The sequence below is a fragment of the Bacillus sp. JZ105 genome, assembly GCF_053903125.1.
Window position 1 is genome coordinate 57,672 of the sequence record NZ_CP096387.1, and the last position, 115,343, is coordinate 173,014.

The window sequence follows — 115,343 nt, forward strand, 5'->3', positions numbered from 1 at the left end:
GTTCAAACCAAACATGCACCAGCAGCCATTGGACCTTACTCTCAAGGAATAATTGTCAATAACATGTTTTACAGCTCAGGGCAAATTCCATTAACCCCAGCTGGAGATTTTGTCAATGGAGATATTAAAGAACAAACACATCAAGTATTCCGTAATCTTGAGGCTGTACTTGAAGCAGCAGGTGCTTCCTTTGAAACAGTCGTGAAAGCAACTGTTTTCATTAAAGATATGGAACAATTCGCTGAAGTGAATGAAGTGTACGGTGAGTATTTCCATACACATAAGCCAGCTCGTTCATGCGTGGAAGTGGCAAGACTTCCAAAGGATGCGCTTGTAGAAATAGAAGTAGTTGCATTAGTTAAATAAACAGGCACTCTCAATGAAAGCCGTTTGGTTTCATCATATGCAGGGAAAGACATCATCATGATGTCTTTTTTTATGCTGAGAATGTAAGCGCCGTCACGAATATGACAAATAATGTATAAATATCCCGATATTTCAAAAAAAGTTTAAAAAAAGAGCAGGAGAATCACCACGATCGTTGAATACCTAAGTAATGCTTTTATATTGGGAAAAGGTGGTGAACTACTGTGGAAGTTACTGACGTAAGATTACGCCGCGTGAATACCGATGGTCGCATGAGGGCGATTGCATCCATCACGCTGGACCACGAATTTGTTGTTCATGATATTCGTGTGATTGATGGAAACAATGGGTTGTTTGTAGCAATGCCTAGCAAACGCACGCCTGATGGAGAGTTTCGCGATATTGCACATCCAATTAATTCAAGCACTCGGGGTAAAATCCAAGATGCTGTATTAAATGAATATCATCGCTTAGGCGAAGAGGAAGAAACAATTGAATATGAAGAAGCTGGAGCTTCTTAATCATATGTGAACCTAAAAAGACAGCTTTAAGAGAAAATGAATGTTTTCTTTTAAATGTTGTCTTTTTTGCGTTCTTTCTCTTGTTTCTTAAGTCTTTCATTTGTTAGAAAATTATTGTACTTCCTTATGTATCCTTGAAATCAGTCTTTATTTAGGATATATTTTTCTATGGATAATAGGGATATTGGAGGCCAATCAATGGATAAGCGGTTCGCAGTGATTTTAGCAGCGGGAAAAGGAACGAGAATGAAGTCAAAGCTATATAAAGTACTTCATCCAGTTTGCGGAAAGCCAATGGTCGAGCATGTGGCAGATGAAGCGTTAAAGCTTTCTTTAGCCAAGCTGGTGACGATTGTCGGTCATGGTGCAGAGGACGTGAAAGAGCAGCTTGGAGACAGAAGTGAGTATGCACTTCAAGAAGAACAGCTGGGAACAGCCCATGCCGTCAAACAAGCAAAGTCGTTCCTCGCGCAGGAAAAGGGAACAACCATTGTCATTTGTGGTGATACGCCATTATTGACAGCGGAAACAATGGAAGCCATGTTAAGCGAGCATCAAAAACATCAAGCGAAAGTCACTATTTTAACAGCACATGCGGATGATCCGACAGGCTATGGCCGTATTATTCGTGATGAAACAGGTGCTGTCGTGAAAATTGTGGAGCATAAAGATGCGAACGATGCAGAGCGTCAAGTGAATGAAATTAATACAGGGACTTATTGCTTTTCAAATGAAGATCTCTTCCGTGTGATTGAGCAAGTGTCGAATGAAAATGCACAAGGTGAATACTACTTGCCAGACGTTATTGAAATTCTAAAAAATGAAGGGCAGACAGTTGCAGCTTATCAAACACCGCATTTTGAAGAAACACTTGGAGTTAACGATCGTATCGCTCTATCACAAGCAGAGCAATTCATGAAGCGACGTATTAATCATCAGCATATGAAGAATGGTGTGACCTTGATTGATCCTGAGAACACGTATATTTCGCCAGATGCTGTCATCGGCGAGGATACAGTTATTTATCCTGGGACGGTCATCAAAGGGAATGTAAAAATCGGTGCAGACGCCACTATTGGGCCAAACACTGAAATTGTTGACAGCATCATCGGAGATCGAACAGTCATTAAGCAATCTGTCGTCTGCGATAGTGAGGTTGGAGTTGATGTGACAATTGGACCGTTTGCTCATATTCGCCCGTTGTCGAAAATTGGCGACGAAGTAAAAATTGGAAATTTTGTCGAAATCAAGAAAACAGTTTTCGGAGACCGCAGCAAAGCATCTCATCTAAGCTACATTGGAGACGCAGAGGTCGGAACTGATGTAAACCTTGGCTGTGGTTCTATTACAGTCAACTATGATGGGAAAAACAAATTCTTAACGAAGATTGAAGACGGCGCATTTATTGGCTGTAATTCAAATCTCGTTGCACCAGTCACTGTCGGAAAAGGGGCATATGTTGCAGCCGGTTCAACGGTTACAGAAGATGTACCGCAAGATGCATTGTCTATTGCTAGAGCAAGACAAGTCAATAAAGAAGATTATGTGAAAAATATTCATAAAAAATAATCCAAATACCCGGAGGTTTACCATACCATGTCTAATCGTTATGCTGATGCGAATTTAAAGATATTCTCTTTGAATTCAAACCCTGAACTTGCCAAAGAAATTGCCGATCGTATCGGAGTTGATGTAGGAAAAAGCTCTGTTAAACGTTTTAGTGACGGTGAAGTCCAAATCAATATTGAAGAAAGTATCCGCGGCTGTGATTGTTATGTCATTCAATCAACAAGTGCGCCAGTCAATGAGCATATTATGGAATTGCTCATTATGGTGGATGCGCTAAAACGCGCTTCTGCGAAAACTGTCAATATTGTGATCCCTTATTATGGATATGCACGTCAAGATCGTAAGGCAAAACCTCGTGAGCCAATCACTGCGAAGCTTTTTGCAAACTTGCTTGAAACAGCAGGTGCTACACGTGTGATTGCGCTTGATCTTCATGCGCCGCAAATCCAAGGTTTCTTTGATATTCCAATCGATAACCTAATGGCTGTGCCAATCTTAACAAACTATTTCGAACAGAAGAACTTGAATGATATCGTTGTTGTGTCTCCTGACCACGGTGGTGTGACACGTGCGCGTAAAATGGCAGACCGCCTGAAAGCGCCAATCGCAATTATCGACAAACGCCGTCCAAAGCCAAACGTTGCTGAAGTCATGAACATTATTGGTAACATTGAAGGCAAAACGGCGATTCTAATTGATGATATCATTGATACAGCTGGTACTATTACACTTGCAGCAAATGCGCTAGTCGAAAATGGAGCAGCTGAAGTCTATGCTTGCTGTACGCACCCAGTATTGTCTGGACCAGCAGTAGAACGTATCACAAACTCTAAAATTAAAGAATTAGTTGTGACAAACAGTATTCAATTAACTGATGACAAGAAAGTTGGAAAATTCATTCCGCTTTCAGTTGGGCCTTTGCTTGCAGAAGCCATCATCCGTGTACATGAAGAAGAATCTGTGAGCTATCTTTTCAGCTAATTTTCTGATTAAAAAAGGCCCTAGGCATCAAGCTTGGGGTCTTTTTGCTATCATCATTCACGGCAAATAGGTTTAAAATGATTCGGTTATGGGTAATTATGAGAGTAGTGACAAAAAAGAAATAGGATGGTGCTGAATATGGCAACTTTAAAAGCAAATAAAAGAACTGATTTCAAACGTTCCACACTGCAAAAAATCCGTCATTCAGGACACGTTCCTGGTGTCATATACGGAAAAAATACAGACAGCCTGGCTGTTTCATTAGACAGTATCGATTTATTAAAAACCTTACGTGATGAAGGGAAGAATACAATCATCACCTTAGACGTAGGTGGTGAAACGAAATCTGTGATGGTGACAGAATTACAAACAGATCCGCTGAAAAACGAACTTGTCCATGCTGACTTCCAAGTTGTTGACTTACAGCGTGAAATTGACGCGGATGTACCAATACAGCTGATTGGCGAGTCTAAAGGGGTAAAAGATGGCGGTGTGCTTCAGCAGCCACTATTTGAACTATCTGTTACAGCGAAACCAAAAGATATCCCGCAGAATATTGAAGCTGATATCACAAACTTAGAAGTCAATGATGTCTTAACAGTTGCTGATCTGCCTGTTCAGTCATCTTATCAAATCAATAACGATCCAGAAGAAGTCGTTGCCTCCATTCTGCCGCCTCAGCAATCAGAGGTTCCTGAGCCAGATAGCGAAGAAGAGCCGCAAGAGCCTGAGGCTATTAAAGAAAAGGATGACGATGGAGAATAACTGGTCATTTAAAGACGTAACCCTCCCGCGGTTGCGTCTTTTGTGCTAGAATGAAAAGAATTCATACGTTTTTACATGAGGCAATCTGATTGGCTCATTTTTTAGGCGTGTGCTGTGTGACAAAGGAGGTTATTGGTTTCATGATTGCATTCGTTGGATTAGGCAATCCAGGAAAAGAATATGAAAAAACAAGACATAATGTCGGGTTTATGACAATAGATGAATTATCGAAAAAATGGGACATTCCTTTAAATCAATCAAAATTCCATGGACAATTTGGAACTGGGTTTGTTTCGGGGCAAAAGGTTCTACTTGTAAAGCCGCTTACATATATGAACTTATCAGGAGAATGTGTGCGTCCGCTGATGGACTATTACGATATTCCCCTTGAACATTTGAAAGTGATTTATGATGATCTTGATTTGCCAACTGGCCGGATTCGCTTACGTACAAAAGGAAGTGCAGGCGGGCATAATGGAATCAAATCATTGATTCAGCATTTAGGTTCACCTGAATTTGACCGATTCCGTATCGGCATTGGACGTCCTCAAAACGGCATGAAGGTCGTTGATTACGTACTAGGGCGTTTCTCAGAAGAAGAACAGCCTGACATCGCCTCAGCCATTCAATCGTCTGTCGAGGCTTGTGAAGCGGCTTTAAATAAGCCGTTTTTAGAAGTGATGAATGATTTTAACAAGAAGGTATAAGAATGATAAGCGAAGCACATACTGATCATAAAATCTCAGCATGGGAGGATCACGTATGGCTTTGCATTATTACTGCCGCCACTGTGGTGTAAAGGTTGGCAGTCTAGATGAATCCGCTGTCCAAAGTGAAGCACTTGGATTTCATCACTTAACAAATGAGGAAAGAAACGATATGATTTCTTATAGGGAAAATGGTGATTTACATGTACAAACCATTTGTGAGGATTGCCAAGAGGCGCTCGAAAGAAATCCTGATTACCATCAGTATCATACTTTTATTCAATAAAAAAGCTTTGGTGTAGATATTAGACCAAAGCGTTTTTCTGTTTTAAACATACAGGGAGGAGGAGCCAAATGAAAAACATACAATCATTTATCAAACAAAGTGATGATTTTCAGTCCATTTTTAATGGGCTAAAGGAAGGGTTAAAAGAACAGCTGCTTGCCGGACTATCAGGCTCCGTCAGATCTTTATTTACAGCCGCGATATCAGACGAACTGAAGCGGCCAATGTTTATTGTGACTCACAATTTATATCAGGCACAGAAGGTAACCGATGATCTAGCAAGTGTGATGCCGGATCGCTCGGTTCTTCTTTATCCTGTCAATGAACTTATCGCTTCAGAAATTGCAGTGGCAAGCCCTGAGCTGAGAGCACAGCGTTTAGATGTCCTGAACCGGCTTGCGAATGGAGAAAATCCCATTATCGTCACTCCCGCTGCTGCGGTGCGCAGGATGCTTCCGCCAGTTGAGCTCTGGAAGGAGAGTCAGATCCATTTAAAGATCGGTGAAGAAATTGATTTGGAGGCGTTTTCAAAACAACTCGTACAAATTGGTTATGACCGGACGTCGATGGTTGCTGCGCCCGGAGATTTTAGTGTGCGCGGAGGAATTATCGACATCTATGCGTTAACGGAAGATCATCCAATCCGTATTGAACTGTTTGATACAGAAGTAGACTCGATTCGGACGTTTCATTCGGATACACAGCGTTCATTAGAAACCCTCCAAGAAATCAAAATAGGTCCTGCAAAAGAGTTAATTGTGAGAGGTCCTGAACGAGTGAGAGCCATTGAACAGCTTGATCAAGGACTGGCAAAGAGCTTAAAGAAATTCAACTCAGATCAGCAAAAAGAGCTGCTTCATCAAAATATTTCTGCTGATCGCGAGAAGCTGCTAGAAGGCATCGTGACACAGGAAATGACGAAGTACCTGTCCTATTTCTATGAAAAGCCTGCTAGTTTGCTAGATTACACATCGCAGGATACGATTATTATTTTAGATGAAATCAGCAGAATTCAGGAGATGGAAGAACAGCTTGAACAGGAAGAAGCCGATTGGACAATTAGTCTGCTTGAAGAAGGCAATATTCTTCATGATTTATCTCTATCTTTCCCGTTCCAAGAACTGATCAATCAGCAATCGAGATCCATTCTGTACTACTCTTTGTTCCTGAGACATGTCCAGCAGACAAATCCGCAAAATATCGTCAATGTATCTAGTAAGCAAATGCAGAATTTCCACGGACAGATGAATGTGCTGGCGAGTGAAATTGAACGCTATAAAAAACAGCAATATACGGTTGTCTTCTTAGGTGCTGATGAAGAGCGGACAGAAAAGTTGTCGTCTGTTCTGCATGATTATGACATTGAAGCTGCTCTTGCTAAACCGGATGCTGAGCTTGTGAGCGGACAGGTGTATATTTTACAAGGTGAGCTGCAAACAGGCTTTGAACTGCCGTTATCAAAAATTGCTGTGATCACAGAAGGTGAACTCTTCAAGAAACGTGTGAAAAAGCAGGCGCGTAAGCAAAAGCTGACCAATGCAGAGCGAATCAAGAGCTATTCAGAGCTTCAAGTCGGCGATTATGTGGTGCACATTAACCACGGGATCGGTAAATATTTAGGAATTGAAACGCTGGAAATCGGCGGCATTCATAAAGATTATTTAAATATTCATTATCAAGGAAGCGACAAGCTTTATGTACCGGTTGAACAAATTGATCAGGTGCAGAAATATGTAGGATCAGAAGGTAAAGAACCAAAGCTGTACAAACTTGGCGGCAGCGATTGGAAACGCGTGAAGAAAAAAGTTGAAACATCTGTACAGGACATTGCAGATGATCTGATTAAATTGTACGCAGAACGCGAGGCAAGCAAAGGATATGCCTTCTCGCCTGATCATGAGATGCAGCGTCAGTTTGAATCTGCGTTCCCTTACCAGGAAACAGATGATCAAATCCGCTCGATTCATGAAATTAAACAAGATATGGAGCGGGAACGTCCAATGGACCGTCTGCTTTGTGGAGATGTGGGTTACGGAAAAACGGAGGTGGCTATTCGTGCGGCCTTCAAAGCGATTGCTGACGGGAAGCAGGTAGCCTTGCTTGTTCCGACAACCATCTTAGCACAGCAGCATTTTGACACAATCATGGACCGATTCCAAGACTACCCTGTCAAAATTGCGCAGCTGAGCCGTTTCCGTACAAGAAAAGAAACAACTGAAACGTTAAAAGGGCTGAAAAACGGAACGATTGATATGGTTATCGGCACACACCGTCTTCTTTCAAAAGACATCGTCTACAAGGATTTAGGACTGTTGATCATTGATGAGGAACAGCGTTTTGGTGTGACGCACAAAGAGAAAATTAAGCAGATGAAAGCCAATATCGACGTACTGACATTAACGGCTACGCCAATTCCGCGTACGCTTCATATGTCCATGCTTGGCGTACGGGATTTATCAGTGATTGAAACACCGCCTGAAAACCGTTTCCCTGTTCAAACCTATGTGGTTGAGTACAATGGCGCTCTAGTCAGAGAAGCGATAGAGCGAGAATTAGCACGCGGCGGTCAAGTGTACTTCCTTTATAACCGTGTTGAGGATATTGAACGAAAAGCAGACGAAATCTCCTTGCTAGTCCCAGACGCAAAAGTCAGTTATGCGCACGGGAAAATGAGTGAGAACGAGCTGGAATCAGTGATGATCAATTTCCTTGAAGGTGAATCAGATGTATTGGTCAGTACCACCATCATTGAAACGGGAGTCGATATTCCAAATGTGAACACGCTCATCGTCCACGATGCCGATAAAATGGGTCTTTCTCAGCTGTACCAGCTAAGAGGACGAGTCGGGCGTTCGAACCGTGTCGCTTATGCTTATTTCACGTATCGAAAAGATAAAGTTCTTTCTGAAGTTGCGGAGAAAAGACTGCAAGCCATTAAAGAATTCACAGAGCTCGGATCTGGGTTTAAAATTGCGATGCGTGATTTAACAATTCGAGGAGCAGGGAACTTACTTGGTGCTCAGCAGCATGGCTTCATTGATTCGGTTGGATTCGACCTCTATTCTCAAATGCTGAAAGAAGCCATTGAGGAAAGAAGAGGCGATACAACGGCTCAAGATAAGTTCGAGCCAGAAATTGATCTGCAAATTGATGCTTACATCCCAGACACTTATATTTCGGATGGCAAGCAAAAGATTGAAATGTATAAACAGTTCAGAGCAATTGGATCGATTGAAGAGCGTAAGGAGCTTCAGGATGAAATGATCGACCGATTTGGTGAATATCCGCAAGAAGTGGCTGACTTGTTTACGATTGCGACAATGAAGGTGTACGCTGTCCAGGAACGTGTCGAGCTGATCAAGATGGAGAAAGGCATTGTCAGAATGACTCTTGATGAGAAAGCAAGCAGTGAAATCGATGGTCAAAAATTATTTGAACTCGGCAGTAAATATGGACGTGAAATCGGGTTAGGAATGGAAGGCAGCAAGCTGATTATTTCTGTCCAAACGAAAGGCAAGAAGACCGAGGAATGGCTTGAGGTTGTTCTTAACATGCTTCGAGGCCTTCAAGATGTGAAAAAAGAAACCATTCCATCTTCATAAAATTTTGTTTGTCTCTCGTGTATATTACGTTTGATGTGACGGATACTAAACTCAGGGTCAAGTGGTGAATGTTGCATAAAGTGGACGCTTTTGTTCCATTCACCCAACACATCATCAAACGAAAGAGAGGCAGCAGTGAATGAAAGCAACTGGAATTGTACGCCGCATCGATGATCTAGGTAGAGTGGTTATTCCGAAGGAGATTCGCAGAACATTGCGCATCCGGGAAGGAGATCCGCTTGAGATTTTCGTCGACCGCGATGGAGAAGTGATTTTGAAGAAGTATTCGCCGATTAGTGAGCTAGGAGACTTTGCGAAGGAATATGCTGATGCATTATTCGACAGTCTGGGTCATTCCATCCTGATCTGTGATCGAGATACGTATATTGCTGTATCCGGCAGTTCGAAAAAAGAGTACTTGAACAAATCCATCAGTGATTTACTTGAACGAACAATGGATCAGCGTAATTCTGTGTTAGAAGAAAATAAAAAAGAAATTCAACTTGTCGATGGTATTGATGATGACGTATCTGCTTATACCATTGCACCTATTGTTGCGAACGGAGATCCAATTGGCGCCGTCGTCTTATTTTCTAAAGAGCGTTCAATGGGAGAAGTGGAGCATAAAGCGGCAGAAACGGCAGCTGGCTTCTTAGCCCGTCAAATGGAACATTAGGTCTAATAACTCTATATCATCTTGATAAAATGAAAGAACGCCGATGAAATCATTTGATTTTGTCGGTTTTTTATATGGGATGAAACAAAACGAGACATGTGCCGTCTACTCCTTAGAAAGAAACGTCTTTTCATTCACGTATGTTATAATGAGTGCGTTTAACTGTAGATTTATTTTAAAGGAGTCATCCATGAAAAATGCTGTGAATCAGCCGCATTGGCTTTTCCAGGGTGCGGTGATTTTGACCATCGCAGGCTTGTTATCAAAGATATTAAGTGCCGTTTACCGTGTCCCGTTTCAAAACATCGTAGGGGACACAGGGTTTTATATTTATCAGCAGGTATATCCTTTCCTTGGCATTGCCATCATGCTTGGTACAACAGGTTTTCCTGTCATGGTGTCCAAGCTTTTGAGTGAGCATGGGGAAGAGAATCGACGGATCATTACAAGGGTATCCTTGGTCTATATCACTTTACTGAGCCTGGTCTTATTTCTTTGTCTTTACATAGGAGCAGGCACAATTGCGAGTCTTATGGCAGACAGTCAATTAATTCTGCTCATTCAGATGAGTGCTTTTGTTTTTCTATTTCTGCCGCTCACCGTGATGCTGAGGGGAGTTTTTCAGAGTGACGGTCTGATGCTTCCAACAGCTGTTTCTCAATTGGTTGAGCAGCTCATCAGGGTAGGTGTCCTGCTTGTTTTATCCTTCTATTTCGTGAGGCACGGCTATTCGCTTTATGAAACAGGGGCGGGTGCGGTGTTCTCTTCTATCGCAGGAAGTGCAGCCTCGCTCATTTTGCTTCTTTTCCTTTGGCTGACCTATCGAAAGCAGTCTGCTGCAAGTATGTCAGGCAAACAGGCGACACTTCGAAAAAAAGATGTTATGAAGAGTTTGGTGCTGTATACATTGACGATTTGTGTCAGCGGTTTGCTCATTTTATGGATGCAAATGATTGATGCTTTTCATCTGTATGCGCTGCTGCGCAGCGAGGGTCTCAGTGAAGCGGCGGCAAAGGCGGCGAAAGGTGTATATGACCGAGGCCAGCCTTTCTTACAGCTCGGAACGGTGTTTGCCATCAGCATCGGAACCTCTCTTGTGCCATTTTTATCTGCAGCCATGAGGAATGGAGAGCATGAAACGATACGGCAAAAAGTTCGATCATCGGTTAAGACCACTTCGGTATTAGGGATAGGGTCAGCGGTTGGACTGATTTGTATTTTATCACCAGTCAATACAATGCTTTTTCGTAATGACTTAGGCACCGATGCCTTGCAAATATTTTGTATATCGATCGCCTTTACGTCGATTGCCATTACGCAGGCGGCTTTACTGCAAGGGCTCGGGCATACTGTGTATCCTGCTGTTGTGGTGGTCCTCAGCGTGCTGGTGAAATGGATTCTAACGATTGCGCTTGTACCGTTATTTGGCATCCACGGTGCCGCGTGGTCAACTGTATGTGGTTTTCTCACAGCAGCCGTGCTCAATGCCGTTTATTTGAAGCATAAAGGATGGATTTCATTGAGAGAGCTGTTCCCGGTGAAAATTCTTTTATCAGCCGCCTTCATGGCTGTGATCTTAATAGGATATCAGGCTCTGTTTTCATGGGTCATCCCCTTTGAAAAACGCCCGTTTTCCGTTTTAGAGAGCCTGACATCAGTTTTTATTGGTGGTTTCGCCTTTTTATATAGTATTCTTAAGCTGGAAGTATTTACGGACGAGGAATGGAGACTCATTCCATTAGGAGAAAAGATTTTATATTTTAAACAGATGAGAGGGAATCAAAATGGCAGGTAAGATTACCGTCGTCGGTCTCGGGGCAGGCGACATGGATCAGCTGACGCTCGGTGTATATAAGCAGCTGAAGCAGGCGAAAGAAGTATTTATGAGAACGCAGGATCATCCGCTTACCGCAGAGTTAATGCAGGAGGTCCCATCTCTCACCTTTTTTGATGAGATTTATGAAAAGCATGATCAGTTTGATCAGGTGTATCAGGAAATTACCGAAATATTATTTGCAGAGGCAGCGGAAAAAGACATTGTGTACGCAGTACCTGGTCATCCATTTGTGGCAGAAAAGACCGTACAGATGCTCGTCGCCGGGCAGAAAGAGCGCGGGGTTGAGGTGTCTGTCGCTGGTGGACAAAGCTTTCTAGATGCGACATTCAACTCCTTGCAGATTGACCCCATCGAGGGATTACAATTCGTTGATGCAGGGGATATGAGAGCGGATGATCTGAAACTAACCCAGCACGTCCTGATTTGTCAGGTATATGATCAGATGACAGCTTCGAATGTGAAACTCACGCTGATGGAAAAGCTCCCCGACGATTATGAAGTTTATATTGTGACTGCAGCTGGAAGCAGTCAGGAACAAATTACTGCCGTTCCTTTATTTGAACTTGATCGAGATGTGTCGATAAATAACTTAACGAGTGTTTATGTTCCTCCAATTCAAGATGAACAGCTGCTTTATCAACAATTTGACACCTTCCGTGACGTCATACGTACATTAAGAGGTCCGGGCGGCTGTCCATGGGATCAAAAACAAACCAATGAATCACTCAAACCATATTTAATTGAAGAATGCTATGAACTGCTTGAAGCGATAGATGAAGATGACCCAGATCATATGGTGGAAGAGCTTGGCGATGTGCTGCTGCAGGTGCTGCTTCACGCTCAAATTGGCGAAGATGACGGTTATTTCTCAATCGATGACGTCATTCAGCATGTCACAGAAAAAATGATTCGACGCCACCCCCATGTGTTTGGTGACACGAATGTTTCTGAGGCAGCAGATGTGGTGGCCAACTGGGAAAAAATCAAACAGCAGGAGAAGCCAGAGCGGACCGGTTCTATTTTGCAATCGATTCCGGCGACACTTCCGGCACTAACAAAGGCATATAAGCTCCAAAAGAAAGCTGCCAAAGTAGGCTTTGATTGGACAGATGTTCAAGATATTTGGAACAAATACGAAGAAGAAAAGCAGGAATTTCTCGTTGAAGTGGCAGAGAAGACGGACGAAGGTGCAACGAAGCAAATGAAAGATGAATTTGGAGATCTTTTGTTTGTTCTCGTCAATATTGGCAGGTTCTATCACCTAGAGCCTGAAACGGCACTCGCTTCTGCCAACACAAAATTCATACGGCGCTTTCAGCATATCGAACAAAAAGCAAAGGACATGGGCCGTTCATTAGATGACTTAACGCTAGAGGAAATGGACGATCTATGGAACGATGCGAAACGCATAGAAAGAGGTGAACACACATGAGACTAGATAAATTTTTAAAAGTGTCCCGTTTAATTAAAAGAAGAACATTGGCAAAAGAAGTAGCTGATCAAGGCAGGATTTCTATTAACGGGACACAGGCGAAAGCAAGCTCTGACGTGAAAGAAGGAGATGAGCTGAAAATCCGCTTTGGTCAAAAACTGGTGACTGTTCAAGTCAACGAGTTAAAGGACACGACGAAAAAAGAAGAAGCAGCTGGCATGTATACTGTGCTTAAAGAAGAAAAAACAGCAGAATAGGGCTTGTTCTAAATGACCCTCTTATCACATACAATGCAGTAACATGCAAGTATGAGATATGGGGGATGTATAGATGAATCAATATTATAATCAACCTCAAGGCACGAAGCTGTCATCAGACGCGGAGCACAATGTCACAATGCGAAACAGAAAGCATTTAGATATTACTGGTGTCAAACAAGTGGAAAGCTTTGATAGTGAGGAATTTCTGCTGGAGACGGTCATGGGGATACTCGCCATCCGCGGAGAAAATCTGCAAATGAAAAACCTAGACGTCGAAAAGGGCGTTGTGTCGATCAAAGGGCGTGTCTTTGATTTAATCTATGTTGATGAGCAGCACGGGGAGAAAGCTAAAGGATTTTTTAGCAAGCTGTTTAAATGACGCTGACAGTCCAGTTTTATACGATGCTTTCCATGGCGGCGATGGGCATCTGGCTGGGCGCATCGCTTGATACGTACAAGCTGTTTGTGAACCGGGAAAAAACAGCAAAATGGCTTTTGGCTATCCACGATCTCCTTTTTTGGATGGTACAGGGTCTCTTATTCTTTTACGTCCTGCTGCTGACAAATGAGGGAGAATTCAGGCTTTATATTTTTCTAGCCGTTGCTCTAGGTTTCTCGATGTATCAGGCATTGATGAAACATCTGTATCTCAAGATTCTCAAGTTTATCATGATGTGTGTATATCAGACCGTTCTCTTCCTAAAAAGGCTGGTTATGTCGGTTGTCTTCCAGCCAATACGCTGGATGATCACATTGGTCATAAGTGCTTTTCTGTTCTTGCTCCACTCGCTCTTACGTCTAGTTCGTTTTACGTTTCGGCTCGTGTGGAAGGTGCTGTCGATTGTTTGTTATCCGCTCATCTGGTTACTCAATGTGACCATTATTCATCGGATTCCCGAAAAATGGCGAACATCAATGAGATTGTTTTTCGCAAAAGGAGCAGGAATTTTACAAGGGGCCAAGAAATTATCTGGTACCATCAAAACGAAATGGAAACAATTCTGGACAAAGTAAGAGAGGAGGCCTTCAATCTTGAACAAGAGAAAACGAAATATCGCACAAATTCAAAATGATTACCAAAAACAAATGGAACAGCAAGCACAGCGCTTAAAACGCAAACGTCGCGGACTCCTTAGAAGGCTTACCGTGTTTGGTGTAATCGTGCTCATGTTTGCTGTCTTGGTGATAAGTGCCCTCTGGTCGCAATCGTCTTCACTAAAGGAAAAAGAAGAGAAGAAGGTTGCGCTCGAAAAAGAGTTGAAGCAATTAAAAACAAAGCAGGAAGATATTTCTGATGAAATTAAGAAGCTGAAAAGCAAGGAATACGTACTCGAACTGGCACGACGGGACTATTATATGTCCAAAAAAGGCGAAAAAATCTTTGATGTGGGCAATAAGAGCGATTAGCCTTGTTGACACTTAAAATTCAGTTTATGTATAATTGAACAAATGAGATTTTTTTATAAGTCTAAGGAGGAGCACTTTTTTTATGTCGATTGAAGTTGGCAGCAAGTTACAAGGGAAAGTTACGGGCATTACAAATTTTGGAGCTTTTGTGGAGTTGCCAGGCGGTTCAACTGGTCTCGTTCATATCAGTGAGGTAGCCGATAACTATGTAAAAGATATTAATGAGCATTTAAAAGTCGGTGAACAAGTTGAAGTGAAAGTGATTAACGTTGAAAAAGACGGTAAAATCGGCTTGTCCATTAAAAAAGCAAAAGATCGTCCTCAACAGCAATCAAGACCAAGCAGAAATGATTTCCGTCCGAAGGAATCGTTTGAACAAAAAATGAACAAATTCTTAAAAGATAGCGAAGATCGCTTAACATCTTTAAAACGTAACACGGAATCAAAACGTGGGGGGCGCGGAGCAAGAAGAGGTTAACTTGTTGCTGCTTTCTATATATTTTTACACCAAAGCATCTGCTGTTTAGCAGGTGCTTTTTTTCATGATCCATTCGGCATTTTTTGAGATTTCGCCATTTAATTTAAAACTTTCTATTGACGGACAAGCGAATCCTTTGTATTATAGTTCTTGTGCTTCTTAGCGCATTTTCATTATGGCGGTGTAGCTCAGCTGGCTAGAGCGTACGGTTCATACCCGTGAGGTCGGGGGTTCGATCCCCTCCGCCGCTATCCTTTAACTAGAACATAAAGCAAGGCCCGTTGGTCAAGCGGTTAAGACACCGCCCTTTCACGGCGGTAACACGGGTTCGAATCCCGTACGGGTCATCTTCGAAACAGCTTTCTATAGTAAAGCTGTTTTTTTGTGCCTTCGTAAAATTCTGATGAAAGACATCGACTTTCATGAAAGTATGCCTCTTTGACGAATAAAGCGTCGAACGTTTTATGGAAACGACAACTTCTTTTGACAAAATTTCTTTTTCACCTTCGCTATAATGACAAGCAACGAATATCAGGTGGGGGATGAGAAGATGGAAAAACTAGAAAGAAGAACTGATTTAACAGGAGCGGGGTTTGAAAGAATCAGTGCGGGGTTAAAAAAGATGAAAAACCTGTTTCTTCATCACACGCATTCTCTTTTTTTCTATAAAGGGTTTATTTATGTTGTTCTAGGCTTTTTATTAGGACGAGCCTTTATATTATCTGAAATAATGCCGTTTGCTCTGCCTTTCTTTGGCTCCATGCTGCTTATTAAAAGAGATAAGGCGATGCTTGCTTGTCTAGCATTACTCGCTGGGGCTATGACGATATCACCTCAAAATGCATTGTTTGTGTTTTCTTCACTGCTCATGTTTCTCCTTATGTCAAAGGTGGTTTCTTTCATCATCAAAGACCCAGTGAAAACATTACCGGTTGTCATTGTTCTCTCAATGCTGATCACCCGGGGAGCGTTTGTTTACTTAGAGCAAGGTGCTGTGCAAAGTTATGATTACGTCATGGCGGGTGTCGAAGCAGGACTTGCCTTCATTTTGACTCTGATTTTCCTTCAAAGCCTGCCGATTTTTACAGTCAGGAAAATTAAACACTCTTTAAAGGTAGAAGAAATTATTTGTTTTATGATTTTAATTGCCTCAGTTTTAACTGGTCTTGCTGGGATCACATTTCAAGGAATGCAGGCAGAGCATATTTTGTCACGTTATGTAGTGCTGACATTTGCCTTTATTGGCGGAGCCAGTATTGGTTGTACGGTCGGTGTTGTGACAGGATTAATTCTCGGTCTCGCTAACATCGGAAACCTTTATCAGATGAGTCTTCTTGCCTTTTCAGGCTTATTAGGCGGATTGCTGAAAGAAGGGAAGAAAGCAGGGGCAGCCATCGGCTTAATTGTGGGTTCCTTACTCATTTCACTGTACGGGGAAGGGTCGGCAGGTCTCATGACCACACTGTATGAATCACTTATAGCGGTTGCGCTCTTTTTACTCACGCCGCAATCAGTTACTTCCAAGGTAGCGAAATACATTCCTGGTACGGTAGAGCATGTACAAGAGCAGCAGCAATATGCTCGGAAGGTACGAGACGTGACAGCAAAAAAGGTAGATCAATTCTCTCATGTATTTCATGCGCTGTCTGAGAGTTTTGCGACATTTTACGAATCCATTCCTGAAGAGAAGAAGCAGGAAGAGGATGTAGATCTTTTTTTAAGTACGATCACAGAACGATCCTGTCAAACGTGCTATAAGAAAAATAAATGCTGGGTGCAGAACTTTGATACAACCTATGAACTAATGAAACAAGTTATGCATGAATCTGATGAAAAAACGTATGAGCATAACCGAAAATTGAAAAAGAAATTTAGTCAGCACTGCTCAAAATCAAAACACGTTGAGGAATTGATCGAAGAGGAGATCGCTTACTATAAAGCCAACCAGACACTGAAGAAAAAAGTCCAAGACAGCAGGCGTCTTGTGGCTGAACAGCTGATGGGGGTCTCACAAGTGATGGAGGATTTTTCCCGGGAAATAAAACGAGAAAAAGAGCAGCATTTTATTCAGGAAGAGCAGATGATAGAAGCGCTTCAGCACTTTGGTATTGAAATTCAGCAAGTAGAAATCTATAGCTTGGAGCAGGGAAATGTTGATATTGAAATGAGAATCCCATATTGCCAAGGGCATGGGGAATGTGAAAAAATCATTGCTCCAATGCTTTCGGATATTTTAGAAGAACAGATTTTAGTCAAAGCAGAGCAGTGTGCAGAGCATCCAACAGGCTATTGCCACGTTGTATTTGGCTCTGCTAAATCATACCGAGTGGCTACAGGTGTGGCACATGCAGCAAAAGGCGGAGGACTGGTATCTGGAGACAGCTACAGCATGATGGAGCTTGGTGCAGGCAAGTATGCTGCAGCTATTAGTGATGGAATGGGTAACGGAGCACGGGCTCATTTTGAAAGCAATGAAACGATTAAGCTGTTAGAAAAAATATTGGCGTCAGGTATCAATGAAAAAGTGGCGATTAAAACCATTAATAGTATTTTATCTTTACGAACGACAGACGAGATCTATTCAACATTGGATTTATCGATTATTGATTTACAGGATGCGAGCTGTAAGTTCCTCAAGATTGGTTCAACACCCAGCTTTATTAAACGGGGTGATCAGGTGATGAAGGTACAAGCAAGCAACTTGCCGATTGGCATTATTGATGAATTCGAAGTCGAGGTTGTGAGCGAACAGATGAAAGCAGGAGACCTATTGATTATGATGAGTGACGGCATTTTTGAAGGGCCAAAGCATATTGAAAATCATGATCTGTGGGTGAAACGGAAAATGAAAAGCTTTAAAACAGAAGATCCCCAAGAAATTGCTGATTTATTAATGGAAGAGGTCATTCGAACAAGAGCAGGCCAAATTGACGACGATATGACAGTTGTTGTCATCAGGCTCGACCACAACACACCAAAATGGGCTTCCATTCCGACCGGTACATTCTATCTTGAGAAACAAGAGATTTCTTAAAATATCGTATAATATGAATTTCTTCTGGCGATGATGGGGATATAAGCATTCAGTTACAATCCCAGGAGGAATGAAGATGCGAAAAGGTCACGTCAACCAAATCTTATTGATTACAGATGGCTGCTCAAATCACGGGGAAGATCCGCTTGCGATTGCCTCATTGGCAAAGGAACAAGGGATTACAGTCAATGTCATTGGCATAATGGAAGAAAACAGACACGATCATGAAGCGATGAAGGAAGTAGAGGGGATTGCTCTCGCAGGCGGAGGCATCCATCAAGTTGTCTACGTCCAGCAGTTATCTCAAACAGTACAAATGGTCACGAAAAAAGCGATGACACAAACCCTGCAGGGTGTTGTGAATAAAGAATTGCAGCAAATACTCGGCAAAGACACTGAAATTGAAGAGCTTCCACCTGATAAGCGCGGGGAAGTAATGGAGGTTGTCGATGAGTTAGGAGAAACGGTTCATCTTCAAGTACTCGTGCTTGTTGATACAAGTGCAAGTATGAAACCGAAGCTGCCAACCGTCAAAGAGGCACTTATCGACCTTTCCATCAGTTTAAATTCAAGAATTGGAGAAAATCAGTTTGGGATGTGTGTATTTCCCGGGAAAAACTCAGATGCTGAAATTGTGTTGAATTGGACGCCTCGATTCGATTCATTATCATCTATTTTCCCAAAACTGACCACTGGAGGAATCACCCCAACAGGACCAGCGCTGCGGGAAGCACTTCAGCATTTCAAATCAGTTCGTTCACGCAAAGGGCTGCTTGAAGCAAAGGAAGAGCATGATGATGAATTCGGCTTCTAACATCCCGTTAGGCACGGTGATTCAAGGGAAATGGCACCACCATCATTACCGTATTGTAAAAGAGCTTGGAAAAGGGGCGAACGGTGTTGTCTATCTGGCCGAATCGCCATATGGGCAAGCGGCCCTTAAAGTGAGTGATGACAGTATGCTCATTGCATCTGAAGTCAATGTATTAAAATCCTTTTCAAAGGCTCCTGTGAAAACCATGGGGCCTTCTTTTTATGATATGGATGATGCGATTTATCCCGGTATGCCTCAAAAATGTTCCTTTTATGTGATGGAATATGTCAGAGGTCCATTATTGCTTGAATTTGTGAAACAAAAGGGTGATGAGTGGATTGTTGTTTTGATGATTCAGCTTTTATCCAGCCTGGCTCATTTACATCAGGAAGGCTGGATTTTTGGTGACTTAAAGCCGGATAATCTCATTGTTTCTGGACCCCCTGCTACGATCCGGTGCATTGATGTGGGAGGAACGACGAAAGCGGGCAGGGCAATTAAGGAGTATACCGAGTTTTTTGATCGAGGCTATTGGGGGTTCGGCACACGAAAAGCTGAACCATCGTATGATTTATTTGCCCTGACCATGGTAATGGTCAATTGTGCGTATAAGAAAGAATTCAAAAAAGGAGCAGAACCAGAAAAGCAGCTTTATCGAGCCATTGAAGGACATCCTTTATTAAAGCGATATGAAAGGGTGTTAAAGGCTGCTCTACAAGGTAAATATCAATCAGCAGCAGACATGAAAAGTGCGATGCTGAAAGAAGGACAACTGATTGCATCAAGAAAATCGCGCCAAAAGCAGCAGCAGCCAAAACCCGCTGTTAAACAAAATCAACAAGTGACTTCACGATCGCGGGCTGCAGCAGCAAAAAGAACGTCAGCACGTAAAAAATCAGGCGGGCTTTTTGAAACCATTCTTATCGTGTGCAGTGTACTCGCTCTTTACTGTGCATATGTGGTTTTGTTCCTGTTGTAGAGCTGTAAAAAAGCAGGCTTCTTCTTTGCTTGGAGCTACTGAAAGTGATAGGATATGTATATCTTTAAATTACCTGCTCTTTGTGAGGAGGAAGTTGTGAATAGAATTGAATCTTTTTTGAGAAAACATGATGTTTACCTTGAAAATACGACAGTCATTGTCGGGGTTTCCGGCGGGCCGGATTCCATGCTCTTACTGCATGAACTTAACAAGCGTCGCAAAGGTTCTTATCAGCTGATTGCAGCCCATGTAGATCACATGTTCAGAGGAGAAGCGTCCTTTGCTGATTTGGCATTTGTTGAGGCTTACTGTAAGGAGCACGAGATCCCTTTTGAATCGTCCCGCATACAGGTTATCCAATATGCAAAAGAAAACCGCTTAAACAAACAGGCAGCTGCAAGGGAGTGCAGATATGCTTTCTTTCGTCAATTGATGGAGCAATACAACGCTCAATTTATAGCGCTTGCACATCATGGAGACGACCAAGTAGAAACAATGTTGATGAGACTTGCGAGAGGGACTGTTGGTATAGGACTCGCGGGTATCCAAGCAAAACGTCCTTTTCAAAATGGGTGGCTGATTCGTCCGCTCATTGGATACTCTAAAGACGACGTGCTAAAAGCTTGTGAAAAAGAACATGTCCCCTATGTCATTGACCAAAGCAATCATACAGATGACTACTTGAGAAACCGGGTAAGAAGACACATTCTTCCCGTGTTAAAAGAAGAAGCACCTCATGTACATGAAAGCTTTCAGTTTGTAAGTGACATGCTGACTGAAGATGAGCAATACTTGCAGGCTTTAACAAAGGAACAAATGAACCAAGTGATAAAAAGTCAATCACCTAAGCAAATTGAGATCAAAACGAAGCCTTTGCTTGACCTGCCTTTGCCTTTACAAAGAAGAGGCATTCAACTAATATTAAACTATCTTTATGAAAACACTCAATCAGCGTTTTCAAACCAGCATATTCTAGGGACTTTAGACTGGTTATCTCATACCGATCAACCGTCTGGATCATTAGATTTGCCAAAAGGTTTACAAGCTGTCAAGTCTTATGATCACTGTATGTTTACCTTTGAACGATCGCATGTATTAGACCAGTCTTATGCTCTTCACTTAAAGGTTGAGCTCGGAGAAGAGCTTTTTCTCCCAAATGGACAGTCTATCGCCGTATCAAATCATGTTCCGAAGGATGCACGGAACGGAAATCATTTTTTCTTGCTTCAAAAAGATCATGTTCGTCTCCCTTTGATCATTCGCTCACGAAAAAATGGTGACCGAATCAAACTTAAAGGGATGAATGGATCAAAAAAGGTGAAGGATATATTTATTGATAAAAAAGTGCCTCTTGCAGAAAGAGACAGCTGGCCGATCGTCACTGACTCGGATCATCAAATCATCTGGATCCCAGGTTTGAAAAAATCCGTTTTTGAAGAAATTGATATGACAAACAGCGATCTCATTGTATTACAATATAGACAGCACGAAAATTTGTAGGGGGCAAGCAAAAGCATGAAACAAGATATTGAAAAGATTTTGATCTCAGAAGAAGAGATCCAGCAAAAAGTGAAGGAACTGGGTGCAACATTAACCAGTGATTATGATGGTAAATTTCCCCTGGCTATTGGTGTTTTGAAAGGGGCTCTTCCATTCATGGCAGACCTGATCAAACACATTGATACATATTTAGAACTTGATTTTATGGATGTATCTAGCTACGGAAAGTCTACCGTATCTTCTGGAGAAGTAAAGATCATTAAGGATCTAGATACTTCTGTTGAAGGAAGAGATATTTTGATTATGGAAGATATCATCGACAGTGGGTTAACTTTGAGCTATCTGGTAGAGCTTTTCCGATACCGTAAAGCAAATTCCATTAAAATTGTAACATTGCTTGATAAACCAAGCGGCCGCAAAGCAGACATCAAAGCAGATTATGTTGGATTTGAAGTACCAGATGCATTTGTTGTCGGCTATGGATTGGATTTCGCTGAACGTTACCGAAACCTCCCGTATATTGGAGTGTTAAAACCATCTGTTTACGAAGGCTGATCAGCATACGTATACATGAGGTTATTGGTTGTGTTGGAATGATTTTCTATGATACTATTGAACATAGTTGTGCTTACTGTGGGAGGAGGTAAGGAATGAATCGGGTTTTTCGTAATACGATTTTTTATATACTTATTTTATTACTTGTGATAGGGGTCGTCAGTTGGTTAGGATCCCCAAATCAAAAGCCTGAGAACATGTCTTACAGCAAATTTTCGCAAAATCTAAGTGCGGGAAAAGTGGAGAGTATCTCCATTCAGCCTGTAAGAGGGGTTTATGAAATTCGTGGTCAATTAGATGGCGCGGAGAAAAATCAATACTTCATTACCCATGTTCCAGATGGTCAAGGTGTTGACCAAATTTACAGTGCACTGAAGAATACAGATGTTAAAGTAGAACCAGCACCTGAAACAAATGGATGGCTGCAAGTTCTGACAACCATCATTCCGTTTATCATCATCTTTATCCTGTTCTTCTTCTTATTGAACCAAGCTCAGGGCGGCGGAAGCCGAGTCATGAACTTTGGTAAGAGTAAGGCGAAGCTTTACACAGAAGAGAAGAAACGTGTGAAATTTAAAGATGTTGCCGGTGCAGATGAAGAAAAGCAAGAGCTTGTAGAAGTGGTTGAATTCCTGAAGGACCCACGTAAATTTGCGGAGCTTGGCGCAAGAATCCCTAAAGGGGTTTTACTAGTAGGACCTCCAGGTACAGGTAAAACATTGCTTGCGAGAGCATCTGCAGGAGAAGCAGGCGTTCCTTTCTTCAGTATCAGTGGTTCTGACTTCGTCGAGATGTTCGTCGGTGTCGGTGCATCACGTGTACGTGATTTATTCGAAAATGCGAAAAAGAATGCACCTTGCTTAATCTTTATTGATGAGATTGATGCAGTGGGTCGTCAGCGTGGAGCCGGTCTTGGCGGTGGTCATGACGAGCGTGAACAAACGCTTAACCAGCTTCTTGTTGAAATGGATGGTTTTAGTGCCAACGAAGGTATTATTATCATTGCTGCGACGAACCGTGCAGATATTCTAGACCCTGCATTGCTGCGTCCGGGACGTTTTGACCGTCAAATTACGGTTGACCGCCCAGATGTTATTGGCCGTGAAGAAGTACTGAAAGTTCATGCGAAAAACAAACCGCTTGACGAGTCAGTCAACTTAAAAGCCATTGCAAGCAGAACACCAGGGTTCTCTGGAGCAGATCTTGAGAACTTACTAAACGAAGCAGCACTTGTTGCTGCCCGTCAAAACAAAAAGAAAATCGATATGCGTGATATCGACGAAGCGACTGACCGTGTTATCGCTGGGCCGGCGAAGAAAAGCCGCGTCATTTCGAAGAAAGAACGTAATATTGTGGCTTACCATGAAGCAGGTCATACCGTCATTGGTCTTATCCTAGACGAAGCGGACATGGTGCATAAAGTAACGATCGTTCCTCGTGGTCAGGCAGGCGGATATGCAGTCATGCTTCCAAGAGAAGACCGTTATTTCCAAACGAAGCCAGAGCTTCTTGATAAAATTGTCGGCTTGCTCGGCGGTCGTGTTGCAGAGGAAATTACGTTTGGTGAAGTAAGTACAGGCGCTCACAACGACTTCCAGCGTGCAACAGGCATTGCAAGAAGAATGGTCACAGAGTTCGGTATGTCTGATAAACTTGGTCCGCTTCAATTCGGTCAATCACAAGGAGGTCAAGTATTCCTTGGCCGTGATTTCAACAATGAGCCGAATTATAGTGAAGCGATCGCTTACGAAATTGACCAAGAAGTTCAGCGTTTCATTAAGGAGAGCTACGAACGTGCGAAACAAATTCTCACTGAGAATAAAGATAAGCTAGAAATTATCGCACAAGCCCTTCTAGAAGTTGAAACATTAGATGCTGAGCAAATTAAATCTCTTTACGAAACTGGAAAGCTTCCAGAGCGTGTATACGCAGATGACGAAGAGAAAAACGATGATGTGAAAGTAAACATTAAGAAAAAAGAAGATGAGGAGATCTAATCTCCTTCTGTGAAAGCTGCCGGGATCACCGGCAGCTTTTTTTATTTCGATTCATGAATGGATCGGTTTCGAATTGTTTACAAATGGAACTCAATTCGTGTATGGTATGATAGAAAGTCGAAAAATGCTCTTTTTGAGAAACTATTCAAAGTGGTGATGAAGTTGTTACTCGTGATAGATGTAGGAAACACAAATACCGTTTTAGGTGTTTATCATAATGGCGATCTAAACTACCATTGGCGAATTGAAACAAGCCGTCATAAAACAGAAGATGAATTTGGTATGTCCATCAGGTCTTTATTCGATTATGTGGGGCTGATGTTTGACCAAATAGAAGGAATTATCATCTCCTCTGTTGTCCCGCCAATGATGTTCGCACTTGAAAGAATGTGCGAAAAGTATTTTCACCTAACACCCCAAATTGTAGGGCCTGGAATGAAGACTGGATTAAACATCATGTGTGACAATCCAAAGGAAGTCGGGGCAGATCGAATTGTCAATGCAGTAGCAGCCATTCACCTATATGGGGCGCCTCTAATTGTGGTAGACTTTGGAACAGCAACAACCTACTGTTATATCAATGAACAAAAACAATACATGGGTGGAGCGATTGCACCGGGTATTACCATCTCAACTGAGGCTTTATATACAAGAGCGGCGAAGCTGCCGAGAATTGAAATTGTCCGTCCAGATCACATTGTTGGAAAAAACACCATCAGTGCGATGCAATCCGGGATTCTTTATGGATATGTTGGCCAAGTCGAGGGAATAGTGAAACGGATGAAGCAGCAAGCCAAACAAACACCGAAAGTCATTGCAACAGGCGGTTTGTCTACATTGATTGGAAATGAATCAGACTGTATTGATATTGTCGATCCGTTCCTTACATTAAAAGGACTGCAGCTCATTTATGAACGTAATCGTGTCGGTGTATTATAGGAGGTTTAAATCAAATGGATTATTTAGTTAAAGCGTTAGCATATGACGGAAAAGTCCGCGCATATGCTGCAAACACAACAGATACAATCAACGAAGCACAAAGAAGACATCATACGTGGCCGACTGCATCAGCAGCCATCGGCAGAACGATGACAGCAACAGTCATGATGGGAGCTATGCTGAAAGGTGAGAATAAGCTAACTGTCAAAATAGAAGGCGGTGGACCAATCGGCGCCATTATTGCTGATGGAAATGCGAAAGGCCAAGTGCGGGGATATGTCTCAAACCCACAAGTTCACTTTGACTTAAATGAACATGGCAAACTGGATGTTAGACGTGCAGTCGGAACATCTGGAACGTTAAGTGTGGTCAAAGATATCGGGCTGAAGGACCACTTTACAGGACAAACAGAAATTGTCTCAGGTGAAATTGGAGATGACTTCACTTATTATCTTGTTTCTTCTGAGCAAGTGCCTTCCTCTGTAGGTGTAGGCGTCCTTGTCAATCCAGATAATTCGATCCTTGCAGCAGGCGGTTTCATCATTCAATTGCTGCCTGGTACAGAAGATGCTGTCATTGAAAGACTAGAAAAGCGTCTGTCAACCATTGAACCAATCTCTAAACTCATTGAAAAAGGGATGACACCAGAACAAATCTTAGAAGAAGTACTCGGTGAAAAGCCTCAAATCTTAGAAACTGTACCCGTCGCATTTTCTTGTAACTGCTCAAAAGAACGGTTTGCAAATGGCATTATCAGCCTAGGAAAAACCGAAATTGACGATATGATTGAACAAGACGGACAAGCAGAAGCTCAATGCCATTTTTGTAACGAAACGTATGTATTTACAAAAGAAGAGCTAGAAGAGCTGCGTGAAGAATTAACCCGCTAAGCTCTAAGCAGCGGGTTTTCTTTTTAGAATGGAAAGGAGACGAAAGATGAGACTAAAAGCAAGAGTGGTATGGACTTTTATCCTCGTGTTGCTCATGATTAATACCGTTGTCATTGCATATGTATTAACAAAGTCACAAATGTCACAGGCTTCTTCTAACGGGAAGAGCGGTGAAGAAATTGCGTCGATTGGAAAAGAGAAGGTGACGCGTCAAGAATGGTTAAAGAAAATGGAAGACCGCTACGGAAAGGCGACACTTGAACAAATGATCAATCAAAAGGTGGTTAATCAGCTTGCCAAGCAAAACAAGCTGGAAGTGTCTTCAAAAGAGATCAATCGTGAATTGCTCATGCTCAAAGCGGTGTCTAATAATTTCTATGAAGATGGACATACAAGTGAGAAGGAATGGAAAGAACAGATTCGTTATCAAATTTTATTAGAGCAGCTTTTAACAAGAGATGCCGTCGTTTCTGAAAAAGAAGCGAAATCGTTTTATGAAAAAAACAAGGACTTATATCAATATGATGATTCATACCGCATTCGCCATATCGTCGTGAAGACAAAGAGCGAGGCTGAAAATGTATTAAAAGATTTAAAAGGCGGGTCTAGCTTCGAGGCCGTGGCAGCTGAACGTTCAATCGACCGTTACACCTCACCATACGGCGGAGATCTTGGATTTGTGACAGAAGAGCAGGAAAGTATCCCAGCCCTATACATACAAGAAGCTCAAAAGCTTCAGCCAGATGAATGGACGAAAGAGCCGATTCAGACCAAAAACGGGTATGCCATTATTCAGTTAAAAGAAAAATTAAATGGCCGCTCTTTCTCCTATGACGAAGTCAAAGACCAGATTAAAAGGCAGATCGCCATGGAAGATCTAGGTGAAAAGGCGAATGTCAAAACCCTGTGGAAAGAAGCAAAAGTCACATGGTTTTACGATGGAGAGCAGGACTAAAAGCATTGACAAAATTTTTTGAAATTGATAATTTAATATTAATACAATAAAATTACTCGGAGATAGAGGTGTTAGTGATGGCTCGTATTGCAAATTCAGTTTTTGAACTAATAGGAAATACACCAGTCGTTAAATTAAACCGTTTAGTAGATGAAGACAGTGCGGATGTCTACTTGAAACTTGAATATATGAACCCGGGCAGCAGTGTCAAAGATCGTATTGCTTTAGCGATGATCGAAGATGCTGAAGCAAAAGGTACATTAAAAGCCGGCGATACGCTTATTGAACCAACAAGCGGAAATACAGGAATCGGCCTTGCAATGGTAGCGGCTGCTAAAGGAATCAATGCGATTTTGGTTATGCCGGACACAATGAGTCAGGAGCGCCGCAATCTTTTACGCGCTTATGGTGCGGAACTTGTCTTAACACCAGGTGCAGAAGGAATGAAAGGTGCCATCAAAAAAGCGGAAGAATTAGCAGAAGAGCATGGTTACTTCATGCCTCAGCAATTTAGCAACGAAGCCAATGCAGAGATTCACCGTCGTACAACTGGGAAAGAAATCCTTGAACAGTTTGACGGCGAGCTTGATGCATTTATTGCAGGTGTTGGTACGGGCGGTACGATTACAGGTGCTGGTGAAGTCCTAAAAGAAGCCATCCCATCCATCCAGCTTTATGCAGTAGAGCCGACAGATTCCCCTGTATTGTCAGGCGGAAAGCCGGGTCCGCATAAAATCCAAGGAATTGGAGCAGGTTTTGTTCCTTCAATCTTGAACACGGAAATATATGACGGCATCATCCAAGTGAAAAACGAAGATGCATTTGAGCTTGCAAGAAAAGCAGCGAAAGAAGAAGGAATCCTTGGCGGTATTTCTTCAGGAGCAGCTATTTACGCAGCACTTCAAACAGCGAAGAAGCTTGGTAAAGGGAAAAAGGTTCTCGCAATTATCCCAAGTAATGGTGAGCGTTACCTCAGTACACCTCTTTATCAATTCGATTAAACCAATCACCCCAGCATTTGCTGGGGTTTTTTCATGAATTCTCAAGATGGAAAGCAAATACTATTTTCTAAATAAATTGGATTGCATTACAATAAGATTAATGAAAATGAAAAAGGATGATAACATGACACAACGCAGGCCGATGGGCATCAAAATTCCTTTTACGAAAGATGCTTTTTTGAAAAGATACGAGCAATTAACTGCTCGTGAAACACATCATGTGCTTCTTGAAAGTGCACGCGGCGGTTCATATAGCATCGCTGGTATTCGCCCGATCGCTAAAGCGAAGGGGAAAGATGGGATAACGACTATCCATTATCAAGATGAGGTGCTGTTCAAAGAAGGCGATCCATTTAGAGCGTTTACGGATTGGTTTCAAACCCTTCAAACCGAAACAAACGACGAATACCCCGACTTTCAAGGCGGAGCAATTGGGTTTTTAAGCTACGATTATGCTAGATACATCGAACATTTTAAGATGCTGTCAATTGATGATCTTCAAACACCAGACCTTTATTTCCTCGTATTTAACGATGTTGCAGTTTTTGATCATAAAGAGCACGCGCTGTGGCTGATTACGCACATAGAGGAAACGGAATCAGGGAGTGAAGCAAACCAAAGGCTTGAAGAATGGAAGCAAAAATGGACAAGCTCTTCAGAAGAATCAGCACAATCACCTGTCAGTGAACCTTCCACAGAATTTGTACCAGCAGTACCATTCACTGAAGAAACCTTTGGGGAAGCAGTGGAGAAAATTAAGCAATATATCGCAAACGGTGATGTGTTCCAAGTGAACTTATCCATCAGACAAGATGAACAGCTTCACACTCATCCGTATGATTTATACAAAACGTTACGTCAAGTCAATCCATCTCCTTACATGTCTTACCTGCATACGCCTGACTTCCAAATTGTTTGTGGATCTCCAGAGCTGCTTATTAAGAAAAAAGGAACTCATCTAGAAACAAGACCAATTGCCGGAACAAGATCACGAGGCAAAGACGACGCTGAGGATCAAGCGCTGGCAAAAGAGCTCATTGAAAATGAAAAAGAACGCGCAGAGCATGTGATGCTTGTTGACCTTGAGCGGAATGATCTTGGACGCGTATCCACTTATGGATCCGTAAAAGTGAATGAATTTATGGCGATTGAGAAATATTCACACGTAATGCATATTGTATCCAATGTACAAGGAGAGCTGCGTGATGAATGTGACGCGGTAGATGTCATGAGAGCTGTATTCCCAGGTGGAACGATTACAGGTGCTCCAAAAGTGAGGACGATGGAAATCATAGAAGAACTTGAGCCAACAAGACGTGGGCTTTATACTGGATCTATAGGCTGGTTTGGATTCAATCAAGATATGCACTTTAATATCGTCATTCGTACTGCGTATTGTACAGAAGGAAAAGCCTTTATGCAGTCAGGTGCGGGGATCGTCATTGATTCTGTCCCAAAACACGAATATAAAGAATCGATTAAAAAAGCCTATGCAGTGAAAAAAGCATTACAGCTGAGCAAAGAAGAGACTATTTTGAGTTAGAGGTGAGCAGAGTATGATTTTAATGATTGATAATTATGATTCATTTACGTACAACCTGGTCCAGTATTTAGGTGAGCTTGGAGAAGAATTGATCGTGAAACGGAATGATCAAGTAACCATTCAAGAAATTGAAGAGCTCAAGCCGGATTTCCTCATGATTTCTCCAGGGCCATGCAGTCCTGATGAAGCGGGAATTAGTATGGAAGCCATCAAGCACTTTGCAGGAAGTATTCCGATCTTCGGTGTGTGTCTAGGTCACCAATCCATCGCACAAGTCTTTGGCGGGGATGTCGTTCGAGCAGAGCGCTTAATGCACGGTAAAACGTCAGAGATTAAACATGATGGAAAAGGTGTCTTCACAGGACTTCAAAATCCGCTCGTCGCAACGAGATATCATTCATTAATTGTCAAAAACGAGACGCTGCCAGAGTGTTTTGACGCAACAGCCAGCACAAAAGAAGGCGAGCTCATGGCGATTCGCCACAAAAAACTGCCGATTGAAAGTGTGCAATTCCATCCTGAATCGATTATGACGTCCTTCGGAAAAGAAATGCTGAAAAATTTCATTGAAACCTATCGTAAAAAGGGGCATGAAGTAAACGCATGATCATTTATCTGAACGGTCAGTATATAGAGGAGAAAGACGCGACTCTTTCTCCTTTTGATCATGGTTTTCTATATGGCATCGGTGTATTCGAAACATTTACCAGCCTGGCAGGACAAGTCTTCCTGTTGGATTGGCATCTTGAAAGGCTCAATCAATCATTACGTGACCTTTGCATCGAATCCACAATAGAGAAACCATTTGTACTCGACATCATTCATACTTTACTGAATAAAAACCAAATAGCCGGCGGCCATGCGAGAATTCGCTTGAATGTTTCTGCGGGCAGAGGCAATGGGTTTTCTGCAGATCCTTATGAAGAGCCTGTCGTTTTTGTCATGATCTCTCCATTCCGTCCAGAATCTATTTTGGATGAGAAAAAGGGAGTCATTCTTCAGACAAGAAGAAATACACCAGAAGGGCCAAGGCGTCTCAAGTCTCATCACTATATGAACAACCTGCTCGCGAAAAGAGAAGTGGGGAACGACCCGGCGTTAGAAGGCATCTTTTTAACGAAAGAAGATGATGTGGCAGAAGGCATTACTTCGAATGTATTTTGGCGAAAAGATGATGTGGTCTATACACCGTCACTTGATACAGGCATTTTAAATGGGGTCACTCGTCGATACTGTATGGAAACGCTCCACGCGATGGGGGTCTCGCAAAAGGAAGGACGATACCCAGTCTCACATTTGCTCTCAGCTGATGAGGCATGGATGACCAATTCTGTTCAGGGAGTTGTACCTTTCGGGGGTATAGGAGACATCCACTTACCCAAAAACAGCCGGACCATCTCCACAAAGTTAAGAATGCAATACACAAAAGAACGCCAAGACCATAAAGAGTAGGTGGACACAATGACACAACAATTGATAAAACAGCCTAAAATCATACAGGCCAAGCACCACACCCTTAGTTATGAAGAAAAGACATTGGTCATGGGCATTTTAAATGTCACACCTGACTCTTTTTCAGATGGAGGAAAGTTTAATCAAGTGGATAAAGCGCTGGCTCATGCAGCGCAGCTGATAGAAGACGGGGCGCATATTATTGATATTGGCGGAGAATCGACTCGCCCGGGAGCGGCACTTGTCTCGGAAGAAGAGGAGCTTTCAAGGGTCATTCCTGTCATTGAGAAGATCACAAAAGAATTAGATGTACCTATCTCTATTGATACGTATAAAGCCCGTGTCGCAGATGAAGCGGTGAAAGCTGGAGCCTCCATCATTAATGATGTATGGGGAGCGAAGGCAGATCCCCAAATGGCACATGTGGCAGCGCAGCACAATGTCCCAATCATTTTAATGCACAATCGGCCAGAACGAAACTACACACATCTGATTTCTGATATGATCGCCGATTTGAAAGAAAGTGTCCAAATTGCCCAGCAAGCGGGTGTCCGTGATGACATGATCATATTAGATCCAGGGGTAGGATTTGCGAAAAATAAAGAGGATAACCTGAAGGTCATGAATGAACTTGAACATTTTTGTCACCTTGGGTATCCACTGCTGCTGGCTACCTCTCGAAAACGATTCATTGGTGCTGTCTTAGACCTGCCGCCTGAAGAACGTACTGAAGGAACAGGTGCGACGGTCTGCCTTGGGATTCAAAAGGGCAGTGCGATGGTCCGTGTACATGATGTAAAAGAAATAGCAAGAATGGCAAAAATGATGGATGCTATGTTGAATAAGGGAGGCGCTTATCATCGATAAAGTATATGTAAATGGAATGGAATTTTACGGGTACCATGGTGTATTTGCAGAAGAAAATAAATTAGGGCAGCGATTCCGCGTGGACTTAACAGCTTCACTTGATTTAAGTAAAGCCGGACAAACGGATGACCTCAATGAGACCATCAATTATGCAGAGCTTTACCAAATTTGCAAAAGCATTGTAGAAGGCGAACCGGTCAATCTCGTTGAAACATTGACAGAAAGAATTGCAAACCAAGTGTTAAAGGACTTTCCGACCGTTCAGGAATGTACAGTGAAGGTGATCAAACCAGATCCGCCAATTCCGGGACACTATCAGTCCGTAGCAATTGAAATGACGAGATCGCGCACATGAACAATACAGCATACATCGCATTAGGCTCAAACATAGGTAAAAAAGAAACCTATTTAAAAGAAGCCATCAAAAAACTGCATGAACATCCAGAGGTTCAAGTGGAATTAATCTCATCGATATATGAAACAGCACCTGTAGGCTATGAAAACCAAGATGACTTTTTAAACATGGCCGTGAAAATTACCACTTCACTTCGTCCAGAGGAACTACTGTCTCTTACTCAGAAAATCGAGAATGAGTTAGGCAGAACAAGAGAAGTGAGATGGGGACCGCGAACGGCTGACCTTGACATTTTACTTTATAATCGTGAAAATATTGAAACAGAACAACTTGTAGTGCCGCATCCTAGAATGTACGAACGTTTATTCGTTCTTGTCCCGATGAGTGAGATTTGCCCAGAAATCGGCGAAGTACAAATTAATGCCGTAACAGACCAAGAAGGTGTAAGCATATGGAAAAAGACATGTGGGGTAGAAGAATTCGTGCATACCGAAAGCTAAAAGGGTATACTCAGGAAGGGTTTGCGAAAAGACTGGGCATCTCTGTCTCTGTCTTAGGAGAAATTGAGCGAGGCAATCGATTACCAACAAACCAATTGGTTGGTCAAATAGCAGATGCTTTAAATATAACGGTGGAAGAACTTTCGCCAATTCCTGAAGAAGAAAGGAGGGGGAAAAATGTTTAAAATCGGAGATATCGAGATTAAAAACAAAGTAGTGCTCGCACCAATGGCTGGTGTGTGCAACTCTGCCTTCAGACTGACAGTGAAAGAGTTTGGAGCGGGCTTAGTCTGCGCTGAAATGGTCAGTGACAAAGCGATCCTGATCAACAACGCGAGAACAATGGGTATGCTATACATTGATGAACGGGAAAAGCCTTTGAGCCTTCAGATATTTGGAGGGGAAAAAGACACACTCGTCGAAGCGGCAAAGTTCGTAGACCAGAATACCACAGCGGATATTATTGATATCAACATGGGCTGTCCCGTACCAAAGATTACGAAATGTGATGCAGGAGCAAAATGGCTGCTTGATCCAAACAAAATTTATGAAATGGTCTCTGCTGTCGTAGAAGCTGTAGACAAACCAGTCACAGTGAAAATGAGAATGGGCTGGGATGAAGACCATATCTTTGCTATCGACAATGCCCGTGCTGTTGAACGAGCTGGTGGACAAGCGGTTGCGCTTCACGGACGGACACGCGTGCAAATGTACGAAGGAACAGCGAATTGGGATATTATTAAAGAGGTTAAACAATCTGTATCAATTCCTGTCATCGGCAATGGCGATGTCAAAACCCCTCAAGATGCAAAACGTATGCTTGATGAAACAGGTGTGGACGCTGTCATGATCGGAAGAGCCGCACTAGGAAACCCGTGGATGATTTATCGAACGGTTCATTATTTAGAAACGGGTGAACTGAAAGAAGAGCCAAACGTGCGTGAGAAAATGTCAGTGTGCAAGCTTCACTTAGACAGACTCATTGATCTAAAAGGCGAGCATGTGGCTGTTAGAGAAATGAGAAAGCACGCGGCATGGTACTTAAAAGGTGTCCGAGGCAATGCGGACGTGAGAAATCAAATCAATCAAAGTGAAACGAGAGCGGAGCTTGTACAAGTTCTTGATGACTTTACGATCGAAGCCGAGGCAAAAGAGCTTCAAAGTATAAAAGTAGGATAAGACTATCTTTCTTTTTGCAGCTCACTGCTAGTGCATGTACTGGCAGTTTTTCTGCTTTTCTCTGCAAAATACATTATTGGAGTGATATAAATGAGTAATGAAGGGCTTAATAACGAAGAATTAAATGACCAATTCCAGGTCAGACGTGACAAAATGAATAAAATGAGAGAAGAGGGTATCGATCCATTCGGCGAACGATATGACCGTTCTCATCAATCTGCGCAAATTATCGCTGAATATGACGAGTTTTCTAAAGAAGACTTAGAAGGAAAAGCGGCTCAAGTAACAATCGCTGGACGTATGATGACAAAGCGCGGAAAAGGTAAAGCTGGCTTTGCGCATATTCAAGACTTAGAAGGACAAATTCAAATCTACGTTCGTAAAGATAGTGTAGGGGAAGAAGCCTACGAATTATTTAAAAGCTCAGACCTAGGCGATATCATCGGTGTAACAGGAACTGTTTTTAAAACAAATGTAGGAGAACTTTCTATTAAAGCGACTAGCTTTGAGGTTCTGACAAAAGCACTTCGCCCGCTTCCTGATAAATATCATGGATTAAAAGATGTTGAACAACGCTATCGTCAGCGCTACCTTGACCTCATTGTAAATCCAGAAAGTAAGCAGACATTCATTATGCGAAGCAAAATCATTCAATCCATGAGAAGATACTTAGATTCAAAAGGATACTTAGAAGTTGAAACACCAACAATGCACAGCATTCCTGGTGGTGCATCAGCGCGTCCTTTCATTACTCATCACAATGCACTTGATATGCCGCTTTATATGCGTATTGCGATCGAACTGCACTTAAAACGCCTAATTGTCGGTGGTCTAGAGAAAGTATACGAGATTGGCCGCGTATTCCGTAATGAAGGTGTATCGACTCGTCATAACCCAGAATTCACTATGATCGAACTGTATGAAGCATACGCAGACTACAAAGACATCATGAATCTGACTGAAAACTTGATTGCCCATATTGCCCAAGAGGTGCTGGGAACAACAACCATTCAATATGGAGAAGATGAAATTGATCTCAAACCTGAATGGAAGAGACTGCATATGGTTGAAGCGGTCAAAGAAGCAACAGGTGTAGACTTCTGGCAGGAGATGTCTATAGAAGAAGCAAAACAGCATGCTGCTGATCATGGTGTTGAAATCACGAAAAATATGACAGTAGGTCATATTATCAATGAGTTCTTCGAGCAAAAAGTAGAAGAAACATTGGTTCAGCCTACATTCATTTACGGACATCCAGTGGAGATTTCTCCATTAGCTAAGAAAAATCCTGAAGATCCTCGCTTCACAGATCGCTTTGAGCTGTTTATCGTGCGCCGTGAGCATGCAAATGCATTCACAGAGCTAAACGATCCAATTGATCAAAGAGAACGCTTTGAAGCTCAATTAAAAGAACGTGAAGAAGGAAATGACGAAGCACATCTAATGGATGACGATTTTGTTGAAGCATTAGAATACGGCATGCCTCCAACAGGTGGTTTAGGAATCGGGATCGACCGATTAATCATGCTTTTAACAAATTCTCCATCAATCAGAGATGTACTGCTTTTCCCGCAAATGAGAAACCGCTAATACATCAATCAAAGCGCCATTTTATCTATGGCGCTTTTTATTTTTCATAAAATGAAACTTTTTTTAAAAAAACTATTGCAAGGAAAGATTCCAGGTGGTATATTATTATTCGTTGCCGTAAAACAGCAACGAGGTTAAAAAAAGAAATTGAAAAAAATTCTTGACTTTAACCAATGCGAAATGGTAAGATATTAAAGTCGCTTACGAGCGATAACGAACATGATCTTTGAAAACTAAACAAGACAAAACGTACCTGTTAATTCGAGTTTTTATAAAAAAATCCTATGATACTTCATAGGTAGTCAGTCAAACTGGCGAGGCAGGAAATGATCACATGCTAAGTTCGCTACATCCTGTAGCAACGCATGTGTGATATGCATCCTGCATACCTCGGAGAGTTTGATCCTGGCTCAGGACGAACGCTGGCGGCGTGCCTAATACATGCAAGTCGAGCGGACAGAAGGGAGCTTGCTCCCGGATGTTAGCGGCGGACGGGTGAGTAACACGTGGGTAACCTGCCTGTAAGACTGGGATAACTCCGGGAAACCGGAGCTAATACCGGATAGTTCCTTGAACCGCATGGTTCAAGGATGAAAGACGGTTTCGGCTGTCACTTACAGATGGACCCGCGGCGCATTAGCTAGTTGGTGGGGTAATGGCTCACCAAGGCGACGATGCGTAGCCGACCTGAGAGGGTGATCGGCCACACTGGGACTGAGACACGGCCCAGACTCCTACGGGAGGCAGCAGTAGGGAATCTTCCGCAATGGACGAAAGTCTGACGGAGCAACGCCGCGTGAGTGATGAAGGTTTTCGGATCGTAAAGCTCTGTTGTTAGGGAAGAACAAGTGCGAGAGTAACTGCTCGCACCTTGACGGTACCTAACCAGAAAGCCACGGCTAACTACGTGCCAGCAGCCGCGGTAATACGTAGGTGGCAAGCGTTGTCCGGAATTATTGGGCGTAAAGGGCTCGCAGGCGGTTTCTTAAGTCTGATGTGAAAGCCCCCGGCTCAACCGGGGAGGGTCATTGGAAACTGGGAAACTTGAGTGCAGAAGAGGAGAGTGGAATTCCACGTGTAGCGGTGAAATGCGTAGAGATGTGGAGGAACACCAGTGGCGAAGGCGACTCTCTGGTCTGTAACTGACGCTGAGGAGCGAAAGCGTGGGGAGCGAACAGGATTAGATACCCTGGTAGTCCACGCCGTAAACGATGAGTGCTAAGTGTTAGGGGGTTTCCGCCCCTTAGTGCTGCAGCTAACGCATTAAGCACTCCGCCTGGGGAGTACGGTCGCAAGACTGAAACTCAAAGGAATTGACGGGGGCCCGCACAAGCGGTGGAGCATGTGGTTTAATTCGAAGCAACGCGAAGAACCTTACCAGGTCTTGACATCCTCTGACAACCCTAGAGATAGGGCTTTCCCTTCGGGGACAGAGTGACAGGTGGTGCATGGTTGTCGTCAGCTCGTGTCGTGAGATGTTGGGTTAAGTCCCGCAACGAGCGCAACCCTTGATCTTAGTTGCCAGCATTCAGTTGGGCACTCTAAGGTGACTGCCGGTGACAAACCGGAGGAAGGTGGGGATGACGTCAAATCATCATGCCCCTTATGACCTGGGCTACACACGTGCTACAATGGACAGAACAAAGGGCTGCAAGACCGCAAGGTTTAGCCAATCCCATAAATCTGTTCTCAGTTCGGATCGCAGTCTGCAACTCGACTGCGTGAAGCTGGAATCGCTAGTAATCGCGGATCAGCATGCCGCGGTGAATACGTTCCCGGGCCTTGTACACACCGCCCGTCACACCACGAGAGTTTGCAACACCCGAAGTCGGTGAGGTAACCTTTATGGAGCCAGCCGCCGAAGGTGGGGCAGATGATTGGGGTGAAGTCGTAACAAGGTAGCCGTATCGGAAGGTGCGGCTGGATCACCTCCTTTCTAAGGATATATGGAGCAGCGTACGTTTTCGTCTTGTTTAGTTTTGAAGGATCATTCCTTCAAAACATGTCTCTAGCGAGACAGGATTGTTCTTTGAAAACTAGATAACAATAAGTAATACATTCACATTGAATGTAATGCAAAGTTCATCACACATAGTGATTCTTTCTAAAGTAAGAAATGGTTAAGTTAGAAAGGGCGCACGGTGGATGCCTTGGCACTAGGAGCCGATGAAGGACGGGACGAACACCGATATGCTTCGGGGAGCTGTAAGCAAGCTTTGATCCGGAGATTTCCGAATGGGGAAACCCACTGCTCGTAATGGAGTAGTATCCATACTTGAATACATAGAGTATGAGAAGGCATACCCGGGGAACTGAAACATCTAAGTACCCGGAGGAAGAGAAAGCAAATGCGATTCCCTGAGTAGCGGCGAGCGAAACGGGAACAGCCCAAACCAAGAGGCTTGCCTCTTGGGGTTGTAGGACACTCTATACGGAGTTACAAAGGAATGATATAAGCGAAGAGGTCTGGAAAGGCCCGCCAAAGAAGGTAACAGCCCTGTAACTGAAATGTTATTCTCTCCAGAGTGGATCCTGAGTACGGCGGAACACGTGAAATTCCGTCGGAATCCGGGAGGACCATCTCCCAAGGCTAAATACTCCCTAGTGACCGATAGTGAACCAGTACCGTGAGGGAAAGGTGAAAAGCACCCCGGAAGGGGAGTGAAATAGATCCTGAAACCGTGTGCCTACAAGTAGTCAGAGCCCGTTAACGGGTGATGGCGTGCCTTTTGTAGAATGAACCGGCGAGTTACGATCCCGTGCAAGGTTAAGCAGAAGATGCGGAGCCGCAGCGAAAGCGAGTCTGAATAGGGCGCATGAGTACGTGGTCGTAGACCCGAAACCAGGTGATCTACCCATGTCCAGGGTGAAGTTCAGGTAACACTGAATGGAGGCCCGAACCCACGCACGTTGAAAAGTGCGGGGATGAGGTGTGGGTAGGGGTGAAATGCCAATCGAACCTGGAGATAGCTGGTTCTCTCCGAAATAGCTTTAGGGCTAGCCTCAAGGTAAGAGTCTCGGAGGTAGAGCACTGATTGGACTAGGGGCCCCTACCGGGTTACCGAATTCAGTCAAACTCCGAATGCCGATGACTTATCCTTGGGAGTCAGACTGCGAGTGATAAGATCCGTAGTCGAAAGGGAAACAGCCCAGACCGCCAGCTAAGGTCCCAAAGTATACGTTAAGTGGAAAAGGATGTGGAGTTGCTTAGACAACCAGGATGTTGGCTTAGAAGCAGCCACCATTTAAAGAGTGCGTAATAGCTCACTGGTCGAGTGACTCTGCGCCGAAAATGTACCGGGGCTAAACGTATCACCGAAGCTGCGGACTGTTCTTACGAACAGTGGTAGGAGAGCGTTCTAAGGGCTGTGAAGCCAGACCGGAAGGACTGGTGGAGCGCTTAGAAGTGAGAATGCCGGTATGAGTAGCGAAAGACGGGTGAGAATCCCGTCCACCGAATGCCTAAGGTTTCCTGAGGAAGGCTCGTCCGCTCAGGGTTAGTCGGGACCTAAGCCGAGGCCGAAAGGCGTAGGCGATGGACAACAGGTTGATATTCCTGTACCACCTCCTCACCATTTGAGCAATGGGGGGACGCAGGAGGATAGGGTAAGCGCGGTATTGGATATCCGCGTCCAAGCAGTTAGGCTGGGAAATAGGCAAATCCGTTTCCCGTAAAGGCTGAGCTGTGATGGCGAGCGAAATTTAGTAGCGAAGTTCCTGATTCCACACTGCCAAGAAAAGCCTCTAGCGAGGTGAGAGGTGCCCGTACCGCAAACCGACACAGGTAGGCGAGGAGAGAATCCTAAGGTGATCGAGAGAACTCTCGTTAAGGAACTCGGCAAAATGACCCCGTAACTTCGGGAGAAGGGGTGCTTCTTAGGGTGTTAAAGCCCCGAGAAGCCGCAGTGAATAGGCCCAGGCGACTGTTTAGCAAAAACACAGGTCTCTGCGAAGCCGTAAGGCGAAGTATAGGGGCTGACGCCTGCCCGGTGCTGGAAGGTTAAGAGGAGCGCTTAGCGTAAGCGAAGGTGCGAATTGAAGCCCCAGTAAACGGCGGCCGTAACTATAACGGTCCTAAGGTAGCGAAATTCCTTGTCGGGTAAGTTCCGACCCGCACGAAAGGCGCAACGATCTGGGCACTGTCTCAACGAGAGACTCGGTGAAATTATAGTACCTGTGAAGATGCAGGTTACCCGCGACAGGACGGAAAGACCCCGTGGAGCTTTACTGCAGCCTGATATTGAATGTTGGTACAGCTTGTACAGGATAGGTAGGAGCCTTGGAAACCGGAGCGCTAGCTTCGGTGGAGGCATCGGTGGGATACTACCCTGGCTGTATTGACCTTCTAACCCGCTGCCCTTATCGGGCAGGGAGACAGTGTCAGGTGGGCAGTTTGACTGGGGCGGTCGCCTCCTAAAATGTAACGGAGGCGCCCAAAGGTTCCCTCAGAATGGTTGGAAATCATTCGCAGAGTGTAAAGGCACAAGGGAGCTTGACTGCGAGACCTACAAGTCGAGCAGGGACGAAAGTCGGGCTTAGTGATCCGGTGGTTCCGCATGGAAGGGCCATCGCTCAACGGATAAAAGCTACCCCGGGGATAACAGGCTTATCTCCCCCAAGAGTCCACATCGACGGGGAGGTTTGGCACCTCGATGTCGGCTCATCGCATCCTGGGGCTGTAGTCGGTCCCAAGGGTTGGGCTGTTCGCCCATTAAAGCGGTACGCGAGCTGGGTTCAGAACGTCGTGAGACAGTTCGGTCCCTATCCGTCGCGGGCGCAGGAAATTTGAGAGGAGCTGTCCTTAGTACGAGAGGACCGGGATGGACGCACCGCTGGTGTACCAGTTGTTCTGCCAAGGGCATCGCTGGGTAGCTATGTGCGGACGGGATAAGTGCTGAAAGCATCTAAGCATGAAGCCCCCCTCAAGATGAGATTTCCCATTCCGCAAGGAAGTAAGATCCCTGAAAGATGATCAGGTTGATAGGTCTGAGGTGGAAGCGTGGTGACACGTGGAGCTGACAGATACTAATAGATCGAGGACTTAACCTATATTCTATTGTGAAGCATGAACATTGTTATCTAGTTTTGAGAGAACATTCTCTCCATCAGGTTTGGTGGCGATAGCGAAGAGGTCACACCCGTTCCCATACCGAACACGGAAGTTAAGCTCTTCAGCGCCGATGGTAGTTGGGGGTTTCCCCCCCTGTGAGAGTAGGACGCCGCCAAGCTTCTATAAGGATCAGTTCCAGTCGGAACTGGTCTTTTTTGTGTTTTTGCATGACTTGCTTCTATATAATAGGTTCTTAAAGTAAAAATACGTTGTTACCTCGTTGATTGCTAAATAAATCAAACTTTACGCTCCTTCAATTTTCGGTCATCAAATGAACCAGCAGCTCAAATGATCAAGGGTCAACACTAAAAGCATAGAAAATCTCACCTTAGGCTAAATAAATATAAAAAGGCGATGTACAGAGCCGCTAAATAGAAAGACCTCATCCCGAAAGGGGATGGTCAGCCATTGTTGTATTCCCAATTTAAAAGGATAGAAGAAATGAAAGAAACAATACTCATTTTATTTCTCCTGTTAAAATTTTATATCGAGGGATAAAGCTGTTGAATATTTGAAGAAGCAGAAAAATGATGTGAAACGTTTTGTTGAAAAATAGTAAAGACCAGCAACATTTTCGCACTTTTTTATGCAAAAAAGATTTCTCACAAAAATAAAATAATAACAGAATTTCTTTTTTGAATGTTTTTATCCAGAGATATATGAAATAAATTTAAGGGTGTGGAAGCTTCGAAATAGCTGTTTTCAAATTATTAGTACTCTTTTTAACAAAAAAACATAAAAAAATGAAAAAAAGGCTTTTAAAATGATGAGACAAGTGGTAAACTTCTTTAGGTGCCTTAACGAAAAGATGAAAAAACAGCTTTAAAATAAATTCAAAAATTATTTTAAAAAAGTCTTTACAAACAATATCTTATCGTTATATAATACTATTTGTCAGATCGAGAGACACTTCGAAACGACACAATATGGAGGATTAGCTCAGCTGGGAGAGCATCTGCCTTACAAGCAGAGGGTCGGCGGTTCGAGCCCGTCATCCTCCACCATATTTATTCTTACATAATGTTAGGATAGATAAAGCCGGTGTAGCTCAACTGGTAGAGCAACTGACTTGTAATCAGTAGGTTGGGGGTTCAAGTCCTCTTGCCGGCACCACTTTCATATGGTAAGATAGACAAGTCGCTTTTAAAGCGAGCCATTAGCTCAGTTGGTAGAGCATCTGACTTTTAATCAGAGGGTCGAAGGTTCGAGTCCTTCATGGCTCACCATGTTTCATGCGGGTGTGGCGGAATTGGCAGACGCGCTAGACTTAGGATCTAGTGTCTTTATGACGTGGGGGTTCAAGTCCCTTCACCCGCATTGCCAAATAAAATAAAAAAATCCTGTAATGCGGAAGTAGTTCAGTGGTAGAACACCACCTTGCCAAGGTGGGGGTCGCGGGTTCGAATCCCGTCTTCCGCTTATACCATCCACGCCGGGGTGGTGGAATTGGCAGACACACAGGACTTAAAATCCTGCGGTAGGTGACTACCGTGCCGGTTCAAGTCCGGCCCTCGGCATTATCAAATAAGCGCCCGTAGCTCAATTGGATAGAGCGTTTGACTACGGATCAAAAGGTTAGGGGTTCGACTCCTCTCGGGCGCGCCATTAAGATCGGGAAGTAGCTCAGCTTGGTAGAGCACTTGGTTTGGGACCAAGGGGTCGCAGGTTCGAATCCTGTCTTCCCGACCATCTTTTATGGGGCCTTAGCTCAGCTGGGAGAGCGCCTGCCTTGCACGCAGGAGGTCAGCGGTTCGATCCCGCTAGGCTCCACCAATATGATCTTTGAAAACTAAACAAGACAAAACGTACCTGTTAATTCGAGTTTTTATAAAAAATCCTATGATACTTCATAGGTAGTCAGTCAAACTGGCGAGGCAGGAAATGATCACATGCTAAGTTCGCTACATCGTGTAGCAACGCATGTGTGATATGCATCCTGCATACCTCGGAGAGTTTGATCCTGGCTCAGGACGAACGCTGGCGGCGTGCCTAATACATGCAAGTCGAGCGGACAGAAGGGAGCTTGCTCCCGGATGTTAGCGGCGGACGGGTGAGTAACACGTGGGTAACCTGCCTGTAAGACTGGGATAACTCCGGGAAACCGGAGCTAATACCGGATAGTTCCTTGAACCGCATGGTTCAAGGATGAAAGACGGTTTCGGCTGTCACTTACAGATGGACCCGCGGCGCATTAGCTAGTTGGTGGGGTAATGGCTCACCAAGGCGACGATGCGTAGCCGACCTGAGAGGGTGATCGGCCACACTGGGACTGAGACACGGCCCAGACTCCTACGGGAGGCAGCAGTAGGGAATCTTCCGCAATGGACGAAAGTCTGACGGAGCAACGCCGCGTGAGTGATGAAGGTTTTCGGATCGTAAAGCTCTGTTGTTAGGGAAGAACAAGTGCGAGAGTAACTGCTCGCACCTTGACGGTACCTAACCAGAAAGCCACGGCTAACTACGTGCCAGCAGCCGCGGTAATACGTAGGTGGCAAGCGTTGTCCAGAATTATTGGGCGTAAAGGGCTCGCAGGCGGTTTCTTAAGTCTGATGTGAAAGCCCCCGGCTCAACCGGGGAGGGTCATTGGAAACTGGGAAACTTGAGTGCAGAAGAGGAGAGTGGAATTCCACGTGTAGCGGTGAAATGCGTAGAGATGTGGAGGAACACCAGTGGCGAAGGCGACTCTCTGGTCTGTAACTGACGCTGAGGAGCGAAAGCGTGGGGAGCGAACAGGATTAGATACCCTGGTAGTCCACGCCGTAAACGATGAGTGCTAAGTGTTAGGGGGTTTCCGCCCCTTAGTGCTGCAGCTAACGCATTAAGCACTCCGCCTGGGGAGTACGGTCGCAAGACTGAAACTCAAAGGAATTGACGGGGGCCCGCACAAGCGGTGGAGCATGTGGTTTAATTCGAAGCAACGCGAAGAACCTTACCAGGTCTTGACATCCTCTGACAACCCTAGAGATAGGGCTTTCCCTTCGGGGACAGAGTGACAGGTGGTGCATGGTTGTCGTCAGCTCGTGTCGTGAGATGTTGGGTTAAGTCCCGCAACGAGCGCAACCCTTGATCTTAGTTGCCAGCATTCAGTTGGGCACTCTAAGGTGACTGCCGGTGACAAACCGGAGGAAGGTGGGGATGACGTCAAATCATCATGCCCCTTATGACCTGGGCTACACACGTGCTACAATGGACAGAACAAAGGGCTGCAAGACCGCAAGGTTTAGCCAATCCCATAAATCTGTTCTCAGTTCGGATCGCAGTCTGCAACTCGACTGCGTGAAGCTGGAATCGCTAGTAATCGCGGATCAGCATGCCGCGGTGAATACGTTCCCGGGCCTTGTACACACCGCCCGTCACACCACGAGAGTTTGCAACACCCGAAGTCGGTGAGGTAACCTTTATGGAGCCAGCCGCCGAAGGTGGGGCAGATGATTGGGGTGAAGTCGTAACAAGGTAGCCGTATCGGAAGGTGCGGCTGGATCACCTCCTTTCTAAGGATATATGGAGCAGCGTACGTTTTCGTCTTGTTTAGTTTTGAAGGATCATTCCTTCAAAACATGTCTCTAGCGAGACAGGATTGTTCTTTGAAAACTAGATAACAATAAGTAATACATTCACATTGAATGCAATGCAAAGTTCATCACACATAGTGATTCTTTCTAAAGTAAGAAATGGTTAAGTTAGAAAGGGCGCACGGTGGATGCCTTGGCACTAGGAGCCGATGAAGGACGGGACGAACACCGATATGCTTCGGGGAGCTGTAAGCAAGCTTTGATCCGGAGATTTCCGAATGGGGAAACCCACTACTCGTAATGGAGTAGTATCCATACTTGAATACATAGAGTATGAGAAGGCATACCCGGGGAACTGAAACATCTAAGTACCCGGAGGAAGAGAAAGCAAATGCGATTCCCTGAGTAGCGGCGAGCGAAACGGGAACAGCCCAAACCAAGAGGCTTGCCTCTTGGGGTTGTAGGACACTCTATACGGAGTTACAAAGGAATGATATAAGCGAAGAGGTCTGGAAAGGCCCGCCAAAGAAGGTAACAGCCCTGTAACTGAAATGTTATTCTCTCCAGAGTGGATCCTGAGTACGGCGGAACACGTGAAATTCCGTCGGAATCCGGGAGGACCATCTCCCAAGGCTAAATACTCCCTAGTGACCGATAGTGAACCAGTACCGTGAGGGAAAGGTGAAAAGCACCCCGGAAGGGGAGTGAAATAGATCCTGAAACCGTGTGCCTACAAGTAGTCAGAGCCCGTTAACGGGTGATGGCGTGCCTTTTGTAGAATGAACCGGCGAGTTACGATCCCGTGCAAGGTTAAGCAGAAGATGCGGAGCCGCAGCGAAAGCGAGTCTGAATAGGGCGCATGAGTACGTGGTCGTAGACCCGAAACCAGGTGATCTACCCATGTCCAGGGTGAAGTTCAGGTAACACTGAATGGAGGCCCGAACCCACGCACGTTGAAAAGTGCGGGGATGAGGTGTGGGTAGGGGTGAAATGCCAATCGAACCTGGAGATAGCTGGTTCTCTCCGAAATAGCTTTAGGGCTAGCCTCAAGGTAAGAGTCTCGGAGGTAGAGCACTGATTGGACTAGGGGCCCCTACCGGGTTACCGAATTCAGTCAAACTCCGAATGCCGATGACTTATCCTTGGGAGTCAGACTGCGAGTGATAAGATCCGTAGTCGAAAGGGAAACAGCCCAGACCGCCAGCTAAGGTCCCAAAGTATACGTTAAGTGGAAAAGGATGTGGAGTTGCTTAGACAACCAGGATGTTGGCTTAGAAGCAGCCACCATTTAAAGAGTGCGTAATAGCTCACTGGTCGAGTGACTCTGCGCCGAAAATGTACCGGGGCTAAACGTATCACCGAAGCTGCGGACTGTTCTTACGAACAGTGGTAGGAGAGCGTTCTAAGGGCTGTGAAGCCAGACCGGAAGGACTGGTGGAGCGCTTAGAAGTGAGAATGCCGGTATGAGTAGCGAAAGACGGGTGAGAATCCCGTCCACCGAATGCCTAAGGTTTCCTGAGGAAGGCTCGTCCGCTCAGGGTTAGTCGGGACCTAAGCCGAGGCCGAAAGGCGTAGGCGATGGACAACAGGTTGATATTCCTGTACCACCTCCTCACCATTTGAGCAATGGGGGGACGCAGGAGGATAGGGTAAGCGCGGTATTGGATATCCGCGTCCAAGCAGTTAGGCTGGGAAATAGGCAAATCCGTTTCCCGTAAAGGCTGAGCTGTGATGGCGAGTGAAATTTAGTAGCGAAGTTCCTGATTCCACACTGCCAAGAAAAGCCTCTAGCGAGGTGAGAGGTGCCCGTACCGCAAACCGACACAGGTAGGCGAGGAGAGAATCCTAAGGTGATCGAGAGAACTCTCGTTAAGGAACTCGGCAAAATGACCCCGTAACTTCGGGAGAAGGGGTGCTTCTTAGGGTGTTAAAGCCCCGAGAAGCCGCAGTGAATAGGCCCAGGCGACTGTTTAGCAAAAACACAGGTCTCTGCGAAGCCGTAAGGCGAAGTATAGGGGCTGACGCCTGCCCGGTGCTGGAAGGTTAAGAGGAGCGCTTAGCGTAAGCGAAGGTGCGAATTGAAGCCCCAGTAAACGGCGGCCGTAACTATAACGGTCCTAAGGTAGCGAAATTCCTTGTCGGGTAAGTTCCGACCCGCACGAAAGGCGCAACGATCTGGGCACTGTCTCAACGAGAGACTCGGTGAAATTATAGTACCTGTGAAGATGCAGGTTACCCGCGACAGGACGGAAAGACCCCGTGGAGCTTTACTGCAGCCTGATATTGAATGTTGGTACAGCTTGTACAGGATAGGTAGGAGCCTTGGAAACCGGAGCGCTAGCTTCGGTGGAGGCATCGGTGGGATACTACCCTGGCTGTATTGACCTTCTAACCCGCTGCCCTTATCGGGCAGGGAGACAGTGTCAGGTGGGCAGTTTGACTGGGGCGGTCGCCTCCTAAAATGTAACGGAGGCGCCCAAAGGTTCCCTCAGAATGGTTGGAAATCATTCGCAGAGTGTAAAGGCACAAGGGAGCTTGACTGCGAGACCTACAAGTCGAGCAGGGACGAAAGTCGGGCTTAGTGATCCGGTGGTTCCGCATGGAAGGGCCATCGCTCAACGGATAAAAGCTACCCCGGGGATAACAGGCTTATCTCCCCCAAGAGTCCACATCGACGGGGAGGTTTGGCACCTCGATGTCGGCTCATCGCATCCTGGGGCTGTAGTCGGTCCCAAGGGTTGGGCTGTTCGCCCATTAAAGCGGTACGCGAGCTGGGTTCAGAACGTCGTGAGACAGTTCGGTCCCTATCCGTCGCGGGCGCAGGAAATTTGAGAGGAGCTGTCCTTAGTACGAGAGGACCGGGATGGACGCACCGCTGGTGTACCAGTTGTTCTGCCAAGGGCATCGCTGGGTAGCTATGTGCGGACGGGATAAGTGCTGAAAGCATCTAAGCATGAAGCCCCCCTCAAGATGAGATTTCCCATTCCGCAAGGAAGTAAGATCCCTGAAAGATGATCAGGTTGATAGGTCTGAGGTGGAAGCGTGGTGACACGTGGAGCTGACAGATACTAATAGATCGAGGACTTAACCTATATTCTATTGTGAAGCATGAACATTGTTATCTAGTTTTGAGAGAACATTCTCTCCATCAGGTTTGGTGGCGATAGCGAAGAGGTCACACCCGTTCCCATACCGAACACGGAAGTTAAGCTCTTCAGCGCCGATGGTAGTTGGGGGTTTCCCCCTGTGAGAGTAGGACGCCGCCAAGCTTCTATAAGGATCAGTTCCAGTCGGAACTGGTCTTTTTTGTGTTTTTGAGAGGTTTGATACCATATAAATGTGGAAATAATATTGTTAGTTGAGCGATTATCTTGAAAAATCGATCGAAAAAATTTATAGTAAGATTAAAGTCAAATATAGTCAAAGTCAATGGAGGAGGAGGCGGAGTGGCACAAAATATTTCTGATATCATCGAGCAGTATTTGAAGGAAGTTTTGGATCAGAACGGTCGAGAAATATTAGAAATTAAGCGCAATGAAATTGCAGATAAATTTCAATGCGTACCTTCACAAATTAACTATGTTATCAATACACGTTTTACGAGCGAGAGAGGCTATATCGTTGAAAGTAAGCGTGGCGGCGGTGGCTATATCCGCATCATTAAAGTCAAAATGAATGATGAAGTCGACTTATTGAACAACATTATTTCCCAAATATATCATCGTTTATCACAGGCTGCATCTGATCATATCATCATGCGTCTTGTTGAAAATAACATTTTATCTGAAAGAGAAGCTAAGATGATGATTAGTGTCATGGACCGTTCTGTATTGCATATTGATTTACCTGAACGTGATGAACTGCGTGCTCGGATGATGAAAGCGATGTTAAATGCTTTGAAATTAAAGTAAAGCGGGTGAAAAGATTGATTTGTCAAGAATGTAATGAGAGACCAGCCACTTTTCACTTTACGAAAGTTATAAATGGAGAAAAACAAGAAATGCACATATGTGAACAATGTGCAAAAGAAAACAGTGATTCATATGCTATGAGTGGAAACCAAGGTTTCTCGATTCACAACTTATTATCAGGCTTATTGAATATTGATCCTAGCTTCACCACAAGTGCTAACAAGGGCTCGTCTATTTTTCAAGAAGCGAAAGAAGTGGATCAATGTCCTAAGTGTGGCTTAACCTTTCAGCAGTTCAGAAAAACAGGCCGATTTGGCTGTGCAGAATGCTATCGTACATTTGATCAGTATCTGAACCCTGTTTTACGGAAAGTCCATAGTGGAAATACAGTCCATAATGGAAAAGTCCCAAAACGAATTGCCGGCAGCCTGCATGTTCGCCGGAAACTTGAGTTAATGCAGCAAGAGCTGAAGCAGCTGATTGAACAGGAAGAGTTCGAAAAGGCAGCGGAAGTTCGAGATCAAATTCGTGCATTAGAGCATGAGCAATCTCAGCAGAGGGAGGGAGATTAACGACATGTCGCTCCAGCATTTTATTCAAGACGCTCTTAGTCAGTGGATGAAACAAAAAGGACCAGAAAGTGACATTGTTCTAAGCAGTCGTATCCGGCTAGCTCGCAATCTAGAGCATGTTCGTTTCCCAACTCAGTTTTCTCAAACTGAAGCTGAAGCTGTTCTCCAGCAATTCGAGCAAAAGTTTGCTAGCCAGGAAGTGAAGGACATTGGAAACTTTGTTCTGATTCGAATGAATGAAACGCAGCCTTTAGCAAAGAGGGTACTTGTTGAAAAGCATTTGATTAGTCCCAATTTAGCTGAATCAAGATATGGCGGCTGTTTGCTTTCTGAAAATGAAGAAATCAGTGTGATGCTGAATGAAGAAGACCATATTCGAATCCAATGCTTATTCCCAGGTTTTCAGTTAGCCAATGCACTAAAAGCGGCTAATCAGGTAGATGACTGGATTGAAGAGCAAGTGGATTATGCGTTTTCTGAAAAGCGAGGCTACTTAACAAGCTGTCCGACCAATGTAGGTACAGGTATTAGGGCTTCGGTCATGATGCATTTACCAGCATTAGCGCTCACAAGACAAATGAATCGCATTATTCCGGCCATTAATCAATTAGGTCTTGTGGTCAGAGGAATTTATGGTGAGGGCAGCGAAGCAATAGGGAACATCTTTCAAATATCAAATCAAATGACACTTGGTCAATCAGAAGAGGACATTGTAGATGACTTGAATAGTGTGACCGCTCAGCTCATTGAACAAGAGCGATCTGCACGAAAAGCGTTATATCAAACATCTAAAATTGAACTTGAGGACAGAGTGTACCGATCCTTAGGGATTTTGGCCAATTGTCGTATGATTGAATCAAAGGAAACAGCAAAGTGTTTGTCAGATGTGCGGCTTGGAATTGATTTAGGTATCATTAAGGGGCTTTCAAGTAATATACTGAATGAACTCATGATTTTGACCCAGCCCGGCTTCCTTCAACAATATTCAGGAGGAGCCTTGGAGCCAAATGAACGAGATATAAAACGAGCAGCGATTATTAGAGAAAGGCTGCGCTTAGAAATGCATAGGAATGGACAGGAGGATGAAACGATATGATGTTTGGAAGATTCACTGAAAGAGCTCAAAAGGTATTAGCACTTGCACAAGAAGAAGCCATTCGCCTAGGCCATAAGAACATAGGTACTGAGCACATTTTACTTGGCCTTGTACGTGAAGGTGAGGGCATCGCTGCCAAAGCGTTAGAAGCACTGGGCCTTGTTTCAGATAAAATCCAAAAAGAAGTCGAAAGCTTGATTGGAAGAGGGCAAGAGGTGTCTCAAGCTATTCCTCATTATACGCCTAGAGCGAAGAAGGTCACTGAGCTTTCAATGGATGAAGCAAGAAAGCTAGGTCATTCCTATGTAGGGACAGAACATATTCTATTAGGTCTTATTCGTGAGGGAGAGGGTGTCGCTGCCCGTGTCTTAAATAACCTCGGAGTGAGCTTAAATAAAGCACGTCAGCAAGTACTGCAGCTGCTTGGAAGCAATGAAACCGGTGCATCTGCGGCAGGCTCTAATAGCAATGCAAATACACCAACACTAGATAGCTTGGCAAGAGATTTGACAGCTATTGCAAAAGAGGACAGCTTGGACCCTGTCATTGGCCGAAGCAAAGAAATTCAACGTGTCATTGAGGTCCTAAGTAGAAGAACAAAAAATAACCCTGTGCTGATTGGTGAGCCTGGTGTTGGTAAAACAGCCATCGCAGAAGGTCTTGCACAGCAAATTATTCATAACGAAGTGCCTGAAATCCTGCGCGATAAACGAGTGATGACACTGGATATGGGAACTGTTGTAGCTGGAACGAAATATCGTGGTGAATTCGAGGATCGTTTGAAAAAAGTGATGGACGAAATTCGTCAGGCAGGAAATATCATTCTCTTTATCGACGAGCTTCATACACTCATTGGTGCTGGTGGAGCAGAGGGCGCGATTGATGCGTCTAATATCTTGAAGCCATCCTTAGCACGTGGTGAGCTTCAATGTATTGGGGCGACAACGTTAGATGAGTACCGTAAATACATTGAAAAGGACGCTGCGCTTGAACGACGTTTCCAGCCAATTCAAGTAGATCAGCCGTCTGTTGATGAAAGTATTCAAATCTTAAGAGGGCTTAGAGACCGGTATGAAGCACATCACCGTGTGTCTATTACAGATGAAGCGATTGAGGCGGCGGTGAAGCTGTCTGACCGTTATATTTCTGACCGATTCCTTCCAGATAAGGCGATTGATTTAATTGATGAGGCAGGTTCGAAAGTCCGTTTACGTTCGTTCACGACACCGCCTAATCTAAAAGAGTTAGAGCAAAAGCTGGATGAAGTACGCAAGGAAAAGGATGCGGCAGTTCAAAGTCAAGAATTTGAAAAAGCAGCTTCTCTTCGCGATACAGAACAGCGTTTGCGTGAAAAAGTAGAAGTGACAAAGAAATCATGGAAAGAAAAGCAGGGACAAGAGAATTCAGAGGTATCTGTAGATGATATCGCAATGGTCGTTTCCAGCTGGACGGGAGTGCCTGTTTCGAAAATTGCTCAAACGGAGACAGATAAGCTTCTGAACATGGAACAATTGCTCCACTCTCGCGTGATCGGACAGGATGAAGCGGTTGTCGCTGTAGCAAAAGCGGTGAGACGTGCGCGTGCCGGCCTGAAAGATCCGAAGCGTCCAATTGGCTCCTTTATCTTCTTGGGGCCAACAGGGGTTGGTAAAACGGAGCTTGCAAGAGCACTCGCTGAGTCTATTTTCGGTGATGAAGAAGCAATGATCCGTATTGATATGTCTGAATACATGGAGAAACACTCTACATCCAGACTTGTTGGTTCACCTCCAGGCTATGTCGGTTATGATGAAGGTGGACAGCTGACTGAAAAAGTGAGAAGAAAACCTTATTCTGTCGTTCTTTTAGACGAGATTGAAAAGGCGCATCCAGATGTATTTAATATCTTACTGCAAGTGTTAGAAGATGGTCATCTGACTGATTCTAAAGGGCGTACCGTTGACTTTAGAAATACGATTTTGATCATGACATCAAACGTTGGAGCAAGTGAGCTGAAGCGCAATAAATATGTTGGCTTTAACGTGCAGGATGAAAGTCAAAATTACAAGGATATGAAAGGCAAAGTGATGGGCGAGTTGAAACGTGCGTTTAGACCTGAGTTTATCAACCGTATTGATGAAATCATTGTCTTTCACTCGCTTGAGAAGAAACATCTCAAAGAGATCGTGTCTCTCATGTCTGACCAATTGACAAAACGATTAAAAGAACAAGACCTATCAATTGAATTGACGGAAGCAGCAAAAGCGAAAATTGCCGACGAAGGAGTAGATCTTGAGTACGGTGCGCGTCCGTTAAGAAGAGCGATTCAAAAGCATGTAGAAGATCGACTTTCTGAGGAGCTTCTGAAGGGCAATATTGAAAAAGGTCAACATATCGTATTAGATGTGGAAGATGGAGAAATTGTCGTAAAAGCGACGGCTGCTACGAACTAATATAGTAAGAAAAAAGTGTGAGGCATACCAGTAAGGTGTATGCCTCCCTTTACTTATTTTTTGACCAGTATAAGGAGTTGTATTCTTCAATCTATGGCTAAGACAAAATCAAAATTTATATGCCAATCGTGCGGTTATGAGTCAGCCAAATGGATGGGGAAATGTCCAGGCTGCGGCACGTGGAACAGTATGACAGAAGAGGTCGTTCGCAAAGAACCGGCAAACCGTCGAAGTGCTTTTAATCATTCTGTTCAAACCATTCAAAAACCTTCACCTATATCTGCAATTGAAACATCCGAAGAACCCCGAATTAAAACAAATTTAGAAGAATTTAACCGAGTATTAGGAAGTGGAATTGTCAAAGGTTCTCTTGTTCTCATTGGAGGAGATCCTGGGATTGGGAAGTCCACCTTATTATTACAAGTATCAGCACAGCTCTCCGACAAAAATCAGAATGTGTTATACATATCTGGTGAGGAGTCCATTAAACAAACGAAGCTAAGAGCGGACCGCCTTGGCATTGAAAGCGCCTCTTTACATGTTTTGGCTGAAACCGATATGGAGTATATAACGTCTGCTATACAGGAGATGAAACCTGCGTTTGTTGTGGTGGATTCAATTCAAACTGTTTATCAAAGCGATATTACGTCAGCTCCCGGTTCTGTATCTCAAGTAAGAGAATGTACAGCACAGCTGATGAAAATTGCCAAGACAAATGGTATTCCTATTTTTATCGTTGGTCACGTCACCAAAGAAGGCTCGATCGCAGGTCCACGCCTTTTAGAGCATATGGTGGATACAGTTCTTTATTTTGAAGGCGAGCGTCATCATACGTTTCGTATTTTACGGGCGGTCAAAAACCGATTTGGTTCAACGAATGAATTGGGAATTTTTGAAATGAGAGAAGAAGGGCTTACGGAAGTATTAAACCCATCAGAAATCTTTTTAGAAGAGCGGTCGGCAGGTGTATCTGGTTCGTGTGTTGTTGCCTCAATGGAAGGAACAAGACCTGTACTTGTTGAGATACAGGCGTTAATTTCCCCGACAAGCTTTGGGAATCCGAGAAGAATGGCCACTGGCCTTGATCATAATCGAGTATCGCTGCTCATGGCAGTTTTAGAAAAACGCGTGGGGCTGCTGCTGCAAAACCAAGATGCGTATTTAAAGGTCGCGGGCGGTGTGAAGCTTGACGAACCTGCGATTGACTTAGCTATTGCCGTCAGTATTGCATCAAGCTTTAAAGATGCAGCGCCGCATCAAGCGGATTGCTTTATAGGAGAGGTCGGTCTGACGGGAGAAGTCAGAAGAGTATCAAGAATTGAACAGCGAGTGCAGGAAGCTGCAAAACTAGGATTTAAGCGAATGTTTATTCCTCAGGCGAATATAGACGGATGGAAAAAGCCGAGAGGGATTGAGTTAGTTGGTGTAGAAAATGTAGCGGAGGCACTTCGAATTTCACTAGGGGGATCATAGAAATGGAAAAAGAGAAAAAAGGAGCGAGAGAACTCGATCTCTTAGATATTGTACAGTTTGTGGCACCAGGAACACCTCTGCGGGCAGGGATTGAAAACGTCCTGAGAGCCAATACTGGCGGGCTCATTGTAGTTGGTTATAATGACAAAGTAAAGAGTGTGGTAGATGGAGGATTTCACATTAATTCAGCCTTCTCCCCAGCACATTTATATGAATTGGCGAAGATGGATGGGGCCATTATTCTTAGCGATTCTGGTCAAAAAATCTTGTATGCGAATACACAGCTGATGCCAGATGCAACCATTCATTCATCGGAAACAGGCATGAGGCACCGGACGGCTGAACGTGTAGCAAAGCAGACAGGCTGCTTAATCATTGCCATTTCTGAACGGAGGAACGTCATTACCTTATACCAAGGGAATCGTCGTTATACGCTGAAAGATATTGGCTTTATTTTAACAAAGGCCAATCAAGCCATTCAAACACTTGAGAAATATAAAACGATTTTAGATCACGCCATTTCTGCGTTAAGCGCCCTAGAATTCGAAGAGCTTGTGACCTTTGGGGATGTATTATCCGTGCTGCACCGCTATGAAATGGTACTCAGAATCAAAAATGAAATCAATATGTATATCAAAGAGCTTGGAACAGAGGGACACTTGATCCGTCTGCAGGTCAATGAATTGATTACAGATATGGAGCAGGAAGCGGCTTTATTTATTAAAGATTACGTGAAAGAAAAGATTAAAGATCCGTATGTGCTGCTTAAACAACTTCAAGATATGTCGAGCTTTGAGCTTTTAGATGATTCCATTCTGTACAAGTTACTTGGATATCCAGCTTCTACAAATATTGACGAATATGTGTACACAAGAGGATACAGATTGCTCCATAAAATCCCTAGACTGCCAATGCCAATCGTCGAAAATGTGGTTGAAGCATTCGGTGTGCTAGATCGAATTATGGAAGCAGATGTACAAGAATTGGATGAAGTAGAAGGAATTGGTGAAGTAAGAGCGAAAAAGATAAAAAAAGGATTAAAAAGGTTACAAGAAAAACATTATATCGACCGTCAGCTTTAAGAAGAGAAATTTTCCTCTATTACGGTTAAAAATGGATGAATATGGGTATATTAATGATGGTTTTGTTTTCTGTTGCTCTTGATAGGAAACTTAAACATATATCAATGTCAGATGAAGGTGGATTGACAGATGAAAAATAAAGGAGGTGAAGGTATGTTAAAAAGAATCGTTCAGGCGTTTTTTATCATTTTGGGTGCAGTTGTGGGGATTTTTATCATTCCAGAGTTATTTCTGCTTTTAAATGTAAAGGACATACCTTTCATAACAAATGCTTACTCTTCAGCACTAATAGGAGCCATTTTGTTCTTCATCATTGGTAAATGGTGCACAGGTTATGTGGTAAATTGGGTGAAATGGATCGAGGATTCTCTATTGAAGGCGCCTCTTCCTGATCTTATATCTGGAAGTTTCGGATTAGTATTTGGACTTATTCTAGCATATCTTATTGTAAACGTGATCCCGCTAAACAATATCCCATATCATATTTTTGGTACCATTATTCCGATTTTCCTGGCTTTCTTTTTAGGATACCTTGGATTTCAGGTAGGCTTTAAGAAGAAAGATGAAATGATAGGGCTGTTCTCCCGATCTGCAAAGGTCACAAAGAAAAAAGGAGCAGCTGATGATGAACCTGAAATAGAAGATAAAAAGCTGAAAATTTTAGACACAAGTGTTATCATTGATGGAAGAATCGCAGATATTTGCCAAACTGGATTCTTAGAAGGTGTCATGGTCATTCCTCAATTTGTACTCGAGGAATTACAGCATATTGCAGACTCTTCAGATGTATTAAAGAGAAATAGAGGCCGAAGAGGTCTTGATATTTTAAATCGTATTCAAAAAGAATTGGATATCAAAGTTGAAATTTACGAAGGTGACTTCGAAGACATTCAAGAGGTTGATAGCAAGCTTGTGAAGCTGGCGAAATTAACTTCAGGTGTTGTTGTGACCAATGATTTTAATTTAAATAAAGTATGCGAACTTCAAAAAGTAGCAGTGTTAAACATCAATGATCTAGCCAATGCCGTTAAACCGGTTGTACTGCCTGGGGAAGAAATGAAGGTACAGGTCATCAAAGATGGGAAAGAGCATAACCAAGGTGTTGCTTACTTAGATGACGGTACGATGATTGTGGTCGAAGAAGGACGCAATTACATTGGAAAAGACATCGACGTGCTCGTCACAAGTGTGCTGCAGACTGCTGCTGGAAGAATGATTTTTGCGAAGCCAAAACTTCTGGAGAAGGCGCTCTAAAGGGAGAACGAACATGTATTATGAAGTAGTTATTCCGGCTGCGGGGCAGGGGAAACGAATGAAGGCCGGCCGCAATAAGCTTTTTATTGAGCTGAAAAGAATGCCGGTCATCATTCATACACTAAAGGTGTTTGACGCTCATGCGCAATGCAAACGGATGATCCTGGCGATCAATGAAGAGGAGCGTCAAGACTTTGAAAGGCTACTCAAGGTACACGCTTTTCAAACGCCTGTTTCGCTTGTCACTGGCGGCGAAGAACGTCAGCAAAGTGTATACGAAGGATTAAAGGCTGTGAAAGATGCGGACATCGTGCTTGTTCATGATGGGGCAAGGCCTTTTATTAAGCATACACAGATTGACTTGCTCGTTAAAGCGGCGATTGAAAAAGGCTCCGCAGTTGTAGCGGTACCAGTGAAAGACACAATCAAACGCGTTCAAGAAGGCAAAGTGGAACAAACCATTGAACGTCAGAGCTTGTGGGCAGTCCAGACCCCACAAGCTTTTCGTCATTCTATTTTAAAAGAGGCGCATGAATATGCGGAGCGGACAGGCTTCCTTGGAACAGACGACGCCAGTCTTGTTGAACAATTACAAGGTGAGAATGTGTATATTGTCCAAGGAGACTATACCAATATTAAGCTGACAACACCGGATGATTTATTGGTTGCCAAGGCAATTATGGATGCGGAAAGAGGGTACTAGATCATGTTGAGAATAGGACAAGGCTTTGATGTACATCAATTAACAGAGGGGAGACCCCTGATTATCGGCGGGGTCACCATCCCTTATGAAAAGGGACTGTTAGGGCATTCAGACGCTGACGTACTGCTTCACACAGTGGCAGATGCATGCCTGGGTGCGATTGCTGAAGGAGATATCGGCAGACATTTCCCAGACACAGATCCTGAGTTTAAGGATGCAGATTCTTTTAAATTATTGCAGCATGTGTGGGCAATTGTGAAAGAAAAGGGCTACACACTTGTGAATATTGACTGCACCATCATGGCGCAAAAGCCCAAAATGGCACCTTACATTCAACCAATGTGTGAGAAAATTGCAGAAGCGCTTGAGGCAGATGTCACACAGGTGAATGTCAAAGCAACAACAACAGAGAAACTCGGATTTACAGGAAGAGGAGAAGGAATTTCCTCTCAGGCAACAGTGCTTCTTCAGAAAAAGTAAAATCCATTTTGATGAGAATGGGTTTTGATGATAAAATACGTTTATAAAAAATTGGTGTCAGACAACATGATGCAGATGAAAGGAAGTTAAACTCATGGGAAATGAAGTGCGTGTTCGTTATGCACCGAGTCCAACTGGTCATTTACATATTGGGAATGCTAGAACGGCTCTTTTCAACTATTTGTTCGCACGCAGCCAAGGCGGCAAATTTATTATTCGAATCGAGGATACGGATCAAAAGCGTAATGTAGAAGGCGGGGAGGAAAGCCAGCTTCGCCACCTGCAATGGCTCGGTATTGATTGGGATGAGAGCATTGATAAAGATGGCGGTTACGGTCCTTACAGACAATCAGAGCGTAATGACATTTACAAGAAATATTATGACGAACTGTTAGAGAAGGACTTGGCATATAAGTGCTATTGTACGGCTGAAGAGCTAGAGGCAGAGCGTGAAGCACAAATCGCCCGCAGTGAAATGCCACGGTATTCTGGTAAATGCAGTCATTTATCAAAAGAAGAAGAGGACAAACTGATTGCTGAAGGAAGAGAGCCAAGCATCCGCTTCCGAGTACCAAAAGGAGAAATCATCAAATTTGACGACATGGTCAAAGGTGAAATTTCATTTGAAACAGACGGTATCGGTGACTTTGTTATTGTAAAGAAAGATGGTACGCCAACTTATAACTTTGCCGTAGCAGTGGATGATCATTTGATGGAAATGACTCACGTTCTTCGCGGAGAAGATCATATTTCAAATACCCCAAAACAAATCATGATTTTTCATGCATTTGGCTGGGATGTTCCGCTATTCGGACATATGACGTTGATTGTGAACGAGAACCGTAAGAAATTAAGTAAACGTGATGAATCAATTATTCAATTCATCGAGCAATATAAGAACTTAGGCTATTTACCTGAAGCCCTGTTTAACTTCATTGCATTACTTGGATGGTCTCCAGTAGGCGAAGAAGAACTGTTTACAAAAGAGCAATTCATCGACATTTTCGATGTAAACCGACTTTCTAAGTCACCAGCTCTATTCGATATGCATAAACTAAAATGGGTGAACAACCAATACGTGAAAGCACTTGATCTTGATCAGGTTGTGGCACTAACACTTCCGCATCTTCAAAAAGCAGGCAAGGTAAGTGAGCAGCTGACTGAAGAAGAAAACACGTGGGTACGCAAGCTTATTTCTCTGTATCACGAACAATTAAGCTATGGAGCAGAAATTGTTGAGTTAACAGAGTTGTTCTTTAAGGAGCAAATTGAGTATAATCAAGAGGCAAAGGAAGTTCTAGCAGAGGAGCAAGTACCAGAAGTGATGGCATCTTTTGCACGTCAGCTTGAACAGCTTGAGTCTTTCACACCTGATGAAATCAAGGCTGCCATTAAAGCGGTACAAAAAGAAACAGGGCATAAAGGCAAGAAACTATTCATGCCGATTCGTGTGGCTGTCACAGGACAAACGCATGGCCCAGAACTTCCGCAAAGTATTGAATTACTAGGTAAAGAAACGGTATTAAACCGCATTAAACAAATATAAGGAAATCGTTGCGAGGGAGAAGTACAATGTACTCGTCCATCACAGAAAGAGTCTCCACCGGCTGAAAGAGACTTATGGGCAGACATTGGAAATGCACCCTCAAGACCCTTGAGGAACACGTACGTTAGTATGCAAGGGCGGTACCCTCCGTTATGGGATTAAGTTGAGAAGGCTGAAAGATAAGTAGCTTTCTAAACAGAGTGGAACCGCGTTTTCAAAACGTCTCTGTCATTTGGCAGAGGCGTTTTTTATTTGTCCAAAAAAAGAGAGCAAGTCCTAAGAGAGATTCATGGGGAAGAACGGGGGGAGCATGTGTTTTTCAAAATGCTGAAAGAAGATATTGATACTGTGTTTGATCAAGATCCTGCTGCTAGAAGCTATATTGAAGTAGTGCTAACCTATTCAGGGCTTCATGCGATTTGGGCTCACCGTATTGCGCACGCATTTTATAAGCGGAAGCTGTATTTTATTGCGCGGATCATTTCTCAGGTCAGCCGTTTTTTCACAGGGGTGGAAATTCATCCGGCGGCAACCATTGGCAGGCGGTTCTTCATTGATCACGGCATGGGCGTCGTGATCGGGGAAACATGTGAAATTGGAGACAACGTCACTGTTTTCCAAGGCGTGACATTAGGGGGAACAGGGAAAGAAAAGGGAAAGCGGCATCCGACCATTTTAGATGATGCCCTTATTGCGACAGGTGCCAAGGTGCTTGGTTCTATCACGGTTGGAAAAGGGTCCAAGATTGGTGCAGGGTCGGTCGTGTTAAAAGACGTCCCAGATCATTCCACCGTTGTAGGTATACCTGGGCGAGTGGTCGTTCAAAATGGAAAGAAAATCAATCGTGATCTCAACCATCAAGATTTGCCAGATCCAGTTTCCGATCGTTTTAAAGAATTGGAACGAGAAATGGAAAAGCTAAAAGGTGAGCTGGCTTCATTGAGCAGAAAGGAAGAACAATCATGACAATCAATATTTATAATACATTGACACGTAAGAAGGAAGAATTTGTCCCGCTTGAGCCAGGAAAGGTCAAGATGTATGTGTGCGGACCAACCGTTTATAACTACATTCATATCGGGAATGCTAGACCTGCTATTGTTTATGACACTGTACGTAAGTATTTAGAATACAGCGGTTACGATGTGAACTTTGTATCAAACTTTACAGATGTGGATGATAAACTCATCAAGGCAGCCAATGAACTCGGAGAAGATGTGCCGACAATTGCTGATCGTTTTATCCAAGCCTACTTCGAAGACGTCAGTGCGCTGGGCTGCAAAAAAGCAGACCTTCACCCGCGAGTGACGGAAAACATGGATGATATCATTGCGTTTATTGCGACATTGATTGAAAAAGGCTACGCCTATGAAGCAGATGGTGACGTGTATTACAGCACACGCTCATTTGAAGGTTATGGAAAGCTTTCTCACCAATCAATTGATGAACTGAAGACGGGTGCTCGTATTCGTGTAGGTGAAAAGAAACGAGATGCGTTGGACTTTGCTCTTTGGAAGGCTGCAAAGGATCAGGAAATCTCTTGGGATAGCCCGTGGGGCAAAGGACGCCCAGGCTGGCACATCGAATGCTCGGCAATGGTCAAAAAATATTTAGGTGATACGATCGACATTCATGCTGGCGGACAGGATTTAACATTCCCTCACCATGAGAATGAAATTGCCCAATCTGAGGCTTTGACAGGAAAGCCTTTTGCGAAGTATTGGATGCATAACGGGTATATTAATATCGATAATGAAAAAATGTCAAAATCACTTGGCAACTTTGTGCTGGTGCATGACATTGTGAAAGAACAAGATCCTGATGTGCTCCGCTTCTTTATGTTGTCGGTTCACTATCGCCACCCAATTAACTACTCAATGGATTTATTAGAAAGTACAAAGAGTGCGTTTAACCGGCTCAAGACATCGTATGCGAATTTACATCACCGTCTTGAGAGCAGTACGAATATCACGGAAGACAATGCGGAATGGCTGGAAAAAATTGAAGAGCAGCGTGCGACATTTGTTTCTGAAATGAATGATGACTTCAATACGGCAAATGCGATCTCTGTTTTATTCGAATTAGCGAAACAGGCGAATTATTATATGGAAAATGATCATACTTCGGAGGAAGTGATCAAGGCATTTATCGGCTTGTTCCAAGAAATTACGTCTGTTCTCGGCTTCTCATTAGAAGAAAAGCACACGCTAGACGAAGAGGTAGAAGCGTTAATTGAAAAACGCAATGAAGCTAGAAGAAATCGTGACTTTGCCCTATCTGATCAAATTCGTGATCAATTAAAGAACATGAATATTGTGTTGGAGGACACTCCTCAAGGTACTCGCTGGAAAAGAGGAGAATAGGCAATGTTGAATTTTGAAAAGCTGAAAGACGGTAAACAGCTGAACGGACTTGCGCTGGCTTATATGGGTGATGCCATTTTTGAAGTATATGTGAGGCATCACCTCCTCCAAACGGGGGCGACAAAACCAAATGAGCTGCACAAACGAGCAAGCAAAATTGTATCAGCTAAATCACAGGCTGCTATTTTATTTACGCTTCAGCAGCAAGGCTTTTTCACTGAAGCAGAAGAAGCGGTGCTGAAAAGAGGAAGAAACGCAAAATCAGGCACAGTGCCTAAAAACACAGACGTTCAAACGTATCGTTATAGTACAGCGTTTGAAGCGCTTATGGGTTATTTATTTATCGAAAAGCAGGACGAACGCTTAGAAGAGCTGATTGGTCAGGCGATTGAAATCGGAACGTCAGGGAGGAAGACAAATGAGTCAGCAACATGATTATGTCATTGGGAAAAATGCAGTGATTGAGACACTGAAGTCAGATCGGGAGTTATACAAGCTCTGGATGGCGGAAAACACTGTAAAAGGACAAGCCCAGCAGGTCATTGAACTCGCTAAAAAGCAAAATATCACCATTCAGTATGTTCCGAGGAAAAAGCTTGATCAAATGGTTACAGGCCAGCACCAGGGAATCGTTGCACAAGTAGCAGCATATGAATATGCAGAATTGGACGATCTGTATCAAATCGCTGAAAAGCGGAATGAACAGCCTTTCTTTCTGATTTTAGATGAAATTGAAGACCCGCATAATTTAGGATCTATTATGCGTACGGCAGATGCTGTAGGTGCACATGGGATTGTCATTCCGAAAAGGAGAGCGGTCGGTCTAACAACAACAGTTGCTAAGGCATCCACTGGGGCAATTGAGCATATTCCTGTTGCAAAAGTGACCAATCTTTCAAGAGCCCTTGATGAAATGAAAGAAAGAGGAATCTGGGTTGCGGGAACAGATGCGTCTGCTAAACAGGATTACAGACAATTTGATGGCACAATGCCGCTGGCTCTTGTGATTGGCAGTGAAGGAAAAGGAATTGGCCGATTGATTAAGGAAAAGTGTGATTTTCTGATTAAACTGCCTATGGCCGGGAAGGTTACTTCGTTAAACGCATCAGTTGCGGCTGGTTTATTGATGTATGAAGTGTATCGAAAACGTTATCCGTTAGGAGAATAGAGATGGATATCCTCTTAGTCGATGGATACAACATGATAGGTGCATGGCCTCAGCTGCAGCACTTAAAGGAAAACAGCTTTGAAGAAGCCAGAGACGCGCTGATTCAACATTTAGCAGAATATCAAGCATACACAGGGTATCGAGTCATTGTCGTATTCGATGCCCATATGGTCAAAGGAATTGAAAAAAAGCGGACTAACCACCGAGTAGAGGTCATCTTTACGAGAGAGAATGAAACGGCGGATGAGCGGATTGAAAAGCTGGCGCAGGATTTGAATAATATTCGGACGCAAATTCATGTGGCAACCTCAGATTTTACGGAACAATGGGCTATTTTTGGACAAGGAGCGCTTCGAAAGTCGGCTCGTGAGCTTTTAAGAGAGATTGAAGTGATAGAACGAAAGATTGAAACGAGGGTCAAAAAGATTACTTCTGATAAACCGGCATCTAAGATTGAATTGTCAGAAGATGTATTGAAAACGTTTGAAAAATGGCGGCGCGGGAATCTGGAATAGCTTGACGATATTTCAACCATTAATGTATAATATTTCTATCTAGGTGCGGTCGGGGGGATCGAAGTGAATCTAAACAACAGCAAGGGTAAATCCATCAGAGAGCAATTTTGCCAGTTGGAAGATGAACAAGTCATTGAAAGGGTTCATGTCGGAGATAGTGATGCGCTAGATTATTTAATAACGAAATACCGCAATTTTGTACGTGCGAAAGCAAGATCTTATTTTTTGATAGGAGCGGATCGAGAGGACATTGTCCAAGAGGGAATGATCGGACTTTATAAGTCTATCCGCGATTTCAGAGAGGACAAGCTTACTTCATTTAAGGCTTTTGCAGAATTATGTATTACCCGCCAAATTATCACCGCAATTAAAACAGCTACTCGCCAAAAACATATCCCGTTAAATTCCTATGTATCATTAGACAAGCCGATCTACGATGAAGAATCGGACAGAACATTATTGGATGTCATTTCCGGTGCTAAAGCGCTTAACCCAGAAGACTTAATCATTAGCAAAGAAGAATTTGATGATATCGAAATGAAGATGGGTGAACTGCTAAGCGAGCTGGAAAGAAAGGTACTTGTGCTTTATCTTGATGGCAGATCCTATCAAGAGATTTCGGAAGATTTAAACCGTCATGTGAAATCAATTGATAACGCACTCCAAAGAGTAAAGAGAAAATTAGAGAAATATTTAGAGCTTCGCGAGATTAGTCTCTAATCAAACCTATATTGACAGCTTTTTCGACACTGTGATAAGGTACTAATGAAATGATGTCGAGAAAATAGGTGTAAATATGAGGAAAAAGATTACTCTAGCCTGTAAAGACTGCGGAAGCCGCAATTATACGACAATGAAAAGTGTTGCTTCAGCAGCTGAAAGATTAGAAGTTAAGAAATATTGCAAGACTTGTAATTCACATAAAACACATTTAGAAACGAAGTAAGATTTGCGTTCTTTAATCTGTGGAGGTCTTTTACATGCGTATTATCAGTTTCTTAAAAAGTGTCGGAAAAGAAATGAAAAAGGTCAGCTGGCCAAAGAAGAACGAAATGGTCCGCTACACAATCACTGTTATTTTAACAGTCGTATTCTTTGCCATCTTTTTCTCTTTTCTTGATATAGGAATCTCACAATTAATCGAATTAATTCATTAATACTTGAATAATGGTCTGCTGAACGTGCTATAATAGATCATAATATGACTTGCCAAAAAACCCGTTTTACGGGTTTTTTCAATTGCTTGAAAATATTTACCGTTACTCGAGATTCGTCAAATAGACATTATGAAATGTGGGGAGGGAAGGACTAAATAGTCCTGAACGAAAATGGAAAAGAATTGGTATGTTGTGCATACGTACTCTGGCTATGAAAACAAAGTAAAAGCGAACTTGGAAAAGCGTGTTGAATCAATGGGCATGCAGGATAAAATCTTTCGCGTCGTCGTACCGGAAGAAGAAGAAACGGATATTAAAAATGGTAAGAAAAAAGTCGTCAAAAAGAAAGTATTCCCTGGCTATGTCCTAGTGGAAATCGTGATGACGGACGACTCTTGGTATGTTGTTCGTAATACACCAGGTGTCACTGGATTCGTTGGATCAGCTGGATCAGGCTCAAAGCCGACTGCACTGCTGCCAGGCGAAGCCGAAACCATTCTGAAGAGAATGGGTCTTGAAGAACGCAAAACAGAAATCGACTTTGAACTGAAAGAAACAGTTAAGGTCATCGATGGACCATTTGCTAACTTCACTGGATCGATTGAAGAAATTGATTACGATAAAAGCAAAGTCAAAGTATTCGTTAATATGTTTGGTAGAGAAACACCTGTTGAACTTGAGTTCACACAGATCGATAAATTGTAATTTAAAAGAGCTTGAAATGAGTGTATAGAAGTGGTAATATAGCAAAGGTACGTCTTGAGTTCACTCAAGATCGCTAGCTAGTTATTTCGTCATTCATATAAAGAATGAAGTTGTTGAGTGGGAGGGGGATTCCCCTATTACCACATCACGGACTTTAAGGAGGTGTGTCTCGTGGCTAAAAAAGTAGTTAAAGTTGTTAAATTGCAAATTCCTGCTGGAAAAGCTAACCCAGCTCCACCAGTTGGACCTGCACTAGGTCAAGCCGGTGTTAATATCATGGGATTCTGTAAGGAGTTTAACGCTCGTACAGCTGACCAAGCTGGTCTTATCATTCCTGTTGAAATTTCGGTTTTTGAAGACCGTTCATTTACATTTATTACTAAAACTCCACCTGCTGCAGTTTTACTTAAAAAAGCAGCTGGTATTGAGTCTGGTTCTGGTGAACCTAACCGTAATAAAGTGGCAACTGTTAAGCGTGATAAAGTACGCGAAATCGCGGAAACAAAAATGCCTGACTTAAACGCTGCAAGCGTTGAATCAGCTATGCGCATGGTTGAAGGTACTGCACGCAGTATGGGGATTGTCATCGAAGATTAATTTTTTGTCTTGTTGGGTTGCGAGTTTGGTTTTGACAAGTTCGCAACCCTTATTCGTGGGAGGTTATTCCGCTAAAACCACATAAGGAGGATTTTTATAATGGCTAAAAAAGGTAAAAAGTATGTAGAAGCTGCTAAGCTGATCGATCGTACTAAAGCGTACGATGTAGCTGAAGCTGTTTCTCTTACAAAAAAAGCAAATACAGCTAAATTTGATGCGACTGTAGAAGTTGCTTTTCGTTTGGGCGTAGACCCTCGTAAAAACGATCAACAAATCCGCGGTGCAGTTGTACTTCCTAATGGAACTGGTAAAACTCAACGCGTTCTTGTGTTCGCTAAAGGCGAAAAAGCAAAAGAAGCAGAAGCTGCTGGAGCAGACTACGTTGGAGATTCTGATTACATCACTAAAATCCAACAAGGCTGGTTCGAATTCGATGTAATCGTTGCGACACCTGACATGATGGGTGAAGTTGGTAAGATCGGTCGTGTACTTGGACCAAAAGGTCTTATGCCAAACCCTAAAACAGGAACTGTAACGTTCGAAGTTGAAAAAGCAATCAATGAAATCAAAGCTGGTAAAGTAGAATACCGCGTTGATAAAGCTGGTAACATCCACGCGCCAATCGGAAAGGTTTCTTTCGAGGACGAAAAGCTTGTTGAGAACTTTGCAACAATCTATGACACAATCCTTAAAGCAAAACCTGCAGCGGCTAAAGGTGTATACGTGAAAAACGTTTCTGTTACATCTACTATGGGCCCTGGCGTGAAAGTGGATCCATCTTCTTTCTCTGCAAAATAATTCTTGACTTATGACAACCATTTTGATAATATCAAAATGTTGTAAAATAGAATAATGTCCATTTATACCGTAGACAGCAGGGGCCTTATGGCTTAATTAACCCGCCGAGGTGTATATGTCACAGTCTTACGTTAACGTATGCTTGTATATACAGCCTCCATGTCTTAATGGAGGCTTTTTATATGGAGAACCGTTCGTTAGGAACGTGATGGCCTGATCGGTATAAGTGTTACACAAAGAATGTACAGGAGGTGTAACCATGAGCAATGCAATCGATACTAAAAAAGTTGTCGTTGATGAAATTACTTCTAAATTTAAAGATAGTATGTCTACTGTCATTGTAGATTACCGCGGTCTTTCAGTTTCTGAAGTGACTGAACTTCGTAAACAGCTTCGTGAAGCTGGCGTAGAATTCAAAGTTTACAAAAACACTTTGACTCGCCGTGCAGTTGAACAAGTTGAACTAACGGGTTTAAACGATTTCTTAACAGGTCCAAACGCTATCGCATTCAGTAACGAAGATGTTATCGCACCTGCGAAAATCATCAACGAATTTGCGAAAAGCCACGAAGCTTTAGAAATCAAAGCTGGTGTCATCGAAGGAAACGTAGCGACTGTAGAAGAAGTGAAGGCTCTTGCGGAACTTCCGTCTCGCGAAGGCTTACTTTCTATGTTGCTTAGCGTTCTTCAAGCTCCAGTTCGTAACCTTGCTCTTGCTACTAAAGCAGTTGCAGAACAAAAAGAAGAACAAGGCGCTTAATGCCTGCTTTACGTTTACGTAAAAAAACTTAAAATGGAGGAATTACAAATGGCTTTAAATATCGAAGAAATCATTGCTTCAGTTAAAGAAGCAACTGTACTTGAGTTAAACGACTTAGTAAAAGCAATCGAAGAAGAATTTGGCGTAACTGCTGCTGCTCCTGTAGCTGTAGCTGGTGGTGCTGCTGGTGGCGCTGCTGAAGAGAAAACTGATTTTGATCTAGTACTTGCTGGTGCTGGAGACCAAAAAATCAAAGTTATCAAAGTAGTTCGTGAAATCACTGGTCTTGGCTTGAAAGAAGCTAAAGAACTTGTTGACAACACTCCAAAACCACTTAAAGAAGGTATTGCTAAAGAAGAAGCTGAAGAACTTAAAGCTAAGCTTGAAGAAGTTGGCGCTTCTGTAGAAGTTAAGTAATCTTCGCCTAATCTTTTGGGAAAGCTCGCTTTTACTGGCGGGCTTTTTCTTTTCTAATCTCCTGAAACGATTGAATCCAGAGGAGGTCCATTCACCATGAGTGACCACTATTATACGGAAAAGCCATCAGTGAAAAGCAATAAACAGACATGGGACTTCACCTTGAGAAACCGTACCTTTACTTTTACAAGTGACAGTGGAGTGTTTTCTAAGAAAGAAGTCGACTTTGGTTCAAGGCTTTTAATTGAAGCTTTCGAAGAACCTGACTTGGATGGCGATGTCTTAGATGTCGGTTGCGGTTATGGACCGATCGGCTTATCGTTAGCAAACGAAATGACTAGCCGTACCATTCATATGATTGATGTGAACGAAAGAGCAGTCGAACTTTCAAAGGAAAACGCTAAACATAATCGCATTGATAATGTTCGCATCTATCAAAGTGATTTGTTCTCGAATGTTCATTCCTCAGCTGCTTTTGCCTCTATACTGACCAATCCCCCAATACGGGCAGGGAAGAAAGTTGTACATGCGATCTTTGAAAAAAGTGCTGATCATTTATTGCCGGAAGGTGAGTTGTGGGTGGTTATTCAGAAAAAGCAAGGTGGGCCATCTGCGATTGAAAAATTAGAGCAGCTCTTTGGAGAAGTCGAGGTTGTGCTGAAAAAAAAGGGCTACTATATCATCAAAGCTAAAAAAGTTTGACGCAGTTTCCTAGCTGTGTTAACATTATAAAATGCCAATGTGTATATTTTGCTTGATAGGCTTAAAAAAAACTATTTTGTATAAATTATGCATACTTGGGAAAACTAATAAAATCGGTATTTGTTTTTGGATGTGGTTTTCTTATTTTAGAAACCCTTTTTTCTTTTGTCTTGTAAAAGTATTTCTTTACTGACATTTGAAAGACAGAAATACTTTTTACACATATAATACGCATGATTTGAGGGGTGAATCAGTTGACAGGTCAACTAGTTCAGTATGGACGACACCGCCAGCGCAGAAGCTACGCACGCATAAGCGAAGTGTTAGAATTACCAAATCTCATTGAAATTCAAACCTCTTCTTATCAGTGGTTTCTTGATGAGGGTCTTAGAGAGATGTTTCAAGATATATCCCCAATTGAGGATTTTACTGGTAACCTTTCTCTTGAATTCATTGATTACAGCCTAGGGGATCCTAAGTATCCTGTAGCAGAATCAAAAGAACGTGATGTAACTTACTCTGCTCCACTAAGAGTAAAAGTTCGTTTAATTAACAAAGAAACTGGAGAAGTAAAAGACCAAGATGTGTTCATGGGTGATTTCCCAATCATGACAGACACAGGTACTTTTATCATTAATGGTGCGGAACGTGTAATCGTTTCTCAGTTAGTGCGTTCTCCAAGTGTATATTTCAGTGGTAAAGTAGACAAAAACGGTAAAAAAGGTTTTACTGCGACTGTCATTCCAAACCGTGGCGCATGGTTAGAATACGAAACTGATGCGAAGGATGTAGTCTATGTACGCATCGATCGCACACGTAAGTTGCCGGTTACGGTTCTTTTGCGTGCTCTCGGCTTCAGCTCTGATCAAGAGATTCTTGACCTCATTGGCGAGAATGAATACTTACGCAACACGTTGGAAAAAGACAATACAGAGAATGCGGATAAAGCACTTCTCGAAATCTACGAGCGCCTCCGCCCTGGAGAGCCGCCAACTGTTGAAAATGCGAAAAGCTTGCTAGACTCTCGCTTCTTCGATCCGAAGAGATACGACCTAGCAAATGTTGGACGCTACAAGATTAATAAGAAGCTTCATATTAAAAATAGACTGTTCAATCAAAAATTGGCTGAAACGTTAGTTGATCCTGAAACAGGTGAAATTCTAGCAGAAAAAGGTCAAATTTTAGACAGAAGAGTTCTTGATAAAGTTCTTCCGTACTTAGAAAACGGCATCGGATTTAGAAAGCTTTATCCTAATGGTGGCGTAGTAGAAGATGAAGTAGAACTTCAATCTATTAAGATTTATGCACCGACTGATCAAGAAGGCGAGCAAGTGATCAACGTGATTGGTAATGCATATGTAGAGGAAGCTGTGAAAAACATCACGCCTTCTGACATCATTGCATCAATCAGTTACTTCTTCAACCTTCTTCATGGTGTAGGTGACACAGATGATATCGACCATCTTGGTAACCGTCGTCTGCGTTCTGTAGGTGAACTTCTGCAAAACCAATTCCGTATTGGTTTAAGCAGAATGGAGCGTGTTGTCCGTGAAAGAATGTCAATTCAAGACACAAACACGATCACACCTCAGCAGCTGATCAACATTCGTCCTGTGATCGCTTCTATCAAAGAGTTCTTTGGTAGTTCTCAGCTTTCTCAGTTCATGGATCAAACAAACCCGCTTGCTGAATTGACGCACAAACGTCGTCTGTCAGCGCTTGGACCGGGTGGTTTGACACGTGAGCGTGCAGGAATGGAAGTTCGTGACGTTCACTACTCTCACTATGGACGTATGTGTCCGATTGAAACACCAGAGGGTCCAAACATTGGTTTGATCAACTCTCTATCTTCATTTGCAAAAGTGAATCGCTTCGGATTTATCGAAACACCTTACCGCCGGGTTGATCCTGAAACTGGTAAAGTGACACCGAGAATCGATTACTTAACTGCTGATGAAGAGGATAACTACGTAGTAGCACAAGCGAACGCTCAGTTAGCTGATGATGGTTCGTTTATCGATGATAATATCATTGCTCGTTTCAGAGGGGAAAACACCGTTGTTCCTCGAAACCGCGTTGACTACATGGACGTTTCGCCAAAGCAGGTTGTTTCTGCAGCGACAGCATGTATCCCATTCTTAGAAAACGATGACTCTAACCGTGCTCTAATGGGAGCGAACATGCAGCGTCAGGCTGTGCCTTTGATGCAGCCAGAATCACCGATTGTTGGTACAGGTATGGAGTACGTATCAGGTAAAGACTCTGGTGCTGCTGTCATCTGCCGCTACCCAGGTGTTGTAGAACGTGTAGAAGCAAAAAATATTTGGGTTCGCCGTTATGAAGACGTTGACGGACAACAAGTCAAAGGAAACCTAGACAAATACAGCTTGCTGAAATTTGTCCGCTCTAACCAAGGGACTTGCTACAACCAGCGTCCTATCGTAAGTGTTGGAGATGAAGTCGTTAAAGGAGAAATCCTTGCAGACGGACCTTCTATGGAAAAAGGTGAATTGGCTCTAGGACGTAACGTTATGGTCGGATTCATGACTTGGGACGGTTACAACTACGAGGATGCGATCATCATGAGTGAGCGCCTTGTAAAAGATGACGTCTACACGTCTATTCATATTGAAGAATATGAATCAGAAGCTCGTGATACAAAGCTTGGACCAGAAGAAATCACTCGTGATATTCCAAACGTTGGGGAAGATGCTTTACGCAACCTTGACGAACGCGGAATCATCCGTATTGGTGCAGAAGTAAAAGACGGAGACCTTCTTGTAGGTAAAGTAACGCCTAAAGGTGTAACTGAACTAACAGCTGAAGAACGTCTATTACATGCAATCTTCGGTGAAAAGGCTCGTGAAGTTCGTGATACGTCACTGCGTGTTCCACACGGCGGCGGCGGAATTATCCACGATGTCAAAGTCTTTAACCGTGAAGATGGAGATGAATTACCTCCAGGTGTAAACCAATTAGTCCGCGTATACATCGTTCAGAAGCGTAAGATTTCTGAAGGTGACAAAATGGCCGGGCGACATGGTAACAAAGGGGTTATCTCTAAAATCCTTCCAGAAGAAGATATGCCGTATCTTCCAGACGGAACACCGATCGATATCATGTTGAACCCTCTAGGGGTACCATCTCGTATGAACATCGGTCAGGTACTTGAGCTTCATATGGGTATGGCTGCACGTTACCTCGGCATCCACATTGCGTCACCAGTATTTGATGGTGCGCGCGAGGAAGATGTTTGGGAAACGCTTGAAGAAGCAGGTATGTCCCGTGATGCGAAAACAGTCCTTTATGACGGTCGAACTGGTGAACCATTCGACAACCGTGTATCTGTCGGAATCATGTACATGATCAAACTGGCTCACATGGTTGACGATAAACTTCACGCTCGTTCAACTGGACCATACTCACTTGTTACGCAGCAGCCACTTGGCGGTAAAGCACAGTTTGGTGGTCAGCGTTTCGGAGAGATGGAAGTATGGGCACTTGAAGCTTACGGTGCAGCATATACACTTCAAGAGATCTTAACAGTTAAATCGGATGACGTTGTGGGCCGTGTGAAAACATACGAAGCCATCGTCAAAGGGGATAACGTACCTGAACCAGGTGTCCCTGAATCATTCAAAGTGTTAATCAAAGAACTTCAAAGTTTAGGTATGGATGTGAAAATTCTATCTGGCGATGAAGAAGAGATAGAAATGAGAGATTTAGAAGACGATGAGGAAACGAAGAAAGCAGATGGATTAGCGTTATCTAATGACGAAGATGCTGCAGACCTCGCACCTGTCGATCTTGAACGTGACGCAGTCACAAAAGAATAGCAGAAACGATTAGAGCAAGTGACTAGGGTATAACCCGAAGATTAAAAGGGAGGTAGGCCCCTTGCTAGATGTGAACAATTTTGAGTATATGAACATCGGTCTCGCATCACCTGATAAAATCCGTTCTTGGTCTTTTGGTGAAGTGAAAAAGCCTGAAACGATTAACTATCGTACACTGAAACCTGAAAAAGATGGTCTCTTTTGTGAACGTATCTTCGGACCGCAAAAAGACTGGGAATGTCATTGTGGGAAGTATAAACGCGTTCGGTATAAGGGTGTTGTATGTGACCGTTGTGGTGTAGAAGTAACACGGGCAAAAGTCCGTCGTGAGAGAATGGGGCATATCGAACTGGCTGCCCCAGTTTCCCACATTTGGTATTTCAAAGGTATCCCAAGCCGTATGGGTCTTGTTCTTGATATGTCACCACGTGCGTTAGAAGAAGTGATCTACTTCGCTTCTTACGTTGTGACAGATCCGGGCAATACACCGCTTGAGAAGAAACAACTTCTTTCTGAGAAAGAATTCCGTGCTTATTTAGATAAATACGGTAATACATTCCAAGCAGCTATGGGTGCAGAAGCAATCAACAAACTTCTTCAAGATATCGATCTTGTAAAAGAAGTAGATACACTGAAAGAAGAGCTGAAAACTGCTCAAGGACAGCGCCGTACACGTGCGATCAAACGCCTTGAAGTGTTAGAAGCCTTCCGTAACTCAGGAAACAAACCATCTTGGATGATTCTTGATGTACTTCCGGTTATTCCGCCAGAATTACGTCCAATGGTTCAGCTTGATGGTGGACGTTTTGCTACATCTGACTTGAACGACCTTTATCGTCGTGTCATCAACCGTAACAATCGTCTGAAGCGTTTATTAGATCTTGGCGCGCCAAGCATCATCGTTCAGAACGAGAAGCGTATGCTTCAAGAAGCTGTCGATGCCTTGATTGATAATGGACGTAGAGGCCGACCAGTAACAGGACCAGGAAATCGACCATTGAAATCTCTTTCTCACATGCTGAAAGGGAAACAAGGACGTTTCCGTCAAAACTTGCTTGGTAAACGTGTTGACTATTCTGGACGTTCCGTTATCGTCGTAGGACCACATTTGAAAATGTATCAGTGTGGACTTCCGAAAGAAATGGCTCTTGAATTATTCAAACCATTCGTGATGAAGGAGCTTGTTGAAAAAGGATTAGCTCACAACATCAAGAGTGCGAAGCGTAAGATTGAGCGCGTGCAGCCGGAAGTATGGGATGTTTTAGAATCAGTTATTCGTGAGCATCCAGTGTTACTAAACCGTGCACCGACTCTTCACAGACTTGGTATTCAAGCGTTTGAACCTACACTTGTGGAAGGACGCGCGATTCGTCTGCATCCACTTGTATGTACAGCCTACAACGCTGACTTTGACGGTGACCAAATGGCGGTTCACGTACCATTATCTGCTGAAGCTCAAGCTGAAGCTCGTATCTTAATGCTTGCTGCTCAAAACATTTTGAACCCGAAAGATGGAAAACCAGTTGTTACGCCATCTCAGGATATGGTGCTTGGTAACTACTACCTTACACTTGAGCGCAAAGGTGCTATCGGAGAAGGTATGGTCTTCAAAGATACTGACGAAGCCCTTCTAGCTTATCAAAATGGTTATGTGCATCTTCATACACGTGTAGCTGTTGCAGCCAGCTCGTTGAAGAATGTGACATTCACTGATGAACAGCGTTCTAAATTGTTGATTACAACAGTTGGAAAACTGATCTTTAACGAAATCTTACCGGAATCATTCCCATACATGAATGAGCCGACAAAGAGCAATATTGAAGAAAAAACGCCTGATCGTTTCTTCCTTGAAAAAGGTGAGGATGTAAAAGCTGCGATCGAGAAACAAGAAATCAATGCGCCGTTCAAAAAAGGTATTTTAGGGAAAATCATTGCAGAAATCTTTAAGAGATTCCATATCACTGAGACATCTAAAATGCTTGACCGCATGAAAAATCTTGGTTTCAGATACTCTACTAAAGCCGGTATTACGGTTGGTGTGTCTGATATCGTCGTATTAGATGATAAGCAGCAAATTCTTGAAGAAGCACAAGCAAAAGTAGATAACGTCATGAAGCAATTCAGACGTGGTTTGATTACTGAAGAAGAGCGTTATGAGAGAGTTATTTCAATCTGGAGTTCTTCTAAAGATGTGATCCAAGGTAAACTGATGAAGTCCCTTGATGAAGTCAACCCAATCTACATGATGAGTGACTCTGGAGCGCGTGGTAACGCATCTAACTTCACTCAGCTGGCTGGTATGCGTGGTCTGATGGCCAACCCGGCTGGACGTATCATTGAACTTCCGATTAAATCTAGTTTCCGTGAAGGTTTAACCGTATTGGAATACTTTATTTCCACTCACGGTGCGCGTAAAGGTCTTGCCGATACAGCCCTTAAAACAGCTGACTCAGGTTACCTTACGCGTCGTCTCGTTGACGTTGCACAGGATGTCATCATCCGTGAAACAGATTGCGGTACAGACCGAGGAATCTTGGCGAAGTCCATTAAAGAAGGAAATGAAATTATTGAGAAACTTGAAGAACGTCTGATCGGACGTTTTGCAAGAAAACCAATTGTTCATCCTGAAACAGGCGAAGTCATTGTAGCCGAAAACGAACTAATTGATGAAGACAAAGCACTTGAAGTAGTTGAAGCAGGAATTGAGGAAGTATGGATCCGTTCTGCATTTACATGTAACACGCCTCATGGTGTATGTAAACGATGCTACGGCCGTAACCTTGCAACTGGTACAGACGTTGAAGTCGGTGAAGCAGTTGGAATCATTGCTGCACAATCAATCGGTGAGCCAGGAACACAGCTTACAATGCGTACGTTCCATACCGGTGGGGTAGCAGGAGACGATATCACTCAAGGTCTACCTCGTATCCAAGAGCTATTTGAAGCGCGTAATCCGAAAGGGCAAGCGACAATTTCTGAAATTGATGGTGTCGTTGCTGAAATTAACGATGTGCGTGACAAGCAGCAGGAAATTGTGGTTCAAGGCGAAGTTGAAACTCGCTCATACACAGCTCCTTACAATGCACGTCTAAAAGTTGTTGAAGGTGACACAGTCACTCGTGGTCAAGTGCTTACAGAAGGTTCGATCGATCCGAAAGAACTTCTTAAAGTGACTGACATGACAGCTGTTCAAGAATATCTGCTTCATGAAGTACAAAAAGTATACCGTATGCAAGGGGTAGAAATCGGAGATAAGCACGTAGAGGTAATGGTTCGCCAAATGCTTCGTAAAGTGCGTGTCGCTGATGCAGGGGATACAGATGTATTACCAGGCACTCTTCTTGATGTACATCAATTCACTGAAGCGAACAAAAAAGTACTATTCGAAGGCAAACGTCCTGCAACAGGCCGTCCAGTTCTTCTTGGTATTACAAAAGCTTCACTTGAAACAGACTCATTCTTGTCTGCGGCATCCTTCCAAGAAACGACTCGTGTCTTAACAGATGCGGCGATCAAAGGAAAACGTGATGAACTGCTTGGCTTGAAAGAGAATGTTATTATCGGTAAACTTGTTCCTGCTGGAACGGGTATGCCAAACTACCGTAAAGTTAAGCCGGTTTCGCAAGTGCAGCCGTCTGACGATATGGTTCCTGTAGAGTAATCTTTCTCGTGAGATTCCTATAAAATCATCAAAAATGGTGAAGGATGTCAAGATATTCTGTCATACGATATTGACATCCTTCTGCCATGATGATAATATAACCAAGGTGCTCAAAATAAAACCTGTTACTTTGGAGGATATTCGATGTCTTATGATAAAGTATCACAGGCTCAATCCATTATTATTGGTACGAAGCAAACAGTAAAAGCTCTGAAACGAGATTCAGTAAAGGAAGTCGTCGTAGCGAAAGATGCTGATCCTGCTTTAACTGCTAGTGTATTGAAGCTAGCGCAAGAGAAGGGTGTAGACATTTTAGTGGTAGATTCCATGAAAAAGCTCGGCAAGGCCTGCGGAATTGAAGTTGGGGCAGCAGCTGTTGCCATTATGTTATAACGTACTTGTTTTGTTTTTGCATGCTTAAAATGCAAAAGCATTGTTTTTTGCCTTTTGATGAACCACCTGGGTATGTGGGTTATAAAAAAAGTAATGAAGGGAGGAATAACAACATGCCTACAATTAATCAGCTAGTACGCAAAGGACGCGTGAGTAAAGTTGAAAACTCAAAGTCTCCTGCACTTAACAAAGGATACAACAGTTTCAAAAAAGAGCACACTAACGTAACATCTCCACAGAAGCGCGGGGTTTGTACTCGTGTCGGTACAATGACACCGAAAAAACCAAACTCAGCACTACGTAAATATGCTCGTGTACGTTTGTCTAACCTGATTGAAGTAACAGCTTACATTCCTGGTATCGGACATAACCTACAAGAGCACAGTGTAGTACTTATCCGCGGCGGACGTGTAAAAGACTTACCGGGTGTACGTTACCACATCGTTCGTGGTGCGCTTGATACTGCCGGAGTTGACGGTCGTATGCAAGGACGTTCTAAATACGGAACAAAACGCCCTAAACAAAGCAAATAATACAAACAAACATAAGGGTTTTTAGAAGTTGATATCAGATCAGTGGAGTCAGGAAGCTGACAATGATATTGAGATGAGAGACAGATAGAAATCCTTTTAAAAGAGAAGGGAGGCTATTCAGATGCCACGTAAAGGTCCTGTAGCAAAAAGAGACGTATTGCCAGATCCAATTTACAATTCTAAACTTGTATCTCGTTTGATCAACAAAATGATGATCGACGGTAAAAGAGGAAAAGCACAAACAATTCTCTACAAGTCATTTGATATCATCAAAGAACGTACTGGTAATGAAGCGATGGAGGTTTTCGAACAAGCCTTGAAAAACATCATGCCAGTTCTTGAAGTTAAAGCACGTCGTGTAGGTGGAGCTAACTACCAAGTTCCTGTAGAAGTTCGCCCAGACCGTCGTACTACTTTAGGTCTTCGCTGGTTAGTAAACTACGCTCGTCTTCGTGGAGAAAAAACGATGGAAGAGCGTCTTGCTAACGAAATCCTTGACGCAGCTAACAACACTGGTGCTGCTGTTAAGAAACGTGAAGATACACACAAAATGGCAGAAGCGAACAAAGCATTCGCTCACTACCGCTGGTAGGATTTATACCAAACTAAAAAAACTATTCCCTAATAAGGAAGGAGAAATTACCCAATGGCAAGAGAGTTCTCCTTAGACAAAACTCGTAATATTGGTATCATGGCTCACATCGATGCTGGTAAAACGACAACGACTGAGCGTATCTTGTACTACACTGGTCGTATCCATAAAATTGGTGAAACTCACGAAGGAGCTTCACAAATGGACTGGATGGAGCAGGAGCAAGAACGTGGTATTACAATCACTTCTGCTGCTACTACAGCACAATGGAAAGGTTACCGTGTAAACATCATCGATACACCAGGACACGTAGACTTCACTGTTGAAGTTGAACGTTCTTTACGTGTACTTGATGGTGCGGTTGCTGTTCTTGATGCACAATCAGGTGTAGAGCCACAAACTGAAACAGTTTGGCGCCAAGCAACAACTTACGGAGTACCTCGTATCGTATTCGTTAACAAAATGGATAAAACCGGTGCGGACTTCCTTTACTCTGTAAGCACATTAAGAGACCGTCTTCAAGCGAACGCTCATGCAATTCAATTGCCGATCGGCGCTGAAGATCAATTCGAAGGAATCATCGACCTTGTAGAAAACGTAGCATACTTCTACGAAGATGACCTTGGAACTCGCTCTGATGCTAAAGAAATCCCTGCTGAGTATAAAGACAAAGCTGAAGAGCTTCGCAGCAGCCTAATTGAAGCTGTCGCTGAGCTTGATGAAGAGCTTATGGAAAAATACCTTGAGGGTGAAGAAATCACAATTCCTGAATTGAAAGCTGCAATCCGTAAAGGAACGTTGAATGTTGAATTCTACCCAGTTCTTGTTGGATCTGCTTTCAAAAACAAAGGTGTTCAGCTTGTACTTGACGCTGTGCTTGACTACCTTCCTGCACCAACTGATGTTGCTGCAATCAAAGGTGTCCTGCCAGATTCAAATGAAGAGGTTGTTCGTGAGTCTACTGATGACGCACCATTCGCAGCTCTTGCATTTAAAGTTATGACTGACCCTTATGTTGGGAAACTAACTTTCTTCCGCGTATACTCTGGAACACTTGATTCTGGTTCATACGTGAAGAACTCTTCTAAGAACAAGCGTGAACGTGTTGGACGTATCCTTCAAATGCACGCAAACAGCCGTGAAGAAATCTCTACTGTATATGCAGGGGATATCGCAGCAGCTGTAGGTCTTAAAGATACTTCTACTGGTGACACTCTTTGTGACGAGAAAAATCTTGTTATCCTTGAGTCTATGGAATTCCCAGAGCCAGTTATCGATGTAGCTATCGAGCCTAAATCTAAGGCTGACCAAGATAAAATGAGTATCGCTTTAGCTAAACTAGCTGAAGAGGATCCAACATTCCGTACACAAACAAACCCTGAAACTGGTCAAACGATCATCTCTGGTATGGGTGAGCTTCACCTTGATATCATTGTTGACCGTATGAAGCGTGAGTTCAAGGTTGAAGCTAACGTAGGAGCTCCTCAGGTTGCGTACCGTGAAACATTCCGTTCTGGTGCAAAAGTTGAAGGTAAATTCGTACGTCAGTCTGGTGGACGCGGTCAGTTCGGACACGTTTGGATCGAGTTCGAACCAAACGAAGAAGGCGCAGGATTCGAGTTTGAAAATGCAATCGTCGGTGGGGTTGTTCCACGTGAATACATCCCAGCAATTCAAGCAGGTCTTGAAGATTCACTTGAAAATGGTGTATTAGCTGGATTCCCATTAATCGACATCAAAGCAAAATTATTTGATGGATCTTACCACGATGTTGACTCTAACGAAATGGCGTTCAAAATTGCTGCATCTATGGCATTGAAAAATGCTGTCAGCAAATGTAACCCAGTTCTACTTGAGCCAATGATGAAAGTGGAAGTTGTTATCCCAGAAGAATACATGGGAGACATCATGGGTGATATCACATCTCGTCGTGGACGTGTAGAAGGTATGGAAGCTCGCGGTAACGCTCAAGTTGTTCGCGCTATGGTTCCACTTTCTGAAATGTTCGGATATGCTACTGCACTTCGTTCTAACACACAAGGACGCGGTACTTTCACTATGCACATGGATCACTACGAAGAAGTGCCTAAGAGCATCAGTGAAGAAATCATCAAAAAAAATAAAGGTGAATAATTGATTTTGCCTTTAAACTAAAGTATAACTACTATTGAAGATCAGAAAGTGAGAGGTAACTCTTCACTTTCTATCACTCTATACCAAATACAATGAACCTTTAAGGAGGATTTTTAGAATGGCTAAAGAAAAATTCGACCGTTCCAAATCGCATGCTAACATTGGTACAATTGGACACGTTGACCATGGTAAAACAACTCTAACTGCTGCTATCTCAACAGTTCTTCATAAGAAATCTGGTAAAGGTACAGCTATGGCTTATGACCAAATCGATGGTGCTCCAGAAGAGCGCGAGCGTGGAATCACAATCTCAACTGCACACGTTGAGTATGAAACTGAAACTCGTCACTATGCACACGTAGACTGCCCAGGACACGCTGACTATGTTAAAAACATGATCACTGGTGCTGCTCAAATGGACGGCGCGATCTTAGTAGTATCTGCTGCTGATGGTCCAATGCCACAAACACGTGAGCACATCCTACTTTCTCGTAACGTAGGTGTACCATACATCGTAGTATTCCTTAACAAATGTGACATGGTTGACGATGAAGAGTTACTTGAACTTGTTGAAATGGAAGTTCGTGACCTTCTTTCTGACTATGACTTCCCTGGTGACGATGTACCAGTTATCAAAGGTTCTGCTCTTAAAGCTCTTGAAGGAGATGCTGATTACGAAGCAAAAATCTTTGAACTTATGGATGCGGTTGATGAGTACATCCCAACTCCAGAGCGTGACACTGAGAAGCCATTCATGATGCCAGTTGAGGACGTATTCTCAATCACTGGTCGTGGAACAGTTGCTACTGGTCGTGTTGAGCGTGGACAAGTTAAAGTCGGTGACGAAGTTGAAATCATCGGTCTTCAAGAAGAAAACGGTAAAACAACTGTTACAGGTGTTGAAATGTTCCGTAAACTTCTTGACTATGCTGAAGCTGGTGACAACATCGGTGCACTACTTCGTGGTGTATCTCGTGAAGAGATCCAACGTGGTCAAGTACTTGCTAAACCAGGTACAATCACTCCACACAGCCGTTTCAAAGCTGAAGTTTATGTACTTTCTAAAGAAGAGGGTGGACGTCATACTCCATTCTTCGCTAACTACCGTCCGCAGTTCTACTTCCGTACAACTGACGTAACTGGTATTGTACATCTTCCAGAAGGTACTGAAATGGTAATGCCTGGCGATAACACTGAGATGGAAGTTGAACTTATCTCTACTATCGCTATCGAAGAAGGAACTCGTTTCTCTATCCGTGAGGGTGGACGTACTGTAGGTTCTGGTGTCGTTTCAACTATCGTTAAGTAATAAACATATAAAAGAGACTCCTTGCAAAAGGGTCTCTTTTTTTTGCTTTTCCAGATCAGAACGGCTACTATAAGCTATAGAATCTAAATGGAACCGAGAGGATCGCTGGAATGGCAAAGACATATTTGAAAAAATGGTCGATCGGCGGAATTGACCAATGGATTAGGATGAAAGAAGATCGGACGAGTGAAACGAAGCCTGTACTTTTATTTTTACACGGTGGGCCCGGCTCAGCTCAAATCAGTTATATTGATTCCTTTCTCGCGGAACTTGATCAAGACTTTACAGTTGTCCATTGGGATCAGCGTGGCGCAGGACTTTCCTATCAAGAGAATCTTCCCGATGCATCGATGACCATTCAGCAATTTATTGAAGATACGATTGAACTGACAGAGAAGATCCTATCTTATCTAGGTCATTCAAAATTGTATATCGCAGGATACTCGTGGGGATCATTAATTGCCATACAAGCAGTACATAAGCGTCCGGATCTTTATCATGCTTATTATGGGATTAGTCAGGTAGTAAATGTGTTAAAGGAGGATATCGTATCGTACGAGCTTCTTTTGAAGAAATACCATCGCAATCGGCTGTTTACTGGGTGTCTAAGATTACTGACGCCTCCTCCATGGAAACGCACATCAGCTCATGCCTTGTTTTCTCTATATAAAGAGTTTGCGAGCGTAGGTCTCACACATAGATGGAAGCCGGTTTTTCAAATACTAAAAGGGTTTCTTTTTAGTAAGCAATATCAGCTGAAAGATAAATGGAAGTTCATAAAAGGGCAGAAGTTTAGTCAAGACAAGTTATGGGATCAGCTAATGAATGAGAGTATTCAATACCGAGTTTCTACTATATTAATACCGTGCTACTTTCTCATTGGCGATCACGACATGATTACACCAGCTGCTGTATCAAAACCATATGTTGATCAATTAAAAGCACCAATCAAAGAATGGTTTACCTTTAAAGACTCTGCACATTCTCCGCATATCGAAGAGCCAGATGAATTTATACGTATCATAAGAAAGACTGCTATACATCATCTTCAGGGAAAGCTTGATTTATAGGCTGAATCCCTGTATAATATGAAAAGTGTGCAAATCATAAATTTATCCGATTTATTATTGCAACACGCAGGCCAATTTGGTACAATAGTGCATGTTGGTCTTTGACTGCGATGAAGTGAGAGGTTGCTGACACACCCGGCCGCTTTGCCATGGCGAGGTGATCAGGTTTTTCTCACGGAGAACTGTCTAACGTAAGTAGGCGAAAAGGAGGGAAAATAATGGCAAAACAAAAAATTCGTATTCGTTTAAAAGCATATGATCATAGAATTCTTGATCAATCTGCTGAGAAGATTGTTGAAACGGCTAAGCGTTCTGGTGCTAGTGTATCTGGTCCAATCCCGCTTCCAACTGAAAAATCAGTTTACACAATCCTTCGTGCGGTGCATAAGTACAAAGATTCTCGTGAGCAATTCGAGATGCGTACTCACAAACGTCTAATCGACATCGTGAATCCAACTCCGCAAACAGTTGATGCACTTATGCGTTTAGATTTACCATCTGGTGTAGATATCGAAATCAAACTTTAATTCAAATAGAAAACACATATTATAGGAGGTGTGACGAATGACCAAAGGAATCTTAGGTAGAAAAATTGGTATGACGCAAGTATTCGCAGAAAACGGTGATCTTATCCCTGTAACTGTTGTTGAGGCTGCTGCTAACGTTGTTCTTCAAAAGAAGACTGCTGACACGGATGGCTATGAAGCAATCCAAATCGGTTTTGATGACAAACGTGAAAAGCTTTCTAACAAACCAGAGAAAGGCCACGTTGCTAAAGCGGAAACTGCTCCTAAGCGCTTCGTAAAAGAATTACGCGGTGTGGAGTTAGATGCGTATGAAGTTGGTCAGGAAGTCAAAGTTGATATTTTCGCAAATGGAGATATCGTAGATGTAACAGGAACATCAAAAGGTAAAGGATTCCAAGGTGCTATCAAACGCCACGGACAATCACGCGGACCAATGACTCACGGTTCACGTTACCACCGTCGTCCTGGTTCAATGGGACCTGTTGATCCAAACCGTGTATTCAAAGGTAAACTTCTTCCAGGTCGTATGGGCGGAGAGCAAATCACTGTCCAAAACCTTGAGATCGTTAAAGTTGATGCAGAACGCAATCTTCTATTGATCAAAGGAAACGTACCAGGAGCTAAAAAATCTCTAGTAACTGTAAAGAGTGCAGTTAAATCTAAATAACTCTCTTAGGAAAGGAGGAAACAAGTCATGCCAAAAGTAGCATTATATAACCAAAACGGTTCTACTAACGGTGAAATCGAATTAAACGCTTCTGTGTTTGGAATCGAGCCAAACGAAAGCGTAGTATTCGATGCTATTCTTATGCAAAGAGCTTCCTTACGTCAAGGAACTCACAAAGTAAAAACTCGTTCTGAAGTACGTGGCGGAGGTCGTAAGCCTTGGAGACAGAAGGGTACAGGTCGTGCTCGTCAAGGTTCTATCCGTTCACCACAATGGCGCGGAGGCGGTATCGTATTCGGTCCAACACCACGCAGTTATTCTTATAAATTACCTAAAAAAGTTCGCCGCTTGGCTATCAAGTCAGTATTGTCTTCTAAAGTAATCGACAACAACATCATCGTTCTTGAAGATCTGACTCTTGATGCAGTGAAAACGAAAGAATTCGCAGGCATCCTTAAAGGATTATCTGTTGAGAAGAAAGCGTTGATCGTCACTGCGGATGCAAACGAAACAGTTGCTTTATCTGCTCGTAACATCCCTGGAGTAACAGTTGTTGAAGCTAACGGTATCAACGTTCTTGACGTTGTCAACCACGACAAACTTCTGATCACTAAAGCAGCGGTTGAAAAAGTAGAGGAGGGACTTGCATAATGAAAGATCCTCGTGATGTTCTAAAGCGCCCTATCATTACTGAACGTTCTGCTGATCTAATGACAGAGAAGAAGTACACGTTCGAAGTTGATGTCAGAGCTAACAAAACAGAAGTGAAAGACGCTGTTGAAGAAATCTTTGGAGTGAAAGTTGAGAAAGTCAACGTTCAAAACTACAAAGGAAAATCAAAACGCGTTGGACGCTACACTGGTATGACTAGCCGTCGCAGAAAAGCGATCGTGAAATTAACTGCTGACAGCAAAGAAATCGAAATTTTTGAAGCGTAAATCTTAAAAAGAAGGAGGGAAATTCAAAATGGCGATTAAAAAGTATAAACCAACCAGTAATGGTCGTCGTGGCATGACTACTTCAGATTTTGCTGAAATCACGACTGACAAACCAGAAAAATCGTTGCTTGCACCGCTACACAAAAAAGGCGGACGTAACAACCAAGGTAGATTGACTGTTCGTCATCAAGGTGGCGGTCACAAACGTCAATACCGTATCATCGACTTTAAGCGTGATAAAGACGGTATACCTGGACGCGTTGCTACAATCGAGTATGATCCAAACCGTTCAGCGAACATCGCTCTTGTAAACTATGCAGATGGTGAGAAACGTTACATTCTTGCTCCGAAAGGAATCCAAGTTGGTACTGAAGTTACTTCTGGACCAGAAGCTGACATCAAACCAGGTAATGCTCTTCCACTTATCAACATCCCAGTTGGTACAGTTGTGCATAACATTGAATTAAAACCAGGTAAAGGTGGACAATTAGTTCGTTCTGCTGGTACTTCTGCTCAAGTTCTTGGTAAAGAAGGTAAATACGTTCTTGTACGTTTGAACTCAGGAGAAGTTCGCATGATTCTTTCTGCTTGCCGTGCGACTATCGGTCAAGTTGGAAACGAGCAACACGAATTAATCAACATCGGTAAAGCTGGACGTTCTCGCTGGAAAGGCGTACGCCCAACAGTTCGTGGTTCTGTAATGAACCCTAACGATCACCCACACGGTGGTGGTGAAGGACGCGCTCCAATCGGACGTAAATCACCAATGTCTCCATGGGGTAAACCGACTCTTGGATTCAAGACTCGTAAGAAAACCAACAAGTCTGATAAATTCATTGTACGTCGTCGTAAAAACAAGTAACGGGGTTGTCTACGGTTCATTTAGGACCGTAGTTCAATCACGAAGGGAGGTTCCACAATGGCTCGCAGCTTAAAAAAAGGACCATTTGTTGATGATCATTTGATGGCTAAAGTCGAGAAATTGAATGAAACTGACAAAAAGCAAGTCGTAAAAACTTGGTCTCGTCGTTCTACAATTTTCCCACAATTCATCGGTCACACAATCGCTGTCTATGACGGACGCAAACATGTACCTGTTTTCATTTCTGAAGATATGGTAGGTCACAAATTGGGCGAATTCGCACCAAGCCGTACTTACAAAGGTCATGCTAGTGACGATAAAAAAACAAGACGCTAATGAGAGGAGGCTTTTAAATGCAAGCTAAAGCTGTCGCAAGAACAGTCCGTATTGCTCCTCGTAAAGCACGTCTAGTAATGGACCTGATCCGAGGTAAGCAAGTAGGAGAAGCAGTTTCTATCTTAAACCTTACACCTAAGGCTGCTTCACCAATTATTGAAAAAGTATTAAAATCTGCTATCGCAAACGCTGAGCACAACTACGAGTTGGACGCTAACAGCCTAGTGATTACTCAAGCATTCGTTGACGAAGGTCCAACACTTAAGAGATTCCGTCCACGTGCTATGGGTCGTGCGAGCGCAATTAACAAACGTACTAGCCACATTACAATCGTTGTATCAGAAAAGAAGGAGGGATAATCCGTGGGTCAAAAGGTAAATCCAGTAGGTCTTCGTATTGGCGTCATTCGTGATTGGGAATCTAAATGGTTCGCAGGAAAAGATTACGCTGACTTCTTACATGAAGACTTGAAAATCCGTGAATTCATCAGCAAGCGTTTGTCTGACGCGTCTGTTTCTAAAGTAGAAATCGAACGTGCTGCAAACCGCGTAAATATCACAATCCACACGGCTAAACCAGGTATGGTAATTGGTAAAGGCGGATCTGAAGTTGAAGCACTTCGTAAAGCTCTTAACAGCCTAACTGGCAAACGTGTACACATCAACATTCTTGAAATCAAGAGAGCAGATCTTGATGCTCAGCTAGTTGCTGAAAACATCGCTCGTCAACTTGAAAACCGTATTTCATTCCGTCGTGCACAAAAACAAACAATCCAACGCACAATGCGTGCTGGAGCACAAGGAATCAAAACAATGGTTTCTGGTCGTCTTGGCGGTGCAGATATTGCTCGTTCTGAATATTACAGTGAAGGTACTGTTCCATTGCACACACTTCGTGCTGACATCGACTATGCTACTGCTGAAGCTGACACTACTTATGGTAAGCTTGGCGTAAAAGTATGGATCTATCGTGGAGAAGTCCTTCCAACTAAGAAGAATACTGCGGAAGGAGGAAAATAATATGTTATTGCCAAAACGCGTGAAGTATCGCAGAGAACACCGTGGAAAAATGCGTGGTCGTGCAAAAGGCGGTACTGAAGTACATTTCGGTGAGTACGGTATCCAAGCTCTTGAAGCTTCTTGGATCACAAACCGTCAAATCGAAGCTGCTCGTATTGCTATGACTCGTTACATGAAACGTGGCGGTAAAGTTTGGATTAAAATTTTCCCTTCTAAGCCATACACAGCTAAACCTCTAGAGGTCCGCATGGGTTCCGGTAAAGGTGCTCCAGAAGGATGGGTAGCTGTAGTAAAACCGGGCAAAGTTTTATTTGAAATTTCTGGTGTGTCTGAAGAAGTTGCTCGTGAAGCTCTTCGTCTTGCATCTCACAAATTGCCAATTAAAACGAAGTTCGTAAAACGTGAAGAAATTGGTGGTGAATCAAATGAAAGCTAATGAAATTCGTGACCTTACCACTGCTGAAATTGAACAAAAAGTAAAGTCTCTTAAAGAAGAACTTTTCAATCTTCGTTTCCAATTAGCGACTGGGCAGCTTGAAAACACTGCTCGCATTCGTGAAGTGCGTAAATCAATCGCACGCATGAAAACTGTGATTCGTCAAAGAGAAATCGCTGCTAATAAATAATAATTAGAGGGGAGGCCCCGCAAACATGAGCGAACGTAACCAACGTAAAGTGTATCAAGGTCGTGTTGTTTCTGACAAAATGGATAAAACCATCACTGTTGTAGTTGAAACATACAAAAAGCATTCACTTTATGGCAAACGTGTAAGATACTCTAAAAAGTTCAAAGCACATGATGAAAACAACCAAGCAAAAATCGGAGACATCGTAAAGGTCATGGAAACTCGTCCTTTATCTGCGACTAAACGCTTTCGTCTAGTTGAAGTTGTCGAAGAAGCCGTTATTATCTAATAAAGTTCGGATTTCTTTTTCCGAAAGGAGGTAACATTAATGATTCAACAGGAGACTCGTTTAAAAGTAGCTGACAACTCTGGCGCACGCGAAGTACTAACGATTAAAGTTCTTGGTGGCTCTGGACGTAAAACGGCTAACATCGGTGATGTCATTGTTTGTACGGTTAAACAAGCAACACCTGGAGGCGTTGTCAAAAAAGGTGAAGTTGTGAAAGCAGTTATCGTTCGTACTAAGAGCGGAGCTCGCAGAAACGATGGATCTTACATCAGTTTCGACGAAAATGCATGTGTCATCATCCGTGACGACAAGAGCCCACGTGGAACTCGTATCTTCGGACCAGTAGCACGTGAACTTCGTGAAAACAACTATATGAAAATTGTTTCTCTAGCACCAGAAGTACTTTAATGAATACAATCCGCGACTCAAGGAGGTGCGATTAAATGCATGTTAAAAAGGGCGATAAAGTAGTGGTTATCTCTGGTAAAGATAAAGGTAAACAAGGTGTCATCCTTGCTGCTTTCCCTAAAAAGGAACGTGTTTTAGTAGAAGGTATTAACCTTGTGAAAAAACACTCTAAACCAACCCAAGCTAACCCTCAAGGCGGAATTTCTGAACAAGAAGCGCCGATCCACGTATCAAACGTAATGCCGCTTGATCCTAAAACGGGTGAAGTGACACGTGTTGGGTATAAAGTTGAGGACGGAAAGAAAGTCCGTGTAGCGAAAAAATCTGGGCAAGTTCTAGATAAATAGTAAATAAGGAAGGGAGGTCTTTCTCATGAACCGCCTTAAAGAAAAGTATATAAAAGAAATTACACCTGCATTAGTTTCTAAATTTGAATACACTTCAGTAATGCAAGTGCCAAAAATCGAAAAAATCGTGATCAACATGGGTGTTGGTGACGCTGTTCAAAACGCTAAAGCAATCGATACTGCTGTTGAAGAATTAACGTTTATCGCTGGTCAAAAACCTGTCGTTACTCGTGCGAAGAAGTCTATTGCTGGATTCCGTCTACGTGAAGGAATGCCAATCGGTGCGAAAGTAACACTTCGCGGAGAGCGCATGTATGATTTCCTTGATAAACTTATTTCTGTGTCTTTACCACGTGTACGTGACTTCCGGGGGATTTCTAAGAAATCTTTCGACGGTCGTGGAAACTACACGCTTGGTATTAAAGAACAGTTAATCTTCCCAGAAATTGATTACGATAAAGTAACAAAGGTCCGCGGTATGGATATCGTTATCGTTACTACTGCCAATACGGACGAAGAAGCACGTGAGTTATTAACTCAAGTAGGTATGCCGTTCCAGAAATAATCAATGAAAGGGAGGCGAAATCGTGGCTAAAAAGTCTATGATTGCGAAACAACAACGCAAACAAAAGTTTAAAGTTCAAGAGTATACGCGCTGCGAACGTTGTGGACGTCCACATTCAGTTATTCGTAAGTTTAAACTTTGCCGTATTTGTTTCCGCGAACTTGCATATAAAGGACAAATTCCTGGCGTTAAAAAAGCCAGCTGGTAATCCCCATAAATGGGAAGGAGGTTATTAAATAATGGTTATGACAGATCCGATTGCAGATTTGCTGACTCGTATTCGCAATGCGAACATGGTACGTCATGAGAAGCTAGAAGTACCGGCTTCAAAAATCAAAAGAGAAATTGCTGAAATCTTAAAGCGTGAAGGTTTTATCCGTGACGTTGAGTACGTCGAAGACAGCAAACAAGGAATTATCCGTTTGTTCCTTAAATACGGCCAAAACAACGAACGTGTTATCACTGGTCTTAAAAGAATCAGTAAACCTGGTTTACGCGTATATGCGAAATCAAATGAAGTACCACGTGTACTTAACGGACTTGGAATCGCGATTATTTCTACATCACAAGGTGTTTTATCGGACAAAGAAGCCCGTGCTAAACAAGCTGGTGGAGAAGTACTTGCTTACGTATGGTAAAAAAAGTTTAAGATGAATGGAGGTGCTTGGTATGTCTCGTATAGGTAAAAAACTAATCGAGATCCCTTCAGGAGTAACTGTGACAAACAACGATAACACAGTGACAGTAAAGGGACCAAAAGGTGAACTAACTCGTGCATTTCACCCTGATATGGAAATTAAAATTGAGGACAACGTCTTAACTGTAAGCCGTCCGTCTGAAAATAAAGAACACCGTGCATTACATGGTACAACACGCAGCTTGATTGCAAACATGGTTGAAGGTGTATCTAAAGGTTTCGAAAGAGGTTTAGAACTTATCGGTGTCGGTTACCGTGCAGCTAAATCTGGAAACAAACTTGTTCTTAACGTTGGATACTCTCATCCAGTTGAAATCGTTCCTGAGGCTGGAGTTGAAATCGAAGTTCCATCTCAAACGAAAGTAATCATTAAAGGTATCGATAAAGAGCGTGTAGGAGCTCTAGCTTCTAACATCCGCGCTGTCCGTGCTCCAGAGCCTTACAAAGGTAAAGGAATTCGTTACGAAGGTGAATTCGTTCGCCGTAAAGAAGGAAAAACTGGTAAGTAAGATCGCTTAATGTGAAGAAAGGAGTGACTCGGATGATTACGAAAACTAGCAAAAACGCTACTCGTCTTAAAAGACATGCTCGTGTTCGTGCGAAACTTTCAGGTACTGCTGAAAGACCTCGCCTTAACGTTTTCCGTTCTAACAAGAATATCTACGCTCAAGTAATTGATGATGTTAACGGTGTAACACTTGTAAGTGCTTCTACTCTTGATAAAGAGTTAAAGATCGAGAATAGTTCTGACACTGCAGCTGCTACAAAAGTTGGCGAACTTGTTGCAAAACGTGCTGTTGAAAAAGGAATTTCTAACGTGGTATTTGACCGCGGAGGATACCTATATCATGGACGTGTAAAAGCTCTAGCTGAAGCTGCTCGTGAGGCTGGACTTAAATTTTAATAAAAGAAGGAGGGACACATCCGAATGAGTCGTATTGACCCAAGCAAATTAGAGTTAGAAGAACGCTTAGTTACGGTTAACCGCGTAGCGAAAGTTGTTAAAGGTGGACGTCGTTTCCGTTTTGCAGCTTTAGTTGTTGTCGGTGACAAAAACGGTCATGTAGGTTTCGGTACTGGTAAAGCACAAGAAGTACCAGAAGCGATCCGCAAAGCTGTTGAAGACGCGAAAAAGAATTTAATTGAAGTACCAATGGTTGGAACTACAATTCCACATGAAATCATCGGTCGATTCGGTGCAGGAAACGTTCTATTGAAGCCTGCTTCAGAAGGTACAGGAGTTATCGCTGGAGGCCCAGTGCGTGCGGTACTTGAGCTTGCTGGTCTAGCTGATATCCTTTCTAAATCTCTAGGTTCTAATACACCGATCAACATGATCCGCGCAACACTTCAAGGTTTAAGTGAGCTTAAACGTGCTGAAGATGTAGCGAAGCTTCGTGGAAAATCTGTAGAAGACCTGTTAGGATAAGGAGGGAACAATAATGGCAAATAAATTAGAAATTACCCTCAAACGCAGTGTAATCGGTCGCCCTGAAGATCAGCGTGTCACTGTTCGTACTCTTGGTCTTAAGAAAACAAACCAAACAGTCGTACATGAAGACAACGCAGCGATCCGCGGCATGATTAACAAGGTGTCTCATTTAGTTTCTGTTAAAGAACAATAAAACATTTTTAATCGATAAGGAGGTGCCCAAATGAAACTTCATGAATTGAAGCCTTCAGAAGGTTCACGTAAAGTACGCAACCGTGTTGGTCGTGGTATTGGATCAGGTAACGGTAAAACTTCTGGTAAAGGTCATAAAGGTCAAAACGCTCGTTCTGGCGGCGGTGTACGCCCTGGTTTCGAAGGTGGTCAGATGCCTTTATTCCAACGCCTTCCAAAACGTGGTTTTACAAACATCAACCGTAAAGATTACGCGGTAATCAACTTAGACAGATTAAACAGTTTTGACGAAGGAACGGAAGTAACTCCTGAACTTCTTCTAGAGACTGGTGCAATAAGCAAGTTAAAAGCAGGAGTAAAAATTCTTGGCAACGGTAAATTAGAAAAAAAATTAACTGTAAAAGCCAATAAATTCTCTGCTTCTGCGAAAGAAGCGATTGAAGCTGCTGGCGGTACAGCCGAGGTGATCTAACTTGTTTAAGACAATCTCCAATTTTATGCGCGTGAAAGATATACGGAATAAGATTATATTCACACTTTTAATGTTAGTCGTCTTTCGTATAGGTGCTTTCATCCCTGTGCCTAATGTGAACGCCGATGTTCTCCAGGCACAGGATCAAATGAGTGTTTTCGGCATCCTCAACACGTTTGGGGGCGGGGCACTTTTCCAATTCTCCATTCTTGCAATGGGGATTATGCCGTATATCACTGCTTCGATCATCATTCAGCTCTTGCAGATGGATGTTGTGCCGAAGTTTACTGAGTGGTCAAAGCAAGGAGAGGTTGGCCGCCGAAAATTAGCACAATTCACAAGGTATTTTACAATTGTTCTAGGATTTATCCAGGCGCTAGGAATGTCATATGGATTCAACAATATGGCAGGAGGCATGCTGATTGAAAACCCTGGTGTTTCAACGTATCTCTTAATTGCGGTCGTACTCACTGCGGGAACAGCATTTTTAATGTGGCTGGGTGAGCAGATTACTGCTCACGGTGTTGGTAATGGTATTTCGATTATTATCTTTGCCGGTATCGTCGCTGGTATCCCTCAAACAATAAAACAAGTGTACGCTCAACAATTTGTAGGTGGAGATGGACAGCTGTTCATGCAAATCCTTAAAATTGCCCTTATTGTCATTGCCATTCTTGTCATTGTTATCGGTGTTATTTACATTCAAATGGCAGTGAGAAAGATTGCAATTCAATATTCAAAAGGAACTGGCCGTGCACAAATGTCTGCTAGTCAAGCAACGCACCTTCCATTGAAAGTGAATCCAGCAGGGGTGATTCCAGTCATCTTTGCCGTTTCTTTCATTATTACTCCGCAGACGATTGCATCGTTCTTCGGAACCAATAATGTGACAACTTGGATAACCAACAACTTTGACTATACTAAACCAATCGGTATGACGATTTATGTAGCACTGATTGTTGCTTTCACATATTTTTATGCCTTTGTCCAAGTCAATCCTGAACAAATGGCTGAAAATCTGCAAAAGCAGGGTGGCTATATCCCGGGAGTTCGTCCAGGGAAAATGACTCAAGATAGAATTACGAGCATTTTGTACCGACTCACGTTTGTGGGCGCCATTTTCTTAGCCGTGATTTCAATACTTCCTATCTTTTTCATTCAATTCGCTGGATTACCTTCCGCTGCACAAATTGGCGGCACAAGTCTCCTCATTGTTGTAGGTGTTGCACTTGAAACAATGAAACAGCTTGAAAGCCAATTAGTGAAACGAAATTACCGTGGATTTATGAAATAAAACAGAGGGCTGGGCAGCTGCCCAACCTCTCTAAGTAAGGAAGGGGAAATCCGAAATGAACTTAGTCTTAATGGGGCTTCCGGGTGCTGGTAAAGGCACTCAGGCAGAACGAATTGTTGATGATTATGGGATCCCTCACATCTCAACAGGAGATATGTTCCGCGCTGCTATGAAAGAGGAGACACAACTTGGGCTCGAAGCAAAATCCTTTATCGATAAAGGAGAGCTTGTTCCTGATGAGGTCACAATCGGTATTGTTAGAGAAAGACTTGGCAAAAATGATTGTGAACAAGGTTTTCTTCTGGACGGATTTCCGCGAACAGTCGCTCAGGCTGAAGCTTTAGAAGAAATTCTAAAGGACCTTGGCAGAACGATTGATTATGTCATTAATATTAAAGTCGATAAAGATGCTTTGATGGAGCGTCTGACTGGCCGAAGAATTTGCAAAAATTGCGGAGCAACATATCATTTAGTATTCAATCCACCTGCGAAAGAAAATGTTTGCGACAAGTGTGGAGGCGAGCTTTATCAACGTGCAGATGATAATGCAGAAACCGTTTCGACTAGACTTGAAGTAAACTTAAAGCAGACTGAACCTTTACTGAACTTCTATTCAGAAAAAGGATATCTTGCAAACATTGATGGTGCGAAGCACATTAACGATGTATATGCAGATATCAAGGACCTGCTTGGAGGATTAAATAAATGATTATCTGTAAAACTCCTCGCGAGCTTGAGATTATGAGAGAAGCTGGACGTATTGTCGCACTGACTCATGAAGAGCTGAAGAAACACATAAAACCAGGTATTTCGACAAAAGAATTGGATCAAATTGCCGAACGTTTTATTACAAAGCAGGGTGCAATCCCATCTTTTAAAGGGTATAATGGTTTTCGCGGGAGCATTTGCGTTTCGGTGAATGAAGAACTCGTTCACGGTATTCCTGGTAAACGGGTTTTACGTGATGGTGACATCATTAGTATCGATATTGGCGCAAAGTTAAATGGCTATCATGGTGACTCTGCTTGGACTTATCCAGTTGGGGTAATCAGTGATGAAGACCGCAAACTACTGGAAGTCACAGAGGAATCTCTATATAAAGGCTTACAGGAAGCAAAGCCAGGCGAACGTCTGTCGAACATTTCCCATGCCATACAAACGTATGTTGAAAATGAGAATTTTTCAGTTGTTAGAGAATATGTTGGACATGGGGTCGGACAGGATCTTCATGAGGACCCTCAAATTCCTCATTATGGTCCGCCCAACAAAGGCCCGCGGCTAAAACCTGGGATGGTGTTGGCCATCGAACCGATGGTGAACGCAGGCAGCCGATATGTGAAAACATTGGCTGATAACTGGACGGTTGTAACGGTTGATGGGAAAAAGTGTGCTCATTTTGAGCATACGATTGCGATTACAGATACAGGTTTTGATATACTGACTAAGATTTAGGTCTTCACTGAAGCCTTTCAGGCCCAAAGCGGGCAGGTTGTCTGTATAGTCCAAAGAAAGAACAAGATCAGTATACAGGTGTCATCGGCATGTTCGTTGGCTGCCATGTACTAATCGCAGACGGAGAAAAGCGTAAATTTCATTCTCCTAAGAAAAAATATCAATCATATAACCTTTTATGATTGCGTATCTCCGGAAGTTCAGAACAGTATATTCAAAACAGGTCGGGTGATAGATGAACAATTGAGAGATTCTCATTTGGACATTTGTCAGAGAGCAAGTTACTGATTTGAAGAAGGGAGAACACTTGAATGGCGAAAGACGATGTAATTGAAGTGGAAGGTACTGTAGCAGAAACTTTGCCAAACGCAATGTTCAAAGTTGAACTAGAGAATGGTCATACAGTTTTGGCTCATGTATCTGGAAAAATCCGTATGCACTTCATTCGCATTTTACCTGGAGACAAAGTTACGGTAGAATTATCTCCATATGACTTAACTCGTGGTAGAATTACGTACCGTTACAAATAAAGCAACTCCGGAAGAAGGAGGTTGGAAACACATGAAAGTGAGACCATCTGTTAAACCTATCTGTGAAAAATGTAAAGTGATTCGCAGAAAAGGAAAAGTAATGGTGATCTGTGAAAACCCAAAACATAAACAAAAACAAGGCTAATAACAAGGAGGTGCCCAAATCATGGCTCGTATTGCTGGTGTAGATATTCCACGTGATAAGCGTGTTGTCATTTCTTTAACATATGTTTTTGGAATTGGTCGTACAACTGCGCAACAAATCCTTAAAGAAGCAGGTGTTTCTGAAGACACTCGCGTTCGCGATCTAACTGAAGACGAACTTGGTAAAATCCGTGATATCATTGACAAACTTAAAGTAGAAGGTGACCTTCGTCGTGAAGTTTCACTTAACATTAAGCGTCTAATTGAAATCGGAAGCTACCGCGGAATCCGTCATCGTAGAGGACTTCCTGTTCGTGGACAAAACACAAAAAACAACGCGCGTACTCGTAAAGGTCCGCGTCGTACTGTAGCTAACAAGAAAAAATAAGTAAAGGAGGTAGTTAAAGAATGGCTGCTGCTCGTAAACAAAATACGCGTAAACGTCGCGTGAAAAAGAATATTGAAGCTGGAATCGCTCATATCCGTTCCACTTTCAACAACACGATTGTAACGATTACTGATGTTCATGGAAACGCAATTTCTTGGTCAAGTGCTGGTGCATTAGGATTCAGAGGTTCTCGTAAATCTACTCCTTTCGCTGCACAAATGGCTGCTGAAACAGCTGCTAAAGGTTCTATCGAACACGGTCTTAAAACACTTGAAGTAACTGTTAAAGGTCCTGGTTCTGGTCGTGAAGCTGCAATTCGTGCGCTTCAAGCTGCAGGTCTTGAAGTTACTGCAATTAGAGACGTAACTCCAGTTCCTCATAACGGATGCCGTCCACCAAAACGTCGCCGCGTGTAATTTGTTTGTATAGATTTTGTGTCCCTGTCAATAATGGGTTATGATACAGTTATTTATGAGACGAATACACGACTCGTTGCCTGAGCACATACGGGACTAAACAATGAGGAATTTCGGATGGAATCTCATATGATTCTATTCGAGGTTTCGACGTTTTGAAGGAGGGTTTTATTAGATGATCGAAATTGAAAAACCAAAAATCGAAACGGTTGAAATCAGCGACGATGCCAAGTATGGCAAGTTTGTCGTAGAGCCACTTGAGCGTGGATATGGTACCACTTTAGGGAACTCCCTTCGTCGTATCCTTTTATCCTCACTTCCTGGTGCAGCTGTAACATCGATCCAGATAGATGGTGTCTTACACGAATTCTCAACGATCGAAGGCGTGGTTGAAGATGTTACAACGATTATCTTAAACATTAAAAAGCTTGCACTCAAAATCTACTCTGAAGAAGAGAAGACGCTTGAAATTGATGTACAAGATGAAGGTACTGTAACAGCTGCTGATATTACACACGACAGCGATATTGAAATCTTAAATCCAGATCTTCACATCGCAACTCTTGGCAAGAATGCGAGCTTCCGTGTTCGCTTAACTGCACAAAGAGGTCGCGGGTATAATCCTGCTGATGCAAACAAAAGAGACGATCAGCCAATCGGTGTGATTCCGATCGACTCAATCTATACACCTGTATCTCGTGTGACTTATCAAGTGGAGAACACCCGTGTTGGGCAAATCACAAACTATGATAAATTAACACTAGATGTATGGACTGATGGAAGCACAGGACCGAAAGAAGCGATCGCTCTAGGTTCTAAGATTTTAACTGAACACCTGAATATTTTCGTTGGATTAACTGACGAAGCTCAGCATGCTGAAATCATGGTTGAGAAAGAAGAAGACCAAAAAGAAAAAGTGCTTGAAATGACAATTGAAGAGCTTGATCTTTCTGTTCGTTCTTACAACTGTTTGAAGCGTGCGGGTATTAACACTGTTCAAGAGCTTGCTAACAAGACAGAAGAGGATATGATGAAAGTTCGTAACCTTGGACGTAAATCTCTTGAAGAAGTGAAAGCGAAACTAGAAGAACTTGGACTGGGTCTTCGTAAAGACGATTGACTAGTTTCATTGTGAACTAGGATTTTCGTGTGTTTTTTATTCATACAGCATCTCTAATTAAGGAGGGGACATCACATGGCATACAGAAAGCTAGGACGCACTAGTGCACAACGTAAAGCAATGCTTCGTGACCTAACGACTGATTTGATCATCAACGAACGCATCGAAACAACTGAAACACGTGCGAAAGAACTTCGCTCTGTAGTTGAAAAAATGATCACTCTTGGCAAACGCGGAGATCTTCATGCTCGCCGTCAAGCTGCAGCTTACATTCGTAATGAAGTAGCTAACGCTGAAACAAACCAAGATGCACTTCAAAAATTATTCGCTGACGTTGCAACTCGCTACGAAGATCGCCAAGGTGGATACACTCGTATCATGAAGCTTGGACCTCGTCGCGGCGATGGCGCACCAATGGCTGTCATTGAATTAGTTTAATCACATATCGTGTATCTAAGAAAGGGCGGGACAGTTCATAACTGGATCTATGCCCTTTTTTAGGTACTACGGCTTTTTTTAGGAATAAGCAAAGAAGAGGTTGAGCTGAGAGGAGGTCCGGTAGAGATGGGGAAGACATTAATTGACGTAAAGGACATTGTATTTCGTTATCACAAGGACGCGGACAAGCCCGCTTTAGATCAAGTGTCACTGCATGTGAATCAAAATGAATGGCTCGCCATTGTTGGTCATAACGGTTCAGGTAAATCCACACTTGCCCGTGTGCTGAATGGGCTCATTTTACCGGATGCTGGTACGGTCAAGGTTGGAGAGATTGAGCTCAAAGAAGAAAGTGTTTGGGATATTCGCAGAAAGGTCGGAATGGTCTTTCAAAACCCAGATAACCAATTTGTGGGCTCAACAGTTCGTGATGATGTGGCTTTTGGTTTAGAAAATAACGGGGTTGAGCGGGAATTGATGATAGAACGTGTAGATTGGGCTGTCAAACAGGTCAATATGCAGGAGTTTCTTGATCAAGAGCCGCACCATCTATCAGGCGGGCAGAAGCAGAGAGTCGCTATTGCAGGTGTGCTTGCCGCAAGCCCTGACATCATGATCTTGGATGAAGCAACATCAATGCTAGATCCGATTGGCCGTGAAGAAGTGTTAGAGACTGTTAGACTTCTGAAGGAACAAGGTACAGTCACAGTCATTTCCATCACACATGATTTAGACGAGGCTGCCAAGGCAGACCGCGTCATTGTGATGAATGGCGGGAAGAAATTTGCCGAGGGAACGCCAGAGGAAGTATTTGAACTAGATGAACAGCTGGTTCAGATTGGACTTGATCTGCCATTCTCTTATCGATTGAGCAAGCAATTGAAGCAGCAAGGTGTGCCGCTTGCAAATGCCCATTTGACACAAGAAGGATTGGTGAAAGAGCTATGGACATTACGATCAAAGAATTAGAGCATCGTTATCAAATGAAAACGCCGTTTGAGCGTCTCGCTTTGTATGATGTCAATGCTTCCATCAAAGAGGGCAGCTATGTCGCTGTCATTGGTCATACGGGCTCTGGCAAGTCTACATTGCTGCAGCATTTAAATGGATTGCTCAAACCAACGAAGGGGAGCATTGCGCTTGGAGAGACCATTTTACAAGCCAATAAAAAGCAGAAGGATATGAAACCCCTCCGGAAAAAGGTAGGCATCGTGTTTCAGTTTCCTGAGCATCAGCTCTTTGAGGAAACCATTCTCAAGGATATCTGCTTTGGTCCAATGAACTTCGGTGTTCCTCAATTAAAGGCAGAAGCGAAGGCGAAAGAGATGCTGAAACTGGTTGGTCTTCCTGAATCCCTATTATCTCGATCTCCCTTTGAACTAAGCGGCGGGCAAATGAGACGTGTGGCGATTGCAGGCGTTTTAGCGATGGAGCCAGAAGTGCTTGTGCTTGATGAGCCGACTGCTGGGCTGGATCCACGCGGGCGGAAGGAAATTATGGACATGTTCTATGACCTTCATCAAAAGGCAAACCTCACCACGATCCTGGTCACACACAGTATGGAGGATGCCGCTCATTATGCGGATCAAATGATTGTGATGCATAAAGGAACAGTGAAGGCAACAGGCACGCCGAGAGAGTTGTTTGCCAATCGTACAGACATGTCTTCGTTTGGTCTCGACCTCCCAGAAACGATTAAATTCCAACAGACTGTAGAAGAAAATCTTGGTATTACGTTTCCAAGGCCGCTTCTGACCATGGATGAAATGGCAGAAGCCTTAACAGCTCTTTATCAGGAGGACACGACATCATGATGGATAGTATGATTATCGGCAAATATGTGCCAGGTTCATCCTTTGTCCATCGTCTTGATCCAAGGACAAAGCTGTTATCAATTTTCTTTTTTGTCTTTATCGTCTTTTTTGCTAATAATTACATCACTTACGCGCTTTTAGGTGTCTTTACCATCCTTGTGGTGATGGTTTCTCAGGTGCCGCTATACTTTATTCTCAAGGGAATGAAGCCGATCCTATGGATTGTCCTGTTTACCTTTATTCTGCATATTTTCATGACAAAGGATGGCGCCTTGCTATTCCACTTTGGTTTTCTGAATATTTATGAAGAAGGTCTAAAGCAGGGGATCTTCATTTCACTCCGTTTTGTCTATCTCATCATGATGACGACACTTCTTACGTTAACGACAACGCCTATAGAAGTGACAGACGGGATGGAGAAGCTTCTGCACCCATTCCGTAAAATCAAACTGCCTGTTCATGAGCTTGCTCTCATGATGTCCATCTCTCTTCGGTTTATTCCGACGTTACTAGAAGAGACGGACAAAATCATGAAGGCACAAATGGCACGAGGCGTTGATTTTACAAGCGGACCTTTAAAGGATCGCTTGAAAGCTATTGTTCCTTTGCTTGTTCCGCTTTTCGTCAGTGCGTTTAAGCGTGCAGAGGAATTGGCTACCGCTATGGAAGCGAGGGGCTACCGCGGGGGAGAAGGACGGACGAAATACCGTCAGCTTGTCTGGGGTATGAAGGACACGTTCACGCTGCTTCTATTCATCCTGTTAACAGCACTCCTTGTGCTGCTTAGAAATTAGGTGATTCCTAGATGAAGGTCAAATGTACCGTATCCTACGATGGGACACATTTTAAAGGCTATCAGGTGCAGCCAGGGCAGCGAACTGTTCAGACAGAGATAGAGTCTGCCCTTGCAAGAATGCACAAACAGGATGAACTGATTCCGATTGTGGCTTCCGGCCGGACAGACAGCGGTGTCCATGCAAAGGGACAGGTCATCCATTTTGACACCCCGCTCTCGATCCCGATGGAGAGATGGCCTTTTGCCCTCAACAGCCTGCTGCCGGATGATATCCGTGTTCTAAAGGCTGAGGAGGTCGATGACTCGTTTCATGCCAGATTTGGTGTTGTTTCGAAGGAGTACCGTTATAAGGTCTCGACGGAAACGCACCAAAATGTATTCACGAGACAGTATGCCTGCCACTATCCTTACCGGCTGGATATCGATAAAATGAGAAAAGCCGCTGAGCACCTGATTGGGACACATGACTTTACAAGCTTTTGTGCGGCCAATACAGAGGTTCAGGACAAGGTGAGGGATATTTATGCCCTCGAGTGGAAAAACGTCTCAGACGGGCTTGAAATGCGTGTGAGAGGGAATGGTTTTTTATACAACATGGTGCGGATTATCGCTGGAACATTGCTTGAAATCGGTTCTGGTAAATTTCACCCTGAGGAGATAAAAGCCATGCTTGCCGCCCGAAATCGCGAAGCGGCAGGCAAGACTGCGCCTAGTCACGGACTGTATTTATGGGAAGTTTTCTATGACAACTAAACCAGGTGTAACATGTTCTTGACACAGGAAGCAGAAAGTTATAAGATATCATATGGTATGTATTTCAACCCCACAAATAAGCCCCGGAAGACTTATCTGTGTTTTGAAATAGAACGTAGCATTTGATTCAAGGAAAATTCATTGATTTATTTAGGAGGGAAACTCATGCGTACAACACCAATGGCGAACGCAAGCACAATTGAGCGCAAATGGCTAGTTGTTGATGCGGCAGGCAAGACTCTAGGTCGTCTTTCTACTGAAGTAGCATCACTTTTGCGCGGTAAGCACAAACCAACTTATACACCACACGTTGATACAGGTGATCATGTGATCATCATCAATGCTGAGAAAATCGAATTAACTGGTAAGAAATTGACGGACAAAATTTACTACCGTCACACGATGCACCCAGGTGGTTTGAAACAAAGAACTGCTCTTGAGATGCGTACAAACTACCCTGAAAAAATGTTGGAGCTTGCTATCAAAGGTATGCTTCCAAAGGGTCCACTAGGTCGTCAAATGTTCAAAAAATTAAATGTGTACCGTGGTTCTGAGCATCCACATCAAGCACAACAACCTGAAGTTTACGAACTTCGCGGTTAATTATAAGGGAGGTTAACAATTTGGCACAGGTTCAATATTACGGTACAGGTCGTCGTAAAAGTTCTGTAGCGCGCGTTCGCTTAGTTCCAGGTGAAGGCCGTATCGTCGTTAATAATCGTGAAATTACTGAATACATTCCATTCGCTGCTTTAATCGAAGACGTGAAACAGCCTTTGAACATCACAGAAACAGCTAACAGCTACGATGTTCTTGTAAATGTTCACGGTGGTGGATTCTCTGGTCAAGCTGGAGCAATTCGTCACGGTATCTCTCGTGCTCTTCTAGAAGTAGATCCTGAGTACCGTACACCACTTAAACGTGCTGGACTTCTTACTCGTGACTCTCGTATGAAAGAGCGTAAGAAATACGGTCTTAAAGGCGCGCGTAGAGCTCCACAGTTCTCGAAGCGTTAATTTTACAAAGGTTTGTTACAGACAAACCATATATGAAAAGCATCAGCATCCTGCTGGTGCTTTTTTTCTGTTTGGAAACATATAAAATAGGATCATAGCAAGGTTTCTGTTTAAAAAACGAAGTCTATGGGGGGTGTCATATGAATCTAACAACAGACCGCTTCTGATGCATAGCCCTTGTTTTGATAGGCAGGATTGAAAACCCAGCCAATCTCATATGTGTGTTCACCAAAGTAAGGATGAAACACGATATGCCCAATGCAAATCTGATCTTCTTTTAATAGAACAGCAAAATTCTTGGCTGTTTTAAGACGATTATTTTTAACAAATTCTTGCGCATTTTCTTTAGAAAAAACACCTTCCGGAATATACTTCATCACTTCCGGATCAGAGGTATATGTATAGACATCCTGCCAATCATCTTCAGCAAATGATCGAACGATACACCTTTCTTATGCTGTCCTGTATCATGGTTTTCACACACTGAACTTACATCGGATTATTGCCACTTGTCAGTCTGAAAATGTGCCATCGTGGAGAGTGATGGAGAAAATGGGGATGAGGAGAGAGGGGTATTTTAAAAAATGTATACCACAAGGAAATGAGTGGTGGGATGAGTTTTACTATGCCATCTTACAAGAGGAATGGTTCGGAAGAGGGCTTGATAAGTTTTCATGATATGAAGTAATTCGTCATTTCAAATATCCCTTCGCTTTCGATGTTGATATAATCAGATCAAATAAGCAGAGGGACTTCGCCAGAGGATCTTTGAGAAAAAGCAGCTGATCAAATTTTTATATGAGAACGCTCTTAACTGGTATTTTGGCAAGTGAAGATAGTTTCCGTCCATCCTAGGAGGTGCTTTCATTGAATTTAAATCAATTGACATGTAGAGAAGCTGTGCAAGAAGACCTCGACAAAATCATCTTCATGCTTTCAGATGATAAGTTAGGTCAAAAGAGAGAGCGTTACACTCGCCCATTATTAGAAAGTTATATCAAAGCCTTTCGTTCAATCGATGCTGATCCAAATATTGAACTCATTGTTGCGTGTGACCAGGAAGAAGCAGTTGGTGTTCTTCAGTTAACCATGACGCCATTTCTTACACATCAAGGAGGATGGAGAGCATCCATCGAAGGAGTTCGTACGGCTTCAACCCATAGAGGAAAAGGAGTCGGCTCGCTGCTTATAAAGTGGGCCATTCAACGCGCAAGCGGCCGCGGCTGTCATATGATTCAGCTGACAACAGATAAACAGAGGCCAGAAGCACGACATTTTTATGAGAAATTAGGGTTTGAAGCCACTCATGAAGGAATGAAGCTGCATTTGCCCCATGAATAAGGACATCAAGAAGCGGAGGATTCACGTACCTCTACCTTTTTTGTTCCTTTATTTAGAAATATTTACTATATTTAATATGTAAATCCTCTGTTATTTGGAAAGGAGAAACATGTTACTCAAAGTCGGTCTAGTTGTCATAGGTGTGGTCATACTTTACGTGGTGGTTCAAGTCTTGCTGTATAAAAGAGATATGAAGAAAACGAAGGAAGATCTTTTGACATTTGTCGCAAAAAACAAAAAGGACGTTTCAGTGACAATCATTGAAAATGATAATGTGGTGTTAGAATGGAATGCTGATCAAAAAACGCCACTTGCAAGTACGGTGAAATTAGTGGTTTTATTTCATTTTGTTAAAGCTGTATCGAGCGGCGGCATCAAGCTGGAGGAAAAAGTGGCATTGTCTGATATAGAGCGGTTTTATATTGATAGAACAGACGTTGGTGCGCACGCGTACGGCTGGAGGTCAATGATTTTTCTGAGCATGCGACTTTAACATCAAAAAACAGAGGGGAACACCCCTCTGTTCAGCGTGTAGACAAACCCTCGCATTCTTTGTCAGTCCTGCGCGCTGGTGCTCACGAATGTCAAATTCGCTCCGCGCCAGTGCTCGTCCTTCCTAGACTGCAAAGGTTTTCTATCACGCTGAAAAGAAGACAAAGAGCTAAAATAAAAATCATTTTAGCCCTTTGTCAACAATCTGAACAGAAGGAAACACCCCTCTGTTTTATTATTTCTGCATTGGAAACGCTTTGTAGACATCTTGGCGTTTCTTTTTTGACTTCACAACTCCATCAACCAGTTCCTTTTGCCAAAGCGCTGTATCGTCTTTGTACTTTTTAAAAGGGTGAGGGAGCTCTTTTTCTAGCTGTTTTCTTTTAAACGTGACGGACGGCTCGTCTTTAGAGCTCATGTTAAGTGTCACTTGCTCTACGTTATCGACAAGAATAAAAAGTGCGATGGCGTTGTATAAATACGTTTTTTCGATCGTATCCTTTTGATCAAACCAGAAGGCGTCAAACTGTTCTTCTGTATAGCCGGCATTTTCTTTTACTCCATACGTGACGTCTAATGCTTTCCCATCGATGATTTCAAATTCACGTATTACGCCTCCAGGAAGATCTGATAAGATTTCACGAATGGCTGAATTGTCACCGAGATACGTGTTTTTGTGTGTTGAAAGTTGTTTTAAGGATATGTCTTCTATTCCTTTTATATCGCTCTTTTTCTCTGTGGCTTGACTGCTGCATGCAGATAAGACGACTGTTAATAGCAGCAGGATATACATCCATTTCTTCATTGATTTTGCCCCTTTATTGTTCTTTCTATATGTAAATGTCTATTTTATCACAATTTTCCATTCCGATCGTTCACAATCCGTCATTTCCATTTACTGAACTGCATGTTTTGTTCAAACCAACGAACAATACAAAGAAAAAAGGAGTTCAGTCCATGGCAGAAGTGCTTTCATTTTATCAATTGAAAACAAAACGAGATGTCACGCTTGAAAAGAAGCTTTTGCGTACATTGTCTCTTCAACAAGTAACGGCCGCTTCTGAAAAATTCACAAAGAAGCTGTTTCCATTTGCAGATGATCCAGCTGGGATAATGAGTGATGGCTGCATCGATTTCGCCATTGAAGCTTTTTTAGCTGGCGGGAGATACGGTGAGTCGAGTAAATACGGGGAATCGTTCGACGATATCAAAAAGCGGTCCTCCCAGGAGGAAGCTGAGCTGATTGAAGAGCTCGCAGGATGCTTGCAATCGTGGGGAAATATGTTCCGTATGGAGCGGAAGATGTCATGTTTATATCCATTTGCGAAGGATTTTTTAAGCATGTGGTGGCAGGAAGGCTTTCGTGAATCAGAAAAAAGACACAAGCTTCGGCTGCACTAAGCATATTTCCAGCCCTTGTCCCATATCTATAAAATAATGGTGTATGGGAGGGACAGGGATGAAAAGAAAGCTGAAGTGGACAGGGTTTTTAATTGGGTTTATTGTCCTCTTATTCTTATTCAGGTTTCAATTTCTAAATGATGATTCATGGAAATCGTGGAATTTGCCTCTAAGCGGGAAGATCATCTATTTGGATCCGGGTCACGGCGGTCCAGATGGCGGGGCTGTGGGAGGAGAGCTGCTTGAGAAAGAGATTGCACTGGATGTGTCCAAGAAGATACGTGACTATTTGCAGGAGCAGGGAGCACTTGTTCTCATGACCCGAGAGGATGATTCTGATTTATCATCAAAGAATACAAAGGGTTATGCCCGGAAGAAAGCGGAGGATTTAAGGAACCGCGTTAAAGTTATCAATGAATCTGAAGCAGACCTCTATTTAAGCATTCATTTAAATGCGATACCATCCAACAAATGGAGCGGGGCGCAGACGTTTTTTTACGGAAAGTATGAAGAGAATGAAAAAGCAGCGAAGTTCATTCAAGATGAATTGCGCAGGAATCTTGAAAACACAGATCGAAAGGCGAAGCGTATCAACGGCATTTATTTAATGCAAAATGTCACAAAGCCAGGAGCTCTTGTGGAAATTGGATTTCTCTCCAACCCGAAAGAGGCTGGCCAGCTGGCAACACCTAAATATCAGGATCAAATTGCTGCCTCTATTTATAAAGGGATTTTAAGATATTTAACAGAGCAAAAAGAGCCGCCTGAATAAGGGGCTTTTTCCTTTTGATCGCAGGCAAACAGGACAGACATTGTAAGGATATGTATGATATACTTGGATTGTAAACGAATTCAATAAAGGGTGAGGTTCTGCTATGATCGGACAAGATGATGTGAGAAAACTAGTTGGGAAGATGGACGAACCTTTCCTTCATATACCGCTTGGTGAGCTGGATGCCATCAAGGAAATCAGCCTAAAGCCTGAGAAAGAGCATGTGAGCCTAAAGGTGGCTATTGCAAAAACAGGCACTGCTGAGCAGATGAAGCTGCAGCAAGACATTGTACAAGCCTTGAAAGCAGCTGGCGCTAACACAGTAGGACTTCGTTTTGAGGAACTTCCTCAGGAAACACTTGAAAAGTTTATGCCATCACAAGATGAGGAAGAAACCCTGCTTAACTCTAAAAATCCGCCTGAGTTCTTAGCGATTGCGAGTGGAAAGGGCGGCGTTGGTAAATCGACGGTTTCTGTTAACCTTGCTGTAGCGCTCGCTCGTCTAGGGAAAAAAGTCGGGCTGATTGATGCTGATATTTATGGCTTTAGCGTACCGGATATGATGGGAATCACTGTCAGACCAACAGTTAAAGGGGAAAAAATTATTCCTGTGGAGCGCTTTGGTGTTAAAGTGATTTCAATGGGCTTTTTTGTTGAAGAAAATGCACCGGTTATTTGGAGAGGACCGATGCTTGGAAAAATGTTAAATAACTTCTTCCACGAAGTTGAGTGGGGAGAATTAGATTACTTACTATTAGACCTTCCGCCTGGAACGGGAGATGTGGCGCTTGATATTCATACAATGCTGCCTAGCTGTAAAGAAATCATTGTCACTACACCGCATCCAACGGCTGCCTTCGTTGCAGCAAGAGCAGGCGCAATGGCACTGCAAACAGATCATGACGTGCTCGGGGTCGTTGAGAATATGAGTTATTATGAAAGCAAAAAAACAGGTGAAAAGGAATACGTCTTTGGAAAAGGGGGCGGGGACAAGCTGGCTGAAGAGCTGCGTGTATCTGTTCTTGGCCAAATTCCTTTAGGGCAGCCTGATTGGAATGAGGATGATTTCGCGCCTTCTGTCTATGATGCAAGCCATCCGACAGGTGAAGTGTATCAACACATTGCGAATAAAGTCATTGAACAATTAGCAGTGAAAGCATAATGAAAGCCCGAGTGGATGAATGCCACTCGGGTGATGTTTAACTGTCGCTTCCTTCGCTGCCTTGCGATCCGGAATCACTGCTGCTTTCAGATGCTGCCTTTTTGAGCTCATCTTCGAATTTCTTCTTATAAAGAGGGCTGCTCAATGTTTCCGTAATGACTTTTTCTAAGTGCTTTCTAAACTCTTTGCTTTTTACAAGTTCACCGTATTTCTTTTCCATCTCAGGATCCTTGAGAATATCCATCATCAGCTGTTGATAGTCAGGATCCTTCATTAATTGTTTTAGCATTCTTTCATGCTGTTGCTGCATGGATTTTGCGAAAGTCTCGGCAAATTTAGAATCCTCAAAGACCTTCTTCCAGAACTCTTTGCCTTTATCAGAAGTCAGTGTTTTCTCTATCGTTTTTTTCACAGTTTGTTCATCCATTACCAAAGCTTCATTCATTGCCTCGTCATTTAATAACTGTTGAATGGCCTTTTTACCGTCATCTGTCTTTAATATATCGACGACCATTTTTTTTGTTTCGTCATAGTCCATATTAGATGAGGATTGGGTTTTGGGAGCACAAGCTGTTAGAGATAAAAGAAGAAAACAGCTCATTATACGCAAGATGCCTTTTGACATACTGTGGCTCCTTTCGTTACATGTCTTACTTTTAATATGAATGTTTCACGTAAATTTATACATAACAAAAATAGGGGATGGATCAATTCAATGAAAAGTCGGGATTTAGTTCGTTTTTTCTTCTCTGTGCTAGCTGTTGGAGCGGTCATTACAAGCGTGGTAGGCTTTGCGCTGGAGTGGGGGGAATATCAGAAGCTTTTTATATCATTTGAAATTCTAGAGATCGCATCTGTGTTGTTTTGGTTCATTGGTGTAGGGATGATCTTTAGTGTCATTAGCCAGATGGGGTTTGTTGTCTTCTTGACGGTGCACCGGTTTGCGTTAGAGATTTTCCGGTCACATTCTTTATGGAATACCATTCAGCTGTTTCTTGTGATTTTTGTGCTGTTTGATTTAGCTTACTTGCGATTTTTGTTTTTCGGAGAAAATGAATCATTTCTTCCATACTTATGGCTGCCTTTATTTATCGGTGTGTTTGCATTGATCGTGGCTTACTTTAAACAGCAGCAGTCCTCTAAGAAAACATTTGTTTCTGCAATGTTTCTCATGGTCGTCATCACGTCGTTAGAATGGTTCCCGGCGCTCAGAGTCAACGAAGAGGACTGGCTGTATTTAATGCTATTCCCGCTATTAGGCTGTAATGCGTTTCAGCTGTTAACGATGCCGCGGTTTTCAAAAGCGAAAGCTACTTAACTTCCGATGACTTTGTTTTCGTATTGGAGATCAGTTCGCCAACCGTCACATTTTTTAAATGCTTTTCTTTTATTTGTTTCAAAATAGCGGGTAAGGCTTGCGCGGTTTGGGTTGCTGAATCTGAGGCGTGAAGGAGAACAATGTCTCCGCTTTTCATTCGATCATTTACATTCTGAACAATCTGGTCGACACCCGGATTCAGCCAATCCTGTGAATTGATGCTGTAATGAACAACGGTATAACCGTACTGTGTGGCAATTTTTAGTGCTGTTTCGTTAAACTGTCCAGTTGGCGGTCTTAATAGTTGAATGTCATCTAGTCCAAGCTTTTGAAATGTATTTTGTGCACGGACAAGATCTTGCTTGATCTCACTATCTTCAAGCTGGCTATAATTTTTATAAGCATAGCCGAGGCTTCCGATCTGGTGGCCGTCCTCCCTAATTTGTTTCACGATATCAGGATGACGCTCAGCCCAAGAAGCAGACAGAAAGAAAGTGGCGTTCTTTATACCGTACTCTCGAAGGACATTTAAAATAGGAACAGCCTTCTCATCCCCCCAGCCTATATTAAAAGTGAGAGAGACATGTTTTGATGAAGTCTCGCCTTTATAAATGGCTCGGGGTCCATGTTCAGTTTTAAATACCGACAGCGGCGGTGCCTTTTGTACATAAAAAAAGGTTGCAGCTGCAAGGGCTGCTACAAGAATAATGACAACTTGCTTCAGCCGTTTAATAGGCAACACATATAATCGACTCAATTCAAACACTCCTGCCTTGTCCAAGATTGTTACTTGATTGTATGCAGGACAAGGGTTTAAGATGCTTAATAAAACTATTTCAAAAAAAGTTTTGAAAAGACGTTGACCAAAAGAATGTTTTCGTGATATATTATTAATCGTCGCTGACACACAGTGACAAACACAAAACGCTTCGGGAAATAAACTTGAAAAAAGTTGTTGACATAAGATGAAGCGAAATGTTATATTATTAAAGCCGCTAAGAACGGCGAAGATGATCTTTGAAAACTAAACAAGACAAAACGTACCTGTTAATTCGAGTTTTTATAAAAAATCCTATGATATTTTATAGGTAGTCAGTCAAACTGGCGAGGCAGGAAATGATCACATGCTAAGTTCGCTACATCGTGTAGCAACGCATGTGTGATATGCATCCTGCATACCTCGGAGAGTTTGATCCTGGCTCAGGACGAACGCTGGCGGCGTGCCTAATACATGCAAGTCGAGCGGACAGAAGGGAGCTTGCTCCCGGATGTTAGCGGCGGACGGGTGAGTAACACGTGGGTAACCTGCCTGTAAGACTGGGATAACTCCGGGAAACCGGAGCTAATACCGGATAGTTCCTTGAACCGCATGGTTCAAGGATGAAAGACGGTTTCGGCTGTCACTTACAGATGGACCCGCGGCGCATTAGCTAGTTGGTGGGGTAATGGCTCACCAAGGCGACGATGCGTAGCCGACCTGAGAGGGTGATCGGCCACACTGGGACTGAGACACGGCCCAGACTCCTACGGGAGGCAGCAGTAGGGAATCTTCCGCAATGGACGAAAGTCTGACGGAGCAACGCCGCGTGAGTGATGAAGGTTTTCGGATCGTAAAGCTCTGTTGTTAGGGAAGAACAAGTGCGAGAGTAACTGCTCGCACCTTGACGGTACCTAACCAGAAAGCCACGGCTAACTACGTGCCAGCAGCCGCGGTAATACGTAGGTGGCAAGCGTTGTCCGGAATTATTGGGCGTAAAGGGCTCGCAGGCGGTTTCTTAAGTCTGATGTGAAAGCCCCCGGCTCAACCGGGGAGGGTCATTGGAAACTGGGAAACTTGAGTGCAGAAGAGGAGAGTGGAATTCCACGTGTAGCGGTGAAATGCGTAGAGATGTGGAGGAACACCAGTGGCGAAGGCGACTCTCTGGTCTGTAACTGACGCTGAGGAGCGAAAGCGTGGGGAGCGAACAGGATTAGATACCCTGGTAGTCCACGCCGTAAACGATGAGTGCTAAGTGTTAGGGGGTTTCCGCCCCTTAGTGCTGCAGCTAACGCATTAAGCACTCCGCCTGGGGAGTACGGTCGCAAGACTGAAACTCAAAGGAATTGACGGGGGCCCGCACAAGCGGTGGAGCATGTGGTTTAATTCGAAGCAACGCGAAGAACCTTACCAGGTCTTGACATCCTCTGACAACCCTAGAGATAGGGCTTTCCCTTCGGGGACAGAGTGACAGGTGGTGCATGGTTGTCGTCAGCTCGTGTCGTGAGATGTTGGGTTAAGTCCCGCAACGAGCGCAACCCTTGATCTTAGTTGCCAGCATTCAGTTGGGCACTCTAAGGTGACTGCCGGTGACAAACCGGAGGAAGGTGGGGATGACGTCAAATCATCATGCCCCTTATGACCTGGGCTACACACGTGCTACAATGGACAGAACAAAGGGCTGCAAGACCGCAAGGTTTAGCCAATCCCATAAATCTGTTCTCAGTTCGGATCGCAGTCTGCAACTCGACTGCGTGAAGCTGGAATCGCTAGTAATCGCGGATCAGCATGCCGCGGTGAATACGTTCCCGGGCCTTGTACACACCGCCCGTCACACCACGAGAGTTTGCAACACCCGAAGTCGGTGAGGTAACCTTTATGGAGCCAGCCGCCGAAGGTGGGGCAGATGATTGGGGTGAAGTCGTAACAAGGTAGCCGTATCGGAAGGTGCGGCTGGATCACCTCCTTTCTAAGGATATATGGAGCAGCGTACGTTTTCGTCTTGTTTAGTTTTGAAGGATCATTCCTTCAAAACATGTCTCTAGCGAGACAGGATTGTTCTTTGAAAACTAGATAACAATAAGTAATACATTCACATTGAATGCAATGCAAAGTTCATCACACATAGTGATTCTTTCTAAAGTAAGAAATGGTTAAGTTAGAAAGGGCGCACGGTGGATGCCTTGGCACTAGGAGCCGATGAAGGACGGGACGAACACCGATATGCTTCGGGGAGCTGTAAGCAAGCTTTGATCCGGAGATTTCCGAATGGGGAAACCCACTGCTCGTAATGGAGTAGTATCCATACTTGAATACATAGAGTATGAGAAGGCATACCCGGGGAACTGAAACATCTAAGTACCCGGAGGAAGAGAAAGCAAATGCGATTCCCTGAGTAGCGGCGAGCGAAACGGGAACAGCCCAAACCAAGAGGCTTGCCTCTTGGGGTTGTAGGACACTCTATACGGAGTTACAAAGGAATGATATAAGCGAAGAGGTCTGGAAAGGCCCGCCAAAGAAGGTAACAGCCCTGTAACTGAAATGTCATTCTCTCCAGAGTGGATCCTGAGTACGGCGGAACACGTGAAATTCCGTCGGAATCCGGGAGGACCATCTCCCAAGGCTAAATACTCCCTAGTGACCGATAGTGAACCAGTACCGTGAGGGAAAGGTGAAAAGCACCCCGGAAGGGGAGTGAAATAGATCCTGAAACCGTGTGCCTACAAGTAGTCAGAGCCCGTTAACGGGTGATGGCGTGCCTTTTGTAGAATGAACCGGCGAGTTACGATCCCGTGCAAGGTTAAGCAGAAGATGCGGAGCCGCAGCGAAAGCGAGTCTGAATAGGGCGCATGAGTACGTGGTCGTAGACCCGAAACCAGGTGATCTACCCATGTCCAGGGTGAAGTTCAGGTAACACTGAATGGAGGCCCGAACCCACGCACGTTGAAAAGTGCGGGGATGAGGTGTGGGTAGGGGTGAAATGCCAATCGAACCTGGAGATAGCTGGTTCTCTCCGAAATAGCTTTAGGGCTAGCCTCAAGGTAAGAGTCTCGGAGGTAGAGCACTGATTGGACTAGGGGCCCCTACCGGGTTACCGAATTCAGTCAAACTCCGAATGCCGATGACTTATCCTTGGGAGTCAGACTGCGAGTGATAAGATCCGTAGTCGAAAGGGAAACAGCCCAGACCGCCAGCTAAGGTCCCAAAGTATACGTTAAGTGGAAAAGGATGTGGAGTTGCTTAGACAACCAGGATGTTGGCTTAGAAGCAGCCACCATTTAAAGAGTGCGTAATAGCTCACTGGTCGAGTGACTCTGCGCCGAAAATGTACCGGGGCTAAACGTATCACCGAAGCTGCGGACTGTTCTTGCGAACAGTGGTAGGAGAGCGTTCTAAGGGCTGTGAAGCCAGACCGGAAGGACTGGTGGAGCGCTTAGAAGTGAGAATGCCGGTATGAGTAGCGAAAGACGGGTGAGAATCCCGTCCACCGAATGCCTAAGGTTTCCTGAGGAAGGCTCGTCCGCTCAGGGTTAGTCGGGACCTAAGCCGAGGCCGAAAGGCGTAGGCGATGGACAACAGGTTGATATTCCTGTACCACCTCCTCACCATTTGAGCAATGGGGGGACGCAGGAGGATAGGGTAAGCGCGGTATTGGATATCCGCGTCCAAGCAGTTAGGCTGGGAAATAGGCAAATCCGTTTCCCGTAAAGGCTGAGCTGTGATGGCGAGCGAAATTTAGTAGCGAAGTTCCTGATTCCACACTGCCAAGAAAAGCCTCTAGCGAGGTGAGAGGTGCCCGTACCGCAAACCGACACAGGTAGGCGAGGAGAGAATCCTAAGGTGATCGAGAGAACTCTCGTTAAGGAACTCGGCAAAATGACCCCGTAACTTCGGGAGAAGGGGTGCTTCTTAGGGTGTTAAAGCCCCGAGAAGCCGCAGTGAATAGGCCCAGGCGACTGTTTAGCAAAAACACAGGTCTCTGCGAAGCCGTAAGGCGAAGTATAGGGGCTGACGCCTGCCCGGTGCTGGAAGGTTAAGAGGAGCGCTTAGCGTAAGCGAAGGTGCGAATTGAAGCCCCAGTAAACGGCGGCCGTAACTATAACGGTCCTAAGGTAGCGAAATTCCTTGTCGGGTAAGTTCCGACCCGCACGAAAGGCGCAACGATCTGGGCACTGTCTCAACGAGAGACTCGGTGAAATTATAGTACCTGTGAAGATGCAGGTTACCCGCGACAGGACGGAAAGACCCCGTGGAGCTTTACTGCAGCCTGATATTGAATGTTGGTACAGCTTGTACAGGATAGGTAGGAGCCTTGGAAACCGGAGCGCTAGCTTCGGTGGAGGCATCGGTGGGATACTACCCTGGCTGTATTGACCTTCTAACCCGCTGCCCTTATCGGGCAGGGAGACAGTGTCAGGTGGGCAGTTTGACTGGGGCGGTCGCCTCCTAAAATGTAACGGAGGCGCCCAAAGGTTCCCTCAGAATGGTTGGAAATCATTCGCAGAGTGTAAAGGCACAAGGGAGCTTGACTGCGAGACCTACAAGTCGAGCAGGGACGAAAGTCGGGCTTAGTGATCCGGTGGTTCCGCATGGAAGGGCCATCGCTCAACGGATAAAAGCTACCCCGGGGATAACAGGCTTATCTCCCCCAAGAGTCCACATCGACGGGGAGGTTTGGCACCTCGATGTCGGCTCATCGCATCCTGGGGCTGTAGTCGGTCCCAAGGGTTGGGCTGTTCGCCCATTAAAGCGGTACGCGAGCTGGGTTCAGAACGTCGTGAGACAGTTCGGTCCCTATCCGTCGCGGGCGCAGGAAATTTGAGAGGAGCTGTCCTTAGTACGAGAGGACCGGGATGGACGCACCGCTGGTGTACCAGTTGTTCTGCCAAGGGCATCGCTGGGTAGCTATGTGCGGACGGGATAAGTGCTGAAAGCATCTAAGCATGAAGCCCCCCTCAAGATGAGATTTCCCATTCCGCAAGGAAGTAAGATCCCTGAAAGATGATCAGGTTGATAGGTCTGAGGTGGAAGCGTGGTGACACGTGGAGCTGACAGATACTAATAGATCGAGGACTTAACCTATATTCTATTGTGAAGCATGAACATTGTTATCTAGTTTTGAGAGAACATTCTCTCCATCAGGTTTGGTGGCGATAGCGAAGAGGTCACACCCGTTCCCATACCGAACACGGAAGTTAAGCTCTTCAGCGCCGATGGTAGTTGGGGGTTTCCCCCTGTGAGAGTAGGACGCCGCCAAGCTTTTTATTTATATCCTTCCAATGGAAGAAGTTACTTTATCATTCCGCAGTAGCTCAGTGGTAGAGCTATCGGCTGTTAACCGATCGGTCGTAGGTTCGAGTCCTACCTGCGGAGCCATGCTTCCATAGCTCAGTAGGTAGAGCACTTCCATGGTAAGGAAGAGGTCAGCGGTTCGAGCCCGCTTGGAAGCTTTCCTCTATATGTTGATATAACAAGGTTTCTCGATGATGAGAAGGCTTTTTTTGTTTGTTTATATATATTGAACTGCTCGATGATCAGTAGACTGATGACATTAGGAAAAGGAATAAAACGACTTGCACAGAAGTGTTGCATCGATTTTTTACTTATCCCTTCTTTTTGTTCTTGATTCTTCATTCTCTTTCTTTTATTCTTACTAAAGTGATATCCTCTATATTAAAAGACTCTGTACGTTCCTCTTTTCCCTCGAAAGTGAAGTATCGTTTGTTTTCCCTTTCTTTATCTCCAGGTATAGTTGATCTTCTTTTTCCATGTACGGTATGTATATAAAAAGGAGTAGATGGTTTGAAAGATTTATTTGTAAAGCAAGAATGGTTTGGACATGTACGTCAGGACGTGCTTGCGGGTATATTAGTCGCACTGGCTTTAATTCCTGAGGCAATTGCGTTTTCGATTATTGCGGGCGTTGATCCGAAGGTCGGCTTGTATGCATCATTTTGTATCGCGATTGTGATTTCGTTTGTGGGTGGACGCCCAGGCATGATTTCGGCTGCAACAGGGGCTATGGCTCTCGTCATGGTTAACTTGGTCGCTGATCATGGGTTGCAATATTTGTTTGCAGCTACGATTTTGACGGGTTTGATTCAAATTGTGTTTGGATTGTGCCGAGTGTCTCGTTTGATGAAATTTATTCCGAGGTCCGTCATGGTTGGCTTTGTTAATGCGTTGGCTATTATGATCTTCATGGCTCAGCTTCCACATTTCGTTGGGGAATCAATGGCTATGTATATGATGACAGGGGGCGCCTTGCTGATCATTTATTTATTGCCTATGGTGATAAAGGTGATACCTTCCCCACTCATTGCCATTATTGTAATGACGATATTGGCCGTATTTGGACATATTGATGTTAGAACAGTTGGAGATATGGGAGAGCTTCCTAGTTCTTTGCCTGTTTTTCTGATACCTCAAGTTCCGTTTAACTGGGAAACACTTGCTATCATTTTTCCTTATTCTTTAGCACTTGCGATGGTTGGTTTACTTGAGTCTCTTTTAACCGCACAGATTGTCGATGATATGACAGAGACGTCTAGTAATAAGAACAAGGAAGCGAGAGGTCAAGGGATTGCCAATGTGGTTGCGGGATTCTTTGGTGGTATGGCTGGCTGTGCGATGATTGGCCAATCTGTGATTAATACGAAGGCAGGAGGACGAGGCCGGCTTTCTACCTTTGTAGCAGGTGCTTTTTTAATGGTGCTGATTTTTGTACTAGGTGATGTCGTGGTTCAAATTCCGATGGCTGCTCTAGTGGCTGTGATGTTCATGGTTTCCATTGGCACATTTGATTGGAGTTCCTTTCAGCAGCTAAAAAAGAATCCGAAAACAGATTCTATTGTGATGGTTGTCACGGTCGTGACGGTGGTGATGACTCATGATTTATCAAAAGGCGTTTTTGCAGGTGTACTGCTTAGTGCGGTATTCTTTGTCGCAAAGATATCGAAGCTTCATATTACGTCTAAAGAAAGCCAGACAGGCATTTGGGTATATCGAGTTAAAGGTCAAATTTTCTTTGCTTCTGTCACTGATTTGATCCAAGCTTTCCATCAGGGGAAAGAACTCCAATCTGTTGTGATTGATTTGTCTGAAGCGCGTATATGGGATGAATCAGGCGTAGCAGCAATAGAACGTATAAAGGAGAGGTATCAAGCAAATGGCGTCCAAGTGGACGTAGTTGGAATGGATACATCAAGTCAAAAGCTTATGAAACAAGTGAATGGTTCTTAAAAAGGCCTTTTTGTTTGTTACAATAGTAAAGGTAAGAAAGTGAAGGATGGAGGTGGCCGGCATGCTTGTGCGTTTGAACCAAGTGCTCGGCCGGATGATGCCGCTCATTACACCTTTTAGTGTGTTACTCGGTGTTTTGTTGGCGGCCTATTTAAAGGATTTTACGTTTTTGGTGCCGTGGGTATTTGCTGTGATGACCTTTGCAGGGAGTTTGTCTTCTACTTTTTCGGCTTTAAAGCATACGGTGATGCACCCATTGCCTTTGATTTTATCGTTTATGATTTTGCACGTGTTGATGCCTCTTTATGCTTGGTCAGCGGGACATCTCATATTTGCAGGTGATGCCATGACGATCACCGGTTTGACACTGGCAATGGTGATTCCCACAGGAGTTTCTAGTTTA

113 protein-coding genes, 13 tRNA genes, 9 rRNA genes, 4 pseudogenes and 2 other annotated features (2 of these 141 cut by a window edge) are annotated in these 115,343 nt (G+C 43.5%); of the genes and pseudogenes, 135 read left to right on the plus strand and 4 right to left on the minus strand.

Translation table 11 applies throughout. The features are described 5' to 3' along the window. The 121 genes and pseudogenes from ridA to rpsI form a co-directional block, all read left to right on the plus strand. Positions 1–366 carry the 3' portion of a 2-iminobutanoate/2-iminopropanoate deaminase gene (ridA, locus tag M1D81_RS00310; protein ID WP_024425639.1) on the plus strand. It extends 12 nt beyond the left edge of the window, so the window shows 366 of its 378 coding nt (coding positions 13–378); its start codon lies off the left edge, out of view; the stop codon is at positions 364–366. A gap of 224 nt (positions 367–590) precedes the next feature. Next, on the plus strand, positions 591–887 hold the full coding sequence (gene spoVG, locus M1D81_RS00315) for a septation regulator SpoVG (protein ID WP_008357439.1): 297 nt from the start codon (positions 591–593) through the stop codon (positions 885–887). 198 nt (positions 888–1,085) lie between these two features. Further along, positions 1,086–2,456, plus strand: coding sequence for a bifunctional UDP-N-acetylglucosamine diphosphorylase/glucosamine-1-phosphate N-acetyltransferase GlmU (glmU, locus tag M1D81_RS00320; protein WP_024425640.1), 1,371 nt, complete (start codon positions 1,086–1,088; stop codon positions 2,454–2,456). A gap of 27 nt (positions 2,457–2,483) precedes the next feature. After that, positions 2,484–3,437 (plus strand): ribose-phosphate diphosphokinase, encoded by a 954-nt coding sequence (locus M1D81_RS00325; RefSeq protein ID WP_024425641.1) that lies wholly within the window; start codon positions 2,484–2,486, stop codon positions 3,435–3,437. Between the two features lie 138 nt (positions 3,438–3,575). Beyond that, a complete protein-coding gene (locus tag M1D81_RS00330; RefSeq protein WP_426052960.1) occupies positions 3,576–4,202 on the plus strand; it encodes a 50S ribosomal protein L25/general stress protein Ctc in 627 nt (208 codons plus the stop codon). Positions 4,203–4,342: 140 nt separating this feature from the next. Next, positions 4,343–4,909, plus strand: coding sequence for an aminoacyl-tRNA hydrolase (gene pth / locus M1D81_RS00335; RefSeq protein ID WP_456265947.1), 567 nt, complete (start codon positions 4,343–4,345; stop codon positions 4,907–4,909). A gap of 55 nt (positions 4,910–4,964) precedes the next feature. Then, positions 4,965–5,195, plus strand: a complete 231-nt coding sequence (locus tag M1D81_RS00340) for an anti-sigma-F factor Fin family protein (protein WP_003217967.1) — start codon at positions 4,965–4,967, stop codon at positions 5,193–5,195. Between the two features lie 68 nt (positions 5,196–5,263). Then, on the plus strand, positions 5,264–8,797 hold the full coding sequence (gene mfd, locus M1D81_RS00345; protein WP_456265946.1) for a transcription-repair coupling factor: 3,534 nt from the start codon (positions 5,264–5,266) through the stop codon (positions 8,795–8,797). A gap of 139 nt (positions 8,798–8,936) precedes the next feature. Then, on the plus strand, positions 8,937–9,473 hold the full coding sequence (gene spoVT, locus M1D81_RS00350) for a stage V sporulation protein T (RefSeq protein WP_024427194.1): 537 nt from the start codon (positions 8,937–8,939) through the stop codon (positions 9,471–9,473). Positions 9,474–9,663: 190 nt separating this feature from the next. Further along, positions 9,664–11,268: a putative polysaccharide biosynthesis protein gene (locus M1D81_RS00355; protein ID WP_456265945.1), complete on the plus strand. Its 1,605-nt coding sequence runs from the start codon at positions 9,664–9,666 to the stop codon at positions 11,266–11,268. Next, positions 11,258–12,742 (plus strand): bifunctional methyltransferase/pyrophosphohydrolase YabN, encoded by a 1,485-nt coding sequence (gene yabN, locus M1D81_RS00360; RefSeq protein ID WP_456265944.1) that lies wholly within the window; start codon positions 11,258–11,260, stop codon positions 12,740–12,742. Before M1D81_RS00355 ends, yabN begins: the two co-directional genes overlap by 11 nt. After that, complete coding sequence (locus tag M1D81_RS00365; protein ID WP_003217975.1) at positions 12,739–12,999, plus strand: RNA-binding S4 domain-containing protein; 261 nt, start codon at positions 12,739–12,741, stop codon at positions 12,997–12,999. Before yabN ends, M1D81_RS00365 begins: the two co-directional genes overlap by 4 nt. A gap of 73 nt (positions 13,000–13,072) precedes the next feature. After that, entirely contained in the window at positions 13,073–13,381 is a 309-nt protein-coding gene (gene yabP / locus M1D81_RS00370; RefSeq protein ID WP_024425646.1) for a sporulation protein YabP, read from the plus strand. Further along, positions 13,378–14,016, plus strand: a complete 639-nt coding sequence (gene yabQ, locus M1D81_RS00375; protein ID WP_456265943.1) for a spore cortex biosynthesis protein YabQ — start codon at positions 13,378–13,380, stop codon at positions 14,014–14,016. Before yabP ends, yabQ begins: the two co-directional genes overlap by 4 nt. An 18-nt stretch (positions 14,017–14,034) precedes the next feature. Next, positions 14,035–14,409, plus strand: coding sequence for an FtsB family cell division protein (locus M1D81_RS00380; RefSeq protein ID WP_456265942.1), 375 nt, complete (start codon positions 14,035–14,037; stop codon positions 14,407–14,409). Positions 14,410–14,491: 82 nt separating this feature from the next. Then, on the plus strand, positions 14,492–14,887 hold the full coding sequence (locus M1D81_RS00385; protein ID WP_008357409.1) for a S1 domain-containing RNA-binding protein: 396 nt from the start codon (positions 14,492–14,494) through the stop codon (positions 14,885–14,887). 177 nt (positions 14,888–15,064) lie between these two features. Then, positions 15,065–15,138, plus strand: a tRNA-Met gene (locus M1D81_RS00390). A 24-nt stretch (positions 15,139–15,162) separates the two neighbouring features. After that, positions 15,163–15,234, plus strand: a tRNA-Glu gene (locus M1D81_RS00395). 203 nt (positions 15,235–15,437) lie between these two features. Beyond that, the gene (spoIIE, locus tag M1D81_RS00400) at positions 15,438–17,921 is read left to right on the plus strand and encodes a stage II sporulation protein E (protein WP_456265941.1); all 2,484 of its coding nucleotides are present in this window, start codon (positions 15,438–15,440) and stop codon (positions 17,919–17,921) included. 76 nt (positions 17,922–17,997) lie between these two features. After that, the gene (locus tag M1D81_RS00405; protein WP_034325063.1) at positions 17,998–18,735 is read left to right on the plus strand and encodes a vWA domain-containing protein; all 738 of its coding nucleotides are present in this window, start codon (positions 17,998–18,000) and stop codon (positions 18,733–18,735) included. After that, complete coding sequence (locus M1D81_RS00410; RefSeq protein WP_456265940.1) at positions 18,719–19,714, plus strand: protein kinase domain-containing protein; 996 nt, start codon at positions 18,719–18,721, stop codon at positions 19,712–19,714. The genes M1D81_RS00405 and M1D81_RS00410 overlap by 17 nt, the downstream gene beginning before the upstream one ends. 96 nt (positions 19,715–19,810) lie before the next feature. Beyond that, positions 19,811–21,233 (plus strand): annotated as a pseudogene (gene tilS / locus M1D81_RS00415) (tRNA lysidine(34) synthetase TilS). Next, positions 21,230–21,769, plus strand: a complete 540-nt coding sequence (hpt, locus tag M1D81_RS00420; protein WP_008357399.1) for a hypoxanthine phosphoribosyltransferase — start codon at positions 21,230–21,232, stop codon at positions 21,767–21,769. Before tilS ends, hpt begins: the two are co-directional and overlap by 4 nt. Before the next feature lie 95 nt (positions 21,770–21,864). Next, positions 21,865–23,766, plus strand: coding sequence for an ATP-dependent zinc metalloprotease FtsH (gene ftsH / locus M1D81_RS00425; protein ID WP_456265939.1), 1,902 nt, complete (start codon positions 21,865–21,867; stop codon positions 23,764–23,766). Positions 23,767–23,928: 162 nt separating this feature from the next. Further along, on the plus strand, positions 23,929–24,705 hold the full coding sequence (locus tag M1D81_RS00430) for a type III pantothenate kinase (RefSeq protein ID WP_251221149.1): 777 nt from the start codon (positions 23,929–23,931) through the stop codon (positions 24,703–24,705). A 14-nt stretch (positions 24,706–24,719) separates the two neighbouring features. After that, positions 24,720–25,595, plus strand: a complete 876-nt coding sequence (gene hslO / locus M1D81_RS00435) for an Hsp33 family molecular chaperone HslO (protein WP_456265938.1) — start codon at positions 24,720–24,722, stop codon at positions 25,593–25,595. Between the two features lie 46 nt (positions 25,596–25,641). Next, complete coding sequence (locus M1D81_RS00440) at positions 25,642–26,550, plus strand: peptidyl-prolyl cis-trans isomerase (protein ID WP_342474624.1); 909 nt, start codon at positions 25,642–25,644, stop codon at positions 26,548–26,550. A gap of 77 nt (positions 26,551–26,627) precedes the next feature. Continuing rightward, entirely contained in the window at positions 26,628–27,551 is a 924-nt protein-coding gene (gene cysK, locus M1D81_RS00445) for a cysteine synthase A (RefSeq protein WP_024425655.1), read from the plus strand. A gap of 124 nt (positions 27,552–27,675) precedes the next feature. After that, positions 27,676–29,094: an anthranilate synthase component I family protein gene (locus tag M1D81_RS00450; protein WP_456265937.1), complete on the plus strand. Its 1,419-nt coding sequence runs from the start codon at positions 27,676–27,678 to the stop codon at positions 29,092–29,094. Positions 29,095–29,107: 13 nt separating this feature from the next. Continuing rightward, positions 29,108–29,701: an aminodeoxychorismate/anthranilate synthase component II gene (pabA, locus tag M1D81_RS00455; RefSeq protein ID WP_456265936.1), complete on the plus strand. Its 594-nt coding sequence runs from the start codon at positions 29,108–29,110 to the stop codon at positions 29,699–29,701. Continuing rightward, positions 29,698–30,546, plus strand: coding sequence for an aminodeoxychorismate lyase (gene pabC, locus M1D81_RS00460; RefSeq protein WP_456265935.1), 849 nt, complete (start codon positions 29,698–29,700; stop codon positions 30,544–30,546). The genes pabA and pabC overlap by 4 nt, the downstream gene beginning before the upstream one ends. 9 nt (positions 30,547–30,555) lie before the next feature. Then, positions 30,556–31,413: a dihydropteroate synthase gene (folP, locus tag M1D81_RS00465; RefSeq protein WP_048239579.1), complete on the plus strand. Its 858-nt coding sequence runs from the start codon at positions 30,556–30,558 to the stop codon at positions 31,411–31,413. Further along, positions 31,406–31,768: a dihydroneopterin aldolase gene (folB, locus tag M1D81_RS00470; protein WP_024425659.1), complete on the plus strand. Its 363-nt coding sequence runs from the start codon at positions 31,406–31,408 to the stop codon at positions 31,766–31,768. The genes folP and folB overlap by 8 nt, the downstream gene beginning before the upstream one ends. Then, a complete protein-coding gene (gene folK, locus M1D81_RS00475; RefSeq protein WP_456265934.1) occupies positions 31,765–32,268 on the plus strand; it encodes a 2-amino-4-hydroxy-6-hydroxymethyldihydropteridine diphosphokinase in 504 nt (167 codons plus the stop codon). The genes folB and folK overlap by 4 nt, the downstream gene beginning before the upstream one ends. After that, the gene (locus M1D81_RS00480; RefSeq protein WP_456265933.1) at positions 32,220–32,453 is read left to right on the plus strand and encodes a helix-turn-helix domain-containing protein; all 234 of its coding nucleotides are present in this window, start codon (positions 32,220–32,222) and stop codon (positions 32,451–32,453) included. The genes folK and M1D81_RS00480 overlap by 49 nt, the downstream gene beginning before the upstream one ends. Continuing rightward, the gene (gene dusB, locus M1D81_RS00485; RefSeq protein WP_024425662.1) at positions 32,446–33,447 is read left to right on the plus strand and encodes a tRNA dihydrouridine synthase DusB; all 1,002 of its coding nucleotides are present in this window, start codon (positions 32,446–32,448) and stop codon (positions 33,445–33,447) included. Before M1D81_RS00480 ends, dusB begins: the two co-directional genes overlap by 8 nt. A gap of 90 nt (positions 33,448–33,537) precedes the next feature. Continuing rightward, positions 33,538–35,037, plus strand: a complete 1,500-nt coding sequence (gene lysS / locus M1D81_RS00490; protein ID WP_024427180.1) for a lysine--tRNA ligase — start codon at positions 33,538–33,540, stop codon at positions 35,035–35,037. A 387-nt stretch (positions 35,038–35,424) separates the two neighbouring features. Next, positions 35,425–36,973: ribosomal RNA gene (locus tag M1D81_RS00495) — 16S ribosomal RNA — on the plus strand. Between the two features lie 182 nt (positions 36,974–37,155). Further along, a 23S ribosomal RNA gene (locus M1D81_RS00500) occupies positions 37,156–40,086 on the plus strand. 61 nt (positions 40,087–40,147) lie between these two features. Then, positions 40,148–40,265, plus strand: a 5S ribosomal RNA gene (gene rrf, locus M1D81_RS00505). Positions 40,266–41,075: 810 nt separating this feature from the next. Next, positions 41,076–41,151, plus strand: a tRNA-Val gene (locus M1D81_RS00510). Between the two features lie 33 nt (positions 41,152–41,184). Further along, positions 41,185–41,260, plus strand: a tRNA-Thr gene (locus M1D81_RS00515). 37 nt (positions 41,261–41,297) lie between these two features. After that, positions 41,298–41,373 (plus strand) — tRNA-Lys (locus M1D81_RS00520). An 8-nt stretch (positions 41,374–41,381) separates the two neighbouring features. Continuing rightward, positions 41,382–41,464 (plus strand) — tRNA-Leu (locus M1D81_RS00525). Between the two features lie 30 nt (positions 41,465–41,494). Further along, positions 41,495–41,566: transfer RNA gene (locus tag M1D81_RS00530), tRNA-Gly, on the plus strand. Positions 41,567–41,578: 12 nt separating this feature from the next. Then, positions 41,579–41,664, plus strand: a tRNA-Leu gene (locus tag M1D81_RS00535). Between the two features lie 11 nt (positions 41,665–41,675). Beyond that, a tRNA-Arg gene (locus M1D81_RS00540) sits at positions 41,676–41,752 on the plus strand. A 7-nt stretch (positions 41,753–41,759) separates the two neighbouring features. After that, positions 41,760–41,836: transfer RNA gene (locus tag M1D81_RS00545), tRNA-Pro, on the plus strand. An 8-nt stretch (positions 41,837–41,844) separates the two neighbouring features. After that, a tRNA-Ala gene (locus M1D81_RS00550) sits at positions 41,845–41,920 on the plus strand. A gap of 169 nt (positions 41,921–42,089) precedes the next feature. Beyond that, positions 42,090–43,638 (plus strand): 16S ribosomal RNA (locus M1D81_RS00555). 182 nt (positions 43,639–43,820) lie between these two features. After that, positions 43,821–46,751 (plus strand): 23S ribosomal RNA (locus M1D81_RS00560). Between the two features lie 61 nt (positions 46,752–46,812). Beyond that, positions 46,813–46,928: ribosomal RNA gene (gene rrf / locus M1D81_RS00565) — 5S ribosomal RNA — on the plus strand. The 16S, 23S and 5S rRNA genes sit together here with 9 tRNA genes alongside, the layout of an rRNA operon. A gap of 177 nt (positions 46,929–47,105) precedes the next feature. Beyond that, on the plus strand, positions 47,106–47,570 hold the full coding sequence (locus tag M1D81_RS00570; RefSeq protein ID WP_003217184.1) for a CtsR family transcriptional regulator: 465 nt from the start codon (positions 47,106–47,108) through the stop codon (positions 47,568–47,570). Between the two features lie 14 nt (positions 47,571–47,584). Continuing rightward, positions 47,585–48,142 (plus strand): UvrB/UvrC motif-containing protein, encoded by a 558-nt coding sequence (locus M1D81_RS00575; protein WP_024425862.1) that lies wholly within the window; start codon positions 47,585–47,587, stop codon positions 48,140–48,142. A gap of 4 nt (positions 48,143–48,146) precedes the next feature. Continuing rightward, positions 48,147–49,238: a protein arginine kinase gene (locus M1D81_RS00580; RefSeq protein WP_456265932.1), complete on the plus strand. Its 1,092-nt coding sequence runs from the start codon at positions 48,147–48,149 to the stop codon at positions 49,236–49,238. Next, on the plus strand, positions 49,235–51,670 hold the full coding sequence (clpC, locus tag M1D81_RS00585) for an ATP-dependent protease ATP-binding subunit ClpC (protein WP_456265931.1): 2,436 nt from the start codon (positions 49,235–49,237) through the stop codon (positions 51,668–51,670). Before M1D81_RS00580 ends, clpC begins: the two co-directional genes overlap by 4 nt. A gap of 93 nt (positions 51,671–51,763) precedes the next feature. Beyond that, positions 51,764–53,143, plus strand: coding sequence for a DNA repair protein RadA (radA, locus tag M1D81_RS00590; protein ID WP_025092231.1), 1,380 nt, complete (start codon positions 51,764–51,766; stop codon positions 53,141–53,143). Positions 53,144–53,145: 2 nt separating this feature from the next. Further along, positions 53,146–54,225, plus strand: a complete 1,080-nt coding sequence (gene disA / locus M1D81_RS00595) for a DNA integrity scanning diadenylate cyclase DisA (protein ID WP_024425581.1) — start codon at positions 53,146–53,148, stop codon at positions 54,223–54,225. Between the two features lie 153 nt (positions 54,226–54,378). Beyond that, positions 54,379–55,479 carry a PIN domain-containing protein gene (locus M1D81_RS00600; protein WP_456265930.1) on the plus strand — a complete coding sequence of 367 codons (1,101 nt, stop codon included), beginning with the start codon at positions 54,379–54,381 and terminating at the stop codon, positions 55,477–55,479. A gap of 13 nt (positions 55,480–55,492) precedes the next feature. Next, positions 55,493–56,182: a 2-C-methyl-D-erythritol 4-phosphate cytidylyltransferase gene (gene ispD, locus M1D81_RS00605; RefSeq protein ID WP_024425583.1), complete on the plus strand. Its 690-nt coding sequence runs from the start codon at positions 55,493–55,495 to the stop codon at positions 56,180–56,182. A gap of 3 nt (positions 56,183–56,185) precedes the next feature. Next, complete coding sequence (ispF, locus tag M1D81_RS00610) at positions 56,186–56,662, plus strand: 2-C-methyl-D-erythritol 2,4-cyclodiphosphate synthase (RefSeq protein WP_456265929.1); 477 nt, start codon at positions 56,186–56,188, stop codon at positions 56,660–56,662. 94 nt (positions 56,663–56,756) lie between these two features. Beyond that, positions 56,757–58,208, plus strand: coding sequence for a glutamate--tRNA ligase (gltX, locus tag M1D81_RS00615; protein ID WP_456265928.1), 1,452 nt, complete (start codon positions 56,757–56,759; stop codon positions 58,206–58,208). After that, positions 58,208–58,438, plus strand: a binding site (T-box leader). Its footprint overlaps the gene before it by 1 nt. A gap of 82 nt (positions 58,439–58,520) precedes the next feature. Beyond that, positions 58,521–59,174, plus strand: a complete 654-nt coding sequence (gene cysE / locus M1D81_RS00620) for a serine O-acetyltransferase (protein WP_024425585.1) — start codon at positions 58,521–58,523, stop codon at positions 59,172–59,174. Beyond that, entirely contained in the window at positions 59,171–60,571 is a 1,401-nt protein-coding gene (cysS, locus tag M1D81_RS00625; protein WP_044333797.1) for a cysteine--tRNA ligase, read from the plus strand. Before cysE ends, cysS begins: the two co-directional genes overlap by 4 nt. A gap of 3 nt (positions 60,572–60,574) precedes the next feature. Beyond that, positions 60,575–61,006: a Mini-ribonuclease 3 gene (locus tag M1D81_RS00630; protein WP_024425587.1), complete on the plus strand. Its 432-nt coding sequence runs from the start codon at positions 60,575–60,577 to the stop codon at positions 61,004–61,006. Continuing rightward, positions 60,990–61,739 (plus strand): 23S rRNA (guanosine(2251)-2'-O)-methyltransferase RlmB, encoded by a 750-nt coding sequence (gene rlmB / locus M1D81_RS00635; RefSeq protein ID WP_024425588.1) that lies wholly within the window; start codon positions 60,990–60,992, stop codon positions 61,737–61,739. The genes M1D81_RS00630 and rlmB overlap by 17 nt, the downstream gene beginning before the upstream one ends. Before the next feature lie 2 nt (positions 61,740–61,741). Continuing rightward, the gene (rae1, locus tag M1D81_RS00640) at positions 61,742–62,254 is read left to right on the plus strand and encodes a ribosome-dependent mRNA decay endonuclease Rae1/YacP (RefSeq protein WP_087978819.1); all 513 of its coding nucleotides are present in this window, start codon (positions 61,742–61,744) and stop codon (positions 62,252–62,254) included. A gap of 63 nt (positions 62,255–62,317) precedes the next feature. Continuing rightward, a complete protein-coding gene (gene sigH / locus M1D81_RS00645; protein WP_008345424.1) occupies positions 62,318–62,974 on the plus strand; it encodes an RNA polymerase sporulation sigma factor SigH in 657 nt (218 codons plus the stop codon). Positions 62,975–63,050: 76 nt separating this feature from the next. Then, positions 63,051–63,200, plus strand: a complete 150-nt coding sequence (gene rpmG / locus M1D81_RS00650; protein ID WP_008356502.1) for a 50S ribosomal protein L33 — start codon at positions 63,051–63,053, stop codon at positions 63,198–63,200. A 34-nt stretch (positions 63,201–63,234) separates the two neighbouring features. Then, a complete protein-coding gene (gene secE / locus M1D81_RS00655; protein ID WP_008345422.1) occupies positions 63,235–63,411 on the plus strand; it encodes a preprotein translocase subunit SecE in 177 nt (58 codons plus the stop codon). A gap of 171 nt (positions 63,412–63,582) precedes the next feature. After that, on the plus strand, positions 63,583–64,116 hold the full coding sequence (gene nusG / locus M1D81_RS00660; RefSeq protein WP_003217197.1) for a transcription termination/antitermination protein NusG: 534 nt from the start codon (positions 63,583–63,585) through the stop codon (positions 64,114–64,116). A gap of 171 nt (positions 64,117–64,287) precedes the next feature. Continuing rightward, positions 64,288–64,713 (plus strand): 50S ribosomal protein L11, encoded by a 426-nt coding sequence (gene rplK / locus M1D81_RS00665; RefSeq protein ID WP_003216956.1) that lies wholly within the window; start codon positions 64,288–64,290, stop codon positions 64,711–64,713. 99 nt (positions 64,714–64,812) lie between these two features. Beyond that, complete coding sequence (rplA, locus tag M1D81_RS00670; protein ID WP_017359164.1) at positions 64,813–65,511, plus strand: 50S ribosomal protein L1; 699 nt, start codon at positions 64,813–64,815, stop codon at positions 65,509–65,511. Positions 65,512–65,560: 49 nt separating this feature from the next. Continuing rightward, positions 65,561–65,701 (plus strand) — a sequence feature (ribosomal protein L10 leader region). A 69-nt stretch (positions 65,702–65,770) separates the two neighbouring features. After that, on the plus strand, positions 65,771–66,271 hold the full coding sequence (rplJ, locus tag M1D81_RS00675) for a 50S ribosomal protein L10 (RefSeq protein WP_041084739.1): 501 nt from the start codon (positions 65,771–65,773) through the stop codon (positions 66,269–66,271). Positions 66,272–66,319: 48 nt separating this feature from the next. Beyond that, positions 66,320–66,688, plus strand: coding sequence for a 50S ribosomal protein L7/L12 (rplL, locus tag M1D81_RS00680; RefSeq protein WP_400623390.1), 369 nt, complete (start codon positions 66,320–66,322; stop codon positions 66,686–66,688). 96 nt (positions 66,689–66,784) lie between these two features. Next, a complete protein-coding gene (locus tag M1D81_RS00685) occupies positions 66,785–67,390 on the plus strand; it encodes a class I SAM-dependent methyltransferase (RefSeq protein WP_024425591.1) in 606 nt (201 codons plus the stop codon). A 254-nt stretch (positions 67,391–67,644) separates the two neighbouring features. After that, a complete protein-coding gene (gene rpoB, locus M1D81_RS00690) occupies positions 67,645–71,226 on the plus strand; it encodes a DNA-directed RNA polymerase subunit beta (protein ID WP_024425866.1) in 3,582 nt (1,193 codons plus the stop codon). A gap of 61 nt (positions 71,227–71,287) precedes the next feature. Next, positions 71,288–74,887, plus strand: coding sequence for a DNA-directed RNA polymerase subunit beta' (gene rpoC / locus M1D81_RS00695; protein WP_024425592.1), 3,600 nt, complete (start codon positions 71,288–71,290; stop codon positions 74,885–74,887). 144 nt (positions 74,888–75,031) lie between these two features. Then, a complete protein-coding gene (locus M1D81_RS00700; RefSeq protein ID WP_024425593.1) occupies positions 75,032–75,280 on the plus strand; it encodes a 50S ribosomal protein L7ae-like protein in 249 nt (82 codons plus the stop codon). Positions 75,281–75,393: 113 nt separating this feature from the next. Continuing rightward, positions 75,394–75,813 (plus strand): 30S ribosomal protein S12, encoded by a 420-nt coding sequence (gene rpsL, locus M1D81_RS00705; protein ID WP_008356518.1) that lies wholly within the window; start codon positions 75,394–75,396, stop codon positions 75,811–75,813. Positions 75,814–75,934: 121 nt separating this feature from the next. Then, on the plus strand, positions 75,935–76,405 hold the full coding sequence (gene rpsG / locus M1D81_RS00710) for a 30S ribosomal protein S7 (RefSeq protein WP_008356520.1): 471 nt from the start codon (positions 75,935–75,937) through the stop codon (positions 76,403–76,405). A 54-nt stretch (positions 76,406–76,459) separates the two neighbouring features. Beyond that, the gene (gene fusA, locus M1D81_RS00715; protein ID WP_456265927.1) at positions 76,460–78,538 is read left to right on the plus strand and encodes an elongation factor G; all 2,079 of its coding nucleotides are present in this window, start codon (positions 76,460–76,462) and stop codon (positions 78,536–78,538) included. Between the two features lie 118 nt (positions 78,539–78,656). After that, complete coding sequence (gene tuf / locus M1D81_RS00720; protein WP_456265926.1) at positions 78,657–79,847, plus strand: elongation factor Tu; 1,191 nt, start codon at positions 78,657–78,659, stop codon at positions 79,845–79,847. Between the two features lie 110 nt (positions 79,848–79,957). Then, positions 79,958–80,917, plus strand: coding sequence for an alpha/beta fold hydrolase (locus tag M1D81_RS00725; protein WP_456265925.1), 960 nt, complete (start codon positions 79,958–79,960; stop codon positions 80,915–80,917). 218 nt (positions 80,918–81,135) lie between these two features. Beyond that, entirely contained in the window at positions 81,136–81,444 is a 309-nt protein-coding gene (rpsJ, locus tag M1D81_RS00730) for a 30S ribosomal protein S10 (RefSeq protein ID WP_003156464.1), read from the plus strand. 37 nt (positions 81,445–81,481) lie between these two features. Further along, entirely contained in the window at positions 81,482–82,111 is a 630-nt protein-coding gene (gene rplC / locus M1D81_RS00735; protein ID WP_041084736.1) for a 50S ribosomal protein L3, read from the plus strand. Between the two features lie 27 nt (positions 82,112–82,138). Continuing rightward, the gene (gene rplD / locus M1D81_RS00740) at positions 82,139–82,762 is read left to right on the plus strand and encodes a 50S ribosomal protein L4 (protein WP_024425598.1); all 624 of its coding nucleotides are present in this window, start codon (positions 82,139–82,141) and stop codon (positions 82,760–82,762) included. Continuing rightward, positions 82,762–83,049 (plus strand): 50S ribosomal protein L23, encoded by a 288-nt coding sequence (rplW, locus tag M1D81_RS00745; RefSeq protein WP_003217016.1) that lies wholly within the window; start codon positions 82,762–82,764, stop codon positions 83,047–83,049. Before rplD ends, rplW begins: the two co-directional genes overlap by 1 nt. 28 nt (positions 83,050–83,077) lie before the next feature. After that, positions 83,078–83,911 carry a 50S ribosomal protein L2 gene (rplB, locus tag M1D81_RS00750; RefSeq protein WP_024425599.1) on the plus strand — a complete coding sequence of 278 codons (834 nt, stop codon included), beginning with the start codon at positions 83,078–83,080 and terminating at the stop codon, positions 83,909–83,911. 57 nt (positions 83,912–83,968) lie between these two features. After that, complete coding sequence (gene rpsS, locus M1D81_RS00755) at positions 83,969–84,247, plus strand: 30S ribosomal protein S19 (RefSeq protein ID WP_003216920.1); 279 nt, start codon at positions 83,969–83,971, stop codon at positions 84,245–84,247. Between the two features lie 17 nt (positions 84,248–84,264). Continuing rightward, on the plus strand, positions 84,265–84,606 hold the full coding sequence (gene rplV / locus M1D81_RS00760; RefSeq protein ID WP_007496316.1) for a 50S ribosomal protein L22: 342 nt from the start codon (positions 84,265–84,267) through the stop codon (positions 84,604–84,606). Between the two features lie 3 nt (positions 84,607–84,609). Then, positions 84,610–85,266: a 30S ribosomal protein S3 gene (gene rpsC / locus M1D81_RS00765; RefSeq protein WP_003217241.1), complete on the plus strand. Its 657-nt coding sequence runs from the start codon at positions 84,610–84,612 to the stop codon at positions 85,264–85,266. Position 85,267: 1 nt separating this feature from the next. Then, entirely contained in the window at positions 85,268–85,702 is a 435-nt protein-coding gene (gene rplP, locus M1D81_RS00770; protein ID WP_003156478.1) for a 50S ribosomal protein L16, read from the plus strand. Beyond that, positions 85,692–85,892, plus strand: coding sequence for a 50S ribosomal protein L29 (gene rpmC, locus M1D81_RS00775; RefSeq protein WP_003217155.1), 201 nt, complete (start codon positions 85,692–85,694; stop codon positions 85,890–85,892). The genes rplP and rpmC overlap by 11 nt, the downstream gene beginning before the upstream one ends. A gap of 25 nt (positions 85,893–85,917) precedes the next feature. Then, positions 85,918–86,181, plus strand: a complete 264-nt coding sequence (gene rpsQ / locus M1D81_RS00780) for a 30S ribosomal protein S17 (protein WP_003216906.1) — start codon at positions 85,918–85,920, stop codon at positions 86,179–86,181. A gap of 39 nt (positions 86,182–86,220) precedes the next feature. After that, positions 86,221–86,589 (plus strand): 50S ribosomal protein L14, encoded by a 369-nt coding sequence (rplN, locus tag M1D81_RS00785; protein ID WP_003216882.1) that lies wholly within the window; start codon positions 86,221–86,223, stop codon positions 86,587–86,589. Positions 86,590–86,624: 35 nt separating this feature from the next. Then, entirely contained in the window at positions 86,625–86,936 is a 312-nt protein-coding gene (gene rplX, locus M1D81_RS00790; protein ID WP_008356538.1) for a 50S ribosomal protein L24, read from the plus strand. A 25-nt stretch (positions 86,937–86,961) separates the two neighbouring features. Beyond that, positions 86,962–87,501, plus strand: a complete 540-nt coding sequence (gene rplE, locus M1D81_RS00795) for a 50S ribosomal protein L5 (protein ID WP_008356540.1) — start codon at positions 86,962–86,964, stop codon at positions 87,499–87,501. Positions 87,502–87,523: 22 nt separating this feature from the next. After that, the gene (gene rpsN / locus M1D81_RS00800) at positions 87,524–87,709 is read left to right on the plus strand and encodes a 30S ribosomal protein S14 (protein ID WP_008356542.1); all 186 of its coding nucleotides are present in this window, start codon (positions 87,524–87,526) and stop codon (positions 87,707–87,709) included. A 31-nt stretch (positions 87,710–87,740) separates the two neighbouring features. Further along, positions 87,741–88,139 (plus strand): 30S ribosomal protein S8, encoded by a 399-nt coding sequence (gene rpsH / locus M1D81_RS00805; protein WP_007496327.1) that lies wholly within the window; start codon positions 87,741–87,743, stop codon positions 88,137–88,139. 31 nt (positions 88,140–88,170) lie between these two features. Then, the gene (rplF, locus tag M1D81_RS00810; RefSeq protein WP_024425602.1) at positions 88,171–88,707 is read left to right on the plus strand and encodes a 50S ribosomal protein L6; all 537 of its coding nucleotides are present in this window, start codon (positions 88,171–88,173) and stop codon (positions 88,705–88,707) included. Between the two features lie 32 nt (positions 88,708–88,739). Continuing rightward, a complete protein-coding gene (gene rplR, locus M1D81_RS00815; protein ID WP_008356544.1) occupies positions 88,740–89,102 on the plus strand; it encodes a 50S ribosomal protein L18 in 363 nt (120 codons plus the stop codon). Positions 89,103–89,126: 24 nt separating this feature from the next. Continuing rightward, the gene (gene rpsE, locus M1D81_RS00820; protein WP_007496332.1) at positions 89,127–89,627 is read left to right on the plus strand and encodes a 30S ribosomal protein S5; all 501 of its coding nucleotides are present in this window, start codon (positions 89,127–89,129) and stop codon (positions 89,625–89,627) included. A 13-nt stretch (positions 89,628–89,640) separates the two neighbouring features. Beyond that, on the plus strand, positions 89,641–89,823 hold the full coding sequence (gene rpmD, locus M1D81_RS00825) for a 50S ribosomal protein L30 (protein WP_003217067.1): 183 nt from the start codon (positions 89,641–89,643) through the stop codon (positions 89,821–89,823). A gap of 30 nt (positions 89,824–89,853) precedes the next feature. Next, positions 89,854–90,294, plus strand: a complete 441-nt coding sequence (gene rplO, locus M1D81_RS00830; protein WP_003216888.1) for a 50S ribosomal protein L15 — start codon at positions 89,854–89,856, stop codon at positions 90,292–90,294. A gap of 1 nt (position 90,295) precedes the next feature. Then, on the plus strand, positions 90,296–91,588 hold the full coding sequence (secY, locus tag M1D81_RS00835) for a preprotein translocase subunit SecY (RefSeq protein WP_456265924.1): 1,293 nt from the start codon (positions 90,296–90,298) through the stop codon (positions 91,586–91,588). 55 nt (positions 91,589–91,643) lie between these two features. Further along, positions 91,644–92,297 carry an adenylate kinase gene (locus M1D81_RS00840; RefSeq protein ID WP_024425604.1) on the plus strand — a complete coding sequence of 218 codons (654 nt, stop codon included), beginning with the start codon at positions 91,644–91,646 and terminating at the stop codon, positions 92,295–92,297. Further along, positions 92,294–93,040: a type I methionyl aminopeptidase gene (map, locus tag M1D81_RS00845; RefSeq protein WP_003217210.1), complete on the plus strand. Its 747-nt coding sequence runs from the start codon at positions 92,294–92,296 to the stop codon at positions 93,038–93,040. The genes M1D81_RS00840 and map overlap by 4 nt, the downstream gene beginning before the upstream one ends. Positions 93,041–93,085: 45 nt before the next feature. After that, positions 93,086–93,374: pseudogene (locus M1D81_RS00850) on the plus strand (KOW domain-containing RNA-binding protein). Then, on the plus strand, positions 93,352–93,570 hold the full coding sequence (infA, locus tag M1D81_RS00855; protein ID WP_003217190.1) for a translation initiation factor IF-1: 219 nt from the start codon (positions 93,352–93,354) through the stop codon (positions 93,568–93,570). The pseudogene M1D81_RS00850 and the gene infA overlap by 23 nt, the downstream one beginning before the upstream one ends. 31 nt (positions 93,571–93,601) lie before the next feature. Continuing rightward, positions 93,602–93,715 carry a 50S ribosomal protein L36 gene (rpmJ, locus tag M1D81_RS00860; RefSeq protein WP_003156543.1) on the plus strand — a complete coding sequence of 38 codons (114 nt, stop codon included), beginning with the start codon at positions 93,602–93,604 and terminating at the stop codon, positions 93,713–93,715. Positions 93,716–93,736: 21 nt separating this feature from the next. Beyond that, positions 93,737–94,102 (plus strand): 30S ribosomal protein S13, encoded by a 366-nt coding sequence (gene rpsM, locus M1D81_RS00865; RefSeq protein WP_044333875.1) that lies wholly within the window; start codon positions 93,737–93,739, stop codon positions 94,100–94,102. Between the two features lie 20 nt (positions 94,103–94,122). Continuing rightward, on the plus strand, positions 94,123–94,518 hold the full coding sequence (gene rpsK, locus M1D81_RS00870) for a 30S ribosomal protein S11 (protein WP_003217231.1): 396 nt from the start codon (positions 94,123–94,125) through the stop codon (positions 94,516–94,518). A gap of 175 nt (positions 94,519–94,693) precedes the next feature. After that, entirely contained in the window at positions 94,694–95,638 is a 945-nt protein-coding gene (locus tag M1D81_RS00875; protein WP_003217009.1) for a DNA-directed RNA polymerase subunit alpha, read from the plus strand. Between the two features lie 75 nt (positions 95,639–95,713). Beyond that, a complete protein-coding gene (gene rplQ, locus M1D81_RS00880; RefSeq protein WP_003216944.1) occupies positions 95,714–96,076 on the plus strand; it encodes a 50S ribosomal protein L17 in 363 nt (120 codons plus the stop codon). Positions 96,077–96,202: 126 nt separating this feature from the next. Then, positions 96,203–97,045: an energy-coupling factor ABC transporter ATP-binding protein gene (locus tag M1D81_RS00885; RefSeq protein ID WP_024425605.1), complete on the plus strand. Its 843-nt coding sequence runs from the start codon at positions 96,203–96,205 to the stop codon at positions 97,043–97,045. After that, complete coding sequence (locus tag M1D81_RS00890) at positions 97,021–97,890, plus strand: energy-coupling factor ABC transporter ATP-binding protein (RefSeq protein ID WP_456265923.1); 870 nt, start codon at positions 97,021–97,023, stop codon at positions 97,888–97,890. The genes M1D81_RS00885 and M1D81_RS00890 overlap by 25 nt, the downstream gene beginning before the upstream one ends. Next, positions 97,887–98,684 (plus strand): energy-coupling factor transporter transmembrane component T family protein, encoded by a 798-nt coding sequence (locus M1D81_RS00895; protein WP_456265922.1) that lies wholly within the window; start codon positions 97,887–97,889, stop codon positions 98,682–98,684. The genes M1D81_RS00890 and M1D81_RS00895 overlap by 4 nt, the downstream gene beginning before the upstream one ends. Positions 98,685–98,695: 11 nt before the next feature. Beyond that, on the plus strand, positions 98,696–99,439 hold the full coding sequence (truA, locus tag M1D81_RS00900; RefSeq protein ID WP_075621303.1) for a tRNA pseudouridine(38-40) synthase TruA: 744 nt from the start codon (positions 98,696–98,698) through the stop codon (positions 99,437–99,439). 165 nt (positions 99,440–99,604) lie between these two features. Then, entirely contained in the window at positions 99,605–100,042 is a 438-nt protein-coding gene (gene rplM, locus M1D81_RS00905) for a 50S ribosomal protein L13 (RefSeq protein ID WP_003217042.1), read from the plus strand. 20 nt (positions 100,043–100,062) lie between these two features. Continuing rightward, positions 100,063–100,455, plus strand: coding sequence for a 30S ribosomal protein S9 (rpsI, locus tag M1D81_RS00910; protein WP_007496354.1), 393 nt, complete (start codon positions 100,063–100,065; stop codon positions 100,453–100,455). Positions 100,456–100,613: 158 nt separating this feature from the next. On the opposite strand, the pseudogene M1D81_RS00915 reads toward rpsI, so the two are convergent. Beyond that, a pseudogene (locus M1D81_RS00915) lies at positions 100,614–100,898 on the minus strand (GNAT family N-acetyltransferase); the annotation flags it as partial. A 13-nt stretch (positions 100,899–100,911) separates the two neighbouring features. Between M1D81_RS00915 and M1D81_RS00920 the strand changes: the two are divergent. From M1D81_RS00920 to M1D81_RS00930, 3 genes and pseudogenes are all read left to right on the plus strand, one after another. Further along, a pseudogene (locus M1D81_RS00920) lies at positions 100,912–101,133 on the plus strand (GNAT family N-acetyltransferase); the annotation flags it as partial. Positions 101,134–101,385: 252 nt separating this feature from the next. Continuing rightward, positions 101,386–101,796 (plus strand): GNAT family N-acetyltransferase, encoded by a 411-nt coding sequence (locus tag M1D81_RS00925; protein ID WP_456267175.1) that lies wholly within the window; start codon positions 101,386–101,388, stop codon positions 101,794–101,796. A gap of 109 nt (positions 101,797–101,905) precedes the next feature. Next, positions 101,906–102,289 (plus strand): serine hydrolase, encoded by a 384-nt coding sequence (locus M1D81_RS00930; RefSeq protein WP_456265921.1) that lies wholly within the window; start codon positions 101,906–101,908, stop codon positions 102,287–102,289. Positions 102,290–102,523: 234 nt separating this feature from the next. Here M1D81_RS00930 and M1D81_RS00935 read toward each other — a convergent pair whose 3' ends face one another. Next, positions 102,524–103,093, minus strand: a complete 570-nt coding sequence (locus M1D81_RS00935) for a DUF4825 domain-containing protein (protein ID WP_044333887.1) — start codon at positions 103,091–103,093, stop codon at positions 102,524–102,526. Between the two features lie 152 nt (positions 103,094–103,245). On the opposite strand from M1D81_RS00935, the gene M1D81_RS00940 reads away from it, so the two are divergent. From M1D81_RS00940 to M1D81_RS00950, 3 genes are all read left to right on the plus strand, one after another. Next, positions 103,246–103,689, plus strand: coding sequence for a DUF2521 family protein (locus M1D81_RS00940; protein ID WP_044333888.1), 444 nt, complete (start codon positions 103,246–103,248; stop codon positions 103,687–103,689). A 58-nt stretch (positions 103,690–103,747) separates the two neighbouring features. Then, positions 103,748–104,461, plus strand: a complete 714-nt coding sequence (gene cwlD, locus M1D81_RS00945) for an N-acetylmuramoyl-L-alanine amidase CwlD (protein WP_456265920.1) — start codon at positions 103,748–103,750, stop codon at positions 104,459–104,461. A gap of 103 nt (positions 104,462–104,564) precedes the next feature. Further along, positions 104,565–105,623, plus strand: coding sequence for a P-loop NTPase (locus M1D81_RS00950; RefSeq protein ID WP_456265919.1), 1,059 nt, complete (start codon positions 104,565–104,567; stop codon positions 105,621–105,623). A 37-nt stretch (positions 105,624–105,660) separates the two neighbouring features. Here the strand turns inward: M1D81_RS00950 and gerD are convergent, their stop codons facing one another. Beyond that, positions 105,661–106,248, minus strand: coding sequence for a spore germination lipoprotein GerD (gene gerD, locus M1D81_RS00955; RefSeq protein ID WP_025092243.1), 588 nt, complete (start codon positions 106,246–106,248; stop codon positions 105,661–105,663). Between the two features lie 90 nt (positions 106,249–106,338). Here gerD and kbaA point away from each other — a divergent pair, with 90 nt between their 5' ends. Next, complete coding sequence (gene kbaA, locus M1D81_RS00960) at positions 106,339–106,941, plus strand: KinB-signaling pathway activation protein (RefSeq protein WP_456265918.1); 603 nt, start codon at positions 106,339–106,341, stop codon at positions 106,939–106,941. Here the strand turns inward: kbaA and pdaB are convergent. Next, the gene (gene pdaB, locus M1D81_RS00965; protein WP_024425619.1) at positions 106,934–107,698 is read right to left on the minus strand and encodes a polysaccharide deacetylase family sporulation protein PdaB; all 765 of its coding nucleotides are present in this window, start codon (positions 107,696–107,698) and stop codon (positions 106,934–106,936) included. The genes kbaA and pdaB overlap by 8 nt on opposite strands. Before the next feature lie 420 nt (positions 107,699–108,118). Between pdaB and M1D81_RS00970 the strand changes: the two genes are divergently transcribed. From M1D81_RS00970 to M1D81_RS01000, 7 genes are all read left to right on the plus strand, one after another. Next, positions 108,119–109,667: ribosomal RNA gene (locus M1D81_RS00970) — 16S ribosomal RNA — on the plus strand. A 182-nt stretch (positions 109,668–109,849) separates the two neighbouring features. Continuing rightward, positions 109,850–112,780, plus strand: a 23S ribosomal RNA gene (locus M1D81_RS00975). Between the two features lie 61 nt (positions 112,781–112,841). Continuing rightward, positions 112,842–112,957: ribosomal RNA gene (gene rrf / locus M1D81_RS00980) — 5S ribosomal RNA — on the plus strand. Positions 112,958–112,999: 42 nt separating this feature from the next. After that, positions 113,000–113,074 (plus strand) — tRNA-Asn (locus tag M1D81_RS00985). 1 nt (position 113,075) lies between these two features. Beyond that, a tRNA-Thr gene (locus M1D81_RS00990) sits at positions 113,076–113,148 on the plus strand. Between the two features lie 352 nt (positions 113,149–113,500). After that, positions 113,501–114,940, plus strand: coding sequence for a SulP family inorganic anion transporter (locus M1D81_RS00995; protein ID WP_456265917.1), 1,440 nt, complete (start codon positions 113,501–113,503; stop codon positions 114,938–114,940). A gap of 61 nt (positions 114,941–115,001) precedes the next feature. After that, a protein-coding gene (locus M1D81_RS01000; RefSeq protein WP_456265916.1) for a bile acid:sodium symporter family protein crosses the window boundary here: on the plus strand, positions 115,002–115,343 show its 5' portion. The gene runs 624 nt beyond the window's last position; only the first 342 of its 966 coding nucleotides appear in the window; the start codon lies at positions 115,002–115,004; the stop codon falls past the right edge of the window.

Coding starts and splice junctions, on each gene's coding strand:
- glmU (WP_024425640.1), top strand. CDS start 1,086: ATGGATAAGCGGTTCGCAGTGATTTTAGCAGCGGGAAAAGGAACGAGA.
- M1D81_RS00325 (WP_024425641.1), top strand. CDS start 2,484: ATGTCTAATCGTTATGCTGATGCGAATTTAAAGATATTCTCTTTGAAT.
- M1D81_RS00330 (WP_426052960.1), top strand. CDS start 3,576: ATGGCAACTTTAAAAGCAAATAAAAGAACTGATTTCAAACGTTCCACA.
- pth (WP_456265947.1), top strand. CDS start 4,343: ATGATTGCATTCGTTGGATTAGGCAATCCAGGAAAAGAATATGAAAAA.
- M1D81_RS00340 (WP_003217967.1), top strand. CDS start 4,965: ATGGCTTTGCATTATTACTGCCGCCACTGTGGTGTAAAGGTTGGCAGT.
- mfd (WP_456265946.1), top strand. CDS start 5,264: ATGAAAAACATACAATCATTTATCAAACAAAGTGATGATTTTCAGTCC.
- spoVT (WP_024427194.1), top strand. CDS start 8,937: ATGAAAGCAACTGGAATTGTACGCCGCATCGATGATCTAGGTAGAGTG.
- M1D81_RS00355 (WP_456265945.1), top strand. CDS start 9,664: ATGAAAAATGCTGTGAATCAGCCGCATTGGCTTTTCCAGGGTGCGGTG.
- yabN (WP_456265944.1), top strand. CDS start 11,258: ATGGCAGGTAAGATTACCGTCGTCGGTCTCGGGGCAGGCGACATGGAT.
- M1D81_RS00365 (WP_003217975.1), top strand. CDS start 12,739: ATGAGACTAGATAAATTTTTAAAAGTGTCCCGTTTAATTAAAAGAAGA.
- yabP (WP_024425646.1), top strand. CDS start 13,073: ATGAATCAATATTATAATCAACCTCAAGGCACGAAGCTGTCATCAGAC.
- yabQ (WP_456265943.1), top strand. CDS start 13,378: ATGACGCTGACAGTCCAGTTTTATACGATGCTTTCCATGGCGGCGATG.
- M1D81_RS00385 (WP_008357409.1), top strand. CDS start 14,492: ATGTCGATTGAAGTTGGCAGCAAGTTACAAGGGAAAGTTACGGGCATT.
- spoIIE (WP_456265941.1), top strand. CDS start 15,438: ATGGAAAAACTAGAAAGAAGAACTGATTTAACAGGAGCGGGGTTTGAA.
- M1D81_RS00405 (WP_034325063.1), top strand. CDS start 17,998: ATGCGAAAAGGTCACGTCAACCAAATCTTATTGATTACAGATGGCTGC.
- M1D81_RS00410 (WP_456265940.1), top strand. CDS start 18,719: ATGAATTCGGCTTCTAACATCCCGTTAGGCACGGTGATTCAAGGGAAA.
- hpt (WP_008357399.1), top strand. CDS start 21,230: ATGAAACAAGATATTGAAAAGATTTTGATCTCAGAAGAAGAGATCCAG.
- ftsH (WP_456265939.1), top strand. CDS start 21,865: ATGAATCGGGTTTTTCGTAATACGATTTTTTATATACTTATTTTATTA.
- hslO (WP_456265938.1), top strand. CDS start 24,720: ATGGATTATTTAGTTAAAGCGTTAGCATATGACGGAAAAGTCCGCGCA.
- M1D81_RS00440 (WP_342474624.1), top strand. CDS start 25,642: ATGAGACTAAAAGCAAGAGTGGTATGGACTTTTATCCTCGTGTTGCTC.
- cysK (WP_024425655.1), top strand. CDS start 26,628: ATGGCTCGTATTGCAAATTCAGTTTTTGAACTAATAGGAAATACACCA.
- M1D81_RS00450 (WP_456265937.1), top strand. CDS start 27,676: ATGACACAACGCAGGCCGATGGGCATCAAAATTCCTTTTACGAAAGAT.
- pabA (WP_456265936.1), top strand. CDS start 29,108: ATGATTTTAATGATTGATAATTATGATTCATTTACGTACAACCTGGTC.
- pabC (WP_456265935.1), top strand. CDS start 29,698: ATGATCATTTATCTGAACGGTCAGTATATAGAGGAGAAAGACGCGACT.
- folP (WP_048239579.1), top strand. CDS start 30,556: ATGACACAACAATTGATAAAACAGCCTAAAATCATACAGGCCAAGCAC.
- folK (WP_456265934.1), top strand. CDS start 31,765: ATGAACAATACAGCATACATCGCATTAGGCTCAAACATAGGTAAAAAA.
- M1D81_RS00480 (WP_456265933.1), top strand. CDS start 32,220: ATGGAAAAAGACATGTGGGGTAGAAGAATTCGTGCATACCGAAAGCTA.
- dusB (WP_024425662.1), top strand. CDS start 32,446: ATGTTTAAAATCGGAGATATCGAGATTAAAAACAAAGTAGTGCTCGCA.
- lysS (WP_024427180.1), top strand. CDS start 33,538: ATGAGTAATGAAGGGCTTAATAACGAAGAATTAAATGACCAATTCCAG.
- M1D81_RS00580 (WP_456265932.1), top strand. CDS start 48,147: ATGTCGCTCCAGCATTTTATTCAAGACGCTCTTAGTCAGTGGATGAAA.
- clpC (WP_456265931.1), top strand. CDS start 49,235: ATGATGTTTGGAAGATTCACTGAAAGAGCTCAAAAGGTATTAGCACTT.
- radA (WP_025092231.1), top strand. CDS start 51,764: ATGGCTAAGACAAAATCAAAATTTATATGCCAATCGTGCGGTTATGAG.
- disA (WP_024425581.1), top strand. CDS start 53,146: ATGGAAAAAGAGAAAAAAGGAGCGAGAGAACTCGATCTCTTAGATATT.
- M1D81_RS00600 (WP_456265930.1), top strand. CDS start 54,379: ATGTTAAAAAGAATCGTTCAGGCGTTTTTTATCATTTTGGGTGCAGTT.
- ispD (WP_024425583.1), top strand. CDS start 55,493: ATGTATTATGAAGTAGTTATTCCGGCTGCGGGGCAGGGGAAACGAATG.
- ispF (WP_456265929.1), top strand. CDS start 56,186: ATGTTGAGAATAGGACAAGGCTTTGATGTACATCAATTAACAGAGGGG.
- gltX (WP_456265928.1), top strand. CDS start 56,757: ATGGGAAATGAAGTGCGTGTTCGTTATGCACCGAGTCCAACTGGTCAT.
- cysS (WP_044333797.1), top strand. CDS start 59,171: ATGACAATCAATATTTATAATACATTGACACGTAAGAAGGAAGAATTT.
- M1D81_RS00630 (WP_024425587.1), top strand. CDS start 60,575: ATGTTGAATTTTGAAAAGCTGAAAGACGGTAAACAGCTGAACGGACTT.
- rlmB (WP_024425588.1), top strand. CDS start 60,990: ATGAGTCAGCAACATGATTATGTCATTGGGAAAAATGCAGTGATTGAG.
- rae1 (WP_087978819.1), top strand. CDS start 61,742: ATGGATATCCTCTTAGTCGATGGATACAACATGATAGGTGCATGGCCT.
- rpmG (WP_008356502.1), top strand. CDS start 63,051: ATGAGGAAAAAGATTACTCTAGCCTGTAAAGACTGCGGAAGCCGCAAT.
- secE (WP_008345422.1), top strand. CDS start 63,235: ATGCGTATTATCAGTTTCTTAAAAAGTGTCGGAAAAGAAATGAAAAAG.
- nusG (WP_003217197.1), top strand. CDS start 63,583: ATGGAAAAGAATTGGTATGTTGTGCATACGTACTCTGGCTATGAAAAC.
- rplA (WP_017359164.1), top strand. CDS start 64,813: ATGGCTAAAAAAGGTAAAAAGTATGTAGAAGCTGCTAAGCTGATCGAT.
- rplJ (WP_041084739.1), top strand. CDS start 65,771: ATGAGCAATGCAATCGATACTAAAAAAGTTGTCGTTGATGAAATTACT.
- rplL (WP_400623390.1), top strand. CDS start 66,320: ATGGCTTTAAATATCGAAGAAATCATTGCTTCAGTTAAAGAAGCAACT.
- M1D81_RS00685 (WP_024425591.1), top strand. CDS start 66,785: ATGAGTGACCACTATTATACGGAAAAGCCATCAGTGAAAAGCAATAAA.
- M1D81_RS00700 (WP_024425593.1), top strand. CDS start 75,032: ATGTCTTATGATAAAGTATCACAGGCTCAATCCATTATTATTGGTACG.
- rpsL (WP_008356518.1), top strand. CDS start 75,394: ATGCCTACAATTAATCAGCTAGTACGCAAAGGACGCGTGAGTAAAGTT.
- rpsG (WP_008356520.1), top strand. CDS start 75,935: ATGCCACGTAAAGGTCCTGTAGCAAAAAGAGACGTATTGCCAGATCCA.
- fusA (WP_456265927.1), top strand. CDS start 76,460: ATGGCAAGAGAGTTCTCCTTAGACAAAACTCGTAATATTGGTATCATG.
- tuf (WP_456265926.1), top strand. CDS start 78,657: ATGGCTAAAGAAAAATTCGACCGTTCCAAATCGCATGCTAACATTGGT.
- M1D81_RS00725 (WP_456265925.1), top strand. CDS start 79,958: ATGGCAAAGACATATTTGAAAAAATGGTCGATCGGCGGAATTGACCAA.
- rpsJ (WP_003156464.1), top strand. CDS start 81,136: ATGGCAAAACAAAAAATTCGTATTCGTTTAAAAGCATATGATCATAGA.
- rplC (WP_041084736.1), top strand. CDS start 81,482: ATGACCAAAGGAATCTTAGGTAGAAAAATTGGTATGACGCAAGTATTC.
- rplD (WP_024425598.1), top strand. CDS start 82,139: ATGCCAAAAGTAGCATTATATAACCAAAACGGTTCTACTAACGGTGAA.
- rplW (WP_003217016.1), top strand. CDS start 82,762: ATGAAAGATCCTCGTGATGTTCTAAAGCGCCCTATCATTACTGAACGT.
- rplB (WP_024425599.1), top strand. CDS start 83,078: ATGGCGATTAAAAAGTATAAACCAACCAGTAATGGTCGTCGTGGCATG.
- rpsS (WP_003216920.1), top strand. CDS start 83,969: ATGGCTCGCAGCTTAAAAAAAGGACCATTTGTTGATGATCATTTGATG.
- rplV (WP_007496316.1), top strand. CDS start 84,265: ATGCAAGCTAAAGCTGTCGCAAGAACAGTCCGTATTGCTCCTCGTAAA.
- rplP (WP_003156478.1), top strand. CDS start 85,268: ATGTTATTGCCAAAACGCGTGAAGTATCGCAGAGAACACCGTGGAAAA.
- rpmC (WP_003217155.1), top strand. CDS start 85,692: ATGAAAGCTAATGAAATTCGTGACCTTACCACTGCTGAAATTGAACAA.
- rpsQ (WP_003216906.1), top strand. CDS start 85,918: ATGAGCGAACGTAACCAACGTAAAGTGTATCAAGGTCGTGTTGTTTCT.
- rplN (WP_003216882.1), top strand. CDS start 86,221: ATGATTCAACAGGAGACTCGTTTAAAAGTAGCTGACAACTCTGGCGCA.
- rplX (WP_008356538.1), top strand. CDS start 86,625: ATGCATGTTAAAAAGGGCGATAAAGTAGTGGTTATCTCTGGTAAAGAT.
- rplE (WP_008356540.1), top strand. CDS start 86,962: ATGAACCGCCTTAAAGAAAAGTATATAAAAGAAATTACACCTGCATTA.
- rpsH (WP_007496327.1), top strand. CDS start 87,741: ATGGTTATGACAGATCCGATTGCAGATTTGCTGACTCGTATTCGCAAT.
- rplF (WP_024425602.1), top strand. CDS start 88,171: ATGTCTCGTATAGGTAAAAAACTAATCGAGATCCCTTCAGGAGTAACT.
- rplR (WP_008356544.1), top strand. CDS start 88,740: ATGATTACGAAAACTAGCAAAAACGCTACTCGTCTTAAAAGACATGCT.
- rpsE (WP_007496332.1), top strand. CDS start 89,127: ATGAGTCGTATTGACCCAAGCAAATTAGAGTTAGAAGAACGCTTAGTT.
- rpmD (WP_003217067.1), top strand. CDS start 89,641: ATGGCAAATAAATTAGAAATTACCCTCAAACGCAGTGTAATCGGTCGC.
- rplO (WP_003216888.1), top strand. CDS start 89,854: ATGAAACTTCATGAATTGAAGCCTTCAGAAGGTTCACGTAAAGTACGC.
- M1D81_RS00840 (WP_024425604.1), top strand. CDS start 91,644: ATGAACTTAGTCTTAATGGGGCTTCCGGGTGCTGGTAAAGGCACTCAG.
- map (WP_003217210.1), top strand. CDS start 92,294: ATGATTATCTGTAAAACTCCTCGCGAGCTTGAGATTATGAGAGAAGCT.
- infA (WP_003217190.1), top strand. CDS start 93,352: ATGGCGAAAGACGATGTAATTGAAGTGGAAGGTACTGTAGCAGAAACT.
- rpmJ (WP_003156543.1), top strand. CDS start 93,602: ATGAAAGTGAGACCATCTGTTAAACCTATCTGTGAAAAATGTAAAGTG.
- rpsM (WP_044333875.1), top strand. CDS start 93,737: ATGGCTCGTATTGCTGGTGTAGATATTCCACGTGATAAGCGTGTTGTC.
- rpsK (WP_003217231.1), top strand. CDS start 94,123: ATGGCTGCTGCTCGTAAACAAAATACGCGTAAACGTCGCGTGAAAAAG.
- M1D81_RS00875 (WP_003217009.1), top strand. CDS start 94,694: ATGATCGAAATTGAAAAACCAAAAATCGAAACGGTTGAAATCAGCGAC.
- rplQ (WP_003216944.1), top strand. CDS start 95,714: ATGGCATACAGAAAGCTAGGACGCACTAGTGCACAACGTAAAGCAATG.
- M1D81_RS00885 (WP_024425605.1), top strand. CDS start 96,203: ATGGGGAAGACATTAATTGACGTAAAGGACATTGTATTTCGTTATCAC.
- M1D81_RS00890 (WP_456265923.1), top strand. CDS start 97,021: ATGGACATTACGATCAAAGAATTAGAGCATCGTTATCAAATGAAAACG.
- M1D81_RS00895 (WP_456265922.1), top strand. CDS start 97,887: ATGATGGATAGTATGATTATCGGCAAATATGTGCCAGGTTCATCCTTT.
- truA (WP_075621303.1), top strand. CDS start 98,696: ATGAAGGTCAAATGTACCGTATCCTACGATGGGACACATTTTAAAGGC.
- rplM (WP_003217042.1), top strand. CDS start 99,605: ATGCGTACAACACCAATGGCGAACGCAAGCACAATTGAGCGCAAATGG.
- M1D81_RS00925 (WP_456267175.1), top strand. CDS start 101,386: ATGCTTTCAGATGATAAGTTAGGTCAAAAGAGAGAGCGTTACACTCGC.
- M1D81_RS00930 (WP_456265921.1), top strand. CDS start 101,906: ATGTTACTCAAAGTCGGTCTAGTTGTCATAGGTGTGGTCATACTTTAC.
- M1D81_RS00935 (WP_044333887.1), bottom strand. CDS start 103,093: ATGAAGAAATGGATGTATATCCTGCTGCTATTAACAGTCGTCTTATCT.
- M1D81_RS00940 (WP_044333888.1), top strand. CDS start 103,246: ATGGCAGAAGTGCTTTCATTTTATCAATTGAAAACAAAACGAGATGTC.
- cwlD (WP_456265920.1), top strand. CDS start 103,748: ATGAAAAGAAAGCTGAAGTGGACAGGGTTTTTAATTGGGTTTATTGTC.
- M1D81_RS00950 (WP_456265919.1), top strand. CDS start 104,565: ATGATCGGACAAGATGATGTGAGAAAACTAGTTGGGAAGATGGACGAA.
- gerD (WP_025092243.1), bottom strand. CDS start 106,248: ATGTCAAAAGGCATCTTGCGTATAATGAGCTGTTTTCTTCTTTTATCT.
- kbaA (WP_456265918.1), top strand. CDS start 106,339: ATGAAAAGTCGGGATTTAGTTCGTTTTTTCTTCTCTGTGCTAGCTGTT.